Source organism: Virgibacillus senegalensis (assembly GCF_000821245.2).
Taxonomy (GTDB): Bacteria; Bacillota; Bacilli; order Bacillales; family Amphibacillaceae; genus Sediminibacillus; species Sediminibacillus senegalensis.
The window spans coordinates 135,204-229,452 of the sequence record NZ_LN611425.1 but is presented as its reverse complement, the minus strand read 5'-3'; the positions used below and the strand labels follow the sequence as shown (position 1 = coordinate 229,452).

General features: G+C 43.5%; 95 protein-coding genes, 2 tRNA genes, 1 pseudogene and 3 other annotated features. Of the genes and pseudogenes, 10 read left to right on the top strand and 88 right to left on the bottom strand.

The window, feature by feature from the left end; genetic code table 11:
• The 35 genes from BN1067_RS20640 to BN1067_RS11610 all read right to left on the bottom strand — a co-directional run.
• On the bottom strand, positions 1-172 hold a 172-nt coding region (locus tag BN1067_RS20640; protein WP_407701378.1), incomplete at its 3' end, for a prephenate dehydratase domain-containing protein.
• A complete protein-coding gene (locus BN1067_RS11765; RefSeq protein WP_053219039.1) occupies positions 165-614 on the bottom strand; it encodes an ACT domain-containing protein in 450 nt (149 codons plus the stop codon). The genes BN1067_RS20640 and BN1067_RS11765, both read right to left, overlap by 8 nt.
• Positions 615-781: 167 nt before the next feature.
• Positions 782-2,062, bottom strand: a complete 1,281-nt coding sequence (gene obgE, locus BN1067_RS11760) for a GTPase ObgE (RefSeq protein WP_053219038.1) — start codon at positions 2,060-2,062, stop codon at positions 782-784.
• Between the two features lie 14 nt (positions 2,063-2,076).
• The gene (locus BN1067_RS11755; RefSeq protein ID WP_053219037.1) at positions 2,077-2,607 is read right to left on the bottom strand and encodes a Spo0B domain-containing protein; all 531 of its coding nucleotides are present in this window, start codon (positions 2,605-2,607) and stop codon (positions 2,077-2,079) included.
• Positions 2,608-2,741: 134 nt separating this feature from the next.
• Entirely contained in the window at positions 2,742-3,032 is a 291-nt protein-coding gene (gene rpmA, locus BN1067_RS11750; protein WP_026569821.1) for a 50S ribosomal protein L27, read from the bottom strand.
• 15 nt (positions 3,033-3,047) lie between these two features.
• The gene (locus tag BN1067_RS11745) at positions 3,048-3,380 is read right to left on the bottom strand and encodes a ribosomal-processing cysteine protease Prp (RefSeq protein ID WP_053219036.1); all 333 of its coding nucleotides are present in this window, start codon (positions 3,378-3,380) and stop codon (positions 3,048-3,050) included.
• 11 nt (positions 3,381-3,391) lie between these two features.
• On the bottom strand, positions 3,392-3,700 hold the full coding sequence (gene rplU / locus BN1067_RS11740; protein WP_053219035.1) for a 50S ribosomal protein L21: 309 nt from the start codon (positions 3,698-3,700) through the stop codon (positions 3,392-3,394).
• Between the two features lie 15 nt (positions 3,701-3,715).
• Positions 3,716-3,790 (bottom strand) — a sequence feature (ribosomal protein L21 leader region).
• A 36-nt stretch (positions 3,791-3,826) separates the two neighbouring features.
• Positions 3,827-5,290 (bottom strand): ribonuclease E/G, encoded by a 1,464-nt coding sequence (locus tag BN1067_RS11735; RefSeq protein ID WP_199868523.1) that lies wholly within the window; start codon positions 5,288-5,290, stop codon positions 3,827-3,829.
• A 14-nt stretch (positions 5,291-5,304) separates the two neighbouring features.
• Positions 5,305-6,156: a M50 family metallopeptidase gene (locus tag BN1067_RS11730; protein WP_199868522.1), complete on the bottom strand. Its 852-nt coding sequence runs from the start codon at positions 6,154-6,156 to the stop codon at positions 5,305-5,307.
• A 1-nt stretch (position 6,157) separates the two neighbouring features.
• Positions 6,158-6,916: a M23 family metallopeptidase gene (locus BN1067_RS11725; RefSeq protein WP_053219032.1), complete on the bottom strand. Its 759-nt coding sequence runs from the start codon at positions 6,914-6,916 to the stop codon at positions 6,158-6,160.
• 326 nt (positions 6,917-7,242) lie between these two features.
• On the bottom strand, positions 7,243-8,043 hold the full coding sequence (minD, locus tag BN1067_RS11720) for a septum site-determining protein MinD (protein ID WP_053219031.1): 801 nt from the start codon (positions 8,041-8,043) through the stop codon (positions 7,243-7,245).
• Positions 8,036-8,722 (bottom strand): septum site-determining protein MinC, encoded by a 687-nt coding sequence (gene minC, locus BN1067_RS11715; RefSeq protein WP_110943470.1) that lies wholly within the window; start codon positions 8,720-8,722, stop codon positions 8,036-8,038. The genes minD and minC overlap by 8 nt, the downstream gene beginning before the upstream one ends.
• 55 nt (positions 8,723-8,777) lie before the next feature.
• Complete coding sequence (gene mreD, locus BN1067_RS11710) at positions 8,778-9,317, bottom strand: rod shape-determining protein MreD (protein ID WP_053219029.1); 540 nt, start codon at positions 9,315-9,317, stop codon at positions 8,778-8,780.
• Positions 9,317-10,177: a rod shape-determining protein MreC gene (gene mreC / locus BN1067_RS11705; protein WP_053219028.1), complete on the bottom strand. Its 861-nt coding sequence runs from the start codon at positions 10,175-10,177 to the stop codon at positions 9,317-9,319. Before mreC ends, mreD begins: the two co-directional genes overlap by 1 nt.
• A 14-nt stretch (positions 10,178-10,191) precedes the next feature.
• Positions 10,192-11,232 carry a rod shape-determining protein gene (locus BN1067_RS11700; protein WP_053219027.1) on the bottom strand — a complete coding sequence of 347 codons (1,041 nt, stop codon included), beginning with the start codon at positions 11,230-11,232 and terminating at the stop codon, positions 10,192-10,194.
• A gap of 247 nt (positions 11,233-11,479) precedes the next feature.
• Positions 11,480-12,169 (bottom strand): RadC family protein, encoded by a 690-nt coding sequence (gene radC / locus BN1067_RS11695; RefSeq protein WP_053219026.1) that lies wholly within the window; start codon positions 12,167-12,169, stop codon positions 11,480-11,482.
• Between the two features lie 32 nt (positions 12,170-12,201).
• Positions 12,202-12,774 (bottom strand): Maf family protein, encoded by a 573-nt coding sequence (locus BN1067_RS11690; protein ID WP_053219025.1) that lies wholly within the window; start codon positions 12,772-12,774, stop codon positions 12,202-12,204.
• Between the two features lie 187 nt (positions 12,775-12,961).
• Positions 12,962-13,879, bottom strand: a complete 918-nt coding sequence (locus BN1067_RS11685; protein ID WP_053219024.1) for a hypothetical protein — start codon at positions 13,877-13,879, stop codon at positions 12,962-12,964.
• A 116-nt stretch (positions 13,880-13,995) separates the two neighbouring features.
• Positions 13,996-14,634, bottom strand: a complete 639-nt coding sequence (gene pilO, locus BN1067_RS11680) for a type 4a pilus biogenesis protein PilO (protein WP_053219023.1) — start codon at positions 14,632-14,634, stop codon at positions 13,996-13,998.
• Positions 14,624-15,175, bottom strand: coding sequence for a PilN domain-containing protein (locus tag BN1067_RS11675; RefSeq protein WP_053219022.1), 552 nt, complete (start codon positions 15,173-15,175; stop codon positions 14,624-14,626). Before BN1067_RS11675 ends, pilO begins: the two co-directional genes overlap by 11 nt.
• 24 nt (positions 15,176-15,199) lie before the next feature.
• Positions 15,200-16,156, bottom strand: a complete 957-nt coding sequence (gene pilM, locus BN1067_RS11670; protein WP_053219021.1) for a type IV pilus biogenesis protein PilM — start codon at positions 16,154-16,156, stop codon at positions 15,200-15,202.
• A 12-nt stretch (positions 16,157-16,168) separates the two neighbouring features.
• On the bottom strand, positions 16,169-16,924 hold the full coding sequence (locus BN1067_RS11665) for a prepilin peptidase (protein ID WP_053219020.1): 756 nt from the start codon (positions 16,922-16,924) through the stop codon (positions 16,169-16,171).
• 63 nt (positions 16,925-16,987) lie between these two features.
• Positions 16,988-17,446: a prepilin-type N-terminal cleavage/methylation domain-containing protein gene (locus BN1067_RS11660; protein WP_234400693.1), complete on the bottom strand. Its 459-nt coding sequence runs from the start codon at positions 17,444-17,446 to the stop codon at positions 16,988-16,990.
• 67 nt (positions 17,447-17,513) lie between these two features.
• Complete coding sequence (locus BN1067_RS11655) at positions 17,514-18,716, bottom strand: type II secretion system F family protein (RefSeq protein ID WP_053219019.1); 1,203 nt, start codon at positions 18,714-18,716, stop codon at positions 17,514-17,516.
• Positions 18,716-19,756: a type IV pilus twitching motility protein PilT gene (locus BN1067_RS11650; protein WP_053219018.1), complete on the bottom strand. Its 1,041-nt coding sequence runs from the start codon at positions 19,754-19,756 to the stop codon at positions 18,716-18,718. Before BN1067_RS11650 ends, BN1067_RS11655 begins: the two co-directional genes overlap by 1 nt.
• Positions 19,757-19,768: 12 nt before the next feature.
• Entirely contained in the window at positions 19,769-21,400 is a 1,632-nt protein-coding gene (locus BN1067_RS11645) for a GspE/PulE family protein (protein WP_053219017.1), read from the bottom strand.
• A gap of 10 nt (positions 21,401-21,410) precedes the next feature.
• Entirely contained in the window at positions 21,411-22,874 is a 1,464-nt protein-coding gene (locus tag BN1067_RS11640) for a DUF7305 domain-containing protein (RefSeq protein WP_053219016.1), read from the bottom strand.
• A gap of 7 nt (positions 22,875-22,881) precedes the next feature.
• Entirely contained in the window at positions 22,882-23,295 is a 414-nt protein-coding gene (locus tag BN1067_RS11635; protein ID WP_234400738.1) for a prepilin-type N-terminal cleavage/methylation domain-containing protein, read from the bottom strand.
• A complete protein-coding gene (locus BN1067_RS11630; protein WP_053219014.1) occupies positions 23,282-23,737 on the bottom strand; it encodes a type IV pilus modification PilV family protein in 456 nt (151 codons plus the stop codon). The genes BN1067_RS11635 and BN1067_RS11630 overlap by 14 nt, the downstream gene beginning before the upstream one ends.
• A complete protein-coding gene (locus BN1067_RS20440) occupies positions 23,727-23,861 on the bottom strand; it encodes a hypothetical protein (RefSeq protein WP_267893611.1) in 135 nt (44 codons plus the stop codon). The genes BN1067_RS11630 and BN1067_RS20440 overlap by 11 nt, the downstream gene beginning before the upstream one ends.
• A complete protein-coding gene (locus BN1067_RS11625; RefSeq protein WP_053219013.1) occupies positions 23,858-24,553 on the bottom strand; it encodes a GGDEF domain-containing protein in 696 nt (231 codons plus the stop codon). The genes BN1067_RS20440 and BN1067_RS11625 overlap by 4 nt, the downstream gene beginning before the upstream one ends.
• Before the next feature lie 20 nt (positions 24,554-24,573).
• Positions 24,574-24,972 carry a type IV pilus modification PilV family protein gene (locus tag BN1067_RS11620; protein WP_456119740.1) on the bottom strand — a complete coding sequence of 133 codons (399 nt, stop codon included), beginning with the start codon at positions 24,970-24,972 and terminating at the stop codon, positions 24,574-24,576.
• 10 nt (positions 24,973-24,982) lie between these two features.
• On the bottom strand, positions 24,983-25,117 hold the full coding sequence (locus tag BN1067_RS20435) for a hypothetical protein (RefSeq protein ID WP_267893611.1): 135 nt from the start codon (positions 25,115-25,117) through the stop codon (positions 24,983-24,985).
• Entirely contained in the window at positions 25,114-26,835 is a 1,722-nt protein-coding gene (locus BN1067_RS11615; protein ID WP_053219011.1) for a sensor domain-containing diguanylate cyclase, read from the bottom strand. Before BN1067_RS11615 ends, BN1067_RS20435 begins: the two co-directional genes overlap by 4 nt.
• 93 nt (positions 26,836-26,928) lie before the next feature.
• On the bottom strand, positions 26,929-28,206 hold the full coding sequence (locus BN1067_RS11610) for a bifunctional folylpolyglutamate synthase/dihydrofolate synthase (protein ID WP_053219010.1): 1,278 nt from the start codon (positions 28,204-28,206) through the stop codon (positions 26,929-26,931).
• 168 nt (positions 28,207-28,374) lie between these two features.
• Here BN1067_RS11610 and BN1067_RS11605 point away from each other — a divergent pair, with 168 nt between their 5' ends.
• The 3 genes from BN1067_RS11605 to BN1067_RS11595 are packed head-to-tail and all read left to right on the top strand — an operon-like array spanning position 28,375 to position 30,654.
• Positions 28,375-29,271 (top strand): ATP-grasp domain-containing protein, encoded by an 897-nt coding sequence (locus BN1067_RS11605; RefSeq protein ID WP_053219009.1) that lies wholly within the window; start codon positions 28,375-28,377, stop codon positions 29,269-29,271.
• A 4-nt stretch (positions 29,272-29,275) separates the two neighbouring features.
• A complete protein-coding gene (locus tag BN1067_RS11600) occupies positions 29,276-30,139 on the top strand; it encodes an ATP-grasp domain-containing protein (RefSeq protein WP_053219008.1) in 864 nt (287 codons plus the stop codon).
• Positions 30,139-30,654 carry a GNAT family N-acetyltransferase gene (locus BN1067_RS11595; RefSeq protein ID WP_053219007.1) on the top strand — a complete coding sequence of 172 codons (516 nt, stop codon included), beginning with the start codon at positions 30,139-30,141 and terminating at the stop codon, positions 30,652-30,654. The genes BN1067_RS11600 and BN1067_RS11595 overlap by 1 nt, the downstream gene beginning before the upstream one ends.
• A gap of 33 nt (positions 30,655-30,687) precedes the next feature.
• Here the strand turns inward: BN1067_RS11595 and BN1067_RS20205 are convergent, their stop codons facing one another.
• Positions 30,688-34,623, bottom strand: coding sequence for a valine--tRNA ligase (locus tag BN1067_RS20205; protein WP_053219006.1), 3,936 nt, complete (start codon positions 34,621-34,623; stop codon positions 30,688-30,690).
• Positions 34,624-34,732: 109 nt separating this feature from the next.
• Positions 34,733-34,960, bottom strand: a binding site (T-box leader).
• Between the two features lie 183 nt (positions 34,961-35,143).
• On the opposite strand from BN1067_RS20205, the gene BN1067_RS11585 reads away from it, so the two are divergent.
• Positions 35,144-35,332 (top strand): hypothetical protein, encoded by a 189-nt coding sequence (locus BN1067_RS11585; protein WP_053219005.1) that lies wholly within the window; start codon positions 35,144-35,146, stop codon positions 35,330-35,332.
• Here the strand turns inward: BN1067_RS11585 and BN1067_RS11580 are convergent.
• From BN1067_RS11580 to hemA, 8 genes are all read right to left on the bottom strand, one after another.
• Positions 35,329-36,357 carry a phosphotransferase gene (locus tag BN1067_RS11580; protein WP_053219004.1) on the bottom strand — a complete coding sequence of 343 codons (1,029 nt, stop codon included), beginning with the start codon at positions 36,355-36,357 and terminating at the stop codon, positions 35,329-35,331. The two genes, BN1067_RS11585 and BN1067_RS11580, sit on opposite strands and share 4 nt — an antisense overlap.
• 137 nt (positions 36,358-36,494) lie before the next feature.
• Positions 36,495-37,613 carry a stage VI sporulation protein D gene (gene spoVID / locus BN1067_RS11575; protein ID WP_053219003.1) on the bottom strand — a complete coding sequence of 373 codons (1,119 nt, stop codon included), beginning with the start codon at positions 37,611-37,613 and terminating at the stop codon, positions 36,495-36,497.
• 355 nt (positions 37,614-37,968) lie between these two features.
• On the bottom strand, positions 37,969-39,264 hold the full coding sequence (gene hemL, locus BN1067_RS11570) for a glutamate-1-semialdehyde 2,1-aminomutase (RefSeq protein ID WP_053219002.1): 1,296 nt from the start codon (positions 39,262-39,264) through the stop codon (positions 37,969-37,971).
• Between the two features lie 20 nt (positions 39,265-39,284).
• Positions 39,285-40,259 carry a porphobilinogen synthase gene (gene hemB / locus BN1067_RS11565; protein ID WP_053219001.1) on the bottom strand — a complete coding sequence of 325 codons (975 nt, stop codon included), beginning with the start codon at positions 40,257-40,259 and terminating at the stop codon, positions 39,285-39,287.
• Positions 40,260-40,264: 5 nt separating this feature from the next.
• The gene (locus BN1067_RS11560; protein WP_053219000.1) at positions 40,265-41,059 is read right to left on the bottom strand and encodes a uroporphyrinogen-III synthase; all 795 of its coding nucleotides are present in this window, start codon (positions 41,057-41,059) and stop codon (positions 40,265-40,267) included.
• Positions 41,059-41,988, bottom strand: a complete 930-nt coding sequence (gene hemC, locus BN1067_RS11555; RefSeq protein ID WP_053218999.1) for a hydroxymethylbilane synthase — start codon at positions 41,986-41,988, stop codon at positions 41,059-41,061. Before hemC ends, BN1067_RS11560 begins: the two co-directional genes overlap by 1 nt.
• A gap of 54 nt (positions 41,989-42,042) precedes the next feature.
• Positions 42,043-42,861, bottom strand: a complete 819-nt coding sequence (locus tag BN1067_RS11550; protein ID WP_053218998.1) for a cytochrome C assembly family protein — start codon at positions 42,859-42,861, stop codon at positions 42,043-42,045.
• A 52-nt stretch (positions 42,862-42,913) separates the two neighbouring features.
• The gene (gene hemA, locus BN1067_RS11545) at positions 42,914-44,284 is read right to left on the bottom strand and encodes a glutamyl-tRNA reductase (protein WP_053218997.1); all 1,371 of its coding nucleotides are present in this window, start codon (positions 44,282-44,284) and stop codon (positions 42,914-42,916) included.
• Between the two features lie 305 nt (positions 44,285-44,589).
• On the opposite strand from hemA, the gene BN1067_RS11540 reads away from it, so the two are divergent.
• The gene (locus BN1067_RS11540; RefSeq protein ID WP_053218996.1) at positions 44,590-45,072 is read left to right on the top strand and encodes a LiaI-LiaF-like domain-containing protein; all 483 of its coding nucleotides are present in this window, start codon (positions 44,590-44,592) and stop codon (positions 45,070-45,072) included.
• Between the two features lie 115 nt (positions 45,073-45,187).
• On the opposite strand, the gene yihA is transcribed toward BN1067_RS11540, so the two are convergent.
• The 19 genes from yihA to BN1067_RS11445 all read right to left on the bottom strand — a co-directional run bounded on the left by yihA (position 45,188) and on the right by BN1067_RS11445 (position 63,999).
• Positions 45,188-45,769, bottom strand: a complete 582-nt coding sequence (gene yihA, locus BN1067_RS11535; RefSeq protein WP_053218995.1) for a ribosome biogenesis GTP-binding protein YihA/YsxC — start codon at positions 45,767-45,769, stop codon at positions 45,188-45,190.
• Positions 45,756-48,023 carry an endopeptidase La gene (gene lon, locus BN1067_RS11530; protein WP_407701377.1) on the bottom strand — a complete coding sequence of 756 codons (2,268 nt, stop codon included), beginning with the start codon at positions 48,021-48,023 and terminating at the stop codon, positions 45,756-45,758. Before lon ends, yihA begins: the two co-directional genes overlap by 14 nt.
• 364 nt (positions 48,024-48,387) lie before the next feature.
• On the bottom strand, positions 48,388-49,668 hold the full coding sequence (clpX, locus tag BN1067_RS11525) for an ATP-dependent protease ATP-binding subunit ClpX (RefSeq protein WP_053218994.1): 1,281 nt from the start codon (positions 49,666-49,668) through the stop codon (positions 48,388-48,390).
• 458 nt (positions 49,669-50,126) lie between these two features.
• Positions 50,127-51,413: a trigger factor gene (tig, locus tag BN1067_RS11520; protein WP_053218993.1), complete on the bottom strand. Its 1,287-nt coding sequence runs from the start codon at positions 51,411-51,413 to the stop codon at positions 50,127-50,129.
• 177 nt (positions 51,414-51,590) lie between these two features.
• On the bottom strand, positions 51,591-52,586 hold the full coding sequence (locus BN1067_RS11515) for a tetratricopeptide repeat protein (protein ID WP_053218992.1): 996 nt from the start codon (positions 52,584-52,586) through the stop codon (positions 51,591-51,593).
• A gap of 482 nt (positions 52,587-53,068) precedes the next feature.
• Positions 53,069-53,142, bottom strand: a tRNA-Arg gene (locus tag BN1067_RS11510).
• A gap of 35 nt (positions 53,143-53,177) precedes the next feature.
• Positions 53,178-53,251: transfer RNA gene (locus BN1067_RS11505), tRNA-Gly, on the bottom strand.
• 150 nt (positions 53,252-53,401) lie between these two features.
• Positions 53,402-53,920, bottom strand: a complete 519-nt coding sequence (locus BN1067_RS11500) for a metallophosphoesterase family protein (protein WP_053218991.1) — start codon at positions 53,918-53,920, stop codon at positions 53,402-53,404.
• A 16-nt stretch (positions 53,921-53,936) separates the two neighbouring features.
• On the bottom strand, positions 53,937-54,530 hold the full coding sequence (locus BN1067_RS11495; protein ID WP_053219041.1) for an XTP/dITP diphosphatase: 594 nt from the start codon (positions 54,528-54,530) through the stop codon (positions 53,937-53,939).
• A gap of 18 nt (positions 54,531-54,548) precedes the next feature.
• Complete coding sequence (gene rph, locus BN1067_RS11490; protein ID WP_053218990.1) at positions 54,549-55,301, bottom strand: ribonuclease PH; 753 nt, start codon at positions 55,299-55,301, stop codon at positions 54,549-54,551.
• A 168-nt stretch (positions 55,302-55,469) separates the two neighbouring features.
• Positions 55,470-56,558, bottom strand: a complete 1,089-nt coding sequence (locus tag BN1067_RS11485; RefSeq protein WP_053218989.1) for a GerMN domain-containing protein — start codon at positions 56,556-56,558, stop codon at positions 55,470-55,472.
• Positions 56,559-56,860: 302 nt separating this feature from the next.
• Positions 56,861-57,664, bottom strand: coding sequence for a glutamate racemase (racE, locus tag BN1067_RS11480; RefSeq protein WP_053218988.1), 804 nt, complete (start codon positions 57,662-57,664; stop codon positions 56,861-56,863).
• Positions 57,665-57,681: 17 nt separating this feature from the next.
• Positions 57,682-58,134, bottom strand: a complete 453-nt coding sequence (locus BN1067_RS11475; RefSeq protein WP_053218987.1) for a MarR family winged helix-turn-helix transcriptional regulator — start codon at positions 58,132-58,134, stop codon at positions 57,682-57,684.
• A gap of 345 nt (positions 58,135-58,479) precedes the next feature.
• Positions 58,480-59,691 (bottom strand): potassium/proton antiporter, encoded by a 1,212-nt coding sequence (locus BN1067_RS11470; protein WP_234400691.1) that lies wholly within the window; start codon positions 59,689-59,691, stop codon positions 58,480-58,482.
• A 167-nt stretch (positions 59,692-59,858) separates the two neighbouring features.
• On the bottom strand, positions 59,859-60,083 hold the full coding sequence (locus BN1067_RS11465) for a helix-turn-helix domain-containing protein (protein WP_026569771.1): 225 nt from the start codon (positions 60,081-60,083) through the stop codon (positions 59,859-59,861).
• 138 nt (positions 60,084-60,221) lie between these two features.
• Positions 60,222-60,671 (bottom strand): acyl-CoA thioesterase, encoded by a 450-nt coding sequence (locus tag BN1067_RS11460; protein ID WP_053218986.1) that lies wholly within the window; start codon positions 60,669-60,671, stop codon positions 60,222-60,224.
• 125 nt (positions 60,672-60,796) lie between these two features.
• Positions 60,797-61,558 carry a succinate dehydrogenase iron-sulfur subunit gene (gene sdhB / locus BN1067_RS11455; protein ID WP_053218985.1) on the bottom strand — a complete coding sequence of 254 codons (762 nt, stop codon included), beginning with the start codon at positions 61,556-61,558 and terminating at the stop codon, positions 60,797-60,799.
• 17 nt (positions 61,559-61,575) lie between these two features.
• Positions 61,576-63,327 (bottom strand): succinate dehydrogenase flavoprotein subunit, encoded by a 1,752-nt coding sequence (sdhA, locus tag BN1067_RS11450; RefSeq protein ID WP_053218984.1) that lies wholly within the window; start codon positions 63,325-63,327, stop codon positions 61,576-61,578.
• A gap of 51 nt (positions 63,328-63,378) precedes the next feature.
• Entirely contained in the window at positions 63,379-63,999 is a 621-nt protein-coding gene (locus tag BN1067_RS11445) for a succinate dehydrogenase cytochrome b558 subunit (protein ID WP_053218983.1), read from the bottom strand.
• A gap of 279 nt (positions 64,000-64,278) precedes the next feature.
• Between BN1067_RS11445 and BN1067_RS11440 the strand changes: the two genes are divergently transcribed.
• Positions 64,279-64,719 (top strand): YslB family protein, encoded by a 441-nt coding sequence (locus BN1067_RS11440; RefSeq protein WP_053218982.1) that lies wholly within the window; start codon positions 64,279-64,281, stop codon positions 64,717-64,719.
• 76 nt (positions 64,720-64,795) lie between these two features.
• Here BN1067_RS11440 and uvrC read toward each other — a convergent pair whose 3' ends face one another.
• From uvrC to zapA, 13 genes and pseudogenes are all read right to left on the bottom strand, one after another.
• Complete coding sequence (gene uvrC, locus BN1067_RS11435; RefSeq protein ID WP_053218981.1) at positions 64,796-66,589, bottom strand: excinuclease ABC subunit UvrC; 1,794 nt, start codon at positions 66,587-66,589, stop codon at positions 64,796-64,798.
• A 124-nt stretch (positions 66,590-66,713) separates the two neighbouring features.
• Positions 66,714-67,079 (bottom strand): thioredoxin, encoded by a 366-nt coding sequence (gene trxA / locus BN1067_RS11430; protein WP_324777891.1) that lies wholly within the window; start codon positions 67,077-67,079, stop codon positions 66,714-66,716.
• A 265-nt stretch (positions 67,080-67,344) separates the two neighbouring features.
• Positions 67,345-68,325 carry an electron transfer flavoprotein subunit alpha/FixB family protein gene (locus BN1067_RS11425; RefSeq protein ID WP_053218979.1) on the bottom strand — a complete coding sequence of 327 codons (981 nt, stop codon included), beginning with the start codon at positions 68,323-68,325 and terminating at the stop codon, positions 67,345-67,347.
• Positions 68,326-68,351: 26 nt separating this feature from the next.
• Positions 68,352-69,125 carry an electron transfer flavoprotein subunit beta/FixA family protein gene (locus BN1067_RS11420; protein ID WP_053218978.1) on the bottom strand — a complete coding sequence of 258 codons (774 nt, stop codon included), beginning with the start codon at positions 69,123-69,125 and terminating at the stop codon, positions 68,352-68,354.
• Between the two features lie 14 nt (positions 69,126-69,139).
• Positions 69,140-69,913 carry an enoyl-CoA hydratase gene (locus tag BN1067_RS11415; RefSeq protein WP_053218977.1) on the bottom strand — a complete coding sequence of 258 codons (774 nt, stop codon included), beginning with the start codon at positions 69,911-69,913 and terminating at the stop codon, positions 69,140-69,142.
• 30 nt (positions 69,914-69,943) lie between these two features.
• Positions 69,944-70,528 (bottom strand): TetR/AcrR family transcriptional regulator, encoded by a 585-nt coding sequence (locus BN1067_RS11410; RefSeq protein WP_053218976.1) that lies wholly within the window; start codon positions 70,526-70,528, stop codon positions 69,944-69,946.
• Positions 70,529-70,686: 158 nt separating this feature from the next.
• Positions 70,687-72,267: a long-chain-fatty-acid--CoA ligase gene (locus BN1067_RS11405; protein WP_110943463.1), complete on the bottom strand. Its 1,581-nt coding sequence runs from the start codon at positions 72,265-72,267 to the stop codon at positions 70,687-70,689.
• 20 nt (positions 72,268-72,287) lie between these two features.
• A pseudogene (locus BN1067_RS11400) lies at positions 72,288-73,712 on the bottom strand (AMP-binding protein); the annotation flags it as partial.
• A 189-nt stretch (positions 73,713-73,901) separates the two neighbouring features.
• Positions 73,902-74,309 carry a DUF350 domain-containing protein gene (locus tag BN1067_RS11395; protein WP_053218974.1) on the bottom strand — a complete coding sequence of 136 codons (408 nt, stop codon included), beginning with the start codon at positions 74,307-74,309 and terminating at the stop codon, positions 73,902-73,904.
• A gap of 98 nt (positions 74,310-74,407) precedes the next feature.
• On the bottom strand, positions 74,408-76,747 hold the full coding sequence (locus BN1067_RS11390) for an endonuclease MutS2 (RefSeq protein WP_053218973.1): 2,340 nt from the start codon (positions 76,745-76,747) through the stop codon (positions 74,408-74,410).
• A gap of 53 nt (positions 76,748-76,800) precedes the next feature.
• On the bottom strand, positions 76,801-78,522 hold the full coding sequence (gene polX, locus BN1067_RS11385) for a DNA polymerase/3'-5' exonuclease PolX (RefSeq protein ID WP_053218972.1): 1,722 nt from the start codon (positions 78,520-78,522) through the stop codon (positions 76,801-76,803).
• A 198-nt stretch (positions 78,523-78,720) separates the two neighbouring features.
• Complete coding sequence (locus tag BN1067_RS11380) at positions 78,721-79,278, bottom strand: CvpA family protein (protein ID WP_053218971.1); 558 nt, start codon at positions 79,276-79,278, stop codon at positions 78,721-78,723.
• Positions 79,271-79,546 (bottom strand): cell division protein ZapA, encoded by a 276-nt coding sequence (zapA, locus tag BN1067_RS11375; RefSeq protein WP_053218970.1) that lies wholly within the window; start codon positions 79,544-79,546, stop codon positions 79,271-79,273. Before zapA ends, BN1067_RS11380 begins: the two co-directional genes overlap by 8 nt.
• A gap of 270 nt (positions 79,547-79,816) precedes the next feature.
• On the opposite strand from zapA, the gene rnhC reads away from it, so the two are divergent.
• Complete coding sequence (gene rnhC, locus BN1067_RS11370) at positions 79,817-80,749, top strand: ribonuclease HIII (RefSeq protein WP_053218969.1); 933 nt, start codon at positions 79,817-79,819, stop codon at positions 80,747-80,749.
• 19 nt (positions 80,750-80,768) lie between these two features.
• On the opposite strand, the gene pheT is transcribed toward rnhC, so the two are convergent.
• From pheT to BN1067_RS11355, 3 genes are all read right to left on the bottom strand, one after another.
• On the bottom strand, positions 80,769-83,198 hold the full coding sequence (gene pheT, locus BN1067_RS11365) for a phenylalanine--tRNA ligase subunit beta (RefSeq protein ID WP_053218968.1): 2,430 nt from the start codon (positions 83,196-83,198) through the stop codon (positions 80,769-80,771).
• 16 nt (positions 83,199-83,214) lie between these two features.
• On the bottom strand, positions 83,215-84,249 hold the full coding sequence (gene pheS / locus BN1067_RS11360) for a phenylalanine--tRNA ligase subunit alpha (protein ID WP_053218967.1): 1,035 nt from the start codon (positions 84,247-84,249) through the stop codon (positions 83,215-83,217).
• Between the two features lie 95 nt (positions 84,250-84,344).
• Positions 84,345-84,576, bottom strand: a binding site (T-box leader).
• Between the two features lie 66 nt (positions 84,577-84,642).
• The gene (locus tag BN1067_RS11355) at positions 84,643-85,392 is read right to left on the bottom strand and encodes a TrmH family RNA methyltransferase (protein ID WP_053219040.1); all 750 of its coding nucleotides are present in this window, start codon (positions 85,390-85,392) and stop codon (positions 84,643-84,645) included.
• Between the two features lie 105 nt (positions 85,393-85,497).
• On the opposite strand from BN1067_RS11355, the gene sspI reads away from it, so the two are divergent.
• On the top strand, positions 85,498-85,713 hold the full coding sequence (gene sspI, locus BN1067_RS11350; protein ID WP_053218966.1) for a small acid-soluble spore protein SspI: 216 nt from the start codon (positions 85,498-85,500) through the stop codon (positions 85,711-85,713).
• A 214-nt stretch (positions 85,714-85,927) separates the two neighbouring features.
• On the top strand, positions 85,928-86,557 hold the full coding sequence (locus tag BN1067_RS11345) for a lytic transglycosylase domain-containing protein (RefSeq protein WP_053218965.1): 630 nt from the start codon (positions 85,928-85,930) through the stop codon (positions 86,555-86,557).
• Between the two features lie 58 nt (positions 86,558-86,615).
• On the opposite strand, the gene BN1067_RS11340 is transcribed toward BN1067_RS11345, so the two are convergent.
• Both BN1067_RS11340 and BN1067_RS11335 read right to left on the bottom strand, forming a co-directional pair.
• On the bottom strand, positions 86,616-87,701 hold the full coding sequence (locus tag BN1067_RS11340) for a M42 family metallopeptidase (RefSeq protein ID WP_053218964.1): 1,086 nt from the start codon (positions 87,699-87,701) through the stop codon (positions 86,616-86,618).
• An 86-nt stretch (positions 87,702-87,787) separates the two neighbouring features.
• On the bottom strand, positions 87,788-88,273 hold the full coding sequence (locus BN1067_RS11335) for a dUTP diphosphatase (RefSeq protein WP_053218963.1): 486 nt from the start codon (positions 88,271-88,273) through the stop codon (positions 87,788-87,790).
• A gap of 117 nt (positions 88,274-88,390) precedes the next feature.
• Between BN1067_RS11335 and BN1067_RS11330 the strand changes: the two genes are divergently transcribed.
• Positions 88,391-88,777 carry a sigma-w pathway protein ysdB gene (locus tag BN1067_RS11330; protein ID WP_053218962.1) on the top strand — a complete coding sequence of 129 codons (387 nt, stop codon included), beginning with the start codon at positions 88,391-88,393 and terminating at the stop codon, positions 88,775-88,777.
• A 270-nt stretch (positions 88,778-89,047) separates the two neighbouring features.
• On the opposite strand, the gene BN1067_RS11325 is transcribed toward BN1067_RS11330, so the two are convergent.
• The 7 genes from BN1067_RS11325 to infC form a co-directional block, all read right to left on the bottom strand.
• The gene (locus BN1067_RS11325; protein WP_053218961.1) at positions 89,048-89,635 is read right to left on the bottom strand and encodes a TVP38/TMEM64 family protein; all 588 of its coding nucleotides are present in this window, start codon (positions 89,633-89,635) and stop codon (positions 89,048-89,050) included.
• Between the two features lie 110 nt (positions 89,636-89,745).
• Complete coding sequence (locus BN1067_RS11320; RefSeq protein WP_053218960.1) at positions 89,746-90,015, bottom strand: DUF1294 domain-containing protein; 270 nt, start codon at positions 90,013-90,015, stop codon at positions 89,746-89,748.
• A gap of 400 nt (positions 90,016-90,415) precedes the next feature.
• Positions 90,416-91,336 carry a sigma-E processing peptidase SpoIIGA gene (gene spoIIGA, locus BN1067_RS11310; RefSeq protein ID WP_053218958.1) on the bottom strand — a complete coding sequence of 307 codons (921 nt, stop codon included), beginning with the start codon at positions 91,334-91,336 and terminating at the stop codon, positions 90,416-90,418.
• Positions 91,337-91,564: 228 nt separating this feature from the next.
• Complete coding sequence (locus tag BN1067_RS11305; protein ID WP_110943399.1) at positions 91,565-92,788, bottom strand: ISL3 family transposase; 1,224 nt, start codon at positions 92,786-92,788, stop codon at positions 91,565-91,567.
• Between the two features lie 200 nt (positions 92,789-92,988).
• Positions 92,989-93,345: a 50S ribosomal protein L20 gene (gene rplT / locus BN1067_RS11300; protein WP_053218957.1), complete on the bottom strand. Its 357-nt coding sequence runs from the start codon at positions 93,343-93,345 to the stop codon at positions 92,989-92,991.
• 46 nt (positions 93,346-93,391) lie between these two features.
• On the bottom strand, positions 93,392-93,589 hold the full coding sequence (gene rpmI / locus BN1067_RS11295; protein WP_026771086.1) for a 50S ribosomal protein L35: 198 nt from the start codon (positions 93,587-93,589) through the stop codon (positions 93,392-93,394).
• 297 nt (positions 93,590-93,886) lie between these two features.
• On the bottom strand, positions 93,887-94,249 hold a 363-nt coding region (gene infC, locus BN1067_RS11290; protein ID WP_053218956.1), incomplete at its 5' end, for a translation initiation factor IF-3.

Here is a 94,249-nt window from a genome sequence, read left to right as displayed (position 1 = left end):
CCGCAATATCGATTTCCCCGTTTTCAACAGCATCCATGCATTCCGGGATGGTAGCAAAGTCTGCTTTTTCTTCTTCGTTAAAAAGTGAGTCTACTGCAATTTTTGTAAATGTTCCTTTTGGTCCTAAGTATCCTACTTTCTTTGTCAATCTGCTTCCCCCTCTTCTATGCACCCGAACTTAATATTTCCACTTTGTCGACAAAATCAAGCCGTTTCAATTGTTGGATCAACGTTTCTATTTGGACGGTCATGGCAGAAGTATTCAATGACAGTGTCACATTTGCCTTTCCCTGGAGCGGAATCGTCTGATGAATGGTCAAAATATTTCCGCCTGCTTTGGCCACCGTTTCCAACAAATTTGATAGAGTCCCGGCCCTGTCTTCCAAGTGAAAAAACAAGGTGATCATCCGTTCCTTTACCATTGCCTGAAAAGGAAACACGGCATCCCGGTATTTATAAAATGCACTTCTCGACAAATCCACCTGTTTGACTGCCTCGAATACAGATTCCACCTTGCCACGCTCAATCAACGCTTTCGCTTCAATTGTTTTTTTCATAGCGTCCGGAAGAATATCCTGTCGAACCAGATAAAATTTTTCCTCTTTCTCAGCCATTTGTTTATTCCCCTTTTCACCCATTAGAAAAGCAAAAATCAAAACACAAAAGATAGCCGACTCAGCTAAAACTTTCAGCTGTATAGCTTCGTTCGACTACCTCTATTTCTTTACTTAAAGCTGTTCCGGCAGGATGATTTCATTGCAAAAGTCAGCCCGCCAGTACCTTATTCAATGAATTCGAATTCGTAATCGAGCAGGCGTACCGTATCGCCATCTTCCGCTCCATGTTTGCGGAGAGCCTCATCGATCCCCATCCCTCGCAATTGGCGGGAGAATCTGCGAACGGACTCATCCCTGTTAAAGTCGGTCATGCGGAATAGTTTTTCGATCCGTTCACCGGATAGAACGAACGCACCATCTGGATCGCGGGTAATTTGAAAACCTTCCTGTTCCGGTTCATACTTATAAACAACCCGTTCTTCTTTCTCCTCAATCGGAGTACTTTCTTTCGGAATCGTATCGAGTAAATCGGCAACGGCGAATAGAAGCTCCCGTACCCCTTCTCTCGTTACTGTTGAAATCGGGTAGATCTGGTGGTTGTCTGCCAATTTCGCTTTGAATTCTCTTAAATGATCTTCTGCTCCGGGCATGTCCATTTTATTGGCGACGATAATTTGCGGCCGATTTTCAAGGGCCAGATCGTATTCCTTCAACTCTTTATTGATGGCCAGATAATCCTGATACGGATCCCTACCTTCACTGGCTGCCATGTCGATGACGTGGATTATCACTCGCGTTCTTTCTACATGGCGCAGAAACTGATGGCCTAACCCCACTCCCTCATGGGCACCTTCAATCAGTCCGGGCAAATCCGCCATAACAAAGCTTCGCTGGTCCGTCGTTTCCACTACCCCAAGGTTTGGGGATAATGTTGTAAAATGATAATCGGCGATTTTCGGTTTGGCAGCACTGACAACCGATAATAAGGTTGACTTTCCTACGCTCGGAAATCCGACCAGACCAGCATCGGCGATCAATTTCAATTCAATTTGAATATAGCGCTCACGACCAGGTTCCCCGTTCTCGGCTAATTCCGGTGCCGGATTTCTTGCAGTGGCAAATCGGATGTTTCCACGTCCGCCGCGACCGCCTTGAGCAATCACTGCACGTTGCTTATGTTCGACCAGGTCGGCAATGACCTGACCGGTATCGTCGTCCCTGACCGTTGTTCCCGGTGGTACTGCTAATACTAAGTGCTCTGCATTTTTACCATGCTGTCCCTTGCTCATACCATTTTCACCGCGTTTTGCTTTGAAGTGTTTTTGATAACGGAAGTCCATGAGCGTGTTCAAGCCTTCGTCCACCTCAAATACAACATCTCCGCCATTGCCACCATCTCCACCAGCAGGTCCGCCCATCGGAACATATTTTTCTCTACGGAAAGCGACCAGGCCATTTCCTCCGTCACCTGCTTTTACATACACTTTCACTTGATCGACAAACATAGTTGATCACCTCTTCAGCTGCACACCCATTTGACTGTACATTTATTTTTTTCTGCTTCTGACATCGATACGATAAACCGTTCATCCAGTTCGGAAAGCTCCTCGTACATCTTCCCCGGCTCATCAAACACCCCGGAAAATTCCAAAAACACAACCAATTGATCTGTTTCATCTGAGTGTAGTGTAAACTTCCCATCATACATTTCCATATTATTTGTGTACCGGCCGATGACCTTTACAAGGCTATTCAACCGGGAGACTATCTCTTCATCATATATAGAATACCCCTGGGAATCCAGTGAAATGTCGTAATCCAGCCGGAAATTGATGTGATGCCAGTTAAAACTTATCACCCATAAAGCTGTTTGCGGCAAACCAGCGCTGGCAATGCGCCGTTCCTTTTCCATTTCAGCGCTTACTTGGTTAACTTTCTCCTTCACTTTCTCCAGTTTGCCCATAGAAGCATAACCGCCAATCAGCTGCATCGTATTCATCCAGTCATGTCGATAATGACTTAATAACTCTACAACTTTTTCAGGTTCCATTTTGTTATCCGCCCCCTACTTCGTTATCAAAATTATAGCAAAAAAGCTAGAGAACGGAAACATCGGTACTTCTTCCAGCGTATGTACAGGCATAAAAAAAGACCCTAGCCTCTAGGGTTAGGGTCTTTTATGCATTAAGCTTCTTGAACTTCCGGATACACGCTCACTTTTTTGCGATCGCGTCCTACACGTTCAAACTTAACAATACCGTCAGCTTTAGCGAACAACGTATCGTCTCCGCCGCGTCCAACGTTAGCGCCTGGGTAGATTTTAGTTCCACGTTGGCGGTAAAGAATGGATCCACCGGTTACGAATTGTCCGTCTGCACGTTTAGCACCAAGACGTTTCGATTCGGAATCACGGCCGTTCTTCGTACTACCTTGACCTTTTTTCTGAGAGAAAAACTGTAGATTAAGACGTAGCATTTGGTTTGCACCTCCTTATTTTTCAGAGATGGTAATATATTTCCCATAGTCTCTTGCTATGGCTTTCAAGGATACCATCATACCCTCAAGCAGTAAATATGCTTTCGTTTTGGTTTCATCTGTTAAATTATCAGGCAGTTCCATCCGTAAATAACCGCCTTCTTCGCCAGCCTGTTCAATGATTGGTTCCATTTCACAAAGGCGGATAACGGCATTTACAGATCCGAAAGAAACTGCTGAAACTCCAGCGCAGACCAAGTCATAGCCTTCTGATACACTATCAGCATGACCGCTTAATTCAAACGCATGGATATTTCCATGTTTACGGTACACAGTCACCTTTATCATCTTATCAAACCTTATGCATTGATTTGATCAATGGTTAGTTTGGTATAAGGCTGACGATGACCTTGTTTACGATGGTAGTTCTTTTTCGGCTTGTATTTGAAGACAGTTACTTTTTTGCCACGGCCTTGTTTTTCAACCTTAGCAGTTACAGTAGCACCATCTACATATGGAGCTCCGACTTTCACATCGTCACCGCCGACTACAAGTACTTTGTCAAAAGTGACAGTAGAACCAGTTTCACCTTCTACTTTTTCAACGTAGATAGCTTGGCCTTCTTCTACTTTTACTTGCTTACCACCAGTTTCAATAATTGCGTACATACTTCTGCACCTCCTCGTTAGACTAAGACTCGCCATTCAGGTGTCAACGAGGTTGACTTATCGACCTGTTCTGAGCGGTTGTAGCATCGGGTGCTACGATGAATAACATACTGATGTTACCATAGTTTAAAAAAGTTTGTCAATACTTTCAGCCGGTTTCCTGTCGAGATATGCAACTGCTTGCTCTAAGCTGCCGGCAAACCCGATCCGATAGCCTGCAGGCTGGTTGTTGTCAGTAACCGTGTATAACGTATTGCCTAATTTCTTCGATAGTGACGGCAACGAAACCAACTGTGGAAATAGGTTCAATAAGGCAGGGGCAGCCAGAACTACAACTGCCTCCGCCCCCTTAGCAGCAGCATCTTGAAGATCTCTTTCCAACATATAGGCATAGGTGGAAACAGAAAAGGATTGTTCGCTAGCTTGGTTTTCCTGGAGCAGATAAGAAAGCGAATAGGACTCCCTTTTCCTTGATAACTCCAATAGGCCGAGCTTCGTAAATCCATATATTTCGGTCCTAATTGGATCATCTGCCAATTGCTGCCGAAAGTGATGGATAAGGTGGGTCCGGTCTTCTTCTGTATCCATGTTGATGAAGTCCACGATAATAATTCCCGCAATGTTCCGGAGGCGGAGTTGCCTTGCGATTTCCTCAGCAGCTATCTTGTTTGCTTTTAAAGTTGTATGCTGTTTGCTGTTTCTGCCCGTAAAAGAAGCGGAATTGACATCGATTGCCGTCAATGCTTCCGTACGGTCAATAAACAACTCCACTCCTTTATCCAGCTTGACGCGTCTTTGAGTGATATGTTCGAGCAGTTGATTGACAGAAAAGGGCAGCTCCTTTGCCAGCTTATTCTTCCATTTCGTTTTTTCGGCCAGAAAAGGAAAATCCTCTCTAATCCTTCGTGCCAAATCCACACTGTCTGTCACCACTGCGCTGACTTTATCCGGAGTGAAGTTACGAAGCAATCGATTAGGAATCAATCTGTCTTCGAATAAACAGGCGGGAGTTTTGGTGGATGCCGCTTTACTGGAAATCTCAATCCATTGCTGGCGTAACCGGTTCAATTCAGCAGCAACCAATGTGTAATCTGTATTCGCTGCGCTGGTGCGGACGATCACTCCCTCCCCTTCTTCGAGAATGGAGCCCAATTTTTCTCTCCATTCACTGCGGTATGGTTCATCCATTTTCTTTGATACTGCCACATAACCTCCAAATGGCAGATAGATAACCGAAACTCCCGGAAGAGTGATATTGGCAGTAAGCTTTGCCCCTTTATTGTCGTATGCTGCCTTTTGGACTTGAACGAATAACCGCTGCCCCTGTGTAATCAAGTTTTCCAATTTCCGTTCCGGATTCCTGCGAGATTCAGGCAGTTCTTTTTTGGGCAAAAATCCTGGTTTCGCTGAGCCGTATTCGATAAAAGCTGCCTGTAATCCCTTTTCTATTTTGGAAACCTGTGCCTGATAAATATTCCCGACCTGGTCTTCCCATCCGGGACGATCGACAACTAGTTCTTTGATTTCTACAGCATTCTCGATGAGTCCGACTTTTTCCGTTGAATCCCCAAGTATATTTATCGTTAACAATGTTTTTTTCATCCTCACTTGGTGCGGTTAACCAATTCTCCTGCACTTAGCTGGTGTTGTCTTCCTTTAAAGTAAGCATGCAGGCATGTTTTTTCTTCAAGCAAGCCTGAAATCCCAGCGGATTGCCTGACATAAACAGGGTGATGTTGCCCGCGCTTAAATTGAAAAAACACTTGAAGCAGCCTTGTATCGGGATTTACGATAAGCGGCCGGATCTTTGTTTTTTCAGGAGTTGTTTTTAAGTAACGTTTAAGCAGGAACCGCAAAAATATATAATAACGCTGTTTCCATTCTAATCGATTTTCCCACAGGATAAAAGCTGCCAGCATGAGGGCGCTCAGCGTAAAGGGAAAGAATAGGAGAAAAGAGACAGCTGCCACCAGGGAAAACACGATCGAACCAACAATGGTCATCGTATGAGCCTGTTTATATGGTAAAAAATTAGATAATAACAAAAACGTCATTTTCCCGCCATCTAACGGCCAGATCGGCAGCAGGTTAAATGCTAGAATCGTCGTGTTGTATAATAATCCTATTTCAATGAGGGATGCAGGGACGAATGAATATCCCGTACAAATGAACAATAAAGCGTATATCCAGAGATGCTGAAGCGGGCCTGCAGCTACAATCCATGCTTCCTCCTTCATTGGCTTGGTGCTGTGTTCTTCTGTTTCCATCACACCGCCAAACACCCAAAGATTGATTTTCCTAATCCGCCAGCCATACCGCTTCGCCGCAAAGTAATGGCCGAGTTCATGGACAATGACGATAAAAAAAATAATCAGAAACTCTGCGAGTGTACCAGTCAGAATGGCTGTTAAAGCAAAAAGCCATAAGATTGGGTGAATGTGAAGTTGAAGCTTCATGTTATGGCTGCTCGTCAACTTGCATCACCTGAACAGGGTCAAGATACTGGTTGTTTTTTTGTATCGCAAAATAAATGTCCTGCTTTTCTCCTTCACTTGGATCAAATTGTCCGATTACATGATTATCCCCAATAAATTGATACTGATAGACATCAATGTCGGTCAAGTATCCATAAATACTTTTACTTCGGTCCGCGTGCTGTACAATGACGGTTTTGCCGGTATCCGATTTATTACCTGCAAATATGACGGTTCCGTCTTTAACAGCCACTACTTTCGATTTTTCGTTGGCAGCTATTCTTATTGCCTCGCCATTTGTTTGAAACGACTGGCTCACTGTACCGTTTACCGGCAGAACTGCTGGCAGCTCTTCCGTTTCCTGCGTCGGCACCATCGCCAATGGACTGCCGAATTTATCCTGATACCAGGCGTTCACAGAAGCAAACGGAAACTCCTCTGAAAAGGCCTGGGTTGTCCACTTTTTAGGTTGTTCTACCCAGCCGGCATCCAGCTGGTGTATCAAGGAAACACCAAAAAACAGTACACCTGCCGATATTCCTTTCATGATGAATGCGGCAGCGAAACTGTCTTTTCTCGGGCTTGTCCCATGCGGTGATGTAAAGGGGGGCAAGTATCCGTGTTTTTCTTCCTCGTGTGGAAATGAAGTCGTTAATTGTTTATCCGGAACCGAGTGGTTTAACGGATGTTCTCTTTTTCTTTTGGCAATATTTTTTCGAATTTGCCTGACATCTTTTTTCATGTGCTTCACTTTCCTTTACCGGGATTTGTACAAGTCTATGAAGCAAATGGAATAGATATACCTCTCCCATTACCAAACCCCTTTCCGGCTACCACCCAGCATCTCGCAAACAGGATAGACTGCAGTAAGCCCAGCTGGATATTAGCTCGAGGAACTCACCAGCCGAAAGCATATGTGGCAAGGCGTGAACAAATGAATGGAGGGGGATTGAGCGTGGTAATGGTGGATTGTCTTTTCAAAGATTCACGGCTCCCAAGCTTGATTGGAAGTATCCACAAAAAAATCTCTCAGCCTGCCTTCCAGCTGAGAGATTGATAATGTAGCAGTTAAGAGCGCATACCCAAGAATTTCTTCATTTTGGCAAACACGCCTTTTTCTTCTTCGAGTGACAAAAGGGGTACCGTCTCTCCCAAAATCCGCCGTGCTATATTTCGATATGCCATGGACGCTTTTGTATTCGGGTGAAAAGCAACAGGCTCGCCATGATTGGAAGCTTTAATCACTTCATCATCATCCGCAACGATCCCAAGCAATTCAATCGAAAGAATTTGAACGATTTCATCCACCTCAAGCATATCACCATTTTTAACCATATGGTTACGGATTCGGTTGACGATCAGATGGGGCGGCTCCACTCTTTCTTCTTTTTCCAATAAACCGATAATACGGTCTGCATCGCGCACGCTGGATTTTTCAGGGGTTGTAACCACAATCGCCTTATCCGCACCCGCAACTGCATTTTTATAGCCCTGTTCGATTCCCGCCGGGCAATCTATCAGAATATAATCGTATTCCTGTTTCAACTCAGAGACAATCGCTTCCATTCCTTCGGGAGTCAGATCCGATTTATCACTTGTCTGGGCAGCAGGAAGCAGATACAGACAATCAAAGCGTTTATCTTTTATCAATGCCTGTTTCAGTTTACAGCGTTTTTGAATGACATCGACGATATCATAAATAATCCGGTTTTCGAGCCCCATGATAACATCTAAATTGCGGAGACCGATGTCCGTGTCAATCAGACAGACTTTTTTCTCCATCAACGCGAGCGCTGTACCTATGTTGGCCGTTGTGGTTGTTTTACCAACACCGCCCTTACCTGAAGTAATTACGATTGCTTCACCCATGAATCATTCTCCTTTCAAACCCGTTTATATCAGGTCGTTTACGTGCAAGAATTTGGAGACGGTCAATGATGATTTTTTCTTTCTCATGGTCAATGATCCCGCATTCCATATAAACGCCTTCTGTTTCGTAATCCGGGGAACGGCTGATGTAATCAGCTATCCGAAGCTGGGAGGGTTTCATGTATGCAGCTGCAATCACCGCTTCACGATTATTGGGAACACCTGCATGAGCGATTCCCCGTAAATTCCCCATGACAAAAATGTTGCCGCTGGCCATGATTTTCCCGCCAGGGTTAACATCACCAATCAATAACATGTCGCCCTGGACCTCGACTACTTGTCCTGACCGAACGACTTTGTTGATCACCTTTACTTCACTATCTTCAAGCCAATCTAGCGCCTGTTTTTTGGGAATAACATTTGATTCAATCGCTTGAACGACCAATTTATTTTTACTGCGGATTAATTCGCGCAGTTGTTCTTCCTGTTTTTCATGCAAATAACGATTACCGAGCTGGATGGTCACGGTGATCATCGGTTCGTCCTCTGTCACATGGTTAGTGGACAGGGTTGCTTCCAATTCGGTCAGCATTTCATTGAAAGAGCATGAATCATCAACATACAGGGTAAGACCATCCCGAGTTCCTTTAATCGTTATTAGTTGCTTGCTGCCTGCCACGATCATTCACCTCAAACCTTATTATTAATAAATTTTCCTGAAGATGCATATCCGCTTACAGCTTTCCGGAATTGCTGAAACGTTCGGCTGACCACTTGATTAGTTTTGATTTGGTCAATGGATAGATAATAATCAAAAACAACATATTGGCAAACAGGGTAGGAACTAGGCGGATGAAGAAGAATTCCTTCCATGGCAGTTCGGTCAATCCGATAAACGAATATACGATGTAGACACCTGTATCTGCAAGAGCGACTGCCAGTGCGGATAGCACCATTGCCACCAGGAAATTGGTATGCAGTAGCTTTTTCAATCCATGGATTGCATAAACGACTAAAGGATAGATAAACATATAAACGCCTAATACACTTGTATAAACAATATCTATCATTAAACCGAATACGATAGCATACAACACTGAAACATATGTATTTTCCAAGTCGTAAAAAATACTGATCAAAACCGAATAAAGCAGCACCCAATGAGCGGCAATCATCCAGCGCCCAGTGACCAGACTGTTCGGCAGGAAGTCAACGGCCACCCCTTCCAGGACAAGCAGAAATAAAAGAAAAAGAGGAAGATAGAATCTTGCCATTATTCTTCCCCCTCCAGCTGGTTTCCTTCGGCCGCATTCACTACGATAACATGGTCCATGTTATCTACATCAGCCGCTGGAGTTACGTAAGCCATTTGGGTAAGGCCGTACTTATCCGGTGTTACTTCCTCTACTGTCCCTATCTCAAGTCCGCGTATAAATACTCCACCCATGCCGGAAGAAACGACTAGCGCCCCTTCTTCAATCTCAGAGTCATAGGAATTAAGCTTTAACATAAGGGCTTCTTTTTCTTCATCATAACCGATGATAAAACCAGACTCGTCCTTGTGGTCCTCCTGGGAAACCGTTACAGAGATCCGGTTGGAACCGTCAAACCCTCTAAGCAGCTGTACAGTGGAGGAAAACTCGGCGGCAGATTTGATTTTTCCTACCATCCCTTGTCCGGTGATGACCGCCATGTTTTTTTTGACGCCATCCTGTTCCCCTTTATTGATTGTAACTTCCTTGAAAAAAGGTTCAGGACTTTGACTTCTAACGGAAGCCTGAATCGGTTCGAATTCTGAGATAGACTCTGTTTTGTCAAGAATCTGCCTTAGTTCCTCATTATCCTGTTTCAGTTCCTGTATTTCATAGAGCAGTGACTTATTATCTGCCAACCGCTCTTTCAAAAGCTGATTTTCTTCATACGTGTGTTTGATTTCATCAATGTTGGCAAAAATATTGCTGGTAAATTGAGCCGGACGGTGGACAATTCCTTGAAGCCACCCAACCGAATCCTTCAAGAATTCCTCGCCGACTGTCAAATTGGCCCGGTCGCGTAAAGAAAAACCGATCAGAACCACAAGCACAATAAAACCAATCAGAATGATAAACAAACGGGTTCTTCTAAAAAAAGACATCAATTAACACCTACTTATTTCATCGAGGATCGACTGGATACGTTTGGTTGGGAAGTAAAATGATGAATGTATTCCAGGGCCTTTCCTGTACCAATAGCGACACTGTCCAAAGGTTCTTCTGCTACAAAGACCGGCATTTTGGTTTCCTCACTGATGACGTCATCAAGCCCTTTTAACAGAGCACCCCCACCGGACAGGACAATCCCCCGATCCATGATATCAGCTGCTAGTTCAGGAGGTGTTTTTTCCAGTGTGTTTTTTACTGCTTCAACAATTGAAGACACCGTATCCTGCAAGGACAAGGAAATTTCATCCGATGTAATGGTGATGGTTTTTGGCAAACCTGTCAACAAATCCCTGCCACGGATGTCCATTTCTTCTGTATCAGACGGACGGCCGGCAGAACCGATATCCATTTTGATTGATTCTGCGGAACGTTCGCCGATCATCAAGTTGTACTGTTTGCGAATATATTGAATGATGGCGTCATCCATATCATCTCCGGCAGTTCTAATAGATTGACTTGTTACGATCCCGCCAAGTGAAATGATGGCCACTTCTGTGGTGCCTCCGCCGATATCGACAATCATGCTTCCAGTAGGCTCCCATACTGGCAGGCCAGCCCCAATCGCAGCAGCAAAAGGCTCTGCAATCGGAAAAGCATCCTTTGCTCCAGCTTGTTTGGTAGCATCAATGACTGCTCTTTCCTCCACCATGGTAATGCCAGAAGGCACGCACACCATAACATTCGGTTTCCGAGCGAAAGCTGAGCGGGTCTTTTGCGCCTTTTTAATATAATATTTCATCATGACAGCGGTCGTATCATAGTCTGCGATAACCCCGTCTTTCATTGGACGGATAACGGAAATATTACCTGGTGTCCGTCCAATCATATTTCGTGCCGAGCTTCCCACAGCTTCTATATCACCTGTTGCTGTATTTTTAGCTACAACGGAAGGTTCCCGTACAACTACGCCCTTCCCTTTGACGAATACAAGTGTATTTGCCGTCCCCAAATCTATACCCAAGTCTTGTGATAAACTGAATCTTCCCAAAAAACTCTCCCTTTCCAACACATCTCTTAATCATGTCATTTCATTTGTTTGTATGTTTTACTATATCGATTACCGACATAACTTGCAATTAATCCCATTGCAGTTTGTTAGGCGGTCTTAAATAGCAACAGGCACACAGACTGTTGCATGAGAAGAAGCGCCAAACCCGGGAATTATTCCTGAGCATGGCGCTGACTGTATCATCCGCCTATATAATTATACGAAAAAAATTAAAAAATAGATAGTGTTACAGATAGCCTTTTTCTTTCAAAGAGACAAATTTACGATCACCGATCACTAAATGGTCTAAAAGTTCGATGCCGATCATCTTGCCACATTCGGACAATCGCTTGGTAACCTGGATATCTTCCTGGGAAGGAGAGGGGTCTCCGGATGGATGGTTGTGCGCACAGATAATAGAAGCAGCAGAGCGTTTGACCGCTTCGCGGAATACTTCTCTCGGATGGACGATTGATGCATTCAGGCTTCCGATGAAGATAGTCTGCCGATGGAGAATTTGATTTTTAGTGTTTAGAAACAAACAAACGAAGTGTTCCTGGTTCAGGCTTCTCATTTCTTCCATAATGTATTCTGCCCCGTCTTCAGGACTGCGAATGACGTAGCGTTCATCCGGCCGGAAACGATGAAGGCGTTTGCCAAATTCGATGGCAGCGAGTATCAATACACCTTTGGCAGTACCAATGCCCTTGATCGCAGTCAACTCTTCAATCGTGGCATCTTTTAGCAGATTAAGCCCTTCGAAATGCATGAAGACTCTTTGGGAAAGCGTGGTGACTGGCTCATCTTTCGTACCTGTACCGAGTAATATCGCTAATAAATCCTGATTCGACAAGGAAGCAGGTCCTGACTCAATGAGCCGTTCCCTTGGCCTGTCCCGCTTTGGGACTTGTTTCAACGTAATATCCGCATGAACCATAGCATTATCATCCCCCTTTTCAGTAGTCCCAATTACCCGGACACAGATGGGACAATACCGAAGTGTTCAAGCTCTCGAACCAGTTTTGCCAGCGGAAGCCCTACCACATTGAAATAATCACCGTGGATTTCCTTTACTAAGATTGCCCCTCTTCCCTGGATCCCGTAACCGCCTGCCTTGTCAAAAGGTTCCCCGGTATCAATATAAGCATTCAACTGTTTATCGCTCATTTCCCAAAAGGTAACCTTGGTTGCAACGGAAAAAACCCGGGAATCTTGATGAGAACGAAGCGACACACCTGTATGGACATGGTGAGTACCCCCGTTAAGTGCGGACAGCATGGCATATGCCTCTTCCCTGCTTTCAGGTTTTGTAAGTATACGACCGTGCTGACTGACAACAGTATCCGCACTAAGTACAATCTCCCCTTCTGCCGGGGATTGTACTTCCCCTTTCATAATGGCCAATTTTTCCACTAATTGACGGGCATCTGCAGAAGTGACCGATCGTTCATCCACATCGGGAACTTGGACAGTAAACGGCAGACCCGCCTGCTCGAGTAATTCTTTTCTTCGCGGTGATCCGGAGGCTAAAATAAGCTGCAAGACTGATTGTCCTTTCCGTAAGGTATTTGAGTAAGTTCATTGTAACCGAGAAATTCTCGTTCATTCAACTGATTAAAATACGTATTCGCTACGTTTTTCCTTCACGAAAAAGAGAATTCGTCACCACTTTTTCACGAATTAGCAGGAACAGGACAGGCTAAATGCCTATTTTATATAGTTGGATTGTTTACTGTTCTGTTGCCTTTTTCCATAAAGAAAGCAATGCAATTCGTCCTTCCTTGGGTGAAAGGTCGCTGGCATCTGCGGCCATCTTTTCAGCCTGATCGTGCAGCTGTACCAACGGTTCAGAAGCATCTTCCGGAAGAAGCTTGAGCCAATCGTTCCATTCTGTTGCTTTTATCTCCCCTGTACTCACGCTTTTCTGCCAAAGTATCGTAAATTGCTGCAGCCACTCTGCCTGCCCTTCCGCCAAGTTCTTTCCGACTGTTTCCGCTTGCCAAGGCTTAACATACGTTTCCAGTTCCTTCTCTGTCATAGCGGATGCGATTTTTTTAGCAGCGGCCTCTGTATCCGCTACCCCGGCAAAGAGATAAAACTGTCCATCACGCTCCCAAATCATCGACGGAAAACCGGCGTCTGTGAAGTTTTTTTGCCATGCTTCCGCTTTGTCATTGGATGAAAACACTCCTCCTTGCACTACAAAAGCTGTCATTCCATTCTGGCCGGTTTCAGCAGATGAATCTTGTTCTGCACCTGCACTAGGATTATCGTTTTGTGAACTTGTGTAAGAGGAAGGAACTGCTTGCGGATCACCTGATTCATCTATGCCAGCAAACATACGAAGCATAATGAAGCCCAAGGTCAGTCCTATCATTAAAGCGGAAATCGCCGCAAAGATAAACACCTTAAATATGCGAGGCACCTTTTTGTTGACGGATGTTTTCCTTTGATACCACTCGCTTGTTCCGTCTTCTATCGGGCTGTTGAAAAGCGGACTAGACGAGCCTTGCAAGTTTTTTTCTAAAGCAGCTGCCTGTTCGTTAACTGTCTTGTCACTTGCTTCCGGGTGATCATGCTGCTTGGCGTTGACAGGTTTCCTTTTGTTGTCATTGATTCGCACGGTAATCGGTTTATGTTTGTCCACTCCATTTCCCCGTTTCTACTAGAATTTCTTTCAACTCTAGCACACGAAAAGTAAAAAGTAAGAGGAGAATTGTCTAAGACAACTCTCCTCTTTTCAACAAAGGTTTCGTGTTTCCCTTATTTTCCGTCATCATTTTTAAATGGATTGGTTTTAGGCTTTGCCGAAGGGTAGACATGCTCCCTTCTTTCTTCAAGCAGACTGTCCAGATCAGGCGCATAATAAGAAGTGAGATGGACAGTAAATGTTAAACCGCTATTTTCCGTCATGATTTCCAGTCGGCCGACACGCAAAAGACGTTCGTTGCTTTCTAGGAAACGGAGGAAACGATCAACTTCTTCAAACTGCTCTGCTTCTCCTTGCAATTCATAGGCATAATGATCAATTTCCGCCAACGAGACTGGCTCCTCTTGTTCACTGGCATTTTCTTCGTTCTCTTGTATTTCGTTAAATTCCATAATGGAAATACCAGCCATTTCCGCTGTTTCTTCGATCATCAACAGCAGCTGATCGATTTCTTTGTCAACCGGAAGCTTCAATTGCAACTCTCCAGAACCGGATGGGGCGTCCGTTTGATCATCTCGCGTATCTATCCGCTTCATCACCTGTTCCTGAATTTCTATCTCTTCTTTCAGCTTGTCAACTTTCGACTTTACCGGAGCGACATAATAATGATTCCCCAGCAGATAAAAGCCTCCTGCAACAATACATAAACAGAGGACAACGGATAAGAGATGGGAACGACGGTCAATTCTCATCGCCCATCACCTCCTTGAATACCTGTCCATCCACCTGTAATCGATAACTAGATTGATAGATTTTACCGTTTGCGGTTTCATTTGAATAGATAGTATCAATGGCGACATTTTGTATGTAAGGCTGGTTCGTCAATGCGTCCGAAAAAGCTGCTGCTTCGGAAAGCGAATCCACTTCCATAACCAGTTCGACGCCTTCCATTTGATCAAATTGAAAGCTTGAAAGGTAACCTGATTCCGGTAAGAGGTCTCCGATTTCTTCCAGCAAATCTGTTGTCGAAAACAGAGCGGTTTCCACTGTCTTCACTCGCTCTTCCAATTCATTCCGATCCCGAAGCCGTTTTTGATTGGCAGTTTGATCGCTAAGCTCGACATTATTTGCGTTCCATTGCTCCTGCATATCTTCCACCTGGTTTTCAAGGTATGTGCGCTTGCAATAGAGCAAGCCGATAGAAATAAACAGAAGAATTAGCAGGATGACAGCAGTAACAGGAATGAGGCGATTCTTTTTTTCTTGTGCGATAAAGTTGATTTCAACTGTCATCCGGGTTCCCACCTTGCATTTTCATTACTTTTTGATAGAAAGGCCCAATACATCAGCAAATTTAGCCGGAACTTGGATTTCTTCTTCCAATTCCTTGATAATCAAGACGGACATTTTATAATTTTCCTTCAAATAGTTTTCCACTTTGCTCAAAAAAGGAAAATCTCCACAAAGCAACAGCTTGTTGATCTGCTTTTCCCCATCCATTACCGAATACTGGTAAAAGTCCAAAAACCTCTCCAGCATTGTCAATTGTGCATCAATCGATTCATTAAGTTCCGCTTCGCTTCCCTGCCAGGTTACTTCTTCTGCTTCAGGACTGAACTCCCAAGCGTCCTGTGTAAGAATCGATTTGACTTGCCGGGTGAAAACGGGTTTGTTTTCATTGAAAGCAGTCAACACCGCTGCATCTCTTCCCCATTGTGCAAGCAGCAAATGTTCGCCTTCTTCTGCATAGCCAAGCTCATGATAAAGGCGATGTAACGATAAGGAGGATAAATCCGCCACAGTCGGCAGAAGGCCTGCTTGCTTAAAAGCATGAAGGTATTCATTTATCCGGTCTTTAGGATAAGCGAACAACAATATCTTTACTTGCTCATTTTCTTCACCAATGACAACAAAGTCGATTACCGGATTTGAAAACGGAAGACGGAGATTGTCTTCTAAATCCATGTTGATATAACTTTTTATTTCCTGCTTTTTCAGCTGTTTTGGAACAAAATGCTCCCTGATCGTTACAGAAGCGTCGGGTACACAGAAAGACGTTTTTCTATTTTTCCATTTTTTATTGGAAACGAGCATGCGCAAAGCTGCTGTAAAACCATCTAGGTCAGAAACTTTCCCGTCGACGATGATGCCGGATTCCAACTGGACCTCCCCATAGTCAACAATTCCTGAAAGTGTTGGCTGATTATTGACCATGTATCGAATCGCTCGATCTTTGATTATCAAATTGACTTGCTTCTTATTTTTCTGAAACATGATCCACCTACTTTAGAAAAAAGATGTAAAATACCAGTTGAATAGTTTGTCTCCATAAAAATAGACCGTAATACTGCCAAGTACAATAAATGGACCAAAAGGCACTGGATTTTTGCGCTCAATCAACTTGAAAGCAAGCAAAACAAGCGTAACCACCGCTCCATACACGGTTGATAAAAAAAATGCCAGCAAAACTTTTTTCCATCCCAGTACCAATCCCAGAACCCCAAACAGCTTCATATCGCCGCCGCCCATTCCTCCGCGACTTGCCAGTATGATCACTGCCAATAGGAAAAACCCTATGGCTGCCCCAAATAATGACGACCACCAAGGATCAAGCGGACTGATGATCCTGCCGACTATGAGCAAGGGCAAGAAAAATAACAGTACACGATCAGGTATTTCCATATATCGTATGTCTGATACCCATATAATAACGAGCAGCGAAACAAGCATAAGGGCAACCAGTAGTTCCGGTTGCAGCCCGACTTTCCAATAACTGAAAGCAAACAGCAGGCCGGTTCCCAATTCGGTCACTGGATATATCGGCGAAATGAGCCGCCTGCAGTGTCGGCACCGTCCCCTTTGAAACAGGTAAGAGAAAACCGGTATCAATTCATACCAGGCCAGAGAATGACGACATTTGGGACAGTAGGAACGATTCTCTGCCAACAGCTCCTGTTTTGGGACACGTAAACCGACAACATTGTAAAACGAGCCGAGAATTAAACCGAGGATAAAAAAATAACCGAGGTAAACGAATGACATATTGTTCTCCTATATATAGAGAGACCCCCTCAGAAGGGATCTCTCGGTATTGTTCATTCAAATTTAATCAGTAGAAGTAGTGGTGGTCTCTGTAAACTGAAAATTTTGTTCATCTGCACCAGGATTACTCTTATATACGACTTTACCAGTAGGCAAATCAGTGCCATCTTTTTCTTCAAGATAATTAAGTTCAACTAGTTTGGCTACTGTAATCTCAGTTTCGAACTCATCGGCTGCATAAGCGATACGAGCAGCCTCGATAATCATATCGATTTCCGCCTCATCCGCTTTTTCCTCTGTATTGCCAATAATCCCGCCGATAGCAGGTACGGCGATGGCTGCGATAATTCCCAATATAACGATGACTGCTAGCAATTCGACCAATGTAAACCCTTTCTCTTCCATGCACGTCTTCCAGCGTTTTTTAAGCATGAACGATTCCTCCTTGACTATGTAATTTTTCGTGCCGGCAAGCCTGCTGGCAACCTCATTCAACGTGGTGTTCTCCCATTGTTCTCTCATCTAACCCTATTATACTATACAACTTCTCTTTGAACAGGACCTTTTTACCAGATTGACAGCTTTTTTGTTAAATGTTCTCAAAAATAGAAAACATCGGGATAATGATGGCCAGGACAATTGCTCCTACCATCACCGCTAAAAAGACGATCATGATCGGCTCTATCAGGGATTTCAGCTTATCGGAAGCTTCATCCAGCTCCTGCTGATAGAAATCGTCAACTTTTTTGAGCATCCGGTCCAAAGCGCCGGAGTTTTCCCCTACCGCAATCATTTGCGTGACCATTTTCGGAAATGCCCAATGCTCCTTCATAGGAGCAGCCAATGACTCGCCTTCTTCCAGAGAGGCTTGACTGTCTTTCAATACTTGTTTAAACACCTGGTTGCCAATCACCCGCTCGGTAACGGAAATTGCCTGAAGGATCGGTACCGAGCTGGCTAACAGGGAACTCAACGTTTGGGTCATCCTTGCTATTAAAGCTTTTTGCAAAAACTTACCAAACAACGGAACTTTCAGTTTCAGGCGGTCAAATTTGGTTCTGAAATAGGTTTTTTTGCCCAAATAATGATAGATAACATAAAGAAACACCGACAATAATCCTATTACCCACCAATACGATTGGGCTAAACTGCTTATTTGCAAAACAACAGCTGTATAGACAGGAATTTCTTCCCCAAAGGATGCAAACATGTCTGTAAAAATCGGCACAATGAAAACAAGCAAGAAAATGGAGACCAATATTGAAATTGCTCCGACAGCCAATGGATAAGCAAGCGAGGACGTGATTTTTTGCTTTAAGTGATATTGTTTTTCATAATAGGAAGCCATGTTCTCAAGAATATCATCAAGACTGCCGCTCACTTCTCCCGCATGTACCATGCTTACCAGTAATTCCGGAAAAATTTTCGGGAATTTCTCCATTGCCTCAGTCAACGGAACACCGGTTTCCAATTCCTCCTTCACGTGTTCCAATGCCGCTTTCAAATAGCGGTTATCGGACTGTTCCGCCAATATTCCTGTCGCCTCTACCAATGAAATTCCTGCATCGATCAACGTAGCATATTGCCGCAAAAACAAGACAAAATCACGATTTTTCACCTGGCTTCCTATATGAATGTCTTTGTATAAGAAGCTGTTGAGTTCTTGAAGGTCATAGGCGATTACTCCCTCACTTCTTAAGAATGCTCGAGCCTCTTGTGTGGATTCAGCATTTATCTTGCCTGTTTTTGCTTTGCCGTCTTTGCTTCTCCCATGATATCGGAAATAAGCCATTAGGTATTCCCTCTTTCCTTCAGATAAGGAAGGGCAAATTCTTCGGATATTTCACCTGTCCGCAACAATTTTTTTATATCCATTGTCATCGTGTGCATGCCCTGTTCACGTGAAACCTGCATCGTGTTTGGAATTTGATGCATCTTTTCATTTCGGATCAAGTTCTTGATAGCCGCTGTATTGCGGAGTATTTCTGTCGCTGCTCTTCGCCCTTGCTTATCATTCGTCTGGAACAACCGTTGGGAAACGATTGCCTGCAGCACGTTGGCAAGCTGGATCCGGATTTGTCCTTTTTGGTGGGATGGAAAAACGTCGATGATTCTGTCCATCGTCGAAGAAGCATCCGTTGTGTGCAACGTCCCGAGGACTAAATGTCCGGTTTCAGCAGCAGTGATAGCGGTCGCGATTGTTTCCAAATCGCGCATCTCTCCGACCAATATCACGTCCGGGTCCTGCCGCAAACAAGCACGGAGTCCATTGCTGAAATTTTGCGTATCAAATCCTACCTCCCGTTGGTCGATAATACAATTTCCGTGTGTATGTAAATATTCAATCGGGTCTTCCAATGTAATGATATGCTTGTGCATTCGTTTGTTCATATAATCGATCATGGCTGCCAGCGTCGTGCTTTTCCCGCTTCCAGTCGGACCTGTAACCAGCACCAACCCTTGCGAACTCGCCGCAATTTCCTTGATCACTTCCGGCATCCGGAGTTCGTCCAAACTCGGAATAGTCGTCGGTACTACCCGGACAGCAAGTGACAAGCAACTCCTTTGGTGAAAAATATTCATCCGGAACCGGGAGACCCCCGGGATCCCATAGGATAAATCGATTTCCCGTTTTTCTTGAAGCCTTTCCCACAACTTGTCGTTTATCACGCTTCGAACCATTTCTTCTGTATCTTCCGGAGAAAGTTTTTCATTCCCGAATGGACGCAACTCTCCATGAATACGGAAAACCGGAGGAGTACCTACGGTCAGATGAATATCAGAAGCTCGTTGAGAAAATGCTTCCTGCAATAAAGAATCTAAGCGATTCATGTTGATTCCTCCTTATTCTTCGGTTGCTACGCGCAGCACTTCTTCCAGGCTGGTACTACCTTTTTTCACTTTTTCCAGCCCGTCATCTATCAAAAACTTCATACCTCGTGCTTTCAGGTACTGCTTTAAATCGGACATCGACCTGTTATCCATCATCTTTTGACGGATGGTGTCATCGATCACAAGTAACTCATGGATGGCTGTCCTTCCTTTATATCCAGTCTGCCTGCAGCTGTTACAGCCTTTCCCTTCATAAATTTGCTCGATAGGAATGTTGTATCGTTGGAAAATATCTTTTTCCATCTCGTTTAACTCCCGGCTTTGCATACAATCCTTGCATATTTGTTTGACTAACCGCTGAGCCATGATTCCCGATAACGAGGATACGACCAGATATGGTTCGATTTTCATGTCAAACAACCTCGGAATAGCAGCCATCGCGCTGTTGGTGTGCAGTGTGCTGAATACCATATGACCGGTGAGGGAAGAGCGGACAGCAATTTCCGCAGTTTCCATATCCCTAATTTCGCCGACCATGATGATATTCGGGTCCTGCCGTAAAATTGACCGGAGTCCTGCAGCAAAATCGAGACCGATTTTTGTATTGACTTGTACTTGGTTAATCCCTTCTAATTGATATTCTACTGGATCTTCCACCGTGATAATATTGACGTCTTCCCGGTTCAACTGATTGATCGATGCATATAAAGTAGAGGTTTTTCCTGAACCGGTCGGCCCTGTCAAAAGTATTAATCCGGAAGGCTGTTGAATCAGCTTTCGGTAGTGCTGATAATTTGCTTCACTGAGATCGAGGTCGCTGAGCTTTTTCACGATATTGGTAAGGTCGAGGATACGGATGACGATTTTCTCACCGAATACAGTCGGCAATATGGAGATCCGCAGATCGATTGGTTTTTCGTCGATTACTACTCGGATCCTGCCATCCTGCGGCAATCTTGTTTCGGTTATATTCAAATTCGCCATAATTTTCGTTCGGGCAGTAAGCGAATTTTGCAATCGCTTTGGAATAGTCCTTTCTTTATGAAGCATGCCATCGACCCGATATCGAACGGATAAACTGTCTTCAGCCGGGTCGATATGAATGTCGCTAGCCTTCAAGTGGACACCTGTCTGAAGCAGCTGATCCATGACTCGGACCGCAGGAGCATCCTCTGCCAGCTCCGATTCTTCTGCCTCTATTGTGAAATTCTCCAAGTCATAGTACTTGTTGATCGCCTGTAAAATATCGTCCTTGGACGCGATGACCGGCTTAATATCGAAGCCGGTCGACAATTCCAAGTCGTCGATTGAAAAATAATCCATTGGATCATTCATCGCGACCGTCAGGGTGTTTTCTCTCAAACTCAAGGGCATCAGTACATTTCGCTGTGCCATTTCTTTTGGCACCAGCTCCGTCAGCTGCTGATCGATGGGATACCCATACAAGGAAACACTCTGAATGCCCAGCTGTAATTCCAATACCTCCAACAGCTGCTGTTCTGTAATATATCCCTGTTCGAGTAACGCATCTCCGAGTTTTTGACCGTTTTTTTTGTTGGCCAACGTGTCGACGATCTCTGCTTCCGTCAAAACGCCAGCTTCTTTCAGTAAATCCCCTAACTTCTTTTTATTGCGGATTGCCATATTCCCCCTCCTATTCGTCCGTTTCTCTGATTGGTTCTTTTGTGATAATATCCCCGACGTCTATCGGAACGCCATCCGAAACAAACGGAAGGTCATCGAGACTGAATTCCTCAAATTCAATCCTACTGCCGCCCCCACCACTAAACGAGTCGATGACAACCATTCCTTTAAGCGTTCCGCCACCTCCGAAACGGAAAGCTGCATGAGGGGCATAAATCAGATAGGTACTACTCGCTCCACCGTCAACCTTCACGTTTGATCCGCCGGTAAACAAATGGCCGGTAAACTCGCCTCCTCCCGTTATTTCCACGTCAGCCCGATCCGCGAACAGGGAACCATTTATTGCTTGCGACCCGCTGAGCAGCAGTTTATCTTGTCCTTTGTAATAAATATGGGTGTTTTCTGTATCTCCGGTCTTATTCCATGTACTCCCGGAACCAAAAGTTAGTTTGTGCCGGACATAGATCGTCAGCCTGCCTGGATTTTTTAACTCAATATGGCCATTCTCTAAATTCAAATGATCCACTACGATGGACTGATTTCGGCCTTGTAAATCGATGGTCAATGTGTTGTTGCTGCTGATTTTGATTTCTTTAAAGGATGTGCTTTGATGTAAAGGGAGAATATAGTCATCCCCGCCTCTAATTGTCAGCATTCCATCATGGATATATCCTTTCCTGCCATCTCCTCCCTTTAATTGGCCATTCTCCGCTAATGGGAATTCAGGGATAGGTGGAAAATCGGGCAGTTCCATCGTCCCCTTTTCCTGCCCAATAGGTTGAGGCAGATCTTCAAGTGTTTTTTTCGGAGCTTCAAGTGCATCATCTTCCGAACCAAATGGCACAAATATTTTTCCATCGATTAACTCGGCACCACCTTCCAAACGGATGGAAGGTGCTTGCTCCGAATTGGTTTTAATATTGCCTTTAATCTGAGCTCCCCCCGACAAATCAATGGTCGTATTGGCATAAACCGCCGTTTGGTCCGGTAAATGGATTCCCTCACCCTTTCTCGGGATCCAATTGACGATAAATGGCTGCTCCACTGTTCTGGAGCGATCACCGATGGTTCCGGTAGATACAAGTTTATATTGTCTGACCTGGTCTTCATTCGGTTGCTCCGACTCGATATGTACCGAAGCTTCAGGCTCTTTTCCGAAAATTTCATCAAAGTCTGTGTATGTACGTTCCGATTGTATCAGCCCTTTCACTTCTGCTTCCGAATCCTCTCCTCCCTGGTAGTAACGCTCGATTGCCGCTTCTATTTCAGCATTTTTCAATGCGGCTCCCGCTTCGGCAATATAATATGCAGACTGATCACTCCGTTCACTGGAACTCAACTTTGTATGGTTGACCATCACGCCGAGCAAGCTTAAACCAAGCAAGGAAAGGATCACCATCACGATCAAGGTGAAAACAAGGGCAGATCCAGCTTGATTGTTCCATTGGATTTTTAACTTCTTCATTACCGGCATGCTATCCCTACTCCCTGATATATAGGACTGTTGATATTTCCGAAAGCTGATGAGTGTCAGAAGCGCTCTTTATCTTCAATGTTACTCCGTTGCCTAATTCCGTCGGTTCTGCTTGAAAATCTTCTATTCCTTCCGCAATCGTCTGGCCATTGCGTAACAGCAATCCGCCGTTTGACCGGTAAATGACTCCATTGATTGTCAATTGGTTGTTTGTCACCTCTAAGGAATCTGCCTGTCGCACATCTTTTGTGATTTGCTTCAGAACCAACCTGACATCCGATTGCTGCTTTACTTCTTCTAACTGACTGGAATATTGCTTATTGCCGAACCAGGATACGGATCCTGCCAGCATAATAACCAATCCGAGCAGCGCAAGTACAGCCAATAATTCCACCAGTGTAAATCCTTTATGATTGCGCATCTTCTTCAAGCCCATCCCCCCACTCGACAACCGTCTCCATTTGAGCTTCCAGTTTGTTGGAACCAGCTTGGTAGACTTTAACTATGACGTTACCCAGACGGCTATTTTCAGGATGCGGTTTCAGTGCCATCTTCACATGATAGCCCTTTGGATCATCCGTGTACTCCCCTTCACTGCCTGTGGCGGCATAAGTTTGGGCAAGCAGATTATTGCAATCAGTATAATCGGTGCAAGTGACACTCATTTGATAGATTTCTTCCATATAGTTTTCTGCCACATAAGTTGCAGTCAAAATCGAACTGGCATTTTTATTGGTTTTGGCAGCTTGAGCAAAAAAGGTGAAAAAAGTGGTAACAATAATCGATAAAATAGCGATGGATACCAGAATTTCGACCAGCGTCAATCCGTTCTCATTGAACATATCCTGCTTTTTATGGTTCACTAACATCCCCCTCTTCCCTGCAGCCAGATTTCTTTTCCTGCATACCCATTTGATCGAAAACGGTCAAAACAAAAGCTGCCAGCCGTCTACCGGCAGCAGCGAATAAATTACGTGCAGACATCATTTTTCGTAAACAGCCACCCGGTTACGTCCTTTCCGTTTCGCTCCTATATACATAGCCCTGTCTGCATGCCTGATCATTTCCAGCGGTTCTGAGCAATCATCTGGATAGGATGCTACGCCGATACTTGCTGTCAGGGAGACCGTAATCGTTTCTTGTCCATCCATTATATGGTCGGAAAGATGAAAAGGGTCTTCTGAAATAGACTTGCGAATCACTTCTGCCAAAAATAGTGCGGAGGATTTATTGGACTTCGGAAGAAAAACAATAAATTCTTCTCCCCCATAACGGGCGGTGATACCTTTTTGTCCAATAATTCTCGTCAACCTTGCAGCTAGTTCCCGCAAAATTTCATTTCCGCTTTGATGACCGTATGTATCATTAAATGCTTTAAAATGATCTAAATCCAGTAAAATCATGGAGGATGGCTCTGAAAGGTGTTCCGGCTGTTGATTGGCAAAGTACATTTGCAAGTAATCCTCAAAATAACGGAAATTGTACAACCGGGTCAGGGCATCCCGTTCACTTCTCATTTTTGTTTCCTCATAGTTTTTAGCATTTTTAATCGAGACTGCCAGGTAATTAGTCAGAATGGACAGCATCATAAATTGCGATTTTTCAAATGCCCTTTTTTGCCTGGAAACCAATGTAATGACACCAACCACCATGTTATCGCGCTCTAAAGGAACAGACATCAAGCTTTCCCCTGGGATGTTCAGTCGTTTATCGGCCATNGAGCTTCCAGTTTGTTGGAACCAGCTTGGTAGACTTTAACTATGACGTTACCCAGACGGCTATTTTCAGGATGCGGTTTCAGTGCCATCTTCACATGATAGCCCTTTGGATCATCCGTGTACTCCCCTTCACTGCCTGTGGCGGCATAAGTTTGGGCAAGCAGATTATTGCAATCAGTATAATCGGTGCAAGTGACACTCATTTGATAGATTTCTTCCATATAGTTTTCTGCCACATAAGTTGCAGTCAAAATCGAACTGGCATTTTTATTGGTTTTGGCAGCTTGAGCAAAAAAGGTGAAAAAAGTGGTAACAATAATCGATAAAATAGCGATGGATACCAGAATTTCGACCAGCGTCAATCCGTTCTCATTGAACATATCCTGCTTTTTATGGTTCACTAACATCCCCCTCTTCCCTGCAGCCAGATTTCTTTTCCTGCATACCCATTTGATCGAAAACGGTCAAAACAAAAGCTGCCAGCCGTCTACCGGCAGCAGCGAATAAATTACGTGCAGACATCATTTTTCGTAAACAGCCACCCGGTTACGTCCTTTCCGTTTCGCTCCTATATACATAGCCCTGTCTGCATGCCTGATCATTTCCAGCGGTTCTGAGCAATCATCTGGATAGGATGCTACGCCGATACTTGCTGTCAGGGAGACCGTAATCGTTTCTTGTCCATCCATTATATGGTCGGAAAGATGAAAAGGGTCTTCTGAAATAGACTTGCGAATCACTTCTGCCAAAAATAGTGCGGAGGATTTATTGGACTTCGGAAGAAAAACAATAAATTCTTCTCCCCCATAACGGGCGGTGATACCTTTTTGTCCAATAATTCTCGTCAACCTTGCAGCTAGTTCCCGCAAAATTTCATTTCCGCTTTGATGACCGTATGTATCATTAAATGCTTTAAAATGATCTAAATCCAGTAAAATCATGGAGGATGGCTCTGAAAGGTGTTCCGGCTGTTGATTGGCAAAGTACATTTGCAAGTAATCCTCAAAATAACGGAAATTGTACAACCGGGTCAGGGCATCCCGTTCACTTCTCATTTTTGTTTCCTCATAGTTTTTAGCATTTTTAATCGAGACTGCCAGGTAATTAGTCAGAATGGACAGCATCATAAATTGCGATTTTTCAAATGCCCTTTTTTGCCTGGAAACCAATGTAATGACACCAACCACCATGTTATCGCGCTCTAAAGGAACAGACATCAAGCTTTCCCCTGGGATGTTCAGTCGTTTATCGGCCATTTCTTCCCACTGGCTTTTCCGATGGTAATGGACACCTTGCCTGCTGGCCCATACACGACCGCTCACCGCTTGATTTTTATAAAAAATATCTTGTTCTGGAAAGTCCATGCTTCTTTCTCGATCAATAAAACGGACAAGCCGCATTCTTGCTTCGTCTTCCACTTCGAAAATCAGTGTATAATCAACAGGCAGCAGCTCCAATATATGTTCGTTAAAAAGATCAATGACTTCGTTTACTTCCATTTGGGCTGTCAGCTTGTGGCCGATTTCGCTCGTTCTTTGCAAAAGGTAATTGATTTTTTGACTCGAATGGAACATACGCAAGATATAAGAAATACTCAGTAAAGGGAATCCGATAAATAAAATGGCCGTTGTTCCATTTTGTACGTATAGCCAATACAATATCAAACCTATCGGAATGACGAGGATCAGTGAATAAGCTTCCCAGACAAGTCCCCTGTCAAAAAAGGGGGCCTTCATCCCGTAAACCATTCGCTTGACCATTCGGAGTGTAAGCTGATTGGCAAAAAATGCCGCCATGACATAACCGATGATGGGCATGACGTTCTGCGGACTTTCCAGTACATCGGCACCGTTCGTTCCGCCCAAGAACCAGTAAACCAAAGCGGAAATCAATGAAACAAGTAAAAACATTAGTAGATTCATAGGAATTCGGAACCACTCCGCCTTTCGCAGACGAATACCTGCCAGCAGACAAAGAATGGCCAATTGTGTCAGCATGATTTCGATAAATAGACCGTAATATAAAAATACGGCCAAACTTAACCCATTGACAAAAAAGATCGGCGTTTGATTAATGGTAATTGGAAACAGCGCGACACTGCACATCAGCAATCCGAACAGAACGAGATCGTACCAATTAACCGTAATTTCAGGATCCCAATGCTGATATGTCATCCAGGTAAGCAGCGGCCACAGAATCAGCCATATAACCAAAAGACCATTTTTTTTCTTTTTACTTACCATCTTCAGCATCTCCCCGACTTCTCTATCACTTCCGCCCCAAACGATTAGGTCTTAAGCCTTATTTAATTTCCTAAATTTAAAATACCATACTTGTCATGATTTAACAAAGAATTTTCTGACTAATTCTATAAAATATAGTGATCCCGTGATAAACAGTACCGTTTCTCCTGCTGATTCCAAATGGTTTCGGACTACTGCCTCCCAATTTTCCACCCGGCTGTTCTTGCCAGTATAGATGGTCTGTAACATTGGGCCCGATGCAGCGCGCTCATGATGAAAACTAGTGAAATAGACGGAATCAAATTTATTTTCCAGTTGTGGCAGCATTTGTTGAAGCGCTTTGTCTTGAAATGCAGCAAACAGTAACTGCTTTCTCCGGTTCGGATAGAGTTGCTCCGCTGTCTGCAAAAAAGCTGTAATCCCTTGAGGATTGTGGGCCGCATCCAGAATGACGGTCGGGTGATCGTGCACTTTTTCAAACCGGCCTGGAATCACGGCGTTTTTCAGACCCATCAGTGACTTCGGCCACTCTGTAGGAAAACGATCCTGCAAAAGATTCAAAGCCATCATAGCCAGGGCCGCATTTTTCACTTGATGGCTGCCTGCCATCGAAATAGCAGCCTCCAGCGTCAGACCATCGGTTTTAAAAGTGAATCCCGTATGATTCGGCTCACTGTTATCAATCGCATAAACGGTAAATTCTTCAGCATAATGATAGACGGGAGCAGCAAGACTCTCTGCCTTTTTCAAAATGACAATGGCTGCTTCCTCTGTCACATCTCCTACTACAACCGGAATTCCCTGCTTGATAATTCCCGCTTTATGACTGGCGATCTCTGAAAGGCTTTCGCCGAGCATGCGCTGATGATCCAAACCGACATTCGTAATGATAGAAAGCAGCGGGATAAAGCAATTGGTGGCATCTTTCGTCCCACCCATCCCGGTTTCAATCACACTGATGTCTGCATTCTCTGCAAGGAAACAGATAGCAGCAGCAGTTTTGATTTCGAATTCCGTCGGAGGATTGTCCATTTCATCTAATTCAGTAATAACTGGCATCAATCGATTCATCAATCGAACCAACTGTTCTTCTGTAATCCGCTCTTCGTTGATTCCTATTTCCCCTTCTAGCCCCGAAATGCTTGGAGTTGTGTACGTCCCGACACGATAGCCGTTATGGTACAGCATCTCTTTTAAACTAGTGACGGTTGAACCTTTTCCGTTCGTCCCTGCAACATGGATTGCCTTTATTTTCCGTTCGGGATTGCCTAAACGCTCAAGTAGATAATAGACACGACCAAGACCGGGTTTTACGCCAAGTTTTTTTCTTCCTTCTAAAAATAGGTTTATTTGCTGGTAAGTGCTGAACATGCTGCATCCTCCGTGTTTTCTATTTCTCATCTATTTATGAAAAGCACTATTGCTTTTCAAACAGGTAAATGCTTTTTAAAATAAATAAGCAACCAATAAGCGTGCTCTATTTTATGGAAAGCACGCCTTATTATATACTATCACTAGCAGACGAAAAAGGAGAATACGATGCTGAATTACGGATGGGTTATTTATAATGGACACTTGCCTGGCGGAAAATTTAAAGATTTTGCAGAATGGATCCAAGAAGCAGCCGCCAGACAAACTATCACACTGGAACTGGTGAAAAACAATGAACTGCTTGCGCTATATCAAAAAACAGGCAGCTTGGTGATTACCGATAAGTGGAACCGCAAACCTGATTTTGTGGTATTCGGCGACAAAGACATCTACCTTGCCAAGCAGCTGGAGTTTCTCGGTATTCCTGTATTTAACAGCTCAGAAGCAATCAGTTGCTGTGACGATAAAATTGCTACCTATCAAGCACTGTCAAGACACAACCTGCCAATTCCCAAAACAATTGCCGGGCCGAAAATCTTTCCTGGATACCGAAAAATCGAGACAGCTAGCTTTCAGAAAGCCGGGGAGATGCTAGGCTATCCCCTAATTGTCAAAGAAGCATTTGGATCCTTTGGCGAGCAGGTTTACTTAATAGAATCGGAACAGGAATTGATGGAAAAAATTGAACAGCTTCAAGGCCGTCCTTTCGTTTTACAGGAATTCATTGCCTCCAGTTATGGAGTGGATTTACGTTTGAATGTAGTCGGGGACCAAGTCGTCGCTGCGATGAAGCGTCGTTCTTACGTTGACTTCCGGGCAAACGTGAGTGCCGGTGGAACCATGGAGACGTATCAACCAACACCGGAGGAAGTTGATTTGGCTGTAGCAGCCTCCCATGCTGCAGGAACCGATTTTGCAGGAGTGGATCTTCTGTTTGGACCAGAAGAAAAGCCGTTGATCTGTGAAGTGAATTCTAATGCGCATATCCGCAACATTTATGATTGCACCCAAATCAACGTTGCCGATTGGATCATCGATTACATCGTCAACAAACTACAGGGGTGAGTACATGCAAACAACAGGCTGGCTTCTTTATAAAAAAGAAGATGCTGTTTCGAACAACGCGTATATTGAATGGTTCATCGAAGAGTGCCGGAAACAGGACATCAATCTCCTGCTCGTCCTCCGGGAGGAGCTTACGATTGGTGTCTTTAACGGAAAACTCGAGGTTAAAACGAATAAAAAACAAAGCTGGCCGGATTTTTGTGTAGTCCGAATCGTCGAGCCATTGCTGAATAAGCAACTGGAGATGCTTGGGATAAAAGTCTTCAACTCTTCGGAAGTATCCTATTTATGCAACAACAAAGCAGTCACCCATCAAAAAATGGCAGCCCTAGGTATTCCGATGGTCGACACAATCTTTTTGCAAAGCGATCAGCTTGGGGACCATCTGCCAATGCATCCCCCTTTCGTTATGAAAGAAGCGACAGGAAGAGGCGGAAAACAAGTATATAAAATTACCGATTCAGCTCACTGGCAAACTGTCCGACAAAAGGTACGAGCAAAAGATGTCATTATTCAGGATAGCGCTGTGCAGGCCGGAAAAGACTTACGTGTATTTGTTGTTGGAGATGTTATTGTCGGTGCTGTCCTGCGTAGCAATAAAGCAGACTTTCGAGCAAATTTCAAGCTGGGAGGAGAGGCCGAGTGGTATGAGCTGTCGCAAGAAGAAGCCCGCATGGTTCGTAGTATTATCGATTCATTTTCTTTTTCCATGGTTGGTATTGACTTTCTATTCTCAGAAGATGGAAAGCTCCTATTCAATGAAATCGAAGACGTTGTCGGCAGCAGAACGTTAAGCATCGTAAGTGACGTAAATATTCTGGCGAAATATGTGAAGTTGATAAAAAAAGAAATGAAGGAGAGAATTTGATGGTTCGTATAAGGAAGGCAGAAAAAACGGATGCAGAAGCAATCGCCAGAGTAAGCGTAGCTTCCTGGCTGTCTACTTACAGGGGAATCGTACCAGAAAAAATTTTGCAGAAAATCACTCATGAGCAGCGTACAGAAGCCTTTAAAAAACGGCTAAACGATAAGCAGCACCTTCTCTATATAGCCGAGACAGAAACCGGCACGGTTGTCGGCTTTATTAATGGAGGACCTGAACGTACGGGGAACACTTCATTCAACGGGGAAATATACAGCCTATACATTCTGGATGAATACCACCATCGCCAAATCGGCCGACAGCTTGTCAACGTGCTGGCTGAACAACTGCAAAAAGACGGGATCGATTCCATGCTTGTCTGGGTGTTGGAAGAGAACCCTTCCAAAGGCTTCTATGAGCATTTGGGAGGCAAACAGATTGATCGTCAGTTTCTCGCTGAATTAGAGGCTTACGAAATCGCACTTGGTTGGAAAGCTATAGACAAGCTAATTGCCATATAAAAAGCACAGGGGCTTTTCCCCTGTGCTTTTTGGTTATGACTGCAACTCATCAAGCCGTGCTTGAACTTTTGCGCGTTTTTCCATATAGTCTGTTTGTTTTTGTTTCTCTTCTTCGACTACTTTTTCAGGAGCTTTGCTGATAAATCCCTGATTCGAAAGTTTCTTTTCGACTCGCTCCACTTCTTTGTTCCACTTCTCGAGTTCTTTTTTCAACCGCTCGATTTCTTTATCAATATCGATCAATCCTTCAAGAGGAAGGAACAATTCTGCCCCTGTGACAACGGCCGACATTGCTTTTTCCGGAGCTTCGATTTTCTCGGCGATTTCCAACTTGCTAGTGTTACAGAACCGTTCCAAATAATGGCGGTTTTTGTCTAGCTTTTCGGCTATCGAAGCGTTTTCCGTCTGAATCAATAGCTGAACTTGCTTCGACATTGGTGTATCGACCTCAGCCCGAATATTTCTTACAGAGCGGATAATGGCAACCAGCTGTTGCATTTCCTGAGCCGCTTCTTGATTATGAAGTTCACTTCTAGCAGCTGGCCATGCCGCTCTGGTGATCGATTCTCCTTCATGAGGCAAATGCTGCCAAATTTCCTCTGTAATGAAAGGCATAAACGGATGCAGCATTCTCATTGTTTGATCCAGTACATAAGCCAGGACAGATCTTGTCGTGTGTTTGGCTTTTTCATCTTCTCCATACAATGGCAGCTTCGCCATTTCGATATACCAATCACAAAGCTCATCCCAAATAAAATTGTAAAGCTGACGCCCTGCTTCGCCAAATTCATATTTATCGGCGTTCTTGGTCACTTGCTCAATCGTTTCGTTCAACCGGGTCAAAATCCATTCATCTGCCACTGATTTTTCCCCGTCCAAGTCGATTTGGTCGTACTTCATATCGCCCATGTTCATCAAAGCAAATCGGGAAGCATTCCAAATCTTATTGGCAAAATTCCAGGTGGACTCCACTTTCTCCCATTGGAAACGTAAATCCTGGCCAGGGGTGGTGCCAGTAAGCAGGAAATAACGTAAGGAGTCAGCCCCATACTTATCGATGACATCCATCGGATCGACACCGTTGCCAAGTGACTTACTCATTTTTTTGCCATCAGCAGCACGGACTAATCCGTGGATCAGGACATCTTTAAACGGGCGTTCTCCGGTGAACTGTTTCGATTGGAAGATCATTCTGGAAACCCAGAAAAAGATAATATCATAGCCGGTAACCAGCGCATCAGTCGGGAAATAACGCTTGAAATCCTCGGCATCTGCGTCTGGCCAGTTCAAAGTGGAAAACGGCCATAACGCAGAAGAGAACCAAGTATCAAGAACATCCTCATCCTGCTCCCAATTTTCGCTGTCTTCGGGTGCCTGCTTTCCTACATATACTTCTCCCGTTTCCTTATGATACCAGGCCGGTATCCGATGTCCCCACCATAGCTGACGAGAAATACACCAATCGCGGATATTTTCCATCCAATTCAGATAGGTTCGTTCAAAACGTTCAGGAACGAAGTTGACTTTTTCATCCCGGTCGGATTGCATTTCGACTGCAGCATCTGCCAACGGCTGCATTTTAACAAACCATTGTGTCGACAAATAAGGCTCTACTACAGCGCCACTACGCTCTGAATGGCCGACAGAATGCATATGTTCTTCTATTTTGAACAGGACTCCCTGTTCCTGCAGGTCCTCAACCAATTGTTTTCTGCATTCAAACCGGTCCATCCCCTGATAACTTCCGGCGTTTTCGTTCATCGTTCCGTCTTCATTCATGACTAAAATTCGTTNTTCTTGATTATGAAGTTCACTTCTAGCAGCTGGCCATGCCGCTCTGGTGATCGATTCTCCTTCATGAGGCAAATGCTGCCAAATTTCCTCTGTAATGAAAGGCATAAACGGATGCAGCATTCTCATTGTTTGATCCAGTACATAAGCCAGGACAGATCTTGTCGTGTGTTTGGCTTTTTCATCTTCTCCATACAATGGCAGCTTCGCCATTTCGATATACCAATCACAAAGCTCATCCCAAATAAAATTGTAAAGCTGACGCCCTGCTTCGCCAAATTCATATTTATCGGCGTTCTTGGTCACTTGCTCAATCGTTTCGTTCAACCGGGTCAAAATCCATTCATCTGCCACTGATTTTTCCCCGTCCAAGTCGATTTGGTCGTACTTCATATCGCCCATGTTCATCAAAGCAAATCGGGAAGCATTCCAAATCTTATTGGCAAAATTCCAGGTGGACTCCACTTTCTCCCATTGGAAACGTAAATCCTGGCCAGGGGTGGTGCCAGTAAGCAGGAAATAACGTAAGGAGTCAGCCCCATACTTATCGATGACATCCATCGGATCGACACCGTTGCCAAGTGACTTACTCATTTTTTTGCCATCAGCAGCACGGACTAATCCGTGGATCAGGACATCTTTAAACGGGCGTTCTCCGGTGAACTGTTTCGATTGGAAGATCATTCTGGAAACCCAGAAAAAGATAATATCATAGCCGGTAACCAGCGCATCAGTCGGGAAATAACGCTTGAAATCCTCGGCATCTGCGTCTGGCCAGTTCAAAGTGGAAAACGGCCATAACGCAGAAGAGAACCAAGTATCAAGAACATCCTCATCCTGCTCCCAATTTTCGCTGTCTTCGGGTGCCTGCTTTCCTACATATACTTCTCCCGTTTCCTTATGATACCAGGCCGGTATCCGATGTCCCCACCATAGCTGACGAGAAATACACCAATCGCGGATATTTTCCATCCAATTCAGATAGGTTCGTTCAAAACGTTCAGGAACGAAGTTGACTTTTTCATCCCGGTCGGATTGCATTTCGACTGCAGCATCTGCCAACGGCTGCATTTTAACAAACCATTGTGTCGACAAATAAGGCTCTACTACAGCGCCACTACGCTCTGAATGGCCGACAGAATGCATATGTTCTTCTATTTTGAACAGGACTCCCTGTTCCTGCAGGTCCTCAACCAATTGTTTTCTGCATTCAAACCGGTCCATCCCCTGATAACTTCCGGCGTTTTCGTTCATCGTTCCGTCTTCATTCATGACTAAAATTCGTTCCAGATTATGGCGGTTTCCGATTTCAAAGTCATTCGGATCGTGGGCAGGGGTGATTTTTACTGCACCGGATCCAAATTCCATATCGACATAATCATCGGCGACAATTTCAATTTCACGCTCTACTATCGGCAGGACAACCTTTTTGCCGATTAAGTGCTGATACCGCTCATCTTTCGGGTGGACAGCAACAGCCGTATCACCGAGCATCGTTTCAGGCCTGGTTGTCGCTATCTCGATATGTCCACTGCCATCCTTCAATGGATATTTCATGTGGTAAAAGTGTCCCTGAATTTCCTCATGAATTACTTCAATATCGGACAGCGCTGTTTTCGTCGTTGGATCCCAGTTAATGATATACTCACCGCGATAAATCAGTCCTTTGTTATACAACGTAACGAAGACTTCTTTGACCGCTTCCGACAATCCCTCATCCAGGGTGAATCGTTCACGGGAGTAATCCAGACCCAATCCAAGCTTTGCCCATTGACGGCGGATAAACGAAGCATATTCCTCTTTCCACTCCCAGGATTTCTCAAGGAATTTTTCTCTGCCTAAATCATAACGATTTTGTCCTTCTTCTTTAAGTTTTGCTTCGATTTTCGCTTGAGTAGCAATACCGGCATGATCCATTCCCGGGAGCCAGAGAACATCATAGCCCTGCATCCGCTTCATTCTTGTGATCAAATCCTGTAATGTGGTATCCCAGGCATGACCGATATGCAGCTTACCTGTAACATTCGGTGGCGGGATCACGATGGTATAAGGTGTTTTCTTCTCATCTCCGTCCGCTTCAAAATACTTTCCTTCCACCCAAAACCGATAACGGTCGCTTTCAACAGATTGGGGATCATATTTTGGCGGCAGCGAAATCTCTTGTTTATTTTCGTCCATGTCATTAACCTCCTGCTTCCATATTTGCCGTAAGCCTTTTGTGAAAGACGGTACCCAGGCGAAAAAACCTGTTGGGAATCCCGATAGAAACACAAAAGCCCTTCTCATCCTAAAGGACGAAAAGGGCTGTATTTCCGTGGTACCACCTTTGTTTACAGACGTATCTTGTCTGTACACTCTAATGTTATAACGGCTGACAGCCGGCTTCCTCTACTCGGTTTCAAAGAAGCTGCATCCCGGGCGACCTTCCAAAGCAACCATCCTGGATAACCTCTCAGCTAATGGTTATCCTCTCTAGAGGCGTTTGCTCTGTACTCTTCCCGATCACGGCATTTACGGTTTTTCGATTTCTATTCATTATTTTATCCAAATTGCGTCTGTTAAGTCAACAAAAAGATAAAAACAAACCTTTCCTTCCAATAAAATGGGCGTTTGCACCGGTTTTCTGATACTTTTAGTACCGATTCGCTCCTCTTGTTCATAAGATACACCAAAAGGCTAATTAAAGGGGTGAATGCAATTGGCTCGCTATTACCGATACAAGCTTCCTCCATGGTGCAGATATTGGCTTGTCGTTTTCGAAAAGGCTACCCTGCCAATCATGATTTTCCAACTGATCAGGACATTATTTTTTCCCACCACGATGGATGTCTTCCTACTCGGTTTGTTTGTCGGCATCTTCATCGCATTTTATATGGAATGGATCTAATCTTCTTCCTCCAGCTCTTCCAAATATTTTTGCCGCTGGGTTTCAAGCACTTCCTGGAACTTCAGGCCGTGATACAGCCGGCGATAAGCCCGTTCCAAATCTCTAATTTGAAAAGGAAGCGGCCTGTCCGGATACCGTTGATAATTCTGAACGGTTTCCAGATAAGTAGAAGGATTTATCGTCAAAACAGCCAGGAGTGACTTTTCACTTTGGAGCAACCTGTTCTGCTTTTCATATTGAGGAAATGACTGCAGGATTTGCTGAAAAACGTTATCATGATATTGCCATTCATGATGGAAATAAACAGATAAATCTTGTACAGGACTACCTGTGTAAGCATTTTCCCAATTGATAAATTTGGCTTGCTCTTGTTTCGTCAGTAAATGAGATAAGCGCAAATTGCCGTGGCACAGGCACGTTCTGCTGATACGCTCTCTCTGCAAGTCTTCCTTATAGGCTTCTAACCAGGAAACGGTCTTCGAAAAAGCAAATTCGACATCCCGGTAATGGGTACAAACCTGCAGCTCAAACGGTGACATGTAACGGCGCGCTTCAAATCGTTCCACCTGTTCCAGCAAATCTGCCTGTCGGGATTCCAGTTGTCTTAACTCGTTTGCCACTGTATCCTGTGCCAGCTCCTGATTTAGTTCATACTCTTCCATAGTCACTGCGTGAATATTTGCAAGTTCCCTGAAGAATCCTTCCAATACATGGACTGGCTCGTCTCTTTCCAGTTTTTCCTGCCAGGGTGTCAAATAATAAATTTCATTTTCGTACCGGACATTAATTTGCCCTTTTTCTGTCAAATAAACAGGAACAATAGAGTCAAGTCTGTGTATATTCGCCTGGCGATAGACATTTTCCCAATTGGCGAGGGCTTCCGGCTCTGGCAGTAATCGCGACCGTTTTAGGGCAAATGTATAATGATAGGTATGAATTTTATACAGACGGCTTGTAATCGGCACAATTTCTGCTGGTCCGATTTGGTACTCCTGTAAAACGATTTTTATCCTATCCTCCAACATGACTCCCTCCTAAAAACCTGAAAACCTCTCCACATGGGCGAGGTTCTCCACCTTCTGATAATTGGTGTTCTAAGTTTTGCGCGCGTAAGAAATCCCTTGACAGCACTTAGATGGCAAGGGATTTTTGCTGAATGATTTTACTTCTTGACGGGGATGTAAAGAATTTGCCCTTCTTTTATGTCCTCGTCTCCTAACCGATTCGACTTAGAAATATGGAGGGGCGAAATCTTGTACTTCTCTGCTAAGGAAGCAAGCGTATCACTCTCCTGTACGATGCACATCTTCAGGCGGGTATACTTCTCTTCTTTATTATCGAACATATTCAACAAGTAACGGGTATCTGGACTTTTTTCGTCTCTGCCGTCCGAAGATTCGTCAATCGACTCCACAATTTCCTCCAATACTTCACTGGATTCTTCCTCATAGCTTTCATAAGATGAATTGCTCGACTCGGCGGATTCTTCTACCTCTTCTACTTTCCCAAAAAATTCCGCCAACGATTGCGTTTTCTGTTTCCACCTGTCTTTTTCCTGTTCCTTAGCATCTGGTGTTGTACCGCTATCAACCTCGTTTTGCTGCTGTTCCGTTTTTTCCTCAGTCTTCTCTGCTTTTTCTTTCACATCAAACCGGAATAATTCCTGCACTGATTCCGATGCCGATTCATCATCTTCTTCAAGAACGGGAGTGTCACGAGCGTTTTCTTCAGCTACAGGCTGCTCCTCTTCTTCCGGCAGTTCTTCCATATCTTCTTCCTTTTCTTCCACAAGGGATAGTTCTGCATCCGCTTCATCATGCTTACTCTCTTGCCTCTGTTCCGAAACTCCGTGGATCGCCAAGGAAGCATTTAATTTCAACTGGTTCGATGCAGGCAATTCATAGTCAAATGACTCGATTCCGACCATCACATCATCCAACGAACTGATTCGGTATTTAGGTATGGATACTTCAACAGGAAAGTGATGAAAGAACTCATTGACCCCATCATCATATGTTTCTATTTGATCAACCAGCCGGTGGGATGGATCCTCTTCGAAAAAGCCCGCCTCATCGTCATCGGAGACTCTCTGGCTTTTCACTTGGAAATACTCTCCTTTTAACTCGATAACTCCCCTGATCGATACAAAATCACCCAAATCTTGAATAGAAATCTCTGGATCCAGGGAAATTCCCATCATTTCATCAACTTCCTGTCCTTTTTTAAACCAGACAGACTCATTCAAATCGAACGTAAACACGGATTGACCATCTTCTGCCAAAACTTACTCCTCCCTTCAAGATCCCATAAAACCTCGAACATTCTCTCCCTTAAGATATATGACCCACTATCAGGAATTATGCAAAAACGAAAAAGAGTAGTATGCGGGGACAGTCCCCATCAGCGCCTCAGCCACTATGAGAGCCCATTCGGGGACAGTCCCCAAACCAGGCTATTTATATCAGTCTGATTTTGTCTATATGCCTTGAGAGCAGCATTTGCGGGTGTTTGGGGACTGTCCCCAAACTGGTCCGTTCTCCTTAAATCAGGGGAATCGGGGACTGTCCCCTCAAACCGCTGTCAAAACCGCTGAATAAAAAAATCCCGCCGAAATGGCGGGATTTTGCTTCTTTCTGTTATTGATTTTTACTGATTTCTTCAAATGCGTTTCGGGCTGCCTGGATTGTCTTCTGAATGTCATCGTCTGTGTGAGCGACAGACAGGAAGATCCCTTCAAATTGAGATGGAGGCAGGAAAATCCCCTGCTCGGCCATCGAGCGGTAATAGCTTGCGAAATGATCAAGGTTTGCAGATTTAGCTGTCTCGTAATTGATGACATCGGCGTCAGTGAAGAAGATTCCAACCATGGAGCCTGCTCTGTTGACACAAATCGGGACGCCAAAGTCTTCGGATGCCTGCTTATACCCTTCAATTAACTTGTCTACCTTATCACTGATTTGATTATAAGCAGCTTGATCCATGAGACTTAGCGTTTCATATCCGGCTGTCATCGCCAACGGATTACCAGACAACGTTCCAGCCTGATAAATATCGCCTGTCGGTGCGACTCTTTCCATGATTTCCCGTTTACCTCCATAAGCACCGACCGGTAATCCCCCGCCGATTACTTTACCAAGACAAGTCAAATCCGGTGTTACTCCGAAATGACCTTGGGCACTATTGTAGCCAACCCGGAATCCCGTCATTACTTCGTCAAAAATAAGCAATGTACCATTGTCTTCAGTCAATTGACGTAAGTCCTGTAAAAAGGTTCCTTGCGGCGGCACAACACCCATATTGCCGGATACCGGTTCTACAATTACAGCCGCCAAGTCATCGCCGAATTGTTCAAATACATAGCGGACGCTTTCTGTATCATTATACGGAACAGTGATGGTATTCTGAGCAATCGATTCGGGAACGCCAGGGCTGTCCGGAAGTCCGAGCGTAGCGACTCCGGAGCCTGCTTTGATTAACAGAGAGTCGCCATGGCCATGATAATTTCCTTCGAATTTCAAAATCTTGTCTCTGCCGGTATATCCACGTGCAAGTCTTAATGCACTCATGGTCGCTTCCGTTCCGGAATTGACCATTCGGACCATTTCAATCGATGGAACCCGGTCGATCACTAATTGTGCCAACTTGTTTTCCATTTCAGTCGGAGCACCAAAGCTAGTACCTAGCTCGGTTACTTCTTTTAACCGATTGACCACTCTTTCATTAGCATGACCTAAGATTAATGGTCCCCAGCTCAACACATAGTCGATATATTCATTGCCATCGATATCCCAAATCTTCGAACCTTTACCACGTTCCATAAAAATCGGATTCATTCCCACCGATTTAAAAGCTCTGACAGGTGAATTGACCCCACCGGGCATCAAATCGACTGCTTCTTGATATGCATGCTTCGAACGATCATAATTCGCCATTATCCACTACCTCCAACGATTTATTCTTCTTTTAACCACTTCGCTACATCTTTAGCAAAATAAGTAATGATCAAATCTGCTCCTGCTCGCTTCATAGAAGTCAATTTTTCCATCACCAATTCCCGTTCATTGATCCAGCCATTTTGTGCTGCAGCTTTGACCATGGAATATTCTCCGCTTACATTATAAGCGACCAACGGGGCATTGAAACGGTCCTTGACTTCCCGCATGATATCCAAGTAGGACATCGCCGGCTTGACAATAAGGAAATCTGCGCCTTCTTCCATATCGGACGCCGCTTCACGAAATGCTTCCATTCTGTTGGAAGGATCCATTTGATATGTCTTCCTGTCACCGAACTGCGGGGTGCTATCCGCTGCATCGCGAAATGGTCCATAGTAAGCAGAAGCATATTTTACGGCATAGGACATGATTGGAATATGCTTGAATCCTGCTTCATCCAGTCCTTTCCGGATGGCCGCCACAAATCCGTCCATCATGTTGGACGGTGCAATAATATCTGCACCCGCTTTAGCCTGGCTGACAGCTGTTTCAACCAAGAGAGGGAGGGAGGCATCATTGTCCACGTCCCCATCGTGTATGACGCCGCAATGGCCATGAGAAGTGTATTCACAGAGACATGTGTCGGCTATCGTTATCATCTCAGGAAATTCTTGCTTGATTTTTCTCAGGGCAAGCTGTACGATACCCGTTTCACAGTATGCCTGACTTCCCTGTTCATCCTTTTCTTTTGGTATTCCAAACAGAAGGACAGAACGGATACCCAGTTTCACAAGCTGGTCCATTTCTTCCGTAAGGTTGTCGAGTGAAACCTGAAAAACACCTGGCATCGAAGGAACTTCGCGTCGAATGTTTTCTCCTTCTACAGCAAAAATTGGATAAACCAAGTCATCGGTTGTTAATTGTGTTTCCCTTACCAATGCTCGCATTGCTGCCGATGTTCTTAACCGGCGATGTCTTTTAAATTCATTCATATCTTTCACCTAGTTCCTTTCGTCTCATAATACCTGGTAAGCATTCCTATCATGCCATCGAGCGTATATTCATCCGGAGCGAGTATATTTGTAAAACCCTGTTTTCTGGCAGCCTCTAGCGTCGTTGGACCTATACAAACAATTAATGATTTTGAAAAAATTTCAGCTTGTAAGTCGGGACGAGCCGCGGTCAATTTCGTGAACGCCTTTACTGTCGAAGGGCTGGTAAATGTGTATGCGTCCAATTCTTGCTTTTTAATCAAAGCCAATAAGTCGTCACGGGCTGCCATATTTATCAGCGTATCATAAACAACCGCCTTCTGGAAATAAACCATCTGCTGTTCAAGCTGATCCGGGATATCCTGTTTCGCCAGTCCGCCACATACAAGTAAAATCGAAAGAGGATCAGGGTACTTTCTCATAAATTCCTCTACCATGTTTTTTCCGGAAAACTTGGAAGGAACAAAGTCGGCAGCTATACCAAACTTCTGTAATGCCTTTCTGGTCTTACTGCCAACTGCCGCTATCCTGTGACGTCGCAGCAGCTTTCCGTCGATCCCGCAATCTTTTAATTGCTCGAAAAAAAACTTCACGCCATTGGCACTTGTGAAAAACACCCATGTAAATTCGTGAAGTTTGGAGAGGACCTGTTTGTTTGATTGTGCGTCCCTTTTTTGAAAGCGAAGAAGCGGAACAATATAGGGTACTGCTTCCGCTTCTTCAAGCTTTCTTGCAAAATCCTCCGCCTGTCGTTTGCCGCGGGTGATTAAGATTTTTTTGCCGGCAAGGGGCTTTTCCATTACTGGTCAAGCTCCTCTTTCGCATCATCGACTATCTTTTGAGCTCCACGTTGCTTCATACGCTCAGCCGCTTCCTTACCGACTTCCACCGGATCTTTCCCTTTAACAACTTCTTTTAGCACCGTTTTCCCATCAGACGTGGCTACAAGCGCTGTAAGTACAACGTCGTCTTCTTCCATATGAGCATATCCTGCTATCGGAATTTGACAACCGCCTTCCAACAAATGCAAGAAGGTACGTTCAGCCGATACGGTATGGGCTGTGTATTGGTCATTGATTTTCTGGAGCAATTCCCGGAGCTCCTGATCATCTTCTCTGCATTCGATCGCTAATGCTCCCTGTCCAACAGCTGGCACACAAAGCTCAGGGGCAAGAAATTCTGTTACAATCTCTTCTCCCCATCCCATCCTGATCAGACCGGCAGCAGCCAGAATGATAGCATCGTAATCCTCTTCCTCCAGTTTGCGAAGACGGGTTTCAATATTACCGCGGACGGATTTAATCTGGAGATCAGGTCTTGCAGCAAGCACCTGCGCCGCCCTTCTCAAACTGCTTGTACCGACTATTGCTCCTTCCGGAAGATTAGCCAACGACACGTTTTCATTGGAAACAAAGGCATCCCGATGGTCTTCGCGAACCGGAACGGAAGAAATAACGAGGCCATCCGGAAGTTGAGAAGGCATGTCCTTCATGCTGTGCACAGCCATATCGATTTCCTTATCAAACATTGCCTGTTCAATTTCCTTGACGAACAAGCCCTTTCCTCCAACTTTGGAGAGGGTGACATCGAGGATTTTATCCCCTTTGGTCATAATTTTTTTGATTTCAAACTCATACGGTACCCCTGTTTTTTTCAACTGGTCAATCACCCACTCAGTTTGGGTCAAAGCAAGATTACTTTTCCGGGAACCGATTACGATTTTGCGCATTATTATCCTCCTGACATCATTTAATAGGACGTATTCACAAGCAGGCCTTCATCTTTAAAAGTGAAAGTTAGACAGCATGCTGAATAAAAAGAAATTAATCAACAGGAATAAAAACGCCCCTGTATTATAAAAAGCGATCGCCCTTCCTTGATAACCTTTTACCAGGCGTAATATCAAGTGGACCGTGTAAACAATTAAAACGAACATCGAACCCATTGTCTTAAAATCATTCCAATAAAATTCCGCACCGGAAGAATAGGCCCATACAATACCTAGTATGATGGAAATCATGAGTACCGGAACTCCAACGGTTACAGCTTGGAATGACAACGTGTCAAGCCGATCCAGCCCTCCAAACCGACTGAGCCACTTATAACCCTTTTTCTCCTTTAATAATCGGTATTGAAACAAATACATAACAGAAAATAAAAAGGAAACGGTAAAAAAACCATATGATAATAGCGCTAGACTGATATGGGCTATCAACAACTCGCTGACGAGATGAACTCCCCGCTCTGTTCCCTGGTTTTGTGCACTCGCCCCTATATGAAGAAGCATGATGAAAAAGCCTAAAAGATTCGTAAAAAACACAATCAGGTCAACCCGGAAAAAGCGGTTAATCAGCAGAGAAAACGTAACGAGTATCCAGGCATAAAAATAAAGTCCATCATAAATGTTCAGCACTGGAAAGCTGTCTTCGAGGAGCAGCTGATAGATTAAAAACAGGGTCTGTAAAACCCACACCAAACTAAGCAACCAGAAGGCAATCCTGTTCGCCTTCCGGTTGTATTGAACGAAATCGATAAAGTATCCCATCACACTAGCACCATATATGACAAGAATCAGTTCATAAAGCCACTTCATTTCCAGCATATGGGATATCCTCTCATTTGTATAACGTTACGATGCATTTACCCTTTTACAGTCAATTAGTCGTCGCGTTCTGCACCGTAGTAGATGGTGACACCTTCTCACCGTGATCAAAACTAAAAACTTTGCCGCCTGATTGTTTATTCAACTCTTCCTGAACCATTTCTTCAATCCCGAAGATTTCCATGAATAATTGCAATGCTTCTTCTGCTTGCGGCTTGCCAGCTATTTCTTTTGCTGACAGAATTGGCTGTTTTAGCATTTGATTGATGATACTTTTAGTATGCTTGTTCAACACTTTGCGCTCACGATCAGATAAATTCGGCATTTTTCGCTCGATACTCTTCATCGTTTCCGCCTGGATGGATAAGGCTTTTTCCCTCAGAGCGGAAATGACTGGTACCACACCCATGGTCTGCAGCCATTCTTTAAAAGCAACGATTTCTTCTTCAATCATTAATTCTATTGCCTGTGCTGCCTGTTTCCTTGTCTCCAGGTTGGCATCGACAATCCCTTGAAGATCATCGATATCGTATAAAAATACGCTGTCCAGGTCACCTAGTACAGGATCAATATCACGCGGTACCGCAATATCCACTAGGAAAAGCGGCCGTCCTTTCCGCTGCTTGTGCACTGGTGCCAGCAAATCTTTATCCAACACATAATTGTTTGCTCCGGTCGAACTGATCAATATATCGGCATCCTTTAATACTTCAGGAAGGCTTTCGGTCGTCCGTGCTTGTCCGGAAAATTGTTCAGCAAGCGCCTCTGCCTTTGATAAGGTCCGGTTGATAACCGTTACCTTTTCCACTCCAGAGCCTTGCAAGTTTTTCGCTGCCAATTCACCCATTTTTCCAGCACCAAGAATCACCACATGTTTGTTCAATAGATCACCGAAAATCTTCTTGGCAAGTTCTACCGCTGCATAACTCACCGATACCGCATGATCCCCGATTTCTGTTTCTTTATGGGCCCTTTTGGCTAGCGTTACTGCCTGTTTGAAAAGTTCATTATAAATGGTTCCTGTTGTCCCTGATTCTTGTGCTAAAAGAAATGCCTGCTTCATTTGACCGAGAATTTGGGTCTCCCCTAATACCATCGAGTCGAGTCCGCTTGTCACTTTAAACAAATGCTCGACTGCTCCATCTGCTTCATATATAGCCAAATGAGGAGAAAAGAACTCTTTATCCATATTGAACCAGTCTGCAAGGAATTGCTTAATATAATAACGCCCAGTGTGAAGCTGATCTACCACCGCATAAATCTCTGTCCGGTTACATGTAGAAATAATCACATTTTCCAGTACACTTTTTTGTTGGTTCAATGACTTCATTGCTTGCGAAACATCCTGGTTTTCAAAAGTAAGCTTTTCCCTAACTTCCACAGGGGCTGTTCTGTAGTTTATTCCGACAACCAAAATATGCACGTTATTCTACCCCCAATATTACGTATAAAAGCGTGCAACAAATACAGCTGCATGCGATGACTATGACCAATGGCCATTTACTTTACTGAATTCAATATTTTATAAGTCCATTTTTCATTATAACACGTGTGTTATCTGCTACTAATGAATTTTGTGAACAGATATTGAAACTATATGTTAGGATATTATCAGTACGTTGTTATATCTTGCTGTTTTCCAATCCTTTTGTACTTTATCATATACCCAGTACATAAGCAACTAATTAATACTATTTAATAATTATTATAATTTACGGAGGAACCTACGTGAAAAAACAAAACATTTTTACCGGATTTTTACTAATAGGAATCGGCTGCTATTTTTTTCTTCAACAGTTTCAAATACCCTTTTTCACAGACTTTTATTCCTGGCCAACCTTATTAATGATTATTGGAATTGTTTTTCTGTTACATAGTTACTTTTCCAAGGATTATAAAAATTTATTCCCGGGCACGATTCTTATCGGTCTGGGTTTGCACTTTTTCGGCTTGCGCCATTATGGGTTCTGGATTGACCATTGGGGAGTTTACCCGTTAATCATCGGAATCGCTTTTTTAGTTCGATTTCAAAAAACGAAAAGTGGATTAATTCCCGGTCTGCTTTTGCTCGGAATTGCCTTGTTCGCCATCTATTCGATCAACAAACCAGGCTGGTTCAGCTGGGTGAATAAAATAGCCGCTATGCTGGAATCTTTTTGGCCGCTTCTATTGATCGTCGTCGGTGTTTTCCTAATCTACAGGAAAAAGTAGAAAACAAAAAACGGAAGCAGGTTACACCTGCTTCCGTTTTTTGTGCTTGTAAATACATAGTCAGGATGCCCTTCGAACGAAAGGAATCGTAACCTTATCCTACCTTAGAGTTGATTTACAAATAACGCTGCAGCACTTTCCACGCCTCTTCTTTTCCCTCTGCCGTTTCCGCAGAAAAAGGGAGAATGATATCTTCCACGTCGGCCTGCAATGTTTTAATCACTCTTTGCAGATGCGCAGCCCGTTTGCTTTTCGAAATTTTATCCAATTTTGTGGCAACCACAATAACCGGAAGCTCGAAATGCTTCAAAAAATCATACATCATGACATCGTCATCTGTCGGCTCATGTCTGATGTCCACAATAAGAACGGCAGCCTTCAGGTTTTCCCGCTCCATGAAGTACTCTTCCATCATTTTTCCCCATTTTTCCCGTTCTTTCTTGGAGACTTTGGCATAGCCATAGCCTGGTACATCGACGAAATAAAAACTTTGATTAATCTTATAAAAATTCAGCGTCTGCGTTTTCCCCGGTTTTGAAGACGTTCTGGCAAGGTTCTTCCGATTGATCATTTTATTGATAAATGAAGATTTCCCGACATTTGACCTTCCAGCCAACGCTATTTCCGGAAGCATATCACCTGGATATTGCTTCTTTGAAACTGCACTGATTACGATTTCTGCCTCAGTTACTTTCATGTTTCTCCTCCACTAATGCGTGTTCCAACACTTCATCCAAATGCTCAACAGGGATAAACGTCAACCCTTCCCGGACGCTTTCCGGAATGTCATCCAAGTCCCGCTTGTTATCAGCAGGGATAATGATTGTCGTAAGACCCGCTCGATGGGCGCTAAGCGATTTTTCTTTTAACCCGCCAATCGGCAGCACTCTTCCCCTCAGGGTGATTTCCCCTGTCATGCCGACTTCCCGTTTGACTGCCCGACCCGTTAAGGCGGATACGAGGGCGGTCGCCATCGTTATTCCGGCAGAAGGACCATCCTTCGGTGTCGCTCCCTCCGGTACATGGATATGAATGTCGTTTTTCTCATGAAATTCTCTGTCGATTTTCAGTTCTTCCGCCCTGGAACGAATATAACTAAAAGCTGCCTGGGCAGATTCCTTCATGACATCTCCCAATTTTCCAGTTAGCGTCAGTTTTCCTTTTCCAGGATACAAAGATACTTCAATTGACAGGGTGTCACCGCCTGCTGACGTGTAAGCAAGCCCGGTAGCCGCTCCTACTTGATTTTCTTCTTCCATTCTTCCATATCGGAATAGCGGCTTGCCAAGCAATGTCTCCAATTGCTTTTCGGTGACGACTACCCGTTTTTTATCTTCCGAGACAATAATTTTGGCCGCTTTTCTGCACAATGAAGCAAGCTGCCTTTCCAGCCCCCGGACACCGGCTTCCCGTGTATAGGTCCGGATCAGCTTGGTCAGTGCTTCATCGCGAACTTGAAGCTGCCCTTTGCTTAATCCGTTTTCCTTTATTTGCTTTGGCAATAAATGTTCTCTTGCAATATGGAGTTTTTCGACTTCTGTATAACCAGCAATCGAAATGACTTCCATCCGATCCCGAAGCGGCCCTGGAATGGACGCCAAATTGTTCGCAGTGGCGATAAACATCACATTGGACAGATCATAGGTTTCTTCAATGAAATGATCGCTGAAGTTGCTGTTTTGCTCCGGATCTAATACTTCTAACATGGCTGCAGAAGGATCCCCTCGGAAATCACTGGCCATTTTATCGATTTCATCCAGTAAAAAAATCGGGTTAACGGTTTCTGCTTTTTTCATCCCCTGGATAATCCTGCCGGGCATAGCACCTACATAAGTTCGGCGATGTCCTCGTATTTCTGCCTCATCCCTTACTCCGCCTAATGAGATTCTGACAAAGTTTCGATTTATTGCCCGGGCAATGGACTTTGCCAGAGACGTTTTTCCTACACCCGGTGGTCCCGCAAGACACAAAATCGGTCCTTTAATCGTTTCTGTAAGCTGCTGAACAGCTAAATATTCCAGTACTCGCTCTTTCACTTTCTCGAGACCGTAATGATCTTCGTCCAAAATTTTTTCGGCATGGTTAACGTCGAGATTATCTTCCGTTTTCTTTGTCCAAGGAATCGAAACTAGCCAATCCACATAGTTACGGATAACGGAACTTTCTGCCGAGCTTTGAGGCACTTTCTCATAGCGATCAAGCTCTTTGTAGGCAATTTCCTTAATTTTTTCCGGCATGTCAGAGGCTTCGATTCGTTCTTTTAACTGACTTATTTCAGAAGCCTTTCCATCCTTGTCCCCCAGCTCTGTTTGAATGGCTTTCATCTGTTCACGCAAGTAATATTCTTTTTGTGTTTTTTCCATGGACTTCTTGACACGCTGTCCGATTTTCTTCTCCAAATCGAGCACTTCCCGCTCATTGGAAATAATCGAAATCAAACGGTTCAATCGTTCCTTAACATTTTCTGTTTCCAACAATTCCTGTTTATCTTTGAGCTTTAAAGATAAATGGGAAGTAATAATATCAGCAAGCCTGCCCGGTTCATCAATGTCCGTAACCGTAGCAAGTGTTTCCTGACTCACCTTCTTCGATATCTTTATGTACTGCTCAAATTGTTCAAGCAAGGAGCGCATCAAAGCTTCTTCTTCATTTTTATCTCCATGGGCTTCTTCAAATTCTTGTATTTCTACGACAAACTGGTCGTCCTCTTCAAGAAATTGAATAATTTCACCACGATACAATCCTTCTACAAGAACACGAATCGTACCGTTCGGCAGCTTAAGCATCTGTTTAACTTTGGCCATCGTTCCTACTCTGTAAATGTCACTTACGGCAGGCTCGTCCACTCCGCTTTCTTTTTGGGCAGCAAGAAAGATGCTTTGATCATCCATCATTGCTTTTTCTAATGCATTTACCGACTTTTCCCGTCCTACATCCAAGTGTAAGACCATTGCCGGAAAAACCAACAGCCCGCGCAGCGGGAGGAGAGGAATTTGTAATTTGTTTTCTGCAGTCACGGTTGGCACCTCCATATCTTGACATACCTGTCCATCCTCAATTTTCACTTCTATTTCTTTATTACTCCACTAACAAGACACTTTTATACCATTTCCTATAAAGTTCCTTGCCACAAAACCTTTTAAATTTGACCGTTCCTTGTAACAATAATTCCTGTCAATAAAAAAAGAAAACATTCTGTGAATTCTATCCTCGCTCCTTTAACCATGTGTAAATCCCTTGTTATGACATAACAAGGGATTTACAACGAAAAGGAAACGCATGTCTATTATTGAATAGCCGGTCACTTCGTTTAAATTAAGCACTTTCCTTCGGTGATTCTTTGTTTTCGTCTTTGACAGTGCCATCATTTAAGACGAGCTTCGGACGTCCATTTTCCAACAGGACGGTGTCTTTGGTAATGATACATTTCTCGATATCATCTCTGGACGGCAGCTCAAACATAACATCAAGCATAATTCCTTCTATAATGGAACGCAAACCGCGTGCCCCTGTTTTTCGTTCAATTGCTTTTCGAGCAATTTCTGTTAATGCATCTTCTTCGAATTCCAGTTCTACATTATCGATTTGGAAAAGCTTCTGATATTGTTTAACAAGCGCATTTTTCGGTTTGGTCAAAATCTCAACCAATGCTTCTTCATCCAATGGCTCGAGAGCTCCGATAACTGGCAGTCGACCGATGAATTCAGGAATCAAACCAAAGCGGAGCATATCTTCTGGAAGCACTTTGGAAAGCAATTCTGCTTTTGTCAAATCCTGATTCTCATCATCGGCACCAAATCCAATCACTTTGTTGCCAAGACGACGCTTCACAATTTGTTCAATACCATCAAAAGCACCACCGCAAATAAACAGTACATTGGTTGTGTCAATTTGGATGAACTCCTGATGTGGATGCTTCCGGCCACCTTGAGGTGGTACACTTGCAACCGTACCTTCAAGGATCTTAAGCAGTGCCTGCTGGACACCTTCACCCGAAACGTCACGAGTAATCGATGGGTTTTCGGACTTTCTTGCCACTTTATCTATTTCATCAATATAAATAATTCCCTTTTCGGCTTTTTCCACATCATAATCAGCAGCCTGGATCAGCTTCAGCAAGATATTTTCCACATCTTCCCCTACATAACCGGCTTCTGTCAGGGAAGTTGCATCGGCAATGGCGAATGGCACATTCAAGATTCTTGCAAGTGTTTGTGCCAGCAATGTTTTACCGCTACCAGTCGGACCGATCATTGCGATATTACTTTTAGACAACTCGACATCATCCGATGCAGTCTTTCCGGAATTAATCCGTTTATAATGGTTATATACTGCAACCGAAAGATTTTTCTTGGCCTTTTCCTGCCCGATTACGTAATCGTTAAGGATCTCGCAAATTTCCTGTGGTTTCGGAATTTCTTTGAATTCCACTTCTTCCTCATTACCAAGTTCTTCTTCCACAATTTCCGTGCAAAGTTCTATACATTCATCACATATATATACGCCAGGGCCAGCTACTAATTTACGAACTTGATCTTGGCTTTTTCCGCAAAAAGAACATTTTAATTGGCCCTTCTCTTCATTAAATTTATACATCTAACTCACCCCTCAAGTATTAAGTATCTATAATGATATGAGTAATCATTTGTGTTTAATTCAGGTCCCTTTCTTTAGCTCATAATATCAGATAAACCGCCTGGAAAAAAGTAAAATACCTCAAAAGTTCTCATCCTATCGAAGTTTCAGGCGGCAGGCACCTATCAAAAGTCTTTCCATTCCTTAGCCTGAATAAACCGTATGCTGAAAATATCACGAGACAATCAGCTACACAGATTTTTACAAACAGTGTAAACCTTATTATGTAAGAAGTTTCTAAAATGTCAACCAATATGTTATGTAAGTTTGTCTTATATTTTATATTCTACCTGCTGATTTTATGTTAAAGAAGAAAGTTTTTTCACAATTCCCTCTTCCCGTTTTTTTAAACGGATTGTTTTTATAGAGAAAACAAGGCACGAACCAAAATCGCACCTTGTTTTCTTCATTTAATTTGATTATTTTGTTTTGCTGTGCTCTACCAGGAAATCGATCGCTTTTTTGAATTTAAGATCTTCTTTAATAGCATCTGTGTTTCCACCAAGCATTTGTTTCAACTGGTCTACCTCTGTCTGATACATCGACGCCATCGACTCAAGCTCTTTATCGACATCTTCATCAGTCACTTCAACTTCTTCTTGGTTGGCTATTGCCTCAAGAGTCAAGTTCGTTTTGACACGCTTTTCAGCATCGTCCTTCATTTGCTCTTTCAATGCAGATTCATCCGTGCCGGAGAACTGGTAGTACATATCCATTGTCATTCCTTGCATTTGCAAGCGCTGTTCGAACTCTTTTACCATACGATCAAGTTCGGTATTCACCATAGGTTCTGGGATATCTGCCTCAGCATTGTCTGACGCCTGTTCAATAAGAGATTCACGCTTTTTGTTGTCAGCGTCTGTTTCCTTTTGTTCCTTCAGGCGGTCTCTTGTTTTATTGCGAAGCTCTTCAAGTGTTTCGACATCTTCGTCGACATCTTTTGCAAACTCATCGTCAAGTTCCGGCAATTCCTTGCCTTTGATTTCATGAATTTTGACTTTAAAAGTAGCTTCCTTACCAGCAAGCTCTTCCGCATGATACTCTTCAGGGAATGTAACTTGTACTTCAGTATCTGCGCCAGTTTCTTTACCGATTAGCTGCTCTTCAAATCCTGGAATGAAAGAACCAGAACCGATTTCTAATTGATGGTTTTCCGCCTGTCCGCCTTCAAATGCTTCTCCATCAACGAAACCTTCAAAATCGATTACAACCGTGTCGCCTTCTTCAACAGTTCCTTCTTCTTTGACGACCAACTCCGCTTGATGTTCCTGCATATGAGAAAGCTCGTGCTCGACATCCTCATCGGTAACTTCGGTATCCTCTTCCTCGACTTCCAGGCCTTTATATTCGCCTAGCTTCACTTCTGGCTTAACAGTAACTTGAGCCGTGAAAATAAGCGGTTGACCCTTCTCAATTTGTGTTACATCCACTTCCGGCTGGTCTACCGGTTCAATGCCAGTTTCTTCTACAGCGTTCGTGTATGCTTCAGGAAGAATGATATCAACAGCATCCTGGTATAATGATTCCACTCCAAATCGCTGTTCAAAAAGTCCTCTTGGCATTTTACCTTTACGGAATCCTGGAACCTGGACTTGTTTAACCACTTTTTTGAAAGCTTGATCCAACGCCTTGTCGAACTTTTCTGCTTCAACTTCAATGGTTAAAGTTCCTTGATTTCCTTCTTGTTTTTCCCATTTTGCTGACATGTAATTCCCTCCAACATCTATAAATTCAGTATGTCTTGTTTGACGTTCATTCGGTGTATAATTAAATCATACGAAGGCGGAACGCAATTGCAACCACCTTATTATAACATAAACAGACTCGCTTTCAACAATTAGAGCGGATTGAGAATTTCTGAAATTGGCGATTGCCACATTATCTTATTCTTCAATGATCGAAAAGTAACTTTTTTCGTTTTGAGAGATTTCTTCCATATATGTACGAACGTCCAAATCCCCCGCCTGCTTTTCATATGTACGATATAACCCTTCAAGCTGCAAATATTGCGCTCCCAGTAATTTGATCGCATGGCTGATGGGTATCAGTTCTTCCTCGAACGGCATAAATGGGTACCTCACGTATAAATACCGGTATAATAATTTTTCTAGCAGCTGATACAAGGTTGGATTATCCTGCTCGACTTCTCTTAAAAGAACCTGAATTTGTTTTGTAACAGGATGATTTTCCACATTCTTTATACTGATGGGATTCACTGTGGTTTGTGATCCAGCTTTTTCGATCGTAACCTCTGAATCTACCTGCTGAACGACTAACCATTCTGTAATCGCCGTCTTTACTACAGGCTCAATCCGGTCATCCTTAAGCAACTGTCTTAAGTAGCGAAGATAAGGAGCTGGTTTCAACTTCTTGCTTTGCATGATTATCTGCCATTGCCGGAGAGGATCACCTTGTTTCACAGCCTTGCTTAGCTCATTAATATGGTCATTCGCCTGTTCGTCCATTTTATCCTGGAGCATTTTCCTGCTCATTTCGGCCAGCTGTTCAAGCTGAGAGTTCATTGGTTCCGGCACCGTTTTCCGTGAAAAGGTATCCTCGATAATTTCGATCAACTGCTCATACTCGCTCATTTGGAACAACAGCGTCACATAAATGTGCAGGTATTCAAAAAAGTAATCATCCTCAAGCGCAATCAGATCCCGGCACAATGCTTCCGCTTCATCTGTTTCACCAAGTTCCATCAAACAAATGATTTTCCCTGCATAAATTTCATGGGAATAAATTTCATGATCGATGAGTTTATTCAGCTTCGTCAGCGCATCTTGGTATCGTTTTTCCTTGAGCGCCTGCAAGCTTTCTTCTTCCAAGGCATCCTTCCATTTCGGAAACATAATTACCTTGTCATGCTTAGTGTTCATCCGCATCCTTCCTTACCTGTTGTATATATGTACACTCATTATCTTATCTGTACCCTAAATCAGTAATTCAAAAACTAAACTGGCCGAATTATAAAAATAGATTCTCTGTCAAATGTGGTGGTGTTATTTTACAGGCCGTAAAGGAAACAAACTCGCATTTATTGAACGAACAATAAGCTTCCTTACAAAGCCCGTTGTGGATCTCGATCGCCCGTTCAACTAGGAGACTCGCTTATTCCTCTGCCACGCTATTTCGTTTCCAAAGCCTTTTTAACCCTGTTGAAACACTCGACAAACTCCCTCCTATACCAAAAAGTGACTTCGAACTCATAACCCAACAAGGGACACCACATTCAGTATAGGGCCTAAAAATTCAGCATTCGCTTTTCTGAAAGCGAATGCCTTATTTGCAAAACTATAATCATCTATCATTTAGTATGTATAAAAAGGGTTCAACGCAAGTGTTGAACCCTTCATGGTAGCGTCCCAGGAGAGATTCGAACTCCCGACCCACAGCTTAGAAGGCTGTTGCTCTATCCTGCTGAGCTACTGGGACATTAAAAAGTTGTATATGTATGTAAAGGAATCATATGGAGCGGGTGAAGGGAATCGAACCCTCATCATCAGCTTGGAAGGCTGAGGTTTTACCACTAAACTACACCCGCACAAGAACGCTCTGTTTCTAACGGACAAGATTCATTATAGTAATGATCAACACACTTGTCAACCGCTTTTTAATTTTTTCTATTATTTTTTGAAGGATGCGGGACTGTAAGCAGGATTCCCTTGTCGGTCACCCGTTTACAGTCCTCCTTCTATATTAAAGACGTTTTATACATCATGTCTTCGATTGATTTCCCATCAAGGTCCTTAAATTCGACAATGATCTCATCCTTATCTTCCCAGCGCAGAATCGCATAGGTATGTTCTCTACGCCCCCGTGGCAACCTTATGCTCCCCGGGTTAATAAACAATTGGTTGTCGACCCGCTCTGCCCCCGCCATGTGGGTGTGCCCGAAACAGACAACCTGCGCACCAACCTCTTCAGCCCGATAGGACAAGGGCATTAAGGTGCTTTTCACCTGGTGCAGGTGACCATGAGCTACATAAAAATGCAAATCTCCGACAGTAAAATGCGATTCATCCGGCAGCCGAGTATCTGCGTCACAATTACCGGCTACTTTCATGAAGTTCTCAAGCTCCGGAGCGTCCGCATCCAGCTCGGAATCCCCACAGTGAATAAACTGGTCTATTTCATCTTTATGCCTCTTCACGATTTCAGCTACTTCTTCTGTCCAGCCATGGCTGTCGCTCATGATCAATACTTTCGGCATGACAGCTTCTCTCCTTTTAAATATCTTGTAACCATTCTTCCAGCTGAACTATCGCACGCTTCCGGTGACTGATTTGATTTTTTTCTTCCGGCGATAATTCTGCCATTGTTTTCCCCATCCCATCTGGATAGAAAACCGGATCATAACCAAACCCATTTTTCCCTTTAGGCTTTTCTGCAATTCTTCCTTCACAAGTACCTCTTTTGAAAATCGTCGTTTTTCCTGGTCTCGCTACTGCCAATACACAAACGAACCTTGCCGCACGTTTTTCCTCCGGGATCCCTTCCAGCTCTTTCAAAAGCTTGTCGATATTTGCCTGGTCACTTTTCTCTAAACCAGCGAAACGAGCTGAATAAATACCGGGCCTGCCGTCCAGCGCATCGACTTCCAATCCGGAGTCATCGGCAAGTACAGGAAGGGAGAACCTTTTTGCAATGGTTTCTGCTTTTAATGCTGCATTTTCTTCAAAAGTTTCCCCAGTCTCCTCGATGTCTGGAATGTTTTCTTCCAAATCAAGCAGAGATTTGATGGAAATATTGTATTTTGAAAATAAATTCCGAAAGTCTTCTACTTTCCCTCTGTTTTTGGTAGCTATGATTAGTGTTTCCATTACCATTCTCCCTGCCTCTTATTGTTTATCTGTCTTCCCGATCAAGTCAGCCCATTTCCCAAGCGCTTGTTTTTGCGCTGAAAAAATTTCATGTAGCCCTTCTTCGGCAAGCCCGAGCATTGTTTGCAGCTGTTGCATGGAAAAAGTCGCTTCTTCACCAGTGCCTTGTATTTCGACAAACTCTCCAGCCCCAGTCATGACAATATTCATATCTACATGCGCTTGAGAATCTTCTTCATACTGTAAATCTAAAATCTCCGTTCCGTCAGGCAAGACTCCAACAGAGGTAGCACCTAAGTAGTCATTAACCGGTAGTTGTTTGATTACATTTCTCTCCACCAGACTCCCGAAAGCGAGGACAACGGCAACAAAGGCACCTGTAATAGAAGCCGTTCGAGTCCCGCCATCCGCTTGAATGACATCACAGTCAACCCAAACAGTCCGTTCCCCGATTTTATCGAGATCCACGACAGCACGGAGTGAACGTCCGATCAAACGTTGTATTTCCATCGTTCTTCCCGATACTTTTCCTTTTGATGACTCCCGGATATTACGTTGTTCCGTCGCCCGCGGAAGCATCGCATATTCCGCAGTGATCCAGCCTTTCCCTGATCCGCGCATAAAAGGAGGCACCCGGTCTTCTATACTCGCGTTGCATATCACTTTGGTGTCCCCCACAGTAATGAGAACTGATCCTTCTGGATGTTTCACGTAATCCACTTCCATATGTAAGGGTCTTAATTCATTCACTTTTCTATCGTTGTTTCTCATTGTTTGAATCCTCCTTCTAATCACTCATTAATCGTAACATATTTTTGCCAAATTATATAAGTTCATACTGGAACTCCCGCATAAAGGAGCTTATCATACACCGTTTTATTTAGGTTGAGCCAATCTATTCCATTAAAAAGGAGCCAGTATCCGGCTCCTTTTGCTTGATTATAAATTTCCAGTTGGAACGAACGTGCTTTTTGTCACTGGTTCCGTGTATGCCGTGCCCGCTTCATTATAAATTTGCTCCACATCTGCGACATTCACGTCGACTGCCTCGACACCAGGCTGATCAGTCAACGTCAATACAAGGGTTTCCATCACTTCATCCGCAATAGATGCATCCTCGACGCTGTTCAGGATATTCTCATTAAAATCCAGTGTCAGCACCCCGTCTTCGATTTTCGGTTCTGCCGTTAAACTGGTTCCTGCATTAAATACATGCAGCAAGTCCAAATCGAGGGATGGTCCTTCTATCAAAGCTTGTACGATGGAAGCGTAATCTTCGACATCCTCGGTTTCAACATGCTGGGTAACAGGTACATGGTAAACCTGTTCTCCCTGTTGGTACGGATAGTAAAGCGTTACAGCTTCACTATCCAACAAATCGATATTGTCTCCATTGTAAATATTGATCCCATTTGCCCTTGAAACACCTGTACCGATCGGCGTACCGCTTACCGGCATTTCATTTTTTGCTTCCCCATTAATTTGCAACTTGACTTTGTCGACGTTTTCAAATTGGGTCAGGGTATAAGTCATGGATTGAAGGATTTTTTGTTCGTCCTCCGCTTGATATTCGGCAAATTCCTCCGATACATCTACAGTCAATATCCCTTCCTTCAGATTCAGACTATTAATCGTTGTACCTGCAGGTAATACCGCTTCAAATCCGTCCGGGAGCAGTTCTGTAACCGGGCCGTCTTTCACCAAATACTCCAGCGCCTGCTTAGCTACTTCCTTGTTTTCCATTTGCGGCAACTCCAACGTTTGCGGAACAACCATCCCATTTGCATCCAACAAATACAATTGTCGTTCCACGGTAGTAGGTTCTGCTTCTTCTGTTACTGTATCTGTATCCTCTGTTTCCTGTCCTTCTCCCTCTGTCATTTCATCCAAATTATCTGTAAGGGATGCTTCTTCAGGAGGTTTATCCATTTCCTCTAAAGTCTGCTCTCCCTGAAATACCCCGCAACCTGTTAACCCGATGGCTGCACTTACTATGCCCACAGTAATGATAAATGACCGCTTCCTCATGCTTTCCCCTCCTACGATGGTTTGTACTATTATATATACGGGCTGTCAGGAAAATTAGACCAAGCAGCGGAAATTTTAATCCGAAACCCAAAACGACAAGCAGGGAAGCAAAACGCTTTTCAGACCAAAATTGCCTGGGTAAGGAAAAACGCGCATTATAGAAATCCCGGCTCCCCACTTGAGGAGACTGAAGCAACGCTGCATAAGGAGGTGTTCTACGAATCAGCATTTTACCATGCACTATCCTTGGGAATGCATCCGCTTCCCAAGTAAAAAAACGACTCCATGAAGGAATCGTTTTGTTAAACAGTAAGTGATATATTGGCAATTTCAGCCACCGGTTGATCAAGCCATGTATTTGCGATGTTTTCGAAAACAGCAAGTTTACCTGTAGTATACAATTTATGCTCCGGCTTTCTGTCCCCGTTATACAGTTTTTGTTGATATTCTAAAATAGTGCTGACTTCCCTGGCAGTTTCTTCACCAGAAGATATAATCGTTACCTTGTCGCCGATAACTTCCTGTATCACTTCGCGAAGCAGCGGATAATGCGTACACCCTAAAATCAGCGTATCTATATGGTTGCTTTCCTTCATCGGAATGAGGGTCTCTGAAACCACCTGATAGGCTTCTTCTCCGTCGAGGATCCCCTGTTCAACCATCGGGACAAAGCGCGGGCATGCGAGCGCATTGACATGGATTTCCTCGTTTATGTTTTGGAGTGCATAAGGGTATGCCTGGCTATTGATCGTGCCTTCTGTTCCAATCACACCTATATGCAGGTTTTGTGTTGATTTTATCGCAGCTCTTGCTCCTGGCTGAATAACACCTATGACCGGGATAGGCAATTCTTTTTGCAAAAGCTCCAGTGTAAAGGCTGTAGCTGTATTACAAGCAATTACAAGCATTTTAATTTTTTTTCTCATTAAAAAATTCACCAATTCCTTAGTGAATTGAATGACTTCCTGTTCAGGTCGCGGCCCATAAGGACAGCGCAACGTATCTCCCAAATAAATCAATTCCTCCCTCGGCAGTTGACGCATCAATTCACGGGCGACCGTCAAACCGCCGACTCCGGAGTCTATGACACCAATTGGCTGATCCACCACTCTCGCTCCTTTTCTCATTTTGTGCTGACTTTTTCCATCTGTTCATGGAGCAGGTTCAATATCCGTTCCAGTGTATCAACCTCTATATCCGAAACATTTTCTAATACCTCTCCCAAATATTCCTGTCGTTTTTGTACTACTTCTCTTATAATGCTTTTTCCTTTATCGAGTAAATGAATACGGACGACACGCCGATCCTTGGAATCCTTCCGCCTCTCGACAAGTTGATTCCTTTCCATCCTGTCTACTAAATCAGTAGTCGTGCTGAATGCCAGATTAATTTTATTGGACAACTCTCCAATGGTCAAGTCTCCATTTTCATTCAGCCATTGCAGGGCGACAAACTGAGGAGCCGTTACCGGGTAATTGTTCAAAATCTCTCTGCCTTTTTGTTTGATGATTGCTGCTATATAGCGTAATTTCTTTTCGATTTCTGCGATGGTCGCTTCTTGTGGAGTGTTTTGCAACCGATAGCCCCCTTTCGGCAGGACACTTATATAAAATGTAATGATAAATTCGCAAAAGTGCAAGAAGTTCTTACTCTACTTCTTTGACGAAACCCATTTTTCATATACCAGCTATCGCTCGATGTAAATGTTGCACCATTAAAATATACAGTGCGTCACGTTCCTGAATCAACGAATCCCAATTCGGAGTCATCACCCGGCAATGGCGGGTGATCGCATTGATCAACGTAACTTTTGGAAGGTTGATATCTTTTACCTATTTTCCATTTACCAGTCCTGTTATTCAACTTTATATTGTACTATGTCAAGGTTCGTTTGACCAACAGTGAGTACTTGAAGCTATTCCTAATCATGAGGTTTAGGCGGGTTGACCAAACCAAGCTTCGTAGCCACGTAAGGGATGGTCGAACCTTGGAGTAGCGCGGATGTCAACACAATAAAGAACACTGCATTGAAAAACAGTTGGCTGTTTTCCATTTCTGCTAGCATGGGGAATAACGCCAGTATGATTGGAACAGCTCCTCTTAAGCCTGCCCAAGATAAAAAAATCTTTTCTTTTATGGTGTAGTTCCAGGGAATAAGTGAAATCCAGGTCGCGATCGGTCGTGCAACCAATATCAAAACACCCGATAATAAAAGTCCATGGAAAATAATCCAATCAGAAAACAGGCGGGAAGGAAAGACAAACAAGCCGAGAATGATGAACATCAATATTTGTGCCATCCAGCTGAAACCCTCGTTAAACTTATGAATCGACTCCCTAAAGGATAAATCAAGATTTCCAACGACAAGTGCTGTTACATATACAGCCAAAAACCCACTGGCGTTTACTAGCGAGGTAACACTGTAAGAAAAAAAGGCAAACGCCAATCCAAACAGCGGATATAATCCGACAGACGAAAGTTTTATTTTGTTGAGAGAAACACTTGTCATTTTTCCGATGAAAAGCCCTAATAGCAATCCACCTGCCATCTGCCAAAAGAACTGCAAAACCAGTGACCATACCCCCGCATGATCCGTGTTGATCAATTCGATAAAGGAAATTGTCAAAAAGAAAGCCATCGGATCATTCGTTCCGGACTCTCCTTCAAGTGTGGCTTCTATTTTGTCATCAATGTTCTTACCCTTTAAGACAGCAAAAACGGCTGCGGCATCAGTGGAACCTACGAGAGATCCTAGTAAAAATGCTTCCTGCCAGCCAAACCCAAAAATCCATTTGGCTCCCAGGCCAACGATAGTAGCTGTTAAGAGCACACCGACGGTCGCTAGAGAAATAGAAGGCAGTACCACCGGTCTGATCGTTCTCCAATGAGTTTGAATACCACCCTCATATAAAATAACAATTAACGAAAACACACCAATCGCTTCAGCAATCTGGACATTGTTAAAGGATAACAATCCTAAGCCTTCCGATCCGACCACCATTCCCGCCCCGATAAACAAAACCAATGATGGCAGTCCAAAGCGGTCAGATAATTTGGTAATCAGTATACTAAATAGAAGCATTAGTGAAGTGAGTAAAATGATTTTATCTGATTCAATGACTTCTTGTATCACAGCTTCCCCTCCTGTGTCGCCCCTTCAGCAATCTTCGGATAGTCATGCCTAAACATTTACCCGTTTTTTCTTTGCTTGTATCCTTGTTTTTAAAGATTACTGCAGAACTGGAAAGGGTCCACAAAAACATTAAAAAACCGACCTTCAAAAAGAAAGTCGGTTTCTTGCTAGAGCTTAAGTTCCCCCATACGAAGGAGCTCTACGACTGCTTGAGAACGCCCCTTAACACCTAATTTTTGCATAGCATTTGATATGTGATTCCGAACAGTCTTTTGTGAAATAAACAGTTCCTGGGCTATTTCTTTTGTTGTTTTGTCCTGTACTAGAAGCTCAAATACTTCTTTCTCACGCTTGGTCAATAGTTGCTTCGGCTTGTAGTCACTATCATTCAAGTGTTAACCCCTCCTTGCTGTCTTTAAAGCCACATGGTGAAGGGTGTTTATTTAGTCAATTTATTTTATGTGAAAGTTGAATAACCCGTGAATTCGTTTTGCGTAAATATGCGGATATTTTACGAATAAGGGAATATATCACAATCCGGCACTGAGTCTTTGCTTCTCCTCTTCCGAGAACGGTACCGGCTTGCCGGTATGGACGTTGATCTGGACGAGTCTTCCTCTTCCGGTGATACAGACATCTCCCTTTTGATTCTCACCCAAATAATGGATATCGATCGATGTATTACCAACATGATTTACTTTGACATACAATTTCATCTTATCACTAAAATATATTTGCCGATGATAATCACACTGCAAGTCCGCTACTATCGGCATTGTCTTCGTGCTTTCCATGTCCGTCTGAAAAAAGCCGAGCTTCTTTAAAAAAGCAATTCGCGCCTCTTCAAAATAAATAAACGGTGAAACGTTGTTGACATGCCCAAACATGTCCGTCTCTAAAAAACGGATGTTTACCGGAATAGAAAAAACGAATTCCTCTTTCCACACTTCAAAATCCTCTATGTAATTAACCGCTTTCATTTTCTCGCCTTCCCTTCGTTCCCATACATACTTAATGAGGGATATACTATGATCCATTTCTATAAAGAAGCCTTTACCTGTTCAGGTAAAGGCTTCCTCAATCCATAAGCAGTTAGTGCTGACTATCAATAGACATGATCACTGCCAAAGAAGTTTTTAAATGCTTGGATATTGGTATCTCTGTTCATGGCGGCAATGGAAGTCGTCAATGGAATACCTTTTGGACAAGCCTGGACACAGTTTTGGGAATTACCACAACCATGAATTCCTCCATCCTCCATTAAGGCTTCCAGACGTTCACCTTTGTTCATCTGGCCGGTCGGATGGGCATTAAACAAGCGGACTTGAGACAATGCTGCCGGTCCGATGAAGTCTGAATTGCTGTTAACATTCGGACAAGCTTCCAAACAAACACCGCAAGTCATACACTTGGACAATTCATAGGCCCATTGCCGTTTCTTTTCAGGCATACGCGGGCCTGGCCCTAAATCATAAGTTCCGTCAATCGGAATCCATGCTTTTACCTTTTTAAGTGAATCGAACATTCTGCTTCTATCGACCGCCAAGTCCCTTACTACCGGGAAGGTCGACATTGGTTCCAAGCGTATCGGCTGTTCCAGCTGATCAATAAGGGTAGCGCAGGATTGTTTGGCCTGCCCATTAATCACCATCGAACACGCTCCGCAAACTTCTTCCAGGCAGTTCATTTCCCAGAAAACCGGCGTTGTATTTTCCCCATTCGCATTGACAGGGTTTCTGCGGATTTCCATCAATGCAGATATAACATTCATATTCTCTCTGTAAGGTATTTTAAACGTTTCCTCATAGGGAGAAGAGTCTGGACTGTCCTGTCTTGTAATAATCAAAGTTACCGTTTTATCAGCCATAATAAACTTGCCCCCCTTTATTTTTTCTTACTGTAATCGCGTTTTCTCGGTTTGATCAGTGATACATCAACATCTTCATATTCAAAGACCGGCTCATTGTTAACTGCATCGTACGAAGCTTTGGTCGTTTTTAACCATTCCTCGTCATTTCGTTCTGGAAATTCCGGTTTATAGTGGGCTCCACGGCTTTCGTTTCGGTTATAGGCACCGATCGTAATGACCCTGGCCAACTGCAACATGTTCTTTAATTGTCTGGTAAACATGACACCCTGATTGCTCCAGCGGGATGTATCGTTGATATTGATATTCTCCCAACGTTCCATTAATTCTTTGATCTTCTCATCCGTTTTCAATAGTTTTTCATTATCCCGCACAACGGTAACGTTATCGGTCATCCATTCCCCAAGTTCACGGTGAATCTGATATGCATTTTCTTCTCCGTCCATGCTCATCAGCTGTTCAAAGTTTTCCTTCTCTTCTTTCAGCTTTTGATCGTACAGGGAGGATGGGATATCTTCTATTGTTTTTTCCAGCCCCTCAATATACTTAATAGCATTCGGACCGGCAACCATTCCACCGAAAATGGAAGACAGCAAGGAATTAGCTCCCAAGCGATTCCCACCATGCTGGGAATAATCACATTCACCGGCAGCAAATATACCCGGGATATTGGTCATCTGATCATAATCGACCCAAAGTCCACCCATTGAGTAGTGCACTGCAGGGAAGATTTTCATAGGTACTTTACGTGGATCTTCACCGACAAATTTTTCATAGATTTCGATAATTCCGCCTAATTTAACATCCAGCTCTTTCGGATCTTTATGGGAAAGATCCAGGTACACCATATTCTCCCCGTTAATGCCTAGCTTTTGATTCACACAAACATCGAATATCTCCCGGGTAGCAATGTCACGAGGTACTAGATTACCATATGCCGGATACTTTTCTTCGAGGAAATACCAAGGTTCGCCGTCCTTATAAGTCCAGACCCTTCCGCCTTCCCCGCGGGCAGACTCACTCATCAGGCGGAGTTTGTCATCTCCAGGGATCGCTGTAGGATGAATTTGGATGAATTCTCCATTAGCATAGATAGCCCCTTGCTGATAAAGGGCACTTGCGGCAGAGCCGGTATTGATGACAGAGTTGGTCGACTTTCCGAAAATGATTCCCGGTCCGCCCGTAGCCAGAATCACCGCATCTGCTTTAAAAATCTTAATTTCATGGTGCTGTAAATGCTGTGCTACGATTCCGCGTCCGACCCCTTCTTCATCGATTACAGCGGAAAGGAATTCCCAGTTTTCATATTTGGTGACGAGTCCTTCAACCTCAAAGCGTCGGACCTGTTCGTCTAATGCATATAGGAGCTGTTGGCCAGTTGTCGCCCCGGCGTAAGCGGTCCGGTGATGCTGGGTGCCGCCAAAACGACGGAAATCCAATAAGCCTTCCGGTGTTCTGTTGAACATTACTCCCATACGGTCCAGCATGTGGATGATGCTTGGCGCGGCATCACACATAGCTTTAACTGGAGGCTGATTAGCAAGGAAATCCCCTCCGTAAACGGTATCGTCAAAGTGCTCCCATGGAGAGTCTCCTTCACCTTTTGTATTAACCGCTCCGTTAATACCACCTTGTGCACAAACAGAGTGAGAACGTTTCACTGGTACAATGGACAGCAAATCCACATGAACTCCTGCTTCCGCTGCCTTAATAGTCGCCATTAAGCCGGCAAGACCGCCCCCAACGACGACGACGTTACGATTACTCATTTTTTGCTCACTCCCCTAAATTCACTAAATACTCTTTATTTTCTGTTTAAATTAAGCCCCGTAGGCAAAAGCAAAAATCGCTCTTATACCAATGTAAGTTACAGCAAGAAAAACGATCAGCGTTGCGTATGTAGCCACTCTTTGAGAACGAGGTGTGATCGTGAATCCCCATGTAACCAAGAAGCTCCACAAACCATTTGCGAAATGGAAAGTAGTTGAAATGACGCCGATAATATAGAACCAGAACATAAACGGCTGCGTTAAAATATTTTCCATCAAACTGTAATTAAGTTCTGCTGTTCCAAGTCCAATAGCAATACGTGTTTCCCAAACATGCCAAGCGATAAAGATAAGCGTTATAATGCCGGAAACTCTTTGAAGCGTAAACATAATATTCCGGAAAAAGCTGTAACGCTTATTGTTGTACTTGACCGTAAAAACAATATAAACTCCTAAAATAGCATGGAACAGGATCGGAATGTAAATTACCACAAATTCTAGTACAATCCTGAACGGCAAGTCGTGAATAAAACTGGCCGCTTGTTCAAAGCTCTCTCTCCCATACACGGCAAAATGATTGACCAGCAGATGCTGAATCAAAAATATACCGATTGGAATTACCCCTAGTAGTGAATGTAGTCTGCGATAGAAAAAATCGCGATTCTCCGCCATGTGTACCCCCCTCACCAAAAAATGCATATGATTTGTTCCGTGCACCTTTCTAGATAAAGCGCTTTACTTTCCGATAAATGGAAAAAACAACGCGGTGGATAAGCTCGAAAAATGCACATTTTTGTGACACACTTATTGTACTTCTATCCAAGTGGAGCGTCAAGAAAACGATTCACAAAATACTTGAACGGGTAAGGACAAATATCCCGTTTTTTCTGTACGGGTTGCATGAAAGATAAAATCGGGTAATAATAGTTTGGTAGGAAAGGAATGAATGACATGGGGAAAAATAGACAGATAATCGACCGTACTACCATTGATGGTTTACATACATCCGGAGCCGGATATGACATACTCCGTTACATTTGCCTGCCGGACTTACTCGGTAAAGAGGCTTCGCCGATTCTTTATATTATGGGTAAAAATCTTGCACGCAAAATGCAATTAAGCAGTGTGGAAGAAGTGATTGATTTTTTTGATAAACTAGGTTGGGGACATCTGCAATTAATAAAGGAAAAGCGCAGAGAAATGATTTGGGAGTTGACGGCTGAACATGTCCAGCTCCGCCACCAGGCAAATCTTCCACAAGTAGAATACCGGTTGGAAGCGGGTTTTCTTGCAGAGGCTATGCAACAAATAAAAGGCGTTCCTTGCGAGGGACTGGAAGAAGCAAAGTCTAAAAACAGTAGTGTACAATTCAACATCGTCTACACAAAATAATCTCCTGAAGTAACGATACATGATAAAGAACCGGATCGGCGTGCAATCCCAGTGGGAGAAAGCCGATCCGGTTCGCTTATTCATCCAAGTCCTTTTTCTCTTCATTCAAGTGCTCAAGGATTTCTGTTGCAACCGGAGCAGGAAGACCTAATTTCATTAGTTCATCCTGGCTCGCATTTTTTATTTCTGTAATCGATTTGAAGTGTCTCAACAACAAACGACGTCTTTTTTCCCCTACACCGGGGATGTTATCGAGTTCCGACTTAAACACACTTTTACCACGGAGCTGGCGGTGGAAAGTGATCGCAAAACGGTGAACCTCATCCTGTATGCGCTGAATCAGATAAAACTCCTTCGAGTTCCTGTCCAGATCCACGATAGTAGGAGGCGTTCCATAAAGCAGTTCGCTCGTTCGGTGTTTATCATCCTTAGCAAGTCCGCAAAGAGGGATATCGAGTCCAAGCTCGTTTTCCAAAACATCGGAAGCAGCTTTCATTTGCCCTTTTCCTCCATCGATGACAATCAAATCAGGAAGCGGAAGCCCTTCTTTTAATACTCTTGAATAACGCCGTCTTACTACTTCGCGCATTGTCTCATAATCATCAGGTCCTTCAACACTGCGAATTTTGTACTTCCGGTACTGTTTCTTGTCCGGTTTTCCATCAATAAACACAATCATCGCCGATACAGGATCGGTTCCCTGTATATTCGAATTATCAAAGGCTTCGATTCGATGAGGGGTTTCAATATGAAGCTTTTCTCCTAAATTTTCAACGGCATGGATCGTTCTTTCCTCGTCTTTTTCAATAATAGAGAATTTTTCTTCCAGAGCGATTTCAGCATTTTTTTCTGCAAGCTCTACCAATTCTTTTTTCCGTCCTCTGTATGGAACCGTAACGTCTATTTCCAGCAATTCTTTCAACAGGTCTTTGTCCGTCGGTGCAGGAACCAATACCTGTTTTGGTTTTGGATGGTTTTGATGAAGGTAAAACCTTCCGATAAAGCTTAAAAAGGTATCAGCCGGGTCATCAAAAAATGGAAAAATGGATACATCCCGTTCGATAAGCTTTCCCTGTCTGACAAAGAACACTTGTACACACATCCAGCCTTTGTTATAGGAGTATCCGAAGATATCCCTGTCCACGGTATCTTTTAACGTCATTTTTTGTTGTTCCATTACTGCGTCAATATGCTGAATCTGATCGCGAAGCTCTTTAGCCCGCTCAAAGTCCAGCTCTTCAGATGCTTTATACATCTTCGACTTCAGATCATTTTTTATTTCCTTATGCCCTCCACCTAGAAAAGAACTGATACTTTGTACGATTTGCTTGTTCGTTTCCTGGGATACAGGATACTGACAAGGACCGAGGCACTGGTTCATATGATAGTACAAACAAACCCTGTCCGGCATCTTGTCACACTTCCGAAGAGGATACAGCCTGTCCAGAAGCTTTTTTGTTTCTCTGGCCGCAATAACATTGGGATAAGGACCAAAGTATTTCCCCTTATCTCTCTTTACTTTTCTCGTCACGATTAGTCGCGGATGTTCCTCCGCAGTAATTTTTAAATAAGGATAAGTTTTATCATCTTTCAATAAAACGTTATATTTAGGATCATACTTTTTAATTAAATTCATTTCGAGTATAAGAGCTTCTATTTCAGAAGAGGTAACAATATATTCAAACTCGACAATCTCCTGCACGAGTCTTTGGGTTTTCTGATCGTTTGCACCGGTAAAATAAGAACGTACCCGGTTTTTCAACGTTTTCGATTTTCCCACATAAATCACTGTGCCTTGTTTATCTTTCATCAGATAACAGCCTGGTTGTGCCGGGAGCACTGCAAGCTTCTCTTTTATTCGATCATTCATGTATTACCTTCCCCCACATGCAATATTGAGTTTATGCTGAGAACATAAAACAATCCCTTGTCACTACCATGGCAACAAGGGACTGTTCACATATATCCAGCACAACTGGAGTTGGCAGCACTGTTTACGAGTGCTTATTGATTAAATCTACCAACGCTTCTTTCGGTTGGAAGCCGATTACTTGGTCTACTACTTCCCCGTCTTTAAACAAAAGAAGAGTTGGAATACTCATAACTCCGAATTTCCCGGCGGTTTCCTGGTTTTCGTCGACGTCCAGTTTGACGATTTTTACTTTATCGCTCATTTCATCGTCAATTTCTTCTAAGACTGGAGCAATCATTTTACATGGTCCACACCAAGGTGCCCAAAAATCAGCCAAGACAACACCGTCCCCTGTTTCAGTTGAAAAGCTTTGATCGGTTGCAGTTACAATCGCCATTTCTATTTCCTCCTCGTATTTCCTTTTCCCATCTTCAGATGGAAGTATCATTCATTATTATCCGAAAGTGGATAGGTTTCCAATAGTATAACAGACATTTTTATCAGGTTAAACATGCATTTGCTTTAGAGTATAGCATCATTCATTCCATTTAGGCTAATAGTTTGCTTACCTGTAGCATTTCCCTTACCTGCTTGTTCCATTCCTTTCTTCCTTTTTCCAAGCTTCTGTTTTATCCTATTTAATCGGTTGAAGGGAGGTGCGTAAAAAAGCGGCAGCAGGAGCATTCACTCAGCCCCGCTGCCGCCATTTTATATTAGGCATTCACCTTTACTTGTTTGATTTCTTCTATTAGTTGTGGAATGATTTCAAACAAATCTCCTACGATCCCATAATCAGCAATATTGAAGATGTTTGCTTCTGGATCTTTGTTGATTGCAACGATCACTTTAGAGTTGGACATACCGGCCAAATGCTGAATAGCTCCGGAGATACCACAAGCAATATACAGATCCGGGGTCACCACTTTTCCTGTCTGGCCAATTTGCAGGGAGTAATCGCAATAGTCTGCATCGCAAGCACCTCTTGAGGCGCCGACAGCACCTCCCAGTACTTCGGCCAAGTCGTATAAAGGATCGAAGCCTTCTTTGCTTTTCACACCTCTGCCACCAGCGACAATGACTTTTGCTTCTGATAAATCTACTCCGTCTGCCGTTTTCTTGATCACATCGGTAATCACGGTTCGCAAGTCCGCAACCTCAACTTCGGTCACACTTACATCTCCGGAGCGGGAAGAATCCTTTTCCAGGGAAGGAATGTTATTCGGCCGGATGGTAATAAATAATAGCCCGTCGGTAATAATTTTCTTTTCAAAAGCTTTCCCAGAGTAAATTGGCCTTGTAAAGACGACGTTGTCAGTACTTTCCTCCAACTCTGTCACATCCGAAATCAATCCTGTTTCATAACGGGCAGCAAGCTTTGGAGTCAAGTCTTTGCCAATAGCCGTATGCCCCATCACAATCGCATCTGGTTTTTCCTGTTCAATAACCTGTCCGGCCGCCTGGGCAAACCCTTCCGATGTATACGTTTCCAATTTTGGGTTTTCTGCAAGAATAGAACGGTCCGCACCGTAATGGATCATTTCTTCTGCTAGCTGGGTGTCCGCCGATCCGGTACATATAAGACCGACTATTTCACCCCCGTCGCTTATTCTTTTTGCAGCAGCTATTGCTTCAAAGGTTACATTTCTTAAGACACCGTCACGTGTTTCACCTATCACCAGTACTTTTCTGCTCATGTCCAAACTCCTTTCTCTCTGTTCAATTATAATACTTTTGCTTCCGTTCTAAGCAATGACACTAATTCTTTAACCTGTTCATTTACTTCCCCGTCTAATATTCTTCCAGCTGTCTTTTCCGGAGGCAGGAATACTTCTATGGTTTTCGTTTTCGGTTCGACATCGTCTTCGTCTAAGTCCAAGTCATCTAATTCCAGTTCTTCCAACGGCTTCTTCTTCGCTTTCATGATACCTGGAAGGGAAGGATAACGTGGTTCATTCAAGCCCTGTTGACAAGTTACAAGGAGCGGCAATCCGGTATCAACTATTTCTACATCCCCTTCAACATCCCGCTCAATGTGAACGCTTTCGCCTTCAATCTCTAATTTTGTAATCGTCGTTACATACGAGACCCCCAGTCTTTCTGCGAGTCTAGGTCCTACTTGGCCACTCGCCTCATCAATGGCGACGTTCCCTGCAAGAATTAAATCAGGCTCTTTGTCTTCAAAGAAGGCTTCCAATATCCTTGCCGTCGTATATTGATCTCCTGCCTCCAAATCATCTTCGGTATTAATCAAAACCGCTTTGTCTGCTCCCATAGCAAGTGCCGTTCTTAATTGTTTTTCGGCATCCTCTTCTCCAACTGTGATAACGGTTACTTCACCGCCATGCTGCTCACGTTGGTTAATCGCTTCCTCTACTGCATATTCATCATAAGGGTTGATAATGAATTCCGCCCCGTCTTCCTCGATTCGGCCATTGTCAATATTGATTTTTTCCTCTGTATCAAATGTTCTTTTTAACAGCACATAAATATTCATCATATCCATCCTTTCTATTTATCTTGAAAGTTCGGCTTTCTCTTTTCGATAAAAGCGGCGATACCTTCCTTTGCGTCTGCATTTCCGAATATCTTCCCGAATGCATTGGCTTCCATGTCCATGCCCTCCTGGAAGCGGCTGCTCCGTGTGTATGGAATAAGTTTCATCACACGGTAGATCGTTGGACCGCTTTTAGCTGCCACTTTAGCGGCTAGTTCATCCGCCTTTTCAAATAACACTTCTTCTGGATAGCTATGGTTGGCAAGTCCGAGTTCGGCAGCTTTCGTTCCGCTGATTGGCTCGCCGGTGAGAATCATTTCATAAGCTTTTGCTGGTCCTATAAAGGCCGGGAGACGCTGGGTTCCAGCAAACCCCGGTATAATCCCCAGCGACAATTCCGGAAGGCCAAGCTTTGCATGGTCACTGACAAGGCGGATATGGCAGGCCATTGCCAATTCAAGTCCTCCGCCTAGTGCAGCTCCATGGATAGCGGCAATAACAGGAATTTTAAAACTCTCGATTCGATGGAACAGTTTCTGCCCTTGCTTGGCAAGTGCCGTATAATCCTCTGCTTGCTGAAGAGAAGTGAACTCTTTTATATCGGCACCAGCCGAGAAAAATTTCCCTTCTCCTTTTATAATAATTGCTTTTACATCCTGATCTTGTTCTATTTCCTCCAATAATGCTTCCAGCTCTTCCAAAATGGCACGAGATAAAGCATTGGCAGGTGGACTGCTAATCGTCAGATTGGCCACCTTCCCCGACTTCTGATAATAAATACTGCTCATTCTTTTTCCTCCCTCGCCACCCATAAAGGGCTATCTATTGGAGATCCCGTTCACGAGCAAATGGTGCACTTCTTCAGCCTGGTCGACCAATCGATATTTATGCTCTTTCATCACCCAGTTCGTAACCGTCTCATCAATGGTTCCGAATATCATCTGTCTGACCAGCTTTTTATTCAACGCTGCATGGAACAGTTTCTCTTCTACACCTTCTTCAATAATACTGTCAATGACAGTTAAATAACGCTTCAACACTTCATTAATTTTCTTCCGTAATTCCGGATTTGACTGGCGCAATTCCAGCTGGGTAACAATGGCTAACGGAAGATTAGCGCCGAGCTGACTGAAGTGGAGCCGGATCAACTCCAGCAATTTCTCTTTCGCATTTTTCTTCCCGGCAATTTCCAGTTCAATTCTTTCAATGAATTGCCCCATCTTTTCCTGAAACAAGGAGACAAGGATATCTTCTTTATTTTTGAAATATAAGTAGATGGTACCGTCTGCCACTCCCGCTTTCTTGGCGATTTTTGATACTTGTGAAGAATGATATCCATTCTCTGCAATGACTTCTACTGCTGCGTCAATAATCTGATTGAACTTTGGTTTGGTGTTTTTCATCGTCACATTCTCCTTGCGGCATTTAAATCTGAATGAATAATCATTCATTTATATTTTACAAGTGCCGACCTTGTCTGTCAACCAAAGAAAGCTTGTCCACTTGAAAAACAACCTGGCTTTCGCCAAGTCTGCAACTCGCATACAACCAAGCAAAAAAATCACACCGTTTTTGTGGTTTCTATTACTTGCTTCTTCGTATCTTCCTCGACCAGTTTACGTCGAAGAATCTTGCCTACTGCTGTTTTCGGAAGTTCCTCCCTGAATTCATAAATACGCGGAACTTTGTAGGCAGCAAGCCGTTTACGGCAAAATTGATCTAATTCCTTTTCCTCCAGCTCTACACCTTGTCTCGGAACGATATAGGCCTTTACTGTTTCCCCCCGGTATTCATCTGGTATTCCTGCAATGACCACTTCTTGGACGCCAGGGAATTCATAGAGAACTTCCTCAACTTCTCTAGGATAAATGTTATATCCGCCTGCTATAATCATATCTTTTTTGCGATCGACAACGTAAAAGTACCCACGTTCGTCCATATAGCCGATATCCCCCGTCAGAAGCCATCCATCTCTCAACACCTGTTCCGTTTCTTCTTCTCTGTTCCAATACCCCTTCATCACTTGAGGTCCTTTGACCGCTATTTCGCCAACATCTCCGAACGGTAATTCCTCCATGGTTTCCATATCGATGATTTTAGCGTCCGTGTCGGGCCAAGGAACCCCGATACTGCCGTTAATGCTGTTCCCATGGAGGAAATTGGAATGCGTAACAGGTGATGATTCGGTCAATCCATAGCCTTCCACTAGATTTCCGTTTGTCACCTTTTGAAATTGCTCCTGTACTTCTGAAGGGAGGGGTGCGGATCCACTTAAACATGCATCAATGGAAGATAAATCGTATTGCTTTAACTTCGGATGATTTAACAAGGCAATATAAATGGTCGGTGCACCGGGAAATACGGTTGGTTTTTGTTTTTCGATTGTTTTTAAGACTTCTTCCGGATCGAATTTAGGCATAAGTATCATTTTGGAACTGGTCATCACCGCATAGTTCATAACCGTTGTCATTCCATAAACATGGAAAAACGGAAGCACGCCCATAACGATATCCCGTTTTCGTTTGTTCCCGAGCCACGCTTGAGACATCAACCCATTGGAAACAAGGTTGTAATGAGTAAGCATGACACCTTTCGGATAACCTGTTGTTCCACCTGTGTATTGCAATAATGCCAGGTCATTTGTAGGGTCTATATCCCAATCCTTTAACTCTTTTGGGGTGTCCGAAATGATTCGGTTCCAGAGGTGTGTATCAGAAGAGGCTTCTAGTTTGACAACCATATTGTATTGCTTTTTTTGAATAAATGGATAGATTAAATTCTTAGGAAAAGGCAGGTATTCTTTAATTTGCGTCACGATAATATGTTCCAATGAAGTATTTTTCTTCACACTGGAAACTCGTGGAAGTAAAATGTCCAGGCAGATGATCACTTTTGCTCCAGAATCCTGGAGCTGGTACTCCAATTCGCGTTCCTGGTACAGCGGATTGGTTTGAACGACAATTCCTCCAGCCATTAAAATCGCATAATAACCGATGACAGCCTGAGGAGTATTCGGTAACATGACCGCCACACGATCCCCTTTATTGACACCAAGCGATTGAAGGCTTGCCGCCACTTTTACTGCTTGTTCATAGATTTCTTCGTAGGTCATTTCCCTGCCCATAAAGTAAAGCGCTTTCATTTCTGGATNACGCCAGGGAATTCATAGAGAACTTCCTCAACTTCTCTAGGATAAATGTTATATCCGCCTGCTATAATCATATCTTTTTTGCGATCGACAACGTAAAAGTACCCACGTTCGTCCATATAGCCGATATCCCCCGTCAGAAGCCATCCATCTCTCAACACCTGTTCCGTTTCTTCTTCTCTGTTCCAATACCCCTTCATCACTTGAGGTCCTTTGACCGCTATTTCGCCAACATCTCCGAACGGTAATTCCTCCATGGTTTCCATATCGATGATTTTAGCGTCCGTGTCGGGCCAAGGAACCCCGATACTGCCGTTAATGCTGTTCCCATGGAGGAAATTGGAATGCGTAACAGGTGATGATTCGGTCAATCCATAGCCTTCCACTAGATTTCCGTTTGTCACCTTTTGAAATTGCTCCTGTACTTCTGAAGGGAGGGGTGCGGATCCACTTAAACATGCATCAATGGAAGATAAATCGTATTGCTTTAACTTCGGATGATTTAACAAGGCAATATAAATGGTCGGTGCACCGGGAAATACGGTTGGTTTTTGTTTTTCGATTGTTTTTAAGACTTCTTCCGGATCGAATTTAGGCATAAGTATCATTTTGGAACTGGTCATCACCGCATAGTTCATAACCGTTGTCATTCCATAAACATGGAAAAACGGAAGCACGCCCATAACGATATCCCGTTTTCGTTTGTTCCCGAGCCACGCTTGAGACATCAACCCATTGGAAACAAGGTTGTAATGAGTAAGCATGACACCTTTCGGATAACCTGTTGTTCCACCTGTGTATTGCAATAATGCCAGGTCATTTGTAGGGTCTATATCCCAATCCTTTAACTCTTTTGGGGTGTCCGAAATGATTCGGTTCCAGAGGTGTGTATCAGAAGAGGCTTCTAGTTTGACAACCATATTGTATTGCTTTTTTTGAATAAATGGATAGATTAAATTCTTAGGAAAAGGCAGGTATTCTTTAATTTGCGTCACGATAATATGTTCCAATGAAGTATTTTTCTTCACACTGGAAACTCGTGGAAGTAAAATGTCCAGGCAGATGATCACTTTTGCTCCAGAATCCTGGAGCTGGTACTCCAATTCGCGTTCCTGGTACAGCGGATTGGTTTGAACGACAATTCCTCCAGCCATTAAAATCGCATAATAACCGATGACAGCCTGAGGAGTATTCGGTAACATGACCGCCACACGATCCCCTTTATTGACACCAAGCGATTGAAGGCTTGCCGCCACTTTTACTGCTTGTTCATAGATTTCTTCGTAGGTCATTTCCCTGCCCATAAAGTAAAGCGCTTTCATTTCTGGATTATTTAAAGCACTTTCCTTCAGATATTCATGAAGAGGTTTCTCGTCGTAGGGAATGCTCGTTGGAATATCAATAGGATACTGTTCAAGCCATGGTTTTCCACTATCCATCCAACTACCTCCTTTAACTTATTAATTCTATTATAACTTTTTCCACGGCTTTTTGAAATGTTTTTATTTTACAACAATTCCTGCTTCCTTCATGCTACATTTATCATATAAATGATTCCGACGATGACGAATAATACAGCAATCACCGCCAGGACTTTTGCCAATGTTTCCATCCTTTTACTCTCCTCTTTACCCGATACTTGCCCCGATGACAAAGGATAGTCCTACTGAGATAACCATTGAAACGAAGCCGACGGCACGATTATCACTTGCTATTTCATCATCGATTTTGTATGTAGGTGTCAAAAATTCAAAAACAAAATATCCAATTAACAATAAAAAGAAACCGAATATACCCCATCCGATGCTCTGAAGAAGGGTGTCGTTATGTTCGATGGAATATCTGAAAATATTAGCAATACCGAATATTTTCCCCCCGGTAGCCATTGCAACAGACATGTTGCCGTTTCTAATTTCTTCCCAATTTTTATAAGAAGTGACTATTTCGAAGACAGCGAGAAACAAAATCAGACATAAAATAGAAACACTATATCTTGCTGCTGTTTCGACAAGTGTATTCTCCCAAAAGCCGGTCATTGTTACAACTCCCTTTATATTTGCTTTAAAGCTGCAGCCAAGTTACAAGCAATTTGCCCCGGGATGCTTCCAATGTTCCCGGGACTACTCCTTGATTCTTAAAATTCCAAAACAGTGACGCCGCTACCTCCTTCATTCATGCCGCCCGCTCGGTAGCTTTTGATGCGAGGGTGTCTTTTAGCAAATTCCTGTACACCGTTTCTAAGTGCACCGGTTCCTTTACCATGGATGATCGAAACCCGTGGATAACCGGCCAACAAGGCATCATCTACATACTTTTCCAATTCCTGAAGGGCATCTTCATAGCGTTCACCTCGGAGGTCGAGTTCTGTTTTCACATGATAACTGGAACCTTTTACCGTTGCCATCGGTTTTTCGACCAGCGGTTGTTCCCGTTTTACAAATTGCAAGTCTTTTCGTTTTGCTTTCATTTTCATTATACCAACTTGAACAAGAAATTCCTTCTCATTCACTTTTTCCAATATGGTTCCTTGTTGATTGAGCGTTAGTAACTTGACTTCATCACCCGGGTGTAACTCCTGGTTTGTCTGTTTATTCTCTTTTGGAACATTTGGTTGTTTTTTGGAAAGCGCGGGCTGTGCCTCATCGAGCATTTTCCTCGCTTCTATCCATTCATGTTCTTTCAAACCGCTTTGCTTCATTGAACGAAGCTCGGAAACAATCGCTTCCGCTTCTTCCCGTGCTTTTTGAACTGCTTTTTCCGCTTTTTCCTCTGCTTTTCTATATACCGCTTCCTGCTTTTCTTCCAGCTCCCGCCATTGTCTTTCCAGATCTCGTTTTAATTGCTCCGCCTCGTCCAGGGTTTTGCTGGCAGTTTCATAATCCTTTTCTGCACCACGCCTGGATTCCTCTAAAGAAGCAATCATGTTTTCAACACTTTTAGAATCCGTACCGATATGGTTTTTGGCAATATCGATAATCGCTTCATCCAATCCCAGCCTGCGGGAAATCTCAAAGGCATTGCTTCGGCCAGGTACACCAATAAGCAAACGATAGGTCGGCTTAAGGGTTTGAACATCAAATTCTACTGAAGCGTTAATGACTCTTTCCCGGTTAAATCCATAGGCTTTCAGTTCCGGATAATGGGTTGTCGCGATGATGCGTGCATCCTTTCTGATCACTTCATCGAGAATCGCCATCGCCAGCGCAGCACCTTCCTGAGGATCCGTGCCTGCGCCCAATTCATCGAACAACACAAGTGTTTGATGATCCACATACTTTAATATTTCGACAATATTGGTCATATGGGAAGAAAAGGTACTAAGGCTTTGCTCAATAGATTGTTCATCACCGATATCTGCGAATACATTGGAAAACACAGCTAATTCGCAGCCATCCATTGCCGGTACCTGCAGTCCCGACTGGGCCATCAAGGTGCAAAGACCGATCATTTTCAAGGTAACGGTTTTACCACCTGTATTTGGTCCTGTAATGACGATGGAAGTGTACGTTTCTCCCAGTTCCACATCGTTTGCTACCACCTCATCTTCGGGAATCAAGGGATGTCTTGCCTGCTTCATCTTGATGATCCCTCTGTCATTCATGGTTGGCATAGCAGCTCGCATATCTTTTCCGAGTTTTGCTCTTGCAAACATGAAGTCTATCTTGCCGAGTACTTCAACATTCTGATACAAGTATTCCTGATCCTCTGCAATCCGACCCGATAAATCCCGCAAGATACGGTCTATTTCATTTTTTTCTTCTACTTTGGCCTCCGATAATTGGTTATTGAGATCAACAACCGCCTGTGGTTCGATAAACAGCGTAGCCCCTGAGGATGACTGGTCATGGACAATTCCGCCGATTGCACCGCGGTACTCCTGTTTGACCGGCAGTACATAGCGATCGTTCCGTATCGTGACAATAGCATCGGAAAGCATTTTTGATTTGGTCCTCGTGTAATTTTCCAAACGGTCTCGGACACGGCTTTCGTTCGTACGAATTTTGGAACGGATTGTCCGCAATTTATCAGAAGCTCCGTCCATCACATGTCCATGATCATCAATACAGCTCTTGATTTGCCGCTCCAACTCATTCAAGGGAACAATCTGTTCCGTCAAATCCCGGATAATCGACAAATCCGGTTCTTCCATCTCGGAAATAAACAACTTTAATTGCTTGCCGCCGTAAATCGTGCTGGCAATATCAAGACATTCACCTGGATTCAAAACACCGCCAATAATGGTCCGTTGGATACTGGGCTTGATATCAAAAATACCGCCCAGCGGAACATATCCTTTTAATCTTAGTACTTGTGCTGCTTCATCTGTCTCAGCTTGAAGCCGATTGACCTCCTCCAGTTCCCGGGACGGCTTTAAAGCTGCCGCCCGTTCTTTTCCTAATGAGGAGGCCGCCTGATCAGTGAGCATGTCTATAATTTTCTTATATTCAAGTACCTGGTAAATTCTTTCGTTCATGAATATAAAACTCCTTTTTAATCGAAAGGCCCTATCAGACTCTTTCCTCTATATCAAGACTTGTTTCGGTTAAACAAAGCCGACAACTCGTCTTTCGTCCAAGTATTAATGACTGATTCCGGCTTCAGCCAGCCCTTCCTTGCCGTACCCACTCCAATATCCATAAACTCCAAGGTATGGTAGCTGTGAGCATCTGTGTTGATTGCTATCCTAACCCCTTTTTCCTGGGCCTTCTGCAGCCATTTCCAAGACAAATCCAGACGGTTCGGATTGGCATTCAACTCCAGGACGGTACCGGTTTCCTTTGCTTTTTCAATAAGCATATCAACATCTGCAGCATACCCTTTCCGACGCCCGATCAGCCTTCCAGTCGGGTGTGCGATGACATTGACATAAGGATTTTCGACTGCTGCCAGCAGCCGTTTCATGATTTTGTCCTGTGATTGTGTAAAACTGGAGTGAATCGCACCGATAACATAGTCCATCTCCTTCAGAAAATCATCTGTGAAGTCCAGACTGCCATCCGGCAAAATATCCATTTCCACTCCGGCAAAAATATGAATGTCGGCATATTTAGCATTCAACCGCGCGATTTCTTCCGCCTGCTTTTTCAGACGTTCTTCGTTTAACCCATTAGCCACCCTCAAATATTTGGAATGATCGGTGATGGCAATATATTCATAACCCCGTTCCCTGGCCTTATCCACCATCTCCTCAATTGATTGAGCTCCATCACTCCAAGTCGTATGCATATGCAGATCGCCACGAATATCAGTGGGTTCAATCAGCCGGACCGTAGTGCGGAAAGCATCCAATTCTCCAAGATTTTCTCTAACCTCAGGCGGGATATACTGAAGTCCGAAATGCTCGAAAAACTGCTGTTCTGATTCAAATGTCTTAATCTTCCCGGATTCCACTTCTTCGATGCCATACTCGTTGATTTTTTCCCCTTTTGATTTGGCCAGTTGCCGCATCGCAACATTGTGATCCTTAGAGCCTGTAAAATGATGGAGGGTGGTTGCAAACTCTTTAGGAGCTACAATACGGAAATCGACACTCACATCATATCCTTCATCGAGGACAACCGAAACTTTTGTATCTCCAGTCGCGATTTCTTCTTTGATATTATCTAATTTCAATAAAGCATCCCGGACCTTATCCGGATATTCTGCTGCAATGATAAAGTCCAAGTCTTTGATCGTTTCGCTCATACGTCGGATACTGCCAGCCCTTGAATAACGAAGAATGGGTTCTATGCCTTGTAAGTATTTTTCGATTCTTTCTGCAATTGGCAGCATAAAGGCAATTGGAAGCCGTTCCGGCCTGTTAGAAGCCTCATCGAGTGCTTTCACTATTTTTTCAGCGGATTTCTTGCCGAAACCGCTTAGCGATTCGACCTTGCCGTTTTCGCACGCCTCCTTTAAACTGGCTGCATCCACTACCCCCAATTCCTGGTACAGCTTTGCCAGCTTTTTCCCTCCCAAACCCGGCAAATTTAAAAGCGGGACCAGGCCTTCAGGCACTTCTTCCTGCAGCTGCCTCAGCGTATCTGACTCTCCATTGGCGATAAAAGAGTCGATAACAGTAGCGGTACCTTTCCCGATTCCGTTTATTTTCGTAAAATCATCCATTTCACTTAACGACCGATCATCTGTTTCCAATGCTTGGGCCGCTTTTCGATAAGCAGATATTTTGAATGGGTTCTCCCCTTTCAGTTCTAAATATACTGCTATTTTTTCCAATAACTTAATAACGTCTTTTTTATTGACTTCCATCTTTGGCACCATCCTTCTATTATGCTTTCAGGAAAAAACCAGTTTCAGCGAGTAAAAAGAGACTACTCCTTCGACAGTTTGCTGTTTCCTCTACCTGTAGCATGCACCATGATTAGCCTCATTCAGCAATGGAGTGCAGCGGTAGGAGAAATCTGCCAGTGGAACAGCCTCTTCAGCCGGTGAGGTAACCCGGCTTTGTTATTTAGCCTGAAATAATCCAGCTACATGCTCGAACCATAACGCTTTTATTTGGCTTGAAATAAAGGGGGTATGTTCGATCATAAAGGAGGCGATCATCGATCGCTCTAATATTGTCTGAACGAATTGAACCGGAAGTAAGGCCCCGATATACAAAAGCAGGAAAACCAACAAGTATACCTCTACAAATCCGAGAATTCCGCCCAGTAACCCGTTGATGGAATTCAGAATCGGCAAGGCAGCAACAAAATCCAGCATGGATGCAATGATTTGCAGCGCAATCCGCACCGCAAAAAAGATAATGGCAAACGCTATAGCGTTATAGAAAGCCGTTTCCAAAGGTAATGAATCAAGGAAGACTCCCCAAGAAGCATCATCCGGTAAATCCGGATAAGGAATCCAAAGCTCCAGTTTCGGCGCCAAATCATCATAGTAAGCAACTGCAATAATAAACGCCGCAATAAAACCGATCAAGTGGAATAATTGCAGAATAAATCCTCGTTTAAGGCCTGTTAAAAAACCTAAAACGAGAATGACAATCAAAATTAAATCAATCATTGTTATCTTGTTCCTTTTTCTGTTTAATTGAACCTAATAGTTCTGTGTACTCTTCTTTCAATTTCAAATAATCATTCATCGTATTGACAGCTGTCAACACTGCCAGCCTGGTCGTATCCAAACTTCGGTTAGCCTCCTGGATCTCTCTCATTTGCTGATCGACAAGGCTAGCCACCATCCTGACATGATGAGCAGGCTCATCTCCTACAATAGTATAGGAACGATTGTGGATTTCAACTGTAGTACGTGTTTTGTCAGATTGGGACACGCTTTTCCCCCCTTGTTCTCCTAACTGCATATGATCAAACAGCGTTCATCGCTTTTCATATTGTATTCATCAGCCCTTCAGCTGCTTACCGTTCGATTTCATTACATTTTTTTAAAGAGTCGTTTTACGGATGACTCCTGGTTATGATAAAATCCTAAAGTTAATATTAACACGAAGATTGTCATTTAGGAAACTATTGTGTATGGGATTATTCCTTCTTACAGGAAACTGTTATAATTTACATATCTTACTTGAAATGGGGAGATAGATTTGCCGCAGCTCGTATTAAAGATGGACAACAAGACGATGGAAAAAATGAAAGTCTATTATCAGGATTACTTAAAATCGGCCCCTACAGGTTCCGTCTTTGCTGCAAAGACCCCTAATTGTACGATTACCGCTTATCGTTCAGGGAAAGTTTTGTTTCAAGGAAAGGCCCCGGACAAAGAAGCTGGTCAATGGGGTGATAAACGGCAGATAAGCCAATCCAACCTCAAACGAAAAGACCAAAAAAAACACGCTTACTCGCCGTCCAGTGAATTGTTTACCAGTTCCCATATCGGTTCGGATGAAGCCGGAACCGGTGATTATTTCGGACCGATTACTGTAGCCGCAGTTTATGTAACAGCGGAGCAAATGCCTCTTTTGAAGGAGCTTGGCGTAAGAGATTCCAAAAATCTCACCGATGAAAAAATCGAGTCGATCGCCAAAGCACTAGTCGCACAGTCAATCCCTTACTCATTGGTTGTTCTCCGTAATGAGAAATACAATCAGCTGCAGAAAAAAGGATGGACCCAGGGGAAGATGAAAACGATGTTGCATCATCACGCCATTGAGAAGCTTTCCAGCAAAATTGCTCCAGAGCGGCCGGCCGGGATTCTAATTGATCAATTCTCTGAACCTGGCGTCTATATTAACCATTTAAAGACAGAACGGTCTTCCCTGCAGGAAAACGTATACTTTATGACAAAGGCGGAAAGCTACTCTCTTGCAGTAGCAGCTGGGTCGATAATAGCGAGGGCAAGCTTTGTCAAAGAGATGAATAAATTATCCGAGAAAATGGGAATAAACTTACCCAAAGGCGCTTCAGGAAAAGTTGACCAGACCGCAGCCCGTATTATGAAACTACACGGAAAACAAGCATTGAATAAAATAGCCAAGCTTCATTTTGCCAATACGGAAAAAGCAGGAACCTATTTATAGGTTCCTGCTTTTTTAATTTTCAGCCTCGTAATTCGGCCTGATGAACTTTCTCGACTGCTGATAAAATTGCCTGATAAGACGCTTCTACTTCCTCGTCTTTTAATGTACGTTCCGGGTCCTGATAGAACAGACTGAAAGCGATCGATTTTTTACCGGCTGGCAGGTGTTCGCCCTGGTATACATCAAATACTTGAACGTCTTTTAGCAAGGAACCGCCTTGTTCCTTAATGGTAGTTTTGATGTCTCCAGCTGGTTTTTCTTGATCCACCACTAGGGCAATATCCCGTGAGACAGAAGGGAAACGCGGAATTTTGGAAAAAGTTGGTTCACTATTCGCATGATCCAGCAATGCTTCCAAATCCAGATCAAATACATAAGAGTCTTTCAAGTCATAAGATTGCTGCAGAGAAGGATGGAGCTGGCCAATGAATCCAATCGATTGTTCCCCTATATGCACTTGAGCTGTCCTGCCAGGATGCATTCCGGGTATTTTCGCCTGCTTAAATGCTGCTGTTACTCCCAATTTATCCAGTAACCCCTCCACAATCCCTTTTATCAGGAAAAAGTCTACTTGTTTCTTTTCCTGCTGCCAAGGATGGATAAACCAATCACCTGTAACTGCTCCAGCCAGTCTTAGCAATTCCTGCGGCTGTTCAGACAGCTTTTCCCCTGACGGAGATACAAAAACAGTACCCGCTTCGTAGTAAGCCAGATTCGCCTGTTTTCTCGCAGTATTGTATGCAAAGGATGCCAACAGTTCTGGAAGAATGCTTAACCGCAAGTTACTGTGCTCTTCACTCATCGGCATGGACAAGCGGATAGACTCTGCTGCCTGCTCACGGATTTCCGGACTGACAAGGGTTTCTGCCCGCTGCTTACTTGTCAGGGAATAAGTGATGGCTTCCATCAAACCGGCACCTTCCATATAATGTTTGATTTCCCTTTTTAACAACTGCCGTGGCGTCAGGCCGCCAGCCTGGCCGGCACCTGCCGGTAGCGTGTATGGTAAATTGTCATACCCATAGATGCGCGCAATCTCTTCGACCATGTCCTCGAATAAAGTGATATCTCCGCGACGGGTTGGAACTGATACGACAAATACCCCACTACTTTGCTTATAATCAAAATGAAGTTTCCTTAAAATATCAGCTATTTCTTCGGTAGAAATCTCTGTTCCGAGACGCTCATTGACTTTGTCCGTACTGACCTCTACTGATGCTTCGCTAAGATCCAATTGGTCAAATTCCACTGGACCCTGCAAAACGGTGCCTTCAGCATATTCACTTAACAGTTGACACGCTCTTAGTCCGGCTCGCTTCACCCGTTCCGGATCTACTCCTTTTTCGAACCTGGTACTGGATTCACTTCGCAGACCATGATCTTTCGAGCTCTGTCTTACTGCGGCAGGAGCAAAATAAGCTGCTTCCAGCAAGACCGTTGTGGTCTCATTGGAAACTTCCGAATTTGCACCGCCCATTACTCCCGCAATTGCCGTCGGCTCCTCGCCATTGGTGATAACCAAGTGATTGGTTGAAAGTTCCCTTTCTTGATCATCAAGTGTAGTGATTGTTTCCTTATCCGATGCCCTGCGAACTACTATCTCTTTTGAGCCAAATCGATCATAATCAAAAGCGTGCAACGGCTGACCATATTCCAGCAAGACATAATTCGTAATGTCGACAACATTGTTAATCGGACGTATCCCAGCAGCAATCAAATAATTTCTCATCCATAAAGGAGAAGCCTTCACCTTTATGTTTTTGATTAAAAACGCCCCATAGTACGGGTTCAGCTCCGGTTCCTCCACCGTCACTTTTACGTAGTCGGCTGTAATTTCCGAAGCCAGATCAACCGTTTCGTCTGGAAGCTTCACTGGTGTATCCAAAATCGCGGAAGTTTCGTAAGCCACTCCCAGCATACTCAACGCATCTGCACGGTTTGGAGTAAGTCCCAATTCCAGAATTGCATCGTCCAAATTCAGCAGTTCCAGAGCATCTGCACCGATCTCAGCATCTTCCGGAAATACGAAAATACCTTCTGCAAACTCCTTCGGTACAAATTTTTCCTCAATCCCCAGCTCTTGCAGCGAGCAAATCATCCCTTGTGATTCCACGCCCCGCAGCTTGGCTTTTTTGATCTTTACATTGCCAGGCAAAACGGCACCAGGTTTCGCCACTGCTACTTTTTGACCTTGAGCAATATTAGGTGCCCCACATATAATTTGTAACGCTTCTCCACCAGCATCTACCTGGCATAAATTGAGCTTATCGGCATTAGGATGCTTTTCACAGGATCTAACGTAGCCGACCACCACACTTGAACTTTTTTCGGCAACATATTCGATGCCCTCAACTTCTATTCCAGACTTGGTTATTTTTTCGGCCAGCTGTTCCGGCGAAATATCATCGATATCGACGTAATTTTTCAACCAATTTAATGATACAAACATATTTTTTCCTCCTGATTTACGCTTTATGGTACTGCTTTAAGAACCGGACATCATTAGTATAAAAATGACGAATATCATCTACACCGTATTTCAGCATAGCGATTCGCTCAGGTCCCATCCCAAAAGCAAAACCAGTATATTCTTTCGGATCATAACCAGCCATTTCCAATACGCGTGGATGGACCATGCCGCCGCCCAATATTTCGATCCAGCCGGTCCCTTTACAAACGGAACAACCTTCCCCATGGCAGACTTTACAAGAAATATCCATTTCGACGGAAGGTTCGGTAAATGGAAAGAAGCTTGGCCGCAAACGAATTTCCCTTTCTTCACCGAACATTTGCTTGGCAAAACGGTTCAAAACTCCTTTCAAATCACTCATCCGTACATTCCGGTCGACATATAATCCTTCGACCTGCGTGAACTGGTGGGAATGTGTAGCATCATCTGTATCCCTGCGATATACTTTGCCGGGGCAGATCATTTTCACCGGTTTACTACCCTGGAATTTCCCCATTGTTCTTGCTTGTACCGGCGAGGTGTGGGTTCGCATCAACAATTCCTCTGTAATATAAAAAGAGTCTTGCATATCGCGTGCTGGATGTCCTTTGGGCAGATTCAGCGCTTCGAAGTTGTAGTAATCCGTTTCTACCTCCGGACCTTCGCGGACTTCAAAGCCCATTCCGATAAATAAATCCTCGATTTCTTCGATAATGGAAGTCAGCAAATGCGGACCGCCTACCGTAACCGGCCTCCCAGGTAAGGTGACGTCGATTGTTTCTTTTTCCAGCTTTTCTTCCAGTTCTCTTGCTTCGATGCTCTCCTTTTTCGCGTCCAGTTCTCCGGCAATAGCTTCCCGAACTTTGTTTGCCAGTTCACCGATCACAGGGCGTTCTTCCTTAGAAAGCTTGCCCATCCCTCTTAAGACTTCCGTGATCGGGCCTTTTTTTCCTAGATAAGCGACCCTGATATCCTGAAGCTCGTTCAAGGTATCTGCTTGTTCCACCTTGTTCAATGCTTCCTCTTTTAATTCTTGCAATCGTTCCTTCATGTGCAGGAACCTCCTTTTAATCATGAATTGATATGTTGGCCGGTTGTCCCTTTCTCGTTTTTATTGCAGTAAAAAAAAGTCCCGCCCCTCTGGTAAAAAGGGACGAGACTTATGTATCGCGGTACCACCCTTGTTGATGCGATATGCACCCACTCGAGTTTGATAACGGAAAGAATCCGGAACACTATTACTTGCCAAAAACAAGGTCCAAGTGTCGGCTCCAGAGTGAAGGTTCAATCATTACTTCGATAGAAATGCTTTCAGTCTTAGGCATTTCATCCCTGAAATCGATTTGTAATCATTTACTTGCTCTTTCACGGCCTGTCAATATAATCAATGTTATTTTATTATTATAGAAAAAGCTTTTGTTTCTTGCAACCCCTGACTGTTCGTTTACGAGTTCTTATTATCTGCAAGGTGATAAAGTAAAATGCCAGCAGCTACACTAACATTCAAGGATTCTGCTTTTCCGAATATAGGGATATGGACGATGTCATCGACCTTTTCCAAAACATCGGAAGAAATACCCGCCCCTTCATTGCCGACAACCAACGCAGCTTTTTCCGGAACAGATACTGCTGAATATGGACGCGCATTCTCCAATGCAGCAGCCCATACAGTGAAATGATCCTTTTGTAGCTTATCGATGATCGGCAAAATATTGCTTTGAAAGATCGGGATATGAAAGATGGATCCCTGCGTGGAGCGCAGAACTTTGTCATTATAAATATCAGCCGACCCAGTACCAACATAAACTCCATCGAACCCGGCAGCATCCGCTGTACGGATGATGGTCCCAAGATTACCGGGGTCCTGGACATTATCGATCAGCAGCACTTTTTCAAACTTCTGTTCTTCTGGCTTTCTTGCTTCCACTACAGCAGCAATTCCTTGAGGCGTTTTGGTATCGGTTATCGTATTCAGAACATGGCCGGAAACGATTGTTACCTCTTGATCCTCAAGCCAACCAGGTACCTGTGCACCTTCAGTCAGTATTACTTCTTTTACATGCCAGTCGCTTTTCAAAGCCTCCTCAATCATATGGTAGCCTTCTACAAGGAAACTGTTTGTTTTCACTCTTTCCTTGCGCTTTTTTAACTTTTGCCAGTTTTTCACACGGCTGTTTTGAACAGAAGTTATCACGTACATCATCCTTTTGATAAAATTCCTTTCTATCATACATATTTCCCTACTCGCTGGTCAAACTATCTATTACTTGATGAAAAATTAACCAGATGAGGTGATAGAATGGATTTGAATTTACGAAAAGCTATCCTTGCCAATGTAGCAGACAATAATACTGAACAATTGGAAGCAACCATACTGGATGCCATTGAAAGCGGCGAGGAAAAAATGCTGCCCGGATTAGGCGTTTTGTTCGAGCTAATCTGGCAGCAATCAGATGAATCGGATAAAGAGGAAATGCTCGCTGCTCTTGAAAAAGGAGTCCAGCAGGCACAATAGTCAAAAAGCTTTACGTTTTTATAAAAAGAGACCAAGAAGCAGGCTTTTCGTTTTATCCCCCCCATTGCATGCTATTTCTCTCTACCTTAATAAAAAATCCTCCCGTTCCAAAAAGCCGGAGGATTTTTTGTCGTTTCTTGTATTTTTGACCATTGCCTGTTCAGGGAAAATCAGGTAATATATATGTAATGAATTACCTTTTGGAGGAACATCCATGGAAATTAAACAACTTCAAAATCTTATACAGATGCAAGCAATGTCAATTTTAAGCGGTGGAAATCGCGCATCTACCAGTGATTCTGCTTATCTGGAAGCTGCATTTCAGCAAATTCTCCAGCAGCAGGTGAACAACTACCAGACATCCCCTGCAAGCAAGCCAGAAGCCTCTGAGGTTTCTTCTTATGCCTCCTCTATGCCTGCGTACCCTCCTGTTATCGATTATACGGATTCCAACTCGAGTGGTAATACCCAAGCCATAGACAGTTATATTACAAATGCAGCAGAAACTTTCGGAGTCGATCCTAAGTTGATTCGTTCAGTAATCCAAGCGGAATCCAACTTTAACTCTAAAGCCGAGAGCGGGGCTGGCGCACAAGGATTGATGCAATTGATGCCTTCGACCGCCCGTGGACTTGGCGTTCAAAATGCATGGGACCCACAACAAAACATCATGGGTGGTACCAAGTATTTAAAACAAATGCTGGATCGATACAGTGGTGACACTTCTCTGGCGCTTGCAGCATATAATGCCGGTCCGGGTAATGTCGATAAATATCATGGGATCCCTCCTTTTCAGGAGACACAGAATTATGTCAAAAAGGTTATGGGAACCTACCTTGTATAATCTTGATAAAAAGGGGCTGTCCTCATTGGATAGCCCCTTTACGATTATTCTGCTTTTGTTAACCAAACGTAATTTCTTTCACTTTATCTTCATCCAGCCCTTTGATGACTTCCACAATTAATTTAACAGCGTTCTCAAAATCATCCTGATGCAGGATTGCTGCATGGGTATGGATATAGCGTGTTGCAATCGTGATAGACAATGCAGGAACACCATTTGCCGTTAAGTGAATAGAACCTGTATCAGTTCCGCCTGCAGCCATCGTGGCATATTGGTAAGGGATTTTCTTTTCATCTGCTGTGTCCAGGACGAAATCCCGTAAACCCTTATGCGAAATGGCAGATGCGTCGTAAAGAATAATTTGTGGCCCCTTACCAATTTTACTATCCGCCTCTTTGTCAGAAATACCAGGCGTGTCACCAGCAATTCCAACATCCACGCCAAAACCGATATCTGGTTGAATGGCATGAGTGGCAGTACGGGCACCTCGCAGACCAACTTCTTCCTGAACGGTTCCGACTCCGTAAACGACATTTGGATGGTTTTCTCCCTTTAACCGCTTTAATACTTCAATCGCAATGGCACAGCCAATCCGATTATCCCATGCTTTCGCCAGCAGCAGCTTTTCGTTGTTCATTTGAGTAAATTCAAAATAAGGAACGATAGAATCTCCCGGACGGACACCGAATTCCTCAGCTTCTTCCCTGCTGCTAGCACCGATGTCGATGAACATGTCTTTTATTTCTACCGGCTTCTTGCGTGCTTCTGCAGGAAGAATATGGGGCGGCTTAGAACCAATGATACCTGTAATATCGCCTTTTCTTGTCATCAGAGTGACACGCTGGGCAAGCATTACCTGGCTCCACCAACCGCCAATGGTTTGAAAGTAAACAAAACCATGCTCATCAATCCGGGTAACCATAAATCCTACTTCGTCCAGGTGTCCGGCTACCATTACCTTTGGTCCACTCTCTTTTCCTGTTTTCTTGGCAATCAGACTTCCGATATTATCGGTGAACACCTCATCTGCATATGGGGATATATACTTTTTCATTACTTCTCTTGCTTCTTTTTCATTGCCGGATATCCCTCTTGCATCCGTCAATTCTTTTAGCATTGTCACCGTTTCATTGTATTCAGCCATATGTAAAATCCTCCTTTTTAAGGTTCATATAAAATTATAGCGCTTTTAACCAGGATAAACAAAACATCTAATCGCTACCTTTTCCTTCAATACCCTTGCTGCTGCCGCTGATGGTTGACTTTGTTTTTCTTATCATAGGCATCCTGAATTGCTTCTTCCGAGAACCCAAGTTGATGGCCCAATTGTAGAAAGGAAGTAAACAATTGACGGTAATTTATTTCACTAGGATCTTGCTTGAATGTGATGCTTCGTTCATAAACTTTGAGAAACAAGGAAGTCTCATCCATCCTCGAAGTATGCACCGTTTCAGAATCATAGCGGTAGCCGCTAGCAAGTCCCAGCGACAAGATAAAGTGTAATCCATCCACATATTCTTCCAGAATTATCGCCGGTTCACTTTTTGGCTTTTTGCTCCAGAACTTGAAGCTTCGCGCCTCATTTGCTAATTCGCCGATTTCCACTAACAATGCCAGTACTTTTTTTTCGAACACTTCATCCGGTTTTATTTGGTTATTTGTCTGGATATGCTCATCCAGCCGTCTTTGTGTTTCAAATAATTGCTCCCAATACATCATTTTCTCCTTTTTGAACTTTTTTTCGATTATAACATGCCTATTCACAAATTGGTGAAACCTGGACGTGCTTCTGTTCGTAAAGAAGGGAAGACTCTAAAACAGGAGACGGTGTGTATGATAGTCCTACTCTTTCGCTTATTGATTTTAGTCGCTGTTATCATGCTTCTTTATACAGTATACAAATATTTGATCAATCCAAACAGGAAGCTGGAAGTAGCACGTGAAAAAAAAGACTTTTTCTTTTTGGATGAGCCAGATAATATTAAAAAAAATTTTCTGATGACCTATAAAGGTTTCATTTTTGAAGGGGAAAAGTACTTGGGGACTACGGAGAATTCATTCGACGTAGTGAATATCAGCATTCATGCGCACTATCCAGGAGAATTGAAAGGTTTAGAAAGGGATGACTTGTATTTCATGGAGGAGGAAGTGCTTATCAGATATCCGCATGCAACTATTGAATGGAAACATCCAATCGATAAATTGCTTATTAATAAATAATTCGTTGAAAAAAGCAGGTGCATGCAGCGAGGCCACTGAAAAACTGAAGTTTTATGGTATTTCTTCATTGTACAAGAAAAAAGAGTTGATTTTCTTTTTTAGATTGGCCCTTGGTAATTCCACGATGTGCGAGCGGTGGTGACGCCTGCGGGAACAGCGCGAGCCGAAGATCCACTTGGTCAAGTGATCTTCTTGACCAAGTTAGCTGAGGCCGTGCCCGCGGCAAGCATCCACCGACAAGCGATTCGTGGAATCAAGCATCTGCTTTTTTCAATGTTTGACCGTCTGGGCTTTGTCAACGAAGAATTCAGACCATTTCAAGGTCAGTTCTTTTCTGCGAAGCACATAAAGAAACGGAAGCAATAACAGTAAAAAAAATACCATGAATACAGGCGAAAAATTCGATATCCATTTACCGAATGACGTATAAAGCACCGCCAGTGGTATGTTGGAATAAAAAGAAGAGCGGACGTATTGTTTAAAACTCGTAGAGATTTCTAAAATACATAAAGACAACAAATGAAAATGAATAAAAGGGACGAGTCGCAGTACTGCAACCTGGGAAGTTGTCAATCTTATTCGTTTGCCCATCAGTTTTTGCTTCAATCGTACAAGTTTTTCCGACATACCCGGCAGCCAGTTCACTAATTTGTAGAATGTCACGCTTGATAGGGTAATTCCGATTACCGAATAAAATGTACCAGCTACTGCCCCAAAGAGTATCCCTCCTGTTATGCAAATCAAAACAACAGGCAAGAATAACAACGGGCGCACTAAATGAAATCCTATGAACAGGATAGGAGCAAAATATCCGCCCGTCTCGGCCATAGCCAACACAAAGTTTGTGACATCCCCCATCACCTTTGCCCCCTTTTTCGTTCAGCTCATTCTATGACAAGAGACGAGCTGTTATGACAAGAAGCTTCTAACGAAGTTGTCCTGTTTAGCCGAATATGCCCGTATAAAGACTATCCCTTCAGCTGTATCAATAAATATATGTGAATGAAAAGTAGTAGAGGCATCCCTAATTTAAAGCTGAGGTGTCGGGTTTTATGCCTGAACGTGTACATTCCGGCAATCCCGCCTGCCGCACCTCCTATCAATGCTACCAGCCAAAGCGTCTTTTCTGAAATCCGCCACTGGTTTTTGACAGCCCTCCGCTTATCAATACCCATCAGCACCCACACGGCGCTATTTATTGCTATTAAGTACATTAGCAAAATTATTTCATTCGTCATGCTCCACCTCCAATTATGAGTTACTAATCGCTTGATAGATGCATAGGCTCAGCTTTATTACAGTTATTCACTCCACCAACTTAATCACGACAGGTTAAACCACCAACATTCCGTACTCAGCTCTTTTTCTTTTCGGTTCTACGTCAAATGTTGGGGTGGGAGAAATTTGCTCCTACTCCTTAACCCACTTGAAAGCCCCTGAATTCCTTCAGTTGATGATGTAATAACACTTTCGTTCTTAAGCGATCGTAACGACGAAACCCAAAAGCATTCCGTTTGATNCCCGCCAATATAATAAACCTCTTTGGATTTCACTCGCAGCTTGATCAGTAATTTATACCACCATAATTGCAACTTCAGCTTCCATTTCCCCATCTGTATCCTCTCCTTTTTACGATTATTAAGCAGATGTTGCTGCTGAATATTTAAGAAGACCTGGATGCAGCAGGCAGTGATAACTGCCATCTGATGCAAGCCTTCCAAACTGCATACCAATAAGCACCTTATTGGTGACGATTTGTTTATTTTGATAAGTAGTGTCGATGGAATCAGGTCTAAAGACAAGCATAAATGAATGCCCGCCGCCTACTCCTTGATACGGAACCAAACGTAATTTATCCTCCCAGACCTCTGGAAGCCGATCAAGCTGGAGATTTTCCTGGACCCTCTGAAAAGCAGCAAGTTCTTCTTCGCTGAACCAATAAAGCAGCAATGACTGTTCACAAATGATGACCGGCTCTTTCGTGATTGGGTCTACAAGTGAATTCCCACTGTCCATGTAACCTGTAGTCAAAACCTTCTTACCAAGAAAAGACAACGTGATAGAAAACAAATGATCGACTTGCAGTTTATCAAGTGCGTGCTTGTCCATACGGTTTTTCGTAAACCACCAGACACATGGAAAACCGAATAAAACAAAAAGCCAGCTAACCTGGTCCCCGAACCCTGTTTTAAATGTCAGCAATCCGCTGGAAGATGCAAGTACCTGTTGGCCGATCAAAAAGTGAAGCGCAATCAAACTGCCGCCAAGAACAAACGATACGAAGTAAAACCAGCCAACACTAGCACGGAAAGACTTGACATTCTGCCAGCCGAAAGCAGTCCAGACAATTAGTAGAGAATATAGCCCTTTTCCCCACCACGTACTAAGCGGGAATTCCGGGAAAAAAATAGTGAACGGAACGAGTAATGAAGCAATTAATGCACCTAATATCAGCCTTAAACGGTTATGCTGTCTTTTCGTTAAATAACTGGTGAGCATTAAAATCATCCAATCCAACATAAAGTTCAAAAGCCATATAGCATCTAAATAGATTGTCACGGACACTCTTCCTTTCAATCTACCAATCGGGACTTGTAGCAAGTATAGCGAACTGTAAAATAGAAGTCTGTCATTTCTTGAACTATAAAAACAACTTATTTTCAGAATTTATCAGTGATTTTGTCAAACGATTTTTTTAAAAGAAAAGCGGATAGCCAATCCATCCTCAGACCGTAAAAAATTGGTTCTACGTCAAATGTTGGGGTGGGAGAAATTTGCTCCTACTCCTTAACCCACTTGAAAGCCCCTGAATTCCTTCAGTTGATGATGTAATAACACTTTCGTTCTTAAGCGATCGTAACGACGAAACCCAAAAGCATTCCGTTTGATGACTTTCGTTTGGTTGTTCAATCCTTCAATAAACCCATTGCTATAATCGAGCGCAAAGCTATTCAGAATCTCTGTCTGCCAATTCTTCAAGGTGCCAATCGCTTGTAGATATTCTTCCATACCACTTTGCTTCACTCGGTCATAATACTGATACAATCGTTGTTTTACATAGCCAATATCGGTTTTCCCCATTGCTTTTGCCTCTTCAAACCAGCTGCGAAAAGCCTCTTTCAGCTTATAGGCGACTCGTAGTTCATCCGATAGATCGAGGTATCGGTTCAGATACCAGCGCTGCTTCTCGGTTAGTTCCTCCTGCTTCTTGTAAAAGATATGTTTCATCCGTTTACACTTTTTCCGGTCGTATTCATGGAAGTTCTTTTGGACTCGCCTGCGCACCTTTTCCAAAGCCCAATAAATATACCGACAAAAATGGAAACGATCGGCCACAATGATGGGGCTTCCCACCGCCTTCCGGACAGCTGACTTAAAACTATAGCTCATGTCCATGATGACCTTCCGGACATTACCCCCTTTTTCCCGAAGGTACTGCTTGACGGTTTTGACGGATCGATCAGGCAGGATATCTATTGGATTTCCGGTCTCTCCATCGCCAATGATGACCTGGTATTTCCCCGCATTGGTATCGCCTTTATATTCATCAATCGCAATCACTTCTGGAAGCTCTTCCACCTCTTGAAGTTCTGGTGTGGCCACCTGATCGAACCGGCGAATGGCTGTAGCTTGTGAGGTACGGAACTGCGCAGCGGTATCCTTGAAGTTCATCCCCTGGATCACCCGAAGGCCAAGTGCCTGGTTCCACTCTCTTGAATGACGCTGATAACGGTCCACCATCGGATTGGCTTCTGCGAATCGTTTACCACAGGAACAGGCATAGCGTCGTTTGCGGTAAAACAAATAGGTGGTTCGTTCAAATACCTTTAAGTGCTGGATTTTCTGTATTCGGTAATCATGAACGCGGGAAGTCTGGTTACCACACGCCGGACAGGTTTGCGCCTGCCTGGGCATCTCCACCTCTATGTGGTAAGCTCCCTCCACCTCTTCTACTTTCTTGATAGAAACACTTTCTAATCCGGGTAATGTCATGTTAGAATGCATGTACACACAACTCCTATCTGCTTGTTTCTTAGTCAATTCAAGTGTAGTAGAGATAGGAGCTTGTGTGTATTTTTTATGCGGAATTTTTCTAAAACCCCAACAAATATTGTAGAGCCTTCTTTTCTATAAAGAGTTTTCTGTTACGAGTGTTTCATTTAGCCTAAAGAAAAACCATCCTCGCTGAACGAGAATGGTTTTGGCTACCTTTATTTCAGTGCTTCTTTTGCCTTGTCAGCTAGCTGAGCAAATGCTTTTTCGTCATGGATAGCCATATCAGAAAGCATTTTGCGGTTCACTTCGATTCCAGCTTGCTTTAGACCGTGCATTAAACGGCTGTAAGAAAGGTCGTTCATACGTGCTGCAGCATTGATACGTGCGATCCAAAGCTTACGGAATTCACGCTTTTTCTGTCTGCGGTCACGGTATGCGTATTGACCTGATTTCATAACTTGTTGTTTAGCTGTTTTAAATAGGGCATGTTTGGAGCCATAATATCCTTTAGCAAGCTTTAATACGCGCTTACGACGTCTGCGAGTAACTGTTCCACCTTTTACACGTGGCATAATAATTCCCTCCTAGTATATATAACCGATAGATTCGGATGTAAGTTTATTTGTTTGGCAGCATTTGCTTGATGCGTTTGTAGTCTCCAGCAGAAACAATATCACTTTTCCGCAATTTACGCTTTTGCTTTTGAGACTTGTTTGCAAATAAGTGACTAGTGTATGCATGAGAGCGTTTAAGCTTCCCAGAACCTGTTTTTTGGAAACGTTTTTGAGAACCTTTGTGGGTTTTCATTTTTGGCATGTTATGTTCCTCCTTGTAATGAATGTTCATACTTGCGGGGAAAATTACCAGCGCATCTCTGCGTCAGCTTGCCCCTCCGGTACGCACGTATCTTTTTATACGCTGTGTTCCTCGGTGCTGCGCTTCCTTGATCTACTTGGTTCTTTTCTTCCTCATATGAACCATTATTTTCTTGAATGTTCATACTTGCGGGGAAAATTACCAGCGCATCTCTGCGTCAGCTTGTCTATCTTCCTCCTGCATGAACCATAAACTTGTTTACTTACGGGTTGAAAAAACAAACCTTACTCGTTCAAGTTATTTTTCGTTGGTTGGTGCTAGCATAAGGAACATGCTGCGGCCTTCCATTTTCGGCTTCGTTTCAACAGTAGAAATGTCTTTACATTCCTCTGCCAATTTTTCCAGGACTTCCTGGCCTAATTCTTTATGCGTAATCGCACGGCCACGGAATCGAATCGAAGCTTTCACTTTATCGCCTTTTTCAAGAAACTTTCTGGCATTGCGCAATTTCGTATTGAAATCATGATCTTCAATACCAGGGCTTAAGCGAACTTCTTTAACATTGATAACTTTTTGTTTTTTCCGTGCTTCTTTTTCTTTCTTTTGCTGCTCAAAGCGATACTTTCCGTAATCCATGATCCGGCATACCGGCGGTTTCGC

Excerpts from the sequence above, each read along its gene's own strand:
- BN1067_RS11765 (WP_053219039.1), bottom strand. The coding sequence starts at position 614 with ATGGCTGAGAAAGAGGAAAAATTTTATCTGGTTCGACAGGATATTCTT.
- obgE (WP_053219038.1), bottom strand. The coding sequence starts at position 2,062 with ATGTTTGTCGATCAAGTGAAAGTGTATGTAAAAGCAGGTGACGGAGGA.
- BN1067_RS11755 (WP_053219037.1), bottom strand. The coding sequence starts at position 2,607 with ATGGAACCTGAAAAAGTTGTAGAGTTATTAAGTCATTATCGACATGAC.
- rpmA (WP_026569821.1), bottom strand. The coding sequence starts at position 3,032 with ATGCTACGTCTTAATCTACAGTTTTTCTCTCAGAAAAAAGGTCAAGGT.
- BN1067_RS11745 (WP_053219036.1), bottom strand. The coding sequence starts at position 3,380 with ATGATAAAGGTGACTGTGTACCGTAAACATGGAAATATCCATGCGTTT.
- rplU (WP_053219035.1), bottom strand. The coding sequence starts at position 3,700 with ATGTACGCAATTATTGAAACTGGTGGTAAGCAAGTAAAAGTAGAAGAA.
- BN1067_RS11730 (WP_199868522.1), bottom strand. The coding sequence starts at position 6,156 with ATGAAGCTTCAACTTCACATTCACCCAATCTTATGGCTTTTTGCTTTA.
- BN1067_RS11725 (WP_053219032.1), bottom strand. The coding sequence starts at position 6,916 with ATGAAAAAAGATGTCAGGCAAATTCGAAAAAATATTGCCAAAAGAAAA.
- minD (WP_053219031.1), bottom strand. The coding sequence starts at position 8,043 with ATGGGTGAAGCAATCGTAATTACTTCAGGTAAGGGCGGTGTTGGTAAA.
- mreD (WP_053219029.1), bottom strand. The coding sequence starts at position 9,317 with ATGGCAAGATTCTATCTTCCTCTTTTTCTTTTATTTCTGCTTGTCCTG.
- mreC (WP_053219028.1), bottom strand. The coding sequence starts at position 10,177 with ATGTCTTTTTTTAGAAGAACCCGTTTGTTTATCATTCTGATTGGTTTT.
- radC (WP_053219026.1), bottom strand. The coding sequence starts at position 12,169 with ATGGTTCATGCGGATATTACGTTGAAACAAGTCCCAAAGCGGGACAGG.
- pilO (WP_053219023.1), bottom strand. The coding sequence starts at position 14,634 with ATGAGAATTGACCGTCGTTCCCATCTCTTATCCGTTGTCCTCTGTTTA.
- BN1067_RS11675 (WP_053219022.1), bottom strand. The coding sequence starts at position 15,175 with ATGACAGTTGAAATCAACTTTATCGCACAAGAAAAAAAGAATCGCCTC.
- pilM (WP_053219021.1), bottom strand. The coding sequence starts at position 16,156 with ATGTTTCAGAAAAATAAGAAGCAAGTCAATTTGATAATCAAAGATCGA.
- BN1067_RS11665 (WP_053219020.1), bottom strand. The coding sequence starts at position 16,924 with ATGTCATTCGTTTACCTCGGTTATTTTTTTATCCTCGGTTTAATTCTC.
- BN1067_RS11660 (WP_234400693.1), bottom strand. The coding sequence starts at position 17,446 with ATGAGAGAACAATGGGAGAACACCACGTTGAATGAGGTTGCCAGCAGG.
- BN1067_RS11655 (WP_053219019.1), bottom strand. The coding sequence starts at position 18,716 with ATGGCTTATTTCCGATATCATGGGAGAAGCAAAGACGGCAAAGCAAAA.
- BN1067_RS11650 (WP_053219018.1), bottom strand. The coding sequence starts at position 19,756 with ATGAATCGCTTAGATTCTTTATTGCAGGAAGCATTTTCTCAACGAGCT.
- BN1067_RS11645 (WP_053219017.1), bottom strand. The coding sequence starts at position 21,400 with ATGGCAATCCGCAATAAAAAGAAGTTAGGGGATTTACTGAAAGAAGCT.
- BN1067_RS11640 (WP_053219016.1), bottom strand. The coding sequence starts at position 22,874 with ATGCCGGTAATGAAGAAGTTAAAAATCCAATGGAACAATCAAGCTGGA.
- BN1067_RS11635 (WP_234400738.1), bottom strand. The coding sequence starts at position 23,295 with ATGCGCAATCATAAAGGATTTACACTGGTGGAATTATTGGCTGTACTT.
- BN1067_RS20440 (WP_267893611.1), bottom strand. The coding sequence starts at position 23,861 with ATGATGTCTGCACGTAATTTATTCGCTGCTGCCGGTAGACGGCTGGCA.
- BN1067_RS11625 (WP_053219013.1), bottom strand. The coding sequence starts at position 24,553 with ATGTCTGTTCCTTTAGAGCGCGATAACATGGTGGTTGGTGTCATTACA.
- BN1067_RS20435 (WP_267893611.1), bottom strand. The coding sequence starts at position 25,117 with ATGATGTCTGCACGTAATTTATTCGCTGCTGCCGGTAGACGGCTGGCA.
- BN1067_RS11615 (WP_053219011.1), bottom strand. The coding sequence starts at position 26,835 with ATGGTAAGTAAAAAGAAAAAAAATGGTCTTTTGGTTATATGGCTGATT.
- BN1067_RS11610 (WP_053219010.1), bottom strand. The coding sequence starts at position 28,206 with ATGTTCAGCACTTACCAGCAAATAAACCTATTTTTAGAAGGAAGAAAA.
- BN1067_RS11605 (WP_053219009.1), top strand. The coding sequence starts at position 28,375 with ATGCTGAATTACGGATGGGTTATTTATAATGGACACTTGCCTGGCGGA.
- BN1067_RS11600 (WP_053219008.1), top strand. The coding sequence starts at position 29,276 with ATGCAAACAACAGGCTGGCTTCTTTATAAAAAAGAAGATGCTGTTTCG.
- BN1067_RS11595 (WP_053219007.1), top strand. The coding sequence starts at position 30,139 with ATGGTTCGTATAAGGAAGGCAGAAAAAACGGATGCAGAAGCAATCGCC.
- BN1067_RS11580 (WP_053219004.1), bottom strand. The coding sequence starts at position 36,357 with ATGTTGGAGGATAGGATAAAAATCGTTTTACAGGAGTACCAAATCGGA.
- hemL (WP_053219002.1), bottom strand. The coding sequence starts at position 39,264 with ATGGCGAATTATGATCGTTCGAAGCATGCATATCAAGAAGCAGTCGAT.
- hemB (WP_053219001.1), bottom strand. The coding sequence starts at position 40,259 with ATGAATGAATTTAAAAGACATCGCCGGTTAAGAACATCGGCAGCAATG.
- BN1067_RS11560 (WP_053219000.1), bottom strand. The coding sequence starts at position 41,059 with ATGGAAAAGCCCCTTGCCGGCAAAAAAATCTTAATCACCCGCGGCAAA.
- hemC (WP_053218999.1), bottom strand. The coding sequence starts at position 41,988 with ATGCGCAAAATCGTAATCGGTTCCCGGAAAAGTAATCTTGCTTTGACC.
- BN1067_RS11550 (WP_053218998.1), bottom strand. The coding sequence starts at position 42,861 with ATGCTGGAAATGAAGTGGCTTTATGAACTGATTCTTGTCATATATGGT.
- yihA (WP_053218995.1), bottom strand. The coding sequence starts at position 45,769 with ATGAAAGTAACTGAGGCAGAAATCGTAATCAGTGCAGTTTCAAAGAAG.
- lon (WP_407701377.1), bottom strand. The coding sequence starts at position 48,023 with ATGGTCTTACACTTGGATGTAGGACGGGAAAAGTCGGTAAATGCATTA.
- clpX (WP_053218994.1), bottom strand. The coding sequence starts at position 49,668 with ATGTATAAATTTAATGAAGAGAAGGGCCAATTAAAATGTTCTTTTTGC.
- tig (WP_053218993.1), bottom strand. The coding sequence starts at position 51,413 with ATGTCAGCAAAATGGGAAAAACAAGAAGGAAATCAAGGAACTTTAACC.
- BN1067_RS11515 (WP_053218992.1), bottom strand. The coding sequence starts at position 52,586 with ATGAACACTAAGCATGACAAGGTAATTATGTTTCCGAAATGGAAGGAT.
- BN1067_RS11500 (WP_053218991.1), bottom strand. The coding sequence starts at position 53,920 with ATGCCGAAAGTATTGATCATGAGCGACAGCCATGGCTGGACAGAAGAA.
- BN1067_RS11495 (WP_053219041.1), bottom strand. The coding sequence starts at position 54,530 with ATGGAAACACTAATCATAGCTACCAAAAACAGAGGGAAAGTAGAAGAC.
- rph (WP_053218990.1), bottom strand. The coding sequence starts at position 55,301 with ATGAGAAACAACGATAGAAAAGTGAATGAATTAAGACCCTTACATATG.
- BN1067_RS11485 (WP_053218989.1), bottom strand. The coding sequence starts at position 56,558 with ATGAGGAAGCGGTCATTTATCATTACTGTGGGCATAGTAAGTGCAGCC.
- BN1067_RS11460 (WP_053218986.1), bottom strand. The coding sequence starts at position 60,671 with ATGAAAGCGGTTAATTACATAGAGGATTTTGAAGTGTGGAAAGAGGAA.
- sdhB (WP_053218985.1), bottom strand. The coding sequence starts at position 61,558 with ATGGCTGATAAAACGGTAACTTTGATTATTACAAGACAGGACAGTCCA.
- sdhA (WP_053218984.1), bottom strand. The coding sequence starts at position 63,327 with ATGAGTAATCGTAACGTCGTCGTCGTTGGGGGCGGTCTTGCCGGCTTA.
- BN1067_RS11445 (WP_053218983.1), bottom strand. The coding sequence starts at position 63,999 with ATGGCGGAGAATCGCGATTTTTTCTATCGCAGACTACATTCACTACTA.
- BN1067_RS11440 (WP_053218982.1), top strand. The coding sequence starts at position 64,279 with ATGGGGAAAAATAGACAGATAATCGACCGTACTACCATTGATGGTTTA.
- uvrC (WP_053218981.1), bottom strand. The coding sequence starts at position 66,589 with ATGAATGATCGAATAAAAGAGAAGCTTGCAGTGCTCCCGGCACAACCA.
- trxA (WP_324777891.1), bottom strand. The coding sequence starts at position 67,079 with ATGATACTTCCATCTGAAGATGGGAAAAGGAAATACGAGGAGGAAATA.
- BN1067_RS11425 (WP_053218979.1), bottom strand. The coding sequence starts at position 68,325 with ATGAGCAGAAAAGTACTGGTGATAGGTGAAACACGTGACGGTGTCTTA.
- BN1067_RS11420 (WP_053218978.1), bottom strand. The coding sequence starts at position 69,125 with ATGAATATTTATGTGCTGTTAAAAAGAACATTTGATACAGAGGAAAAA.
- BN1067_RS11415 (WP_053218977.1), bottom strand. The coding sequence starts at position 69,913 with ATGAGCAGTATTTATTATCAGAAGTCGGGGAAGGTGGCCAATCTGACG.
- BN1067_RS11410 (WP_053218976.1), bottom strand. The coding sequence starts at position 70,528 with ATGAAAAACACCAAACCAAAGTTCAATCAGATTATTGACGCAGCAGTA.
- BN1067_RS11405 (WP_110943463.1), bottom strand. The coding sequence starts at position 72,267 with ATGAAAGCGCTTTACTTTATGGGCAGGGAAATGACCTACGAAGAAATC.
- BN1067_RS11395 (WP_053218974.1), bottom strand. The coding sequence starts at position 74,309 with ATGACCGGCTTTTGGGAGAATACACTTGTCGAAACAGCAGCAAGATAT.
- BN1067_RS11390 (WP_053218973.1), bottom strand. The coding sequence starts at position 76,747 with ATGAACGAAAGAATTTACCAGGTACTTGAATATAAGAAAATTATAGAC.
- polX (WP_053218972.1), bottom strand. The coding sequence starts at position 78,522 with ATGGAAGTCAATAAAAAAGACGTTATTAAGTTATTGGAAAAAATAGCA.
- BN1067_RS11380 (WP_053218971.1), bottom strand. The coding sequence starts at position 79,278 with ATGATTGATTTAATTTTGATTGTCATTCTCGTTTTAGGTTTTTTAACA.
- pheT (WP_053218968.1), bottom strand. The coding sequence starts at position 83,198 with ATGTTTGTATCATTAAATTGGTTGAAAAATTACGTCGATATCGATGAT.
- pheS (WP_053218967.1), bottom strand. The coding sequence starts at position 84,249 with ATGAAGGAACGATTGCAAGAATTAAAAGAGGAAGCATTGAACAAGGTG.
- sspI (WP_053218966.1), top strand. The coding sequence starts at position 85,498 with ATGGATTTGAATTTACGAAAAGCTATCCTTGCCAATGTAGCAGACAAT.
- BN1067_RS11345 (WP_053218965.1), top strand. The coding sequence starts at position 85,928 with ATGGAAATTAAACAACTTCAAAATCTTATACAGATGCAAGCAATGTCA.
- BN1067_RS11340 (WP_053218964.1), bottom strand. The coding sequence starts at position 87,701 with ATGGCTGAATACAATGAAACGGTGACAATGCTAAAAGAATTGACGGAT.
- BN1067_RS11335 (WP_053218963.1), bottom strand. The coding sequence starts at position 88,273 with ATGTATTGGGAGCAATTATTTGAAACACAAAGACGGCTGGATGAGCAT.
- BN1067_RS11330 (WP_053218962.1), top strand. The coding sequence starts at position 88,391 with ATGATAGTCCTACTCTTTCGCTTATTGATTTTAGTCGCTGTTATCATG.
- BN1067_RS11325 (WP_053218961.1), bottom strand. The coding sequence starts at position 89,635 with ATGGGGGATGTCACAAACTTTGTGTTGGCTATGGCCGAGACGGGCGGA.
- BN1067_RS11320 (WP_053218960.1), bottom strand. The coding sequence starts at position 90,015 with ATGACGAATGAAATAATTTTGCTAATGTACTTAATAGCAATAAATAGC.
- rplT (WP_053218957.1), bottom strand. The coding sequence starts at position 93,345 with ATGCCACGTGTAAAAGGTGGAACAGTTACTCGCAGACGTCGTAAGCGC.
- rpmI (WP_026771086.1), bottom strand. The coding sequence starts at position 93,589 with ATGCCAAAAATGAAAACCCACAAAGGTTCTCAAAAACGTTTCCAAAAA.